We start from the raw sequence: 115,343 nt of genomic DNA, 5'->3' as shown, positions 1-115,343 counted from the left end.
CACATTCTGGCAGCTTTGAGGTATGGATCAAAAGCAATTCTGACAACATTGAACTCCGATGACAAATCTGCTGGATATTCGATAGAAGCACCGTTATTGCTATCCAACCCAATTCCGTTAGCTCCAATGAAAAAGCGCTCATCAAAAGTTTCGCTTCTAGGGATTAATTGCCAAACCGACGGGCGAGTACCTTCATCAGTAACTTGTACCCTAAATTCGATAGTCCACCCATTCGTTTCTGATGGCATTGCATTATGTTGAAGCCACCTTTGTGACGCGCTTGACGTATTCGTCATTTCTAGGAGGCCACCACTTAGTAACTTAGAAATTTCGTTGGCTCCGTCATTTTCGAACCCAAGGTCTGTTAATAACTTATCTCCTTCGATTTCCAAGAAACTAAAATTTTCAGAGGCTAAGTTATCCCTATCAAAATCATCTTCTAACGAAGGCATTGACTCCCAAAGCGATTCATTGATTTTAAATGTTGTGATAGCGGCACCATGATCGGCTGGATGAAAAACAGGATGCGAGTCATCAAGAAGACAACCAGCATCGACAGCTGTTAATTGGTCGCCCTTCGCAAAGATCATATCGATTCTAGCTTGTCCCGGGTTTGCTTTAAAAACAGGAGTCCAAGTTTTACAAGGAACCTCTTTAGCTGAAGGGTGAACATATCTCAATGTATCAACATATTGATAGTTTTCGAAAGCTAGCGTTGTAGGCCAGTTTACTTGCCCTCGATTGTAATAATTTGTCTCTTCAGTGAAGTCTAAGTGCGAGGCAGTATTAAGGTCTCCAGCAATAATTACAGGACGTAAATTATCATCACTTAACGTTGAGATGGTGTCCAAAAAGCCAGTCATCGTATTTGCTCTGGGCATATCCATTTCAATTAAATCATCGTTAGAATATGCCGGATTCGCAGAAATGTTTGCACCATCATTACTTGATGTAAGCCAAACAGCATAAGTATCCAACTGCTTATTATCAGGAAGAGAAAGCCTAGCACCACAGATATTGAAGTTACAATCTCCCAATGACCTTATTATTGGATAACGGCTAAGAATTGAAAGGTTTCCGTTTTCTGAGTCGGTTAACATATGGAAACCTAACTTATCCGCTAGCTCTTTTTGGTATCCGTATGATTCGACCATTAGTAATAAATCTGTATTAGATTCTATTATTTGTTCATATAGATATTCAGGCCCCATTAAAGGGTCAGCGTCAGCTGCTGCGTGCCAAATATTATAAGTCATAACATTTAATTTATCAGGTAGGCCTAAGTCACGCTTTTCGGTAGTAGTGAAGTTCCAAACAGGTCCCTTAGTACTTGTACTACCGTCAAAAGTATCGACGCGCCAGAAATACTGTGTACTAGGCTGTAAAAGTCCTATGTTGTAATTTTTTTCTAGCGTTTTCCACTCAATGAATGCGTTATCCATATCTCTACTTTCAGAAACTGATACTGTATATTCAACTTCATTATTGCGAAATTCACTCCCAAGCTTCCAAGACAGCGTTGTATTATCAAACTCAACATTTTCAATCGTATGTGAAGGCGTCGGAGAGCCAGGGGCTAACGTTACTTTACGAGCACCAGAAAATTCTCCGTAGAGAGTATTAATGTACCCCTGTTTAAGCACGCCTCTGTATACTTTGATATTATCCAGTTGCATATTTGCAGATGCTACTTGTTCGTGGTTACCAGTTAGTGATGCCCCAAAAGATAATTGATTCGAAGCTGAGTTGATCGCGTCGCCACTTGCTGCAAGTACACCGTCTAAATAAATCTTAGTAAACTCTCTGTCGCCAGTTAAGACTACGTGAACCCACTTATCCTCCCTAATAACATCAGTTGTTAGAATCTTTTGTGGCTCATCATCACCTTCAGTAGAGGAGCCATGCCATTTTCGCCATAACTCAAATTCACCATTAGGGTTTAAAGTTAAAAAAGGCTCCCTAGAACGACCGTTAAAGTGACCACCATCCAAAATATTCGCATACTCTCCGGTTTGAGACTTATCTAACTTAATCCAAAACGAAACAGTTCGTTGCTCAACTAAGTTAAGGTTATCAATACGTACTTGCTCCATCTCAGAAAGCTCAATAACTTCGCCTTGGTCTGTGGACAATAAGTTACTTTGACTGTAACTTATTTTTGCAGGGTATTTACTTCCCGTATTAGTCGGGTTTATTTTTTCACCAAACTCTTTATTTTGAAAATCTACAGCAACTAACAAAGTCGCATCGCTGACATCTTCTAAAGCGTACTCGCTATCATAGATGGGGCGATCAGAATCCTTTATATAGTGATACTCGGTATTACATGCAGAAAGGCTTAATGCGATTGCAGTGCAAACAATGGTTTTTTTTATCATCTCTAATTACTACTTCTTAGTTGGTATAGTCCAGAAAAGAGTAAAATAGAAAGGTTAATTTTTTCATCAATTTAGGTTAAAAAAACATTTAGTATTAATGACAGGTAAGGATATGTGCCAAGCATCTAAGATTTCAAAGTACATTTTTATATGAATTAACCAAGTTAGGGTGCGTATTCTGAATATTGATAGAATTAAAAATATATAAGGGGAACTGACTGTTTTAATTTCTAGTCAGTCCAAAAAAAAATTCCACCCTACAACGATGGCAGCTTATATCATTTCCAGACAATGCTATAGCGCGGTACCGTTCGCATCAATAGCAATCAAGACTTCGCCATCTGGATTATCTGTCGCTTCATCAGCAATCCAGTCGGCCATACATACTCGGTCTTCAACACATGGATCAGTTAAAGACTCAAGAAAAGCCACGATTGCGAGCACTTCGTTGTCGTTCAACTGGATGTTTGGTAACTCCGACGTATCATTACGCTGCTCTTGGCCAAGCTTATTCAGTGCAAGTATCGTGTTATTATGGGCATTAGGATAAAGACTTGTACAACTACTCACATTTTCGAATTGCGGTAAATCACACCATGCTTGCTCAGTAAAGTAGTCATCAATACTTCTTCTCGGATTAATATAATGCCTTACCACATCGGCCAAAGATAAGTACGCACCGGTATGCCCGTATGGAGCTGTCGCCGCTATATTTAATAAGCTCGGCGTTCTAAAGCGATAACGGTCATCGCTATCACCGCTTACATGTTCACGCCCAAAATCATCATCGCTGTAATCGCCATCGCCTTTCCCTGGGCCTATTTGTGGAAAACCTACAGTATGGTGCAGCTCATCAGAAAACTTGCTGCCACTATGACACCCTGAACAACCCGCACCATCATCTTGGGCGGTGGTGAAAAATAGAAGCGCCCCTCGTTTCTGTTGCTCGGTTAATGCAGTTTCATCTCCATCAATATAGTTCTGCCATGGGGAATCAATAAACAACATTGAGCGCTCATATTCTGCTAGTGCGCGAGCAATGTTGCCATAAGTAATGAGTGTGCTGGCATCATCACTAGAATCAAATGCAGTCTGAAAGTCAGCTAGCCACTGATTTAAACTCAACTCCCCAGTGCCGACACCATAATCATCTAGCCGTGCCGCTAAGTGATCGCGTATTGCGTTATGCTCACTACCATCTTCAAACACCTCCCCTTTCATTTCTTCAACTGATGTCACAGGGAATCGGCTTTGTGCTTCTGCAAGATTTGCCCCAGCACTACTGTCTACCACGCCAAAACCACTGTCCGGTGTGCTTATTTGGTTTCCTTCACCATTATTACCAAGGGTTTCACCAATAATTTCAACCCGAGAATCCCAAAACATCCCTTTATCCCATAGGCCAGTATTAAATACAGTTGGGCTATGACGACCAATAACTGGCACGCCAGTGGCGTTTTCACGCCCTAGCCCCAAAAGGGTTGGATCATCGGCTTCAATTCCAATTGGTAGACTTAGATTATCAGCCCCACCCAACATGGGGTGATGGCAACTTGCACAGGCAGAATCAAACTGCCCCCCTAAACTTTTGCTGAAAAATAATTTTTTGCCCAATTGAGGCAATGGGTCACTAATCACAGGTAGGCTTCGGCTTTCTAACAGGCTTATATCAAGTTGGTTATCGGTAATTAGAGTTCTTAGCTGGCCATCTATATCGTTCTGGGTGATATCTGTACCTTCTCCTTCTGTATCAGAATCACTGCCACAACCATAGAGTACGGTGGTAGTAAACAGAATGAAGGCACATCGTTTGGCTTCTTTGAATGCATCATTACACAACAGCATTAATTCTCTCCGCGACTGACTCAATAAGAAAGCTATAACTGAATCATGCAAATTCTGTGCACGAAATTGGGAATAAGTGTGCAATTGCGTAGAGCCATACCCGACTCCTAAATTGCAATTTTTTACTTATGCCATTTTCAAAATACAAACGAAATTACAAAAAAGCCATTGTAACAATTGCATCTTTTATATATTTATCAACCACTTAAAAACACTCTCACAAGTGGTAACTTCCTTGCATATAAGATCTCAGACATCAAGGAGGCAAAATGAATACATTACATTATGTCGGTATTGCCATTGGTACATTGGGGCTGTTTGGCTGTCAGCTCAACCAATCGCAATATACAAACCATAGCTTTAACGATCCAATCAATGTTCACGATTACCAGCTCCCCATCTACCCAGACGGGGTGAAAGTGATCGCCAGCTATCGACAAAACCGTAACCAGGAAACGTGGTACTGGACTGAATTAGAAAACAAGACCTTACAAAAAGGCGAGAATATGATCGTACAGGTCATTGGCGCTACGCCACTTAAGCAACCACCAACCATGTTCGCATTTTCTGTGCCCGCAGATAACGGTGAGCACCAATATAATGCCGTAGGCCCTTACCAACGCTGGATAAAAGTAATGCCTAACGGTGATGCCTGCCTATACGCACAGCAACATACTCGCAAGGATAAACACTGGCTATCCGTGTTTGTTCATTATTGCACGCCCGACAACAAGCCCAGCACAATGGCTTGGCTAAATGAATTCAAACCCAGCTTTTATTTAGAGGATATTTAAAATGAGAAACTCTCATGCTGTCACATGGATGAAGTGGCTTCTAGCCTGTATTCTCATCTTCACAATCATCAGCCTCGCAACAATCAAAGTCACAATTGAAACACAAATTTGGTTGACGGCTTCAGCGTTTATCGTTGTAGCAGTAAGTATGCTGATGAAAGATAAAAAGTTCTTCCAGTTGGCAATGCTGTTTACAGGAGCCCTCATTTCCATTCGCTATATCTGGTGGCGATACACAGAAACACTTCCTTGGGAAAGCAACCTTGATATTCCTTTTGCTATCGCACTACTGGTCACCGAAATATATGGCATCACTATTTATTTACTTGGTATGTTTGTTAACGTTCAACAGCGTGAACGCAAAGTAGTACCCATTGACAACACCAAACCTCTTCCAACCATTGATGTCTTTATTCCCACCTATAACGAAGCTGTAAAAGTTGTTAGCCCAACCTTAGCGGCCGCCATGCAAATGAAATACCCAGGGCATGTCAATGTGTGGTTACTCGATGATGGCGGCACAGCAGATAAGCTTAATCACCCAGATATTCAACTTGCCGAGAATGCCCGAACTCGTACCAACGAGTTGAAAACCTTGTGCCATAAACTAGGGGCGAAATACATTTCTCGTGCTGATAATTCACAAGCAAAAGCGGGAAACATCAACAATGCGCTTAAATATAGTGATGGCGAACTTATTTTAATTTTGGATGCCGATCACGTCCCGACTCAAGATTTCCTACTCAATACCGTTGGGATGTTACAGCAGCAGCCAAATCTTGGCTTCGTGCAAACACCGCACTTTTTTGCCACACCAAACCCTATTGAACGTAACCTTGGTATTCAAGACAAAGTACCCGCTGAGAACGAAATGTTCTACAACCGTATTCTTAAAGGTATGGATTTTTGGAATGCCAGTTTCTTTTGTGGATCTGCCGCCGTTATCCGCCGCTGTGCACTAGAAGACGTTGGTGGCATTTCGACAAAAACGATCACCGAAGATGCCGATACCGCACTCAACATGCATGCTAAAGGCTGGGACAGTGCTTACTTGAATATTGCGATGATCGCCGGTTTATCACCTGATACCTTTGGCAATTATGTCACGCAGCGTTCACGCTGGGCACAAGGAATGATCCAGATTTTCATGCTTAATAACCCGTTGATTAAACGTGGTTTAAGCTTTCCGCAAAGGCTTTGCTATCTAAATTCAACACTTTTTTGGTTCTTCCCAATTTTCCGAACTATCTACTTAATCGCACCACTTTGCTATTTGCTCTTCGACCTCCAAATATTCGTCGGTAACGGCAGTGATTTCCTTGCCTTTGCCGTCCCCCACCTTTTGGTCAGTATCGCGATTAGCCAATACCTCTTTGGTAAAACACGTAACGCGCTATTTTCAGAGTTTTATGAAACGATTTTGTCGCTCTACTTACTATTGCCAGCCCTATCGGCAATCATCAGCCCACGTAAACCTAGCTTCAAAGTGACTCCGAAAGGAGAAACAACTAAGCAGACACACTTCTCACCCTTGGCGCCCATTTTATTTAGCCTGCTATTTGTTATCACAATTGCCGAAATATGGGGGATTTACCGCGTATTTAATTACCCCGTCGAGCAAGGTCAGCTAAGCGTGGTTTTAATCTTTAACACCCTAAACCTTGTACTTTGTTTAGCGTGCCTTGGTGCTACAGCGGAAAGAAGACAACGCCGAGCAGAACCGCGTACGCAGTGTCAATCACCCGCTTACCTAACTGCGAATAATATGAGTACTAGCGCCGTAATTAATGACGCCTCGGTTAATGGTGCCCGTATTACCGTACAGTCACTCGAAACACCACTAGCAGAAAATGATGTAATTAACCTAACCTGTTACGTCCAGCGATCAGAGAGATTAGGAGAAAGCAAAGCGCGTTTCAAACCCTATACCTTTGCGATGAAAGTGCATCATAGTCAGCGTCTTGCTTCAGGGCAGATGATCAGTTGCGAGTTGGTCAATAACAATATCCAGTCAACGAAAGTATTAACGTCACTGGTATTTTCAAACAGCAACCTCTGGTCAAAACGACGCGCTTTTGAGGAGCAACAAGAAAAAGGCGTTCTTAATGCATTTTTCAGCTTCTTTAAACTGGCCTTATCAAGCTGTGCATTGATTAGCTCAACAGCACAACAATCAAAGCCTGCAGTAGTAAAAGAGCACACTCATCGTTCAACACAGGATGTACGCTAATGAAACGGTTTATCATGATGTTAATTCTGCTGGTTTTCTCCGGGATCAGCCATGCGGAAATCACCAAAGTACCTCTAAGTTACATTCTGCCAAATGGAGAGGATGCTAAATTACGTGGGCAATGGGACAAAATTAGCTTTCCATTGACGGTGCTGGAAAACCAACAAGCTAAAGATGTAAAGGTAACGTTAAGCCTTGCCCATTCAGGCAATATTGATACGGCAAGCCTTTGGCTTCACCTTGGTGAAAAGCCTTTAGCGAATATCCAGTTGCAACCAAGAACAGGATCTCAACAAATTGTAGCGACGCTTACCCCGGAGTTACTTCAGCGTTATGGCAACACCATGACACTATCAGTGCGCCACCAGCTACCACCGTCGCTAAGCCTAAACCAACAACGTATCGAGGCGTCTGAAGCGGTCACCCAATTGCTAACTGAACAGTCATTCTTTGAAATTGATTACCAATTTACGGCAAAACAACCATCTTTAAGTGGTTTAACGGCCTTAATACGTAGCGGCCAACTTCATCAAGAGAAAATTGTTCTCAATAATTACCTTGGTGAAAATACCGATACTGCGCTTTCAGTGGCAGGGTTACTTGTTCAAGGGTGGACACTACGTAGTGGTACCGATGCTTACCAGTTTCATCTTCACCAAGCGCAAGCTAACGTTCAAGATGTAACACTTAACGGCAAAGTGCACCTCGTTTACGGGTTACCAGAGGCCTTGGTACAGTCAGACATTTTACCAGGTAATCTAACAGCAGCAATTAACGGCCCCTACCTTGGTTTTCACTTCACACCACAAACCCAGCAGTGGATCTTGGTTGTATCCGGACGTAGTAGTAAGGAGTTAATACAGGCAGCACAGTATTTTGCAAACGCAAATAACCACCTACCCAATCAAACTTATGCCTTAATCAATAACCATCAGGAAGCAGAGCAAACAGTATTAGCCAGTAACCAACAATATGCGGTAGAAACGCTAACGCCACAGCAACAGTTTGGCGATACCCCGTTTGTTATCCCATTTACACTGCCAGCAAATACGCTGGTCAATAAAGATGACACAGCCCATATCAACCTAATGCTAAGCCACCCGAAAGTTGCCCCTGGCGAAGCCGCAATGGTATTACGGGTTAACGGCGAATACGCCAACAGTATGCCTTTACGTTCAAGCTATTGGCGTGATTCGCAGCACTACCGCTTATCCTTCCCGATGGAAAAACTCCATGCAGGACAAAATACCATCAGTGTTGAGCTGTATGGACCTGAGCAATTCGGCGAATTTGAGCAAGGTCAGTCCTATCAGCCCTTTATTGCAGAACTTGCTTCAGGTTCAACCCTAAACCTAGGGGCATGGGTAAATTATTACTCGATAAATGAAAAACAGCTGCATGCCGATCAACTGCTATTCGCGGCAACAGACAACGGTGCAAATACCCAGCTAAGCCTCAATTTTGAAGGGCCAAGCGAACTGACGGCAGTGTGGCAGTTATTAAGCCATATCAGCCTACAAGCACGGTATCCAATGGATCAGCTGCTGATCACAACGTCAACGACAACAAAGCGCCCAGTGCAATTGGTGTTTAATGTCGGCAATACCATCACTCCACGTTCAACGCATACGCCAAATACCGATGGTACGATCGATCAACTTCGCGATCACTTACTTGGCTATATGGTTGAGCCTGCACCATTAGTCGCTAATCAGATTACAGCACCACGAAGCCAATATGCATCAACATGGCAACCCGCTTCAGGTAGCCAAAACCTTGCCCGACTATCAACGAACGCGGTCGGCTGGCGTCAAGTTGAATTCAGCGCAATAAACGAGGAAGGTCTTAATAGCGATATGGCCATTTACTTGTCAGATCGCGCGACTCACGCGCAGGGAGATATCTCAATTGCCGTACCAAACCATGAGAGTGATATCCAACTAGCTCGTGCTGGCTTTATCACTCACCCTTATTCACTTCCTGCTATTTTATTCGCCTTACTATTTCCACTTATTATCCTTGCACAGCGTGGTTTGGAGGCCAGACAATGAAATGGCTCCCCATAATGGTCATGACCTTGCCACTTTTAAGCCACTCTTCAGTGCAAGCAAAAGTCCATGGCTGCAACATTCAGGATGACCAGTCACTGTGGTCGTTCTATAAAACACAATTTGTCCTGCCGGAAGGGCGAGTAATAGATACAGGCAGCGACAGTATTAGTCATAGTGAAAGCCAAGGCTATGGCATGCTAATGGCAGCTTACTTTAATGATCATGCCTCATTTAAAACGCTATGGAATTGGACAAAGCAGACTTTGCAACGCAGTGAGGACGGTTTATTTTCATGGAAATGGCAGCCTCAGCAACCTCATATTCCTGATCGTAACAATGCTAGCGATGGTGATATTTTCATCGCTTGGGCATTATTAAAAGCTCAGAAATTGTGGCCTGAGCAGCAATACGGCAAAGAGGCCAAACACATTATCGACTCGCTATCGAATAGCCATATCGTTCAGCTTGATGGTGAATATGCCATACTGCCAGCCCAATACGGGTTCAAAAAGGCGGATTCAACTATTGTAAATCCTTCTTACTGGGTTTACCCCGCCTTCAATGATTTTGCTCGATATAATGACAACTGGGCTCGACTGGCTAAAAGTGGCATTAACATACTCGATAAAAATCAGTTTGGTCCCTACAAGCTACCTTCAGACTGGTTAGAGTTCAAAAATGACACTTGGCAGCCTGCACAACAGTTCCCAGCCCAATTCAGTTATTCGAGTTATCGTATCCCGCTGTATTTGATCTGGGGAGGCTATAACAGTGCCATTAACGATCACTACCAAAGCTGGCTTAACCAAAGTAACCGAGCTTGGGTTAACGTTAGCAACAATCAAATGGCTAACTATTCAGCTCCTAGTGGCGCAAATGCTATCGCAACATTAGTGCAGCTTAGCCAAGAGAAATATAAGCATCGTAGTGCCTTACCTCACCCCAAACCAAGCGATGACTACTACTCTGCCAGCTTAATAATCTTTTCACATATTGCTTTTCATGAGAGGTATTGCCAATGAAACCGTTATATCTTGCACTCCTTGTATCAAGCCCGATTTTTGCTAATAACCTAGCCTACAATCAAGCGCATGTGCAATTGCTCGATCGCCAAGTATCGGTTGAGGTAAATACGCCTAACAACGCTTATTATGACGAAACACCAATTTGGAAAATTCTTGAGATCAAGGGGTGGAAAGCGGCTCAAGAAGCGGCAAAAAACCAGAAAATATCCGATACGTTAAACGATGAAATTCATTATCAATCAACACTTAATACGCTAGATCAAGCCGTGCAGAAAAAACAGCGTGCCTCTGCAAATGCATTACTTACTGCAAATACCGAGTGGATGAACTGCCAGAGGATCCAGTGGATGTGGCTTGATTTACAGCATGAAGTTAGCTCAGGTTATGGTCCAAAATCCAAAGCTAAATTCAATACTATTTTGCAGAATTGCCCTGAGTTTAGTTTGAGCACAACACAGAAATTATTGGGCTGGACACGACCATCCGCAGGCACCGACATTCTCGCCCGGTATAAAAGAAGTACTGGGTTTGATAGCGCTGAATATAATAAATTGTCCTACCAAGTACAGCTGTCTCAGCTAAGCAGCCAGCGGGCAAGTAGCCCAACCGCCAAAGCCGCAAGCAAACGCGTTCAGCAAGTGCAAGACCCCAAAGGGGCTGAACTACTGGGCTGGCAATATTTAAAAGCCAAAAACTACGAACAAGCATATTCTTGGTTTGATCAGTCAATTGGCTGGACTTCCACCCCAAGCCAAAAGCAGATAGAAGGTAAATTATTAAGCCTTCAAGGGCTAAATAAAACTGCCGAATATAATCGCTTTAAGTCATTATGGTCAGCGCGCTATCCTGGCTTAAAAAAGCTCAATACAAGTTCTGATTCTCCTCAGCTTGCAAAAGCCTGTGAAACTCAACCGCAGCTCTGTTTGAAGCTTTTACAGGAGCAACAAAACCTGACACCTGAACAGCACGCTTTAGCTGGTTGGCAATGGTATAAACTAGACCGCCCTCTTACGGCCAAGCGTTCATTCGAGGAAGCCCTTGATGGCATGCCTTCTGATCACAAGCAATTTGAATCGACCCAGTATGGTTATACGCTGGCATTGAACAAAGCAGGCTTCGAGCAACAAGCCGAATATTTAGCACATAAATTGTCGGATCCAACACAAAAAAGCCTCTACGCCAAACAGCGAGAATCAAAAGCGATTTTGAATGCTTATGAAAAGCAAGACTACCAATATGTCATCGCTCGAAGTGAGCAATTCGAAAGTCGCTTTGGCAAAGATATAGGCCTAATGGAAATCAAAGGTTGGGCTTATTACAACAACAAGCAAAACACGCAAGCGGTAGACACCTTCCAGCAACTGGTCGATGCTTATCCACATGATGAAAAGTACAACGATGCCCTAAAGACTGCGCAGTGCGCGCAAAAGAAAAGCTACAAGCTCTGTTTATAAATAATGGCGGTTAACAAAAACAAAAGAGCCTCAAACTGAGGCTCTTTTTAAATAAGCTCGGTAACGATTTTCGGCTATGGCACACCATAGCCTTTCGAAGCGACCCAAACGCGATACCACTGCTCGCGAGTTAAGGTGATATCAAGCGCTTCAATCGCCGCTTGAACGCGTTCGATTTTACCTGATCCAATAATTGCCAACGGATTAGACGGTAAACGTCGTACCCAAGCGTAGATAACTTGATCGATACTTTTAGCACCAACTTCTTCACGTATCGCTTCTAACTCATTGCGTACGCGTACTTGCTGCTCTGACTGCCCAGAAAAAATATCCCCACCCGCTAAGCACGACCACGCCATTGGCTTAATACGTTTCATCTGGAGTTGATCGAGCGTGCCATCATGGGCAACATCAAAGTTCAGTGGGTTAATCTCAACTTGATTGGTCACCAAAGGTGCATCAAGGCGGGACTGAAGTAACTCAAACTGTGACGGCGTAAAATTAGAGACACCGAAGTGATTAACCTTACCTTGCAGCTTTAGTTCGGTAAATGCTTCAGCGACCTCATCGGCATTCATCAACACGTCAGGGCGATGAATCAACAACACATCAATATTTTCAACCTGTAAGCGCGACAACGAATTATTCACTGACTCAGTGATATGCTGTTTACTGGTATCGTAATGATTGATTTTACGTGCTGGTACTAAATCTGTGCACAAATTAATATCACACTTGGTGACGATTTCAATCTGGTCACGCACGCTTGGATCTAGCGCAAGTGCTTCACCGAAAAGTTGCTCACAACTATAGCCACCATAGATATCAGCATGATCAACCGTCGAGATACCTAATTCAATGTGCTGTTTAAGAAAGGTTAATCGTTCCTGCGGGCTCATCTGCCAATCGGCAAGTCGCCAATATCCCTGAACTAACTCAGAAAACTGCTGCCCTTGAGGGGTGAGTTCAACTTTTGCCACCATCTGGACTTAACTCCGTTTATTCAAAAATCGGTATCCATCCTAGGCTTGTTCTTCCCAGTGCGCAATGCTCTAAACCGAAACCCTCGAACTGGAGTTCGAACTATAGCATTTTACTCACAATTACTCTGGCAGTAGGCTGTGTAATGCACTCACCTTAAATGAGATCGGCTGAAGGCTACTATTTTGCAAGACAAGGTCTATAGAACCATTTGGTAAATTACGCCATGTGGGTGTGTCATTTTCAAACTTCACCCAATTCTGACCAAAATCTGCAAGTGGGATATTAATCGCGATGGCGTTCCCTTTTGCATATGCATAACCGGAAACAGAAAGTGTCTGGGAAAATCCATGGCTATCGATCAAACCAACATATAATGCAGATAATTGTTCGGGTCTTAAGCCCGTCAATACAAGCTCCACAGAACCACTGTTCCTCAATCCGAGTTGAGCTGCATCAATGCTTTGTAAAAGTGACCGTTGCCATGTATGCCACGTATCTAAGGTTACTTCTTCGTTTACAACAAAGCGGTTATTTTCTATACCTTGCCAAAAGGCGTCCGTTTTTTTAACCACCTTGCCATTTATCTTAAGAGTAACTGATAGAGGCCCAGAATCAGCCCAAGATGGAAGCATCTGCCCGTGCCAGTGAAGCAGTATTGCATCACCAACGCCACGCTGCACCCATTCATTTTCTCCCTGAGCGACTGTTAGTTCCCAGGGGGTCCAATGGGTAAACTCTGCTTTCACTTGTAACGGCTTCAGTCGAGGCTCAGCCATATTCGTCACTATAAACTGCTCTAAATTCGGGGCTTGTATTTCTTCAGTGCGGTGCTTATCAATTAGCTGTTTATACGTATCAAAGGCAGCTTTAGGGCGGTAGTCAGCATCGAGTAAACCAAAACTCTGCTCTGCATCGGCGAACCAGCCTTGTTGTTGAGGTTCATCGGTGAAGGAAAACCAATTGAGCGCAAACAAGCCAAGCTTACGTAGCATTGGGAGATAGAAATGAAGCTTGTGGAGTTCATTGGCCTGCTGGGCCTCCCAGTTTGGCTGAGAGGCAATTGATAAGTACGCCAACATCCAAGGTTTATTAAAGCGCTTTTGCAGACGCTCACCAAGGCGTAGTGCCCGTACCCATGCCGACCAATCAGGTGCTGAATGTGCGCGTTCAGTATAGCTAGCGAGCATCAGCATACTGGCCACAAAATCACTCGCTTCTATACTCTTTTGTGCACTAGCATAGCTCGGTGTACTACCAGGTTGGTCCCAATCCCCAAGACCTAAACCAATTTTTACTTGTGGTACGTGTTTGCGCAGCAGTGCAATCACTTCTAACATTAGTGGGTCCCAGCCATCCCAGGTCTCAATACCTTGTTTATTAAATTCCGGCTCAAGGATCAAATACGCCTGTGGTAAGTCACGAAGCAGAGGGATCAGTTTGTTTTCGATTTCATCGAGGTAACGCTTTCGATTCGCCTGTACGTAGTCAGGGCTGATCTTATCGCCAAAAAACCAATAATTGATCATAGGAATATAGCCGTTAGCATGAGCACCACGCAGTAAATCGGTACGTAGCCAGTGCCAATCACTATCTTGAGTGATCCATAGCGTAACACTTCGCACACCCAGTGCATGTGCCGATAAGGTCTTCCAAATTGGTGCGAAGTGTTGCCCGCTACCAACAGGCTTATCAAGCAGTAGTCGCGCACCAACACCCCATAAAAAAGGCGCAGTCGTTTGGCTTGTTTCTTCTTGCAGCAGACTAAACATAAATACCATCGCATCAATGCGCTGTTGCCAGCTACGAGCAAGAAGACTATTGCGGTTTGACCAATTTGAATCCAGCTTTGCTTGTAATTGGGCAAACATATTCTTCGCCATTGTGTTCTGCTGATCTCTTAGTGCAGAAAACACCGCCCCAAACATTGCCTGTATGTACCAGTCAGCCTCCATTGAGACGGTATCATCAGCAATCTTAATATATAATTTCAATGCCTTTTGAGGTTCTTGGCCAAGCTCGAGCAAGCTATGCGCCATCAGTAATTGCCCACGGATCGCCAGTGGTTGGGTTGGATTAATTGCATACAAACGAGCGCTAGCTTGCTGCATCTGCCCCAAAGCATTCTGATCTCGCAGCTGGATAAGGTAGAAATAATCGATAAGTAGCGGATCATTATGATAGGTACGCAATAGAGCAAAAGCAGCACGAGCTTCAAGTCGATGCACACTAAAGGGATCCCCACTTAAGTACTGTCGATAGTACGCCATTGACTGCGCCCAGTTATGCTCAAATTCAGCAATACGTGCAGCTAAAAATAACGCCTCCCCCTTATACGGCTCTGCGGTCGAGTTTAATTGGGCCTTAGCCTCATTTAGCTGCCCTTGTTGTATTAGCTGTATTCCTTCCCCTATTTGGTCATGCGTTGTCTTTGCGTACGTAGTACCTACGGCACCAAGCGTAAACAATGATATGAGGAGAGGAATAAAAAATGCGCCTTCGCAGTGAATGCTAAACCACCGACTCATTCTCATCCTGCACAGAATAATCGAGTTCTAGGGTTTCAAAATATTCAAGATTATTGCGAATCGTATCAAGGTGAATGGCACGCTCAGGTGGCAAATCGCAGGTATCAAGCATTGCAAGATTCTCTTTCATGCTCATTACCATCACTTGAATACGCGCTGAGCTATCGTTGATGTCTTCTGCGATATCCTCTAGTTCATCCCCTTTACGCGTTTGTATTATTGTCGACAGCTTACCCATAGAAATATCGACCAACGCATTGCGAATACGCTCGACTGGGCCATACAAACGGTAACTAAGCCAACAACCAGCCCATGTCGCCACAGCCAACTGCAACAACAGTAATAGCAGCAGCCAACTGCTCATCGCCTCATACATAGAAGGTAAAGATTGTGCGACAGCACTAAATTCATCAGGCAACAGTTGAAAAGATAGCTGTTGGGCTAACACGTCTAATGTCTGTGCATAGAAGAAATAGAATTGGGCAGCATTTAGAATCGTGCTGAGTAAAGCGATCAGTAAGACCCTCCATATCAACCGCTTCGATAACCCTATTCTGAAACTTCTCATCACAGCAGACAGGCGCAATATTTGCGACATAGCAGCTCTCCATAATAAACCTGTTGAATATAGTATATTACGAATGTACAGAGTGGTGAGAAAACGTTACCCGCCACAAGCTATATCGCCCCAACTATTCAATGAAATCTCTAAACGCCCTCACCTAAACTTGTTCTTCACTGTACGCAATGCTATAACTCGAAATCCTCGAACTGGAGTACGAACGATGGCATTTTCTCTCCGCCTCAAAGCCTTAATTGGCGAAGAAAGTATTAGTGGCTTTGCCCGCCGAGTCGATATCAATGAAGCACTGATCCGGAAATACCTTAAAGGCAGTGAGCCCAGTTTGACCAAAGCAAATCAAATAGCCATGCGGGCAAATTGTTCACTCGAATGGCTCGCTACAGGTTGTGGTTATCTCTATCGACAAGCAGAAGTAGTAGATAAAACAGCACTTTTTACTGCTTATGAGCATGTCACTGATAAAAAAATGAACAATACTGAATCAGACGAACTGTTAAAAATTATTACGGGGTACCAATACCTACGCACTCATAAAAAAATGGATGGTTATTTAGATATCAGTGGGATGGCATCATTTTTATCGCTCGCTAAACATGATGAACCTGAATGATTTCTGTATTAATGAGTAACTTACCATCTGGCAGGAGTAGTTTTTTGGTATTTGGGCTGTAGAATCCACGGAATCGAAAGTTAAGAAGTATTGCTATGCCAAAGCTAAACCTGCATCGCCGTGACTATATGACGTCACTGGTTACCGACCTATCTGCTGATGAACTACAACAGCGCCTTGGCCCTAATCATGCCAATCCAGAGAAAAAACAGCCTCGCACCCCTTACCTTACCCCCAAGGCGGTCGAAAAACGCTGGCAACTCCTCGATAACGCAGATGCTAAAGCACAACTTCTCGATGAGCATACTCATCAGCAAATGGACAGTTACCACAAAAATATCGAGAATTTCATCGGTACAGTAAAACTGCCTATTGGTATTGCAGGCCCGCTACGAGTCAATGGCCTGTTTGCAAACGATGATTATCACGTACCACTAGCGACAACTGAAGCAGCCTTGGTTGCCTCTTATAATCGCGGTTCACAGTTAATCACCAAGGCAGGTGGCGCCAGTGTCATGCTGCTTAACGAAGGCGTCACCCGCACACCTTGCTTTGCCTTTTATAACTTGGCCGAGGCAGGTCAGTTTGTGGCTTGGGTCGTTACCCAATATGACGAATTTCGTGCGATTGCAGAATCAACAACTCGCCACGGTAAACTCACCGATATCAGCGTAAATATCGAGGGTAACCATGTTTACCTTGTGTTTGAATACCTTACAGGTGATGCCTCTGGGCAAAACATGGTAACGATTTCGACCAACGCGGTATTCGAATATATCCTGCACCACACGCCAATTAAACCAGACCAAGCTTTCTTAGATGGTAACCTTTCAGGTGATAAAAAAGCGACAGCCCAAACATTGCGCGGAGTTCGTGGCAAAAAAGTAACGGCAGAGGTGAATATCGACAAAGCCTTAGTCGAAAAAATGCTTCACACTACCCCAGAGAAAATGGCTGATTTCACTCGTATGACAACCGTTGGCGGCACGCTCAGTGGTAGCATCGGGATTAACGCCCATTATGCGAATGCGTTGGCTGCCTTCTATATCGCTTGCGGTCAAGATGCCGCCTGTGTGGCCGAATCAGCTGTTGGTATTACCCGTATCGAAGTCAATAAAGAAGGTGGTTTATACGCTTCTGTTACGCTACCAAACCTAATGGTTGGTAGCGTAGGTGGTGGCACCTCATTACCAAGCCAAAAGGCCTGCCTAGATTTGATGGGCTTACATGGTACTGGCAAATCACAAGCCTTAGCCGAAGTTTGCGCCGCCCTTTGCCTTGCTGGTGAGCTATCTATCGTTGGTGCTTTCTGTGCTGGCCATTTTTCTCGTGCCCACCACAAACTGGCTCGTTAATCTGATCAATAATGCCGCCTTTACTAGCAAAAGCATTTAAATAAAGGCGGTATCAATAAAGCCAATAATGAATAAGCTAAGAGAAACTACCTTGGCTCTGGTTAAGCGAAAGATTAACCATTCATAAGGCGACTCTTCTCCCAAGTACCAAGGAGGAGGACAATATAATTTGATCACTTCTAAGCACCTTTTGGACAGAAGTGCATTAGAGCTATTGCACTCTTATTGGTACTAGTTCCTTGTGTCGTTTTCTGTTGGAAAAACGTTCGAGACACCAGCTAGAAAATGAATCTTCGTAGCAAAAATATTACTTCATCTCTTATTATCGTCCTTCTATATAGAGTTGCTTATGTCTGTCTCGTTACGCATCATTGATAGCCACCCTGATTAAAAAGTTCATATAAATCAAAGCAAAAAGTTTCAATCACAGCCGCGTATTGTTCTGATTCTTGTAGTTATTTGACTGTAAATCCCAGAAATTAAACAAAACTATCGTGAATGCTATTCTATACATAAGTGAATAGTAATTCGTCATTATATTTGCTCGCGGTAGTGTACATCCGAGGGTTATAGTTGGATTTTTCGAACTTGTGGCAATAGGGTTACGCGGAAGCAGGATAATGTCAGCACATTTTCCAGCTTTTGATTGTTTGTATACCAATGGACAGAGTGGAAGAATAAATAGGTAAATATCACAATGACTAACTAATACAAGATGCTTCAAATGATCCTGACTTTCGCTTAATTCAATTGACTGGTAAGGAGGAACAATATATGCGTATCAAGTTTGTAAAGGTTTTTGTTCCTATTTGGTTTTTCATTTTAGTAGTAAACCAAAGTGAGTACGGGAGTTGCTACGCTTCTTACTGTTTGGCTGCTGCATTCTGGCCTGTTACTGTAAAGAGCTTAATTGTAGCTCTCGCTGTATATTACTTTTTCTTTCGGGAAGAAGACATTGAAGTTGAAATCAAGCAGCGAGAAGTGGAGAAAGAAAGATTTCAGCAATTTGTACATAAAGCTGAAAATGTTCATAGGATAACTCATTGCTGGGCTTGTTCGTGTTCTGAAATTGATAGCGAACATGATAAGAAATGTGCCGAATGTGGTTGGCTTATCTGCCCAGAATGTGGCTCTTGTAGTCAAAACTGCTACTCAAATTGTAGTGACAATGCAGCTATTCAACCTATCCATGAATATTCGCCAAGTGCAGTCCAAATAACAGCTTCTGGTTTTTCAATCTCAAAAGATACTCTTGACGAGGCAAGGGAAATTGAGCTTTATACACCTGATGGATGGACTTATCAGCAAAGATTAAAGGTGATGCAGCAGCTAAGGAGGTTAATTATTGGAGATTTAGCCAAAATGGAGAACTTCAGAGTTTCTCTTCCAGAACACCAACAGCAATGTGAGTTAGTTGTTAATGGCATATCAAACAAAGCACTTCAAGAGATGGAAGGTAAGTTAAAGCGCAGAATACAAGCGATTAGCTAGTCTCCTAGAAGTATCGATTACAGTTGGAGAATATTATGCACCTTGGACTACCATTTACTAGAGAGCGAAAAATTAATAAATCAATGGATGCAATTCTGCGTTATCACGGAACTTCACTTATAGTTATTGTTGAAACGCTAAGCCCTCAAGATAGTCATTACATTGAGTCCTTGATGGGGAAGTGTGGCTTCGCAGATCAGATGATAGGTAAAAACGAAACTGCATTCCTCACAATGTATGTAATCTGGAAATATGGGAACTTAGGCGCTGCTAAAGCCCTTAATGTCATTTTGAAAACGTGGAACAATACACCCGATGACCTTAAACTACGATATCGTCAAGCAATCAATTCGTAAAATTTATAGCGTTTATATACTTGGATATTGCATGAAAGAGATGGATAAGCCTGAACCAAAGATTGAATTATAAATTAGGTATTCCAAGTATTTCTCGTATAAATATAACGTCCGTAAATCTAAGGGGCACCTACTAATCACAATATACACTTGTTCTTCTGAGAATGACATAACTACGGCTTATCGGATATCTCTTCTGCAAGGGTGGCTATGGGTTGAATATAAAAGCTAATATTATTATACCTCGGGACGTTCAAGTTCAGTCAATGCCAGCACGTACAAACTAGTTTCCTATACGTAGGATCAACTCAAAATCACTTTGGGGCACAAATGAGTCAGCCAAGAACTAGCTAACTCATTGATGGAGCAAAGTACTCTCGTAGCGTGTTTATAACCAGAATATGATCATCTACTTGTGGGAGTCCTGACACGGTAATCGCTCCCACAAGCCCAGACCCTTTAATGCGAATAGGGAAAGAGCCGCCATGAGCACAATATTCCCTGACATCAATATGTACCTGACTCTCGAACTCGCGCAGCTTAGAAGCATTGTACTGACCAAGGTAATAAGAACTATGCCCATAACGCAATACGGATTGACGTTTACGCCTTACCCAATCCTGATGGTCTTTGTTTGTCTCCGGCATAGCATAACTAAACAGCACTTGCTCAAAAGCATAAATTTCAATGGCAACGGAAGCAGAGATTTTCTCCGTTGCCTGCTTGATTGCATAACCCAGCTTCCATGCTGCTTCATTGTTGAAATAAGCAAATTGAAGCTCGGTTTCCTGCGCTAACAAATGAGTGAGGTGCTCGCTACTCATCGGCTTATATCCCCTGCATATCTTTAATAAGTAGTTTCTTACCTAAGCGACTGCTCTCCATGGCTAACTCTATCAATTGGATGTTCAATAACGCATCTTCGGCAGTGACTGGGCAAGCAGATCCAGTACGAATGGCTTGGGCAATCTGATGAAAATATTCTTGATAACAGCCTCTTTCCGTTGCAATCGCGTGGCAGCTGTTAGCGTCATAAAAGTTGCCATACTGAGATGGCTCTTCTTCTGACCAGTCATCTGTCGCAGGTATCGAGCCAGCGATTAGGCGCTCTTCCTGAGGATCAAGGCCGCACTTTATATAGCTTCCACCGGAACCTTTAACCGTGAAGCGCTTGTTCGGGCCCGCGCTGAACATATCGCCATGTAATACCGCGAGGTGATTTGGGTAATGCAAAATTAGGTGGAAATAATCCACATTGGTTGAGCCTTTTCGCATCATCTTACAATCCGCGCTGATTGCTTCTGGAAGACCAAGCAAAGTTATGGCTTGATCAAGAAGGTGAGAGCCTAAATCAAACAAAATGCCTCCGCCTTCTGAGGTTTGCTCCCTCCAACGCTGGCGTACCTCAGGGCGGAATCGATCAAAGTGAGATTCGAAGTGCTTTAGTTCACCAAAACGTTGTTCATCGAACATCTTCTTTACGGTCAGGAAATCACCATCCCAGCGTCTGTTATGATAAACACTTAGAACGAGCCCTTTCTCCTTTGCTAGTGTAATGAGCTCTTCACCATCAGCAATATTGGTGACAAACGGCTTCTCAATGATCACGTGCTTACCATTCTCAAGTGCAGTTTTCGCAAGCTTGAAATGAACATCATTCGGCGCAGTAATAATCACTAGCTCGGTATCGGACTGCATTAACAGATCGTCGGCATGATCATAGTGCTGCACTTCAGGCCAATCGCCCTTGACCTCTTGTTTGCTTGTACTGATCGCCACAAGCTCAAACTCATCTAGGGTCGTGATAAAAGGTATGTGGAATGTTTTTGCTGAGAAGCCATAGCCTATGACGGCGGTTTTAATCGGTGAGAAAGTCATGTTTGTCTCTCCAAACTGAACGAGTGATTGGGAAGCGCTTTGGTATTAAGTTGCGCATCCACTTAACACCGCTTAAATACACTTAGCCCGCGCACTCATAATGCACAACCACTTACGTAGTTGCAAGTAAAAATATCAAAACACATATATCAGCAATTTAACTGGCTATATTTAAGTGTTTTTGCATGTTGGCAAGCGTTTGACAGTGAAGTTTGCGCTATACTGCGCGAGAAAACCGATAGTTAGGGGTAGCAATGACTCAAGAAGAACGCTTGATCGAGATAGAAGCTCGAGTAAAAAACCATGGGAAGATCACGATAGATGAGATTTGCCAATCCTATGATATTTCCTATGACTCTGCGAGAAGGGACTTGGTAAAACTCGCTGATCACCCGGGTATCCTTCGTATTCGAGGGGGAGCGATATTGGACGAAAAAAAGGTGAGCCTTTCTTTTCAGCAAAGGGAAATAGAAAGCACAATAAAACAAAAGCTTGCAGCATATAGTGCTTCTCTTATCAATGAGCAGGACATCGTTTTTCTTGATGCTGGTACTACATGTGCTGCAATTGCACGTCACCTTGATGTCCCATCCCGTGTGATTAGCAATTCGTTGGAGTGCCTCTACGAGCTCAGCGGAAAAAGACACATCAAGAAGTGCATACTTGGTGGATCATTCGATGATTTTTCTCATGCGATCCTTGGCGAAACGACCACCGAGCAGATCAAAAAATATCAAGCGAATAAAGCCTTTATTGGGGTGAGTGCGCTGTCAGAAGCAGGGATAACTACGGACTTAGAGTCAGATGCTAACCTGAAAAAAGCGATGGCGAGTCAGTCTACCCAAGTAATCTGTGTTACCGAATCGAGCAAGTTCAATACCCAACTAATGTATCAATCCTGTTTGTGGTCGGATATAGATTTTGTCATCACAGACAAACGACCGCCTGAAAACATTATTCGTCGGTTAGAACATTATGAGGTCGAACTGTTGATAATTGATTAAAACGAACTGTATTCCACTCAGTCCCTGCCCCTTCTAAAACTCCCGAGGGGGAATTGATATAGTGCACGGTAAAGCAAACACGTCTAAACAGGATGTGTATGAGCTTTAAATCTAAATTATAATAGGGCAAAGGAGTGTTACGCTCATCTTCTGTAACACGTCCTTGGACATAACCTTGTTACGACTTGCTACAACCTACATTACTTGAGGATAAGGAGATCACCTCCCCTCTGTAATTATCTCTCTAAGCGTTCCATCTTTAATCATGCATTTTATTAGTAAAATAGAAGGCTTTAGCCTATGCATATCATCATAGCCATTTTTAAATAGGTCTGAAGCAACATTTATCTCTTGTTGATACCCTGCTCCCAACAGCCCTTTAGAGTATAAAAATTCAGCCGATTTTCTATGCCCATATCGCTTGACTACCTCTAGAGGATCGAATTTAACTTGAAGGTAATGTTCATAATTAGGAAAAAAGTCATCAATTTTGTTCTTAACGAAATCTAATCCATCAGTTCTAACCAGCTTTGATTGACTTAGATCGTTGTAAATAGGTTCATAAATGGCCTTATGCCAGCTACTCCCACTCTTTACAATAACTCCGACTTCATTCAATAGTGCATAATCATTTCCATCAGAAGTATAGTCGCTAAAAATAATGGCATTATCTGGAATGATAACTGGTTTTTTGGTTACTTTGGATGACTGCTCAAAGGCATGTTTTGAGTTTGTTGAATATCTATAATATCTTTCTTTTCCGTATTTGTCTGATTTTTCACTAATTGAAAATGGCTGATTGGAGCCTATCCCAAGATAAATTGGATAAATATTGTCCTTATCATCGACTATAAATGTCATATGGAACTTTTCGACGTCACGTAAAGCTAATATAGATTCAATATCATCAATATCTTCGAGAGAAATCTCAGGATTATGTAAGTACTCCAGCAATAGTTCTTCCAATTCATGATTCTTGTTGTCAACTTCAATTGGTAAACGTTCGAAAAATTCAATATCTATAACAGATTTGATCTGTACACCTTTGTACCTGTCTTTCAGTATTTGAGTGGTTTCTTTGTTTTGAACTACAACATCAATTCTAATAGGTCTGTTCAAACCATCAGGGTTGTTAAAWTAATAAACCTTATATAAGGAATTATTGTTAAATCTCTCATTTTCCGCGTTTTTTATCTCATCTTTATCTTCAAATATTTTTTTTATACCAAAACCTTCATCAGAAGCCATGAATAACTTTTCATCATCAAAAATCTCTTCAGATTCAATACCAAAGTAAATATAATCTTGAAATTTATCCAAGAAGTCTTCAGTAAAAGTTTCTTTACGCTTAATGTTTTTTTCTTCTATTCTTTTCTTTATTTCTTTCAACTTGACCACAAAGTTCATTTAAACCTCCTAGAAAAATAAATTAATGATATCTACTGGCGATTGTTAATGTTGGCCAAAAATAAAAATTAAGACGTGACCAATGGTTAAGTCAAAACACCAAAAACAAAACGCAAGACTTGATCCCATTTTTTACTCGGCTGATAAAAAAAGTCTATTTGTGGCATTCATTTTCAAAAACATGAACTGGTATATCACTAATTAATTGCCCTTTAGACCAACTCATTGAATCAAGTAACTCTTCAGTTACATCCTGAGGAACTTCAAAATAATAGCTATAAACCATATCTTCACTAGAACCTTTATCTGGCACATATTCGATATCTAAGCTTTCAAAGTCATCTATGTATTCGTCTGGAATCTTTAGATATTCAGCAACATCACTCTTGATTATAGGCTTGGTTTTACGCTTCCAAGCGGCTGAGTATTCGGCACTTTTCGATGTAGGTTTGATTTTTGGCTTTTTCATTTTGACTGTCATTGGAAATGGGAAGTCAATCCCTAGTAGCAATGCTTCACCTTGACTTAGTGTTGGCAAAAACGAAGCAGAACGTTGATCCATTGTGCCTACGGCTCTTTTAACAACTTCTTGATCATGGTAGTTAGTTAACCTGTGAACAATCAAAGATCCAACCTGACTCAACACATCTTCAGGTATATCTCTAGGACGTTGCGTTGCGATAACCACATTCAGGCCATACTTACGACCTTCTTTTGCAATATTTCCAAATGAATCTAACTTGATCGAAGTTGCTTCATCTCCAACTGTTTTATTTAGAAACTGATGTGCTTCATCTATAAAAACTAACACTGGGTCACTATGATTAATGCTTCCGTTTCTCGCCAAGTCCATTAGCTTTCTACCGATAGCATTAACTAAAATTTCACGACTATTTGCTTCATATGATACTGCTGATAAATCTATCCTAAGAAGACGGCTACTTGTTTTGTTTAAAGAAAAATCACTAAGTAGAGTTGGAATTTCCTTATACCCTTTTGCATCTATCATCCAATTCAAATGCTTATTTTCAGAATAAGACTTTATCCTCGATATAAGACTCATACAGTAACCAAGATCACCATCAGAAGCTCCCCCCCAAACAGATTCATTAATAACTTGTACTTTATCAACCCACTCTTTAGTTGAAGGCCATACACATTCATGAATAATTTGATCTGCGATATGTTTAAAGCACCAATACTGACAATCATTTTTTTCAATCATCTCGTGTGCTTGATTGAAAGGTGCTTTTAATTGCCCTGTTTTAACTAATGATTTTTGCTCATTAATAAAAAGTCCTTGGGGATTGTTATAATACTTGGCAACAATTTTTTGACTCAAGATGGCAGAATTTAGCTTAGGCATTTGTGTTTGCGCTGACGGACGCAAAAATGCAAATATATCCGATTCAGGTAGTCTCCAGTGCGGAAATGTAACTGTGTTATCAGCATTAGCATTCTCATGATTACCTACATAATAGGTCTCACACTCTAAATCAGAATACTCACCAGTTGGATCTAATATTAAAGCTTTTCCCCCATGTTGCTGCACTTCTTGTATCAATCTGGAAATTGAATAACTTTTACCGCCACCAGTAGCGCCTAAAACGGCGCAATGTCTTGCGAACAATTTGTCTGGGGTTACTGTAATGTTCACTGTTGAGTCATATGGTAGTTCTGCTATATCTAATTTTACTTCATCATCATTAGAATCACCTTCTGCCAAAATAGATATTAACTTTGGATGAGCAGAATATATTTGGCTACCTAACCTTGGATGATTTTTGATGCCACGATATATTTCCCCTGTAGCAGTGTTAACACTTGTCAATAACTGAATAACACCAATAGGATTATTAAACCCATTATCAACAGATATAGCATCTACAGAGAGTCTTTCTGCACCATCTAGCCAAACTTGTACTAATCGTCCTAATACAGCCGTTTGACCACAATCAAGAAAAACAAATTCGTTAACTTCTCCTGCTGCAACACGATCTCCCAAATACCACTTTGCTTCACCAGATCCTGCATCAGATAAATTTGCAGTAATCTCTGCTGGCGAAATATTGATAGCACTACCAATTCTTCGATTGGGATCATAAGGTGTAAACCAATCATTAGAACTCATTACTATCAACCTTGTTAGTAATCATATTTTCAGCCAATGATTCAAAGGTTTTGAATAACTTCTCTTCTGGTGTTTCTTTCCTACGCTCTTGCAACAAGTTAGAAAATTGCTCAAAAGTCCCATCAATTATTGATATTCTTCTATCACCATGTTGGATGGCTGAATTCAATAGATTCCTTACATCTTTATTAAAAGATCCATTTTCATTAAATGGATCTTTTGTTGCGACAAGAAGGCTGAATTCAGCATTAGTTCGAAGAGCCATAGTAACTGCATTGTTGATGTGCTTATCATTAAACCCAAACCCCAAACATATCAATGCAGTTTTAGGTTGCTGAAGGCTATTAAGAAACGATGACATCATATCTAAATACGGGGAATCATAAGAAGTTTGATACTTAGAACTGCTGGGATAAATAAAAACAGGGTCATTAATAATCGCTTTATAATCGACTTTTTTTACTCGTCCGTGTTCACGAGTCCAATTAACAGAACCATGCATCTTGTACAGATGAAGCACATTAGGAATATAAGAACTTGCGTTTTTGGATTGTCCACTTCGGTCAACAATATCATAACGATACCATGCTGGGTTGAAGAAACTAGGAGATGAAAACTCAAAGCCATCAACAACAACAAAACCTGTATTAGCAGCAGAATGCTCAAAAGCTAAATCGTAGTTAGTAGTAAATAGCTTTAATCGTTGCTGCTTAGGACTTCTTCGACCTAAAGTTCTGATAAATTTATCGTGTGAAACCCAATCATTTGAGTCAATAGCATCGGTAAAGTTTGTTTCATCTAAAATAGTTTTCTTTGATTGCTCTAAGAAAGAGACAAGCTGGATAGTTTTTTCTTCATCGGGAAACAAAGCAATATACTGATCGCACAAAGATAGCAATAGCTCAATATCATCCCACGGCTCGTTTGTTTCATCATCTCTTTTAGTTTGATTTTTATCATACTGAACAGCATCAAGAACGACCTCGAACTGTTCAGGATCTTGTTCTTTACATTTTTCCCACAGTCGCCCCATGCTTGGGGCTATTCCTGTAAAAGTCAAAGATGTACCCGAACCAGCAAGAACAATCAAATTGTCAAAATCTAACAGGTTATTGATACTTGTTAGTAACGCTTGATAATCTTCATTCTCATTTTTGTCTGAAGAATCAATATCAATTTGAACAGGAACTTTAACACCCTCTGTTCTTTTTACGAATGATGACAAAAAATTCACTTTATTCATTTAGTTAACCTATCCAAAAGATATTTTTCATTCTACCTTAACCATTAAAATTTACTAAACTGATTGCTTAGTTCGGAAGGTTATAAGCTTGAATATGTGAGGTGTATTTTGTTTTTTGGCTAGATTATCTGAAGGGCAAAACAAGGCGAATAGCTCGAAATTGATCCTTCGCTCAAACTCGTTTCGGGGCACAAACGTTTTAGGATGGTTGCTCTAAGGCACTTTTGTCCCAAAGTGCTTTAGTTGTGTGATCCATAGACATCAATCTTAATGGATGTCTATGGACAGAGAAATTCAGCATCACTCAAGTCAAACCTTTTTCTAGAGTAGTTATAATGAGGACAGCGTCCATGCTAGTGAATTCAATTGAAATCTGGAGTTTTACGCTCTAGAACATCTTCCTCGCTTAACTCGCTGTAATTTATCGGATCTTCATAATCTACTATGTACTCTGGTACACCATCCACAGCATAAGAGACATTTGGTTTATATTTAGGGTTTTTAGTTTTGCGCTTAACTATTCCCTTCAGCTTTTCCCAAATACTTTTTTTAATAGACATAAGCCCAAACAGGGGGGTAAGTTTTCTTGCGGCTACACATTGGAAAACATCTCCCTGTTGACTTATTACCGATAAGCCAGCATTAACATCAGCAAGCTCTTCAAGACTAAAATCGGCTTTACCACTTAACTCGACTTTTCCGTTAAACGATTTGGCAATAATGATCGTTGAACTGTCTGATACGACGATTCTATCAACAACTGACCATTCCTCTTCCCAATTGTTTTCCGACACTAGCTTGGTTAACTTCCGACCCAACTCTTGGATGTTATCTATTGTCTGTACGCGACAACCTTTGGCCTGAAAGACAAAACCACCCTGTTCATTCATTTCGATAGACAGCCGACCACCAATTGGTATTATTCCTTGCTCTCTTGCCAAGTCGGCATCCACATTTAATTGAAATTCTGCTTTAGAGCTATACGTAAAGTTTAGAGGTTCAGGGCTTTCTCTGACACTGAAAGCTAGATTGTAGCTCGATAGTGTACTGATGACCTTATATGTACCTTTCTTTTTAGCAACTATATCACCTAACTTGATAGGCGTATTCGGCAACCAAGTACCATAATAGTCGAACTGCTCATAAAGATGTGTCAGATAAACTTTCCTTGTAGTAACCATTTTTTTATCCACAATTTGTATGTATTTCAATCACCAGCATAGCAGGCTCCCTGAAAAATTGAGGGATAATTTAATTCTATCTCTTTTTACAAAGGCCACTGTTAATTCAGTTTCACTATATATTCAAGGAACGWATTCTTAGTATTTGAATTGTATATCTACAACGGTTAAAGCTTGGTAAAACAGTTTTGCTTTTTCAAGCTATGCGTAAATTCCCTTTTACATAATGCTCTTAGAACACTCCGTAAGTTGCACATAAAATCAGGTTTATGCTTAGCTAAGCACGATAGCTTCCTGAAGACTTCTTGATCCAGCGATTAGATTATTTGGGGGAAATTTAATATATGTATGTTAGTGCTTCCCGATGTCCTAAATGATTTTGGGGCATTTCTGAGTTAGAGTCATGCCTACCGACTCGCTCTGAAAGCATAAAAAGTGACAAATTTTAAAGGTGTGTTCGACGTTTATTGTCCTCGACAACACTAATGGCTAGGGCGTGCTAACTCAGCTCTGCGCTCAACGCCGTATATTGCACCTTGTGATGAAGTAAGTTTTCAATTGTACTTGGCAACGATTTTAACCATACATCCACGCTCTGCTGTAACTCCTCACCTGAAGCTAACGTGGCATGAGATGGAAATAAATCCACCCCAGCCTGCTCTAATAATTTAAGGATTGAGCTTTGGTAATTACTGTACGCTTTTCCTCTTCGAACACTCGCAATAACAGCATTTACTTCCGATTTGAACGAATCAAGTTCATCCATTAAATCGTAAGCGACACGTTGCTGTTTCAAGGTAACAATCTCATGCTGCAACTGCTCCCTTTTTCGCTCTAGACCTAGTCGATATTTATCCGATAAAAAAGAAATATTCGCTTCCCGAACTTGGCCTAAAACAGTGACAGCAAAAGCCAATGAACTGAGTTTTTCCAACTGCTCTTTTTTCTGAAGCTCATTAATCTGTGCTGGCAGAGCAATGAGCTCAATCACTTTCATCGCGACGTTAAGGTCGACCTGCAGCCATTCGTTATTACGTAAATTCGGGTCAGAGTCATAATTATTGGTATACCCAATCGAGAAATTTGGGAGTGCATTCAACCATGTTTTTCGTATTTCTAGCCCTGCATTCCTGATCTTATAGTCGGACTCACGCAAATCTGAACGATTATACAAAGCAAACTGCTCAAGCGCTTCGAGAGTTATATTGTCAAGTGACAAACTTAATGTGTTCCGCCCCTTATGAGAGAGTTGAAGTTCAAGGCCCGGCGCACTAATCCGCGTTAATAACATTTGCTTCGTTTTTAAGTATTCAGACTCTAGCTCTTGTAGCTGGATTTGAAGGCTCAGCATCTGCTCTTGATAACTCAGCAAGTTTATTGGGTCGATAAGCTCACGAGATTCTAATGCCCTAGCTTTAGCTAGGCTTATAATTAATGATTGCTCGATGGTTCGCGCTTTTATGATTTCATGTTCAATCATCGCTAATGCCAAATAATCGGAAATCACTTCACGAACAATCCTTGAAATCACTTTCTTCTGTTGTAGCTGTTCAATTAATAAGTCATTACCCGACTGTTTCGCTTGTAAATAAGCTTGACCCAAATCTAACGACGACCATGAAATAGAACTCGTAACGGTATTGCGATCACGTGCTGGAGGTAAGACATCACTTGCCCCACCATCGTTATTTCGGACACTTCGATTAAAAGCCGAGTTTGATTTAGGTAAATAACTATAAAGGGTATTGTCTAATGTCGTTTGATTAACGAGAACACGGTATCTAGCCTGCTCTAATTCCAAATTATTTTTAAGAGCCAGTACTATCACGTCAGACAGTGTTAGCGGCTTAGTAATATTAAGCCTCGTCGTTAAGATCCACTGTTTTTGTTTTTCAACGATCTCTGTCACTTCTTGCTCAGAAGCCACCTCTGGTTTAATCGTACAGCCGACCAGTGATACTAAGCTAACAATCAACATAAGCTTTCTCATATTATGGCTCCCTAAAGCTTTCATCAAGCGCCTTCGCGATTGGAAAAAGGAGGTATGAGATTAGTGTTCGTTTATCTGTTTGAATATTTGCCTCTAACGTTAAACCCGGCTGGAGACGAAAGTCGACAGGTAAATAACGCAACTCACTCATATTCGTAATGTCTATCCAGCCACGAAAGGCGATGGCTTTCTCACCATTCACATCATCATTAAATGCATCTTCGCTTACCTGACGCAGTTCACCATTAATTGTTCCAAATTTGGTAAAAGGTAATGAGTCCAATTTAATGGTTACCATATCGCCGAGGGATATTTGATTTATATCCGCGGGGTTTAAATCAACCACAACCTCCATTGGACTATTAATTGGAACCAACTCATAAAGAAATTCATTCGGAGTAACATGTGTACCAATTGCTTTGTCCGCAACTCGGAAAATAATGGCATCAAACGGTGCTTTTATTTCAACTAACTTTTCTTTTTCTTCGTATACCACTAATTTCTGCTGTAAAGAGATATATTCCCGCGTCGATTTTACTAACTCATCTGATATTTCCGCCTCTCGTTGGCTTAAATAGCGCCTGACTTCGTTTCTTATACTCTCCTTTTCAACTATTAATGCCGTCATACTACTATCAAGAGCCGCACGCTTTCTGGAAAGCTCAAGCAATTGTGCCAATGCATTCAGGTACTCTTCTTTTCTTGGACCATTTCTGCTGAAAGCCTCTTTTTCTTTATCGTATCGTGCTTTTTTATCCGCCACTAAATTCGTGTATAGCCCATGTTGCTCACCCAGTATGGCTTTCTCTTTTTCAAGGTTTGCTTTCCTTAACTGAATGCTTTGTAGCTGCTGTTTTCTCGTCTCTACCGTCGCCTTATGCGCTAATTGCCTTGATAAATACAAGGACGCCTCTAAGTTATACTGAGTACTTTCAAAATCTTTCCTTTCAAAATTGACATCGCTGATCTCTGACTTCAATCGCTTTATCCGAGCCTCAACACTTTGCAGTTGATACCTCGTCGCACTGACATCAGATTTAGACACTCGACCATCCAGTACCGCGATCAATTCACCTTTTAAAACTTGCGAACCAACTCTGCCTGTATATTCAATCAATTTACCTTCAGTGTGACTTTGTAAGACGGTATTCCTCATAATGGGTTTTACATGTCCACGGGCGGCTACATATGTATCGACTTCTGAGACGCTGGCCCACACCACTAAACTGGCAACCGATATCAACATGGTCCATAGCCCGAAATACAGTGACATCTTCGGCTGTTGATGCCTTAGTTGCTCCCACTTAGGGGCAATAGCTAATACTTCTTGATCGACATTCTGCTTCATCCTATTAATTCCTTTACAGGGCTAACAGTACCTTGAAATTGTCTACGCCATAGCTGTTTGTAAAGCTGGCAGCGCTCTAATAAAACGGAATGAGGAGCCAAATCAACAAGCCTTCCCTTCTCAAGCACAAGAATGCGATCCATTTGTGGCATAGAAGACAAGCGATGAGAGATATTAATCAGTGTTCGCCCCTGAGAAAGCGAGTTCAGCCTATCTAAAATATACTGCTCACTCTCGGCATCAAGAGCACTTGTCGCTTCATCCATCACCAGTATTTTAGGATCATCAAGTAGCGCTCTAGAAAAGTTAAGTCGTTGCTTTTGTCCGCCAGACAAATTACTCGCATTCTCTTCCAACATGGTGTCATAGCCTTGCGGAAGAGCATCGATAAATTCATTGGCACCACTCATTTGGGCCACTTCGATGATCTGCTCTAGTGATTTATCCGGGCGAGATTTGGCAAGGTTTTCTTTTACTGTACCTCGAAACAAAAAGCTTTCTTGAAGCACGACACCGATATGAGCGCGTAGGTAATTCGGGTCATATTCTCTGAGATCATGACTATCAACGCGTATGTAGCCCTGACTAGGTTGATAGAAGCCAAGTATTAACCTTGTTAACGTACTTTTGCCTGAACCACTCGGTCCAACGATGCCAATTTTTTCCCCTTGCCGGATCTCAAAGCTTAGATCCTGCAACACAGGGGGCTGATTAGGGTGATAACTAAAGCTCAGCTTCTCGGTAGAGATTAGCCCTTTCATGGGCGGAGTGATCCCACCGCTACGCAGCCGCTCTGGTGTGCTATTTAGAACACGACTTAACATATCAACGCTAATTGCCGTCTGCTGGTATTTGCTAGCTAGGCCAACTAACTGAACAAGCGGCCCCGCAATGCGTCCCGCCATAATATTAAAAGCAATCAACGTACCAATTGTAAGTTCACCAGCCAACACCATTTGCGCACCAAACCAAATAATGGTGAGTGTCATGGCTTTTTGAAGAAAACCGCTTATCTCATTGATATAGCCACTCCAACGCCCAACAGTATGCTGGCGTGTTACGACCTTCGCGGTAACATCTAACCACTCTTGTTGTTGACGCTTTTCAATCGCCAGACTCTTTATCGTTTCAATGCCACGTACGGTCTCAACAATCAGCGATTGCCGGTCTGCCTCTGCGATATAAAGGGCTTCAAGCTGCTTCCGGTACGGCTTAAGAATACACATTAGGCTCGTCATAATAACAACCGCAAAACCAATCACGAGCCATGTTAATTGGGGGCTGAAAAACCACATCACAGGGAGGATCACAACAACTGATGTGAGTTCAATCAGCGTAAACAGCAAATTCCCGGTAATAAACTCGCGAATACTGCTCGCTTCTTGCACCTGCTTGGCTAATTTCCCTGCGGCCACTTTTTGGAAGAAAACCAACGGTAAGGCGAACAACCGCCGACAGGTTAAATGGGCAATTTCAATATCAAGCCGTGCCACGGTATGTAGAATAAGGATATTTCGAACAAGTGAGAGAATAGCGCTGACAATTAAGGCAGTCATTGCCCCAAAAAATAATACATGTAAGGTTGAATAGCCTTGATAACCAATCACTTTATCAAAGACAACCATAGAAAAAAGTGGCACAACAAAAGCGATGATGTGCAAAAACATTGAGATACTGGCGACTTGAAAAATAAGAGATGGTTGTTTGAGCACCTCACTAAACAGCCATGTAAAACCAAAAGGCTGCTCTAAGACCAGCTCTTCCCCCATAGGGCGAACCAGTACAACAGCGCCTTTCCAATTCGCCCGAAACTTATCTTCACTGATTGCAATTAACTCAAGGCTGCTTGCACGAGGATCTTGTATCAGAACCTCTAACGAGCCATCCTGCGCGGATTTCACCCCTGCGGCAATCACAAAGTCGTTATTTTCCAGCTGAATAACGACAGGAAACCCACTACCTAAGCGCTTAAACTGAGTCCAGCTAAGCGTTAGCTGCTTTGCTTGTAAGCCACTATTATTTATTAAATGACATAATTCCAAGCGGGTCATGGTGTCGTCCTTGACACCATGATCACGTTTTAAATTATGTACTGAATGATAAACATGGTAATACCTTGCGATAAGAACATATGCTTCCAATGCGGTGTTCATATCAAGCTCCTACTTAGCTAAAACTAGGTGATAGGGTGGTTTGATTTTCCTCATCAGCCGCTGATGCTGGGCCTTCTGCTAATTCTCCATCACTACGCTGAGTAATAAGCCCGCGTTTTTTTAGCTCTTCCAAGAGTTGGGTATGTGTCTGCCAACTTCTCAAAAAAGCATCTGGCGACATGACGAGACGTAAGTTATGCTCCCTCGGTGGCTCTTTCCCACTGGTATCTGGGTCGACACCGAAGGTGTAAAAATCCATCCTTACGTTCCCAGCAATGATTGCTACATTTTCAATACCATCGATAAAATGTTGATCTGCCATGCGATATATCCTTTATACATGAATAAAAAAGCCTAGCTCACCATGAGCTAGGCTTTGTTCCTATGCGATACCGACTGCGCTATCGATATTTTTCTTCGCCTCCTGCATATCTCCAACTACAGATTCAACCATATTAAACAGGCCATCATTTAGGTCACCAAAGTCAACAGCACCAGCTTGCTGATCATTTAGCCACGCTAATGTTGCCAACGCCCCATCTTCAAGTGCTTGAGAGGAATCAAATGCCCCAAAGGTGCGTTTCTCTTCCGCTGTGGCTGAATCCAAGTCATCCCAATATTGTTTTAGTTCTGAAAATGTCATCGATGCTACGTCAGACATTTCGAACACATCTTTATCTGTCCAGCCAGATAAACCGATTTCTCCTAATGATTGGCCATTTACTACAATGTCTAATTGGCTATAGTCCTGCGACAACACAAGGTTATCGAATGACAAAGCAAGATTCGTTTGGCTATTATTGGCAGCAATACTTAAGGTGTTCATTTCACTTAAGTCATCAGCTTCGTAAATATCGAATCGACCACTGCCAAGGGTAAAGCGATAAGAATCGTTACCTACCCCACCATACGCTTGAGAGCCACCAAAACCTGAGACAAACACATCATTGCCCGAATCACCAAACCCTACGGATTTGTCTTCAAAACTCAGGAAAGAGGCTAACGAGGCTTGCTTATCACCACCGAAGGTTTCAACGGTATCGCCAATAAAGTCAGTTATCGCCGACAAGACATGGTTAACGATATTGGTGCTGCTTTGAGTCAATAAGTCTATCGCTTCCCAACCTAAATCAAGGAAGACATCATTACCTTCACCGCCAAATGTCGCCCCAGCAAGTCCAATATTTAAAACAGTGTCATTTCCTTTACCTAAGCTGGTTAGGTTGGCCATTCCCATGTTAATAACGAAATCATCACCGAGCCCACCAGTCACGTTATTCGAGGCTCCAATCGTGGCTATAACATCGTTGCCATCACCACCATTAATGACAGAAAAACCACCCATCGCTGTAATTAAGTCATCACCATTACCGCCAATAACATGGTTATATAACCCACCAACAAATAGCCCGTCATTACCACCCGCACCATCAACACGATTTCGTAGTCCGGCACTAACGATAATGTCGGAATCAGCACCAAATGGGTCGGTAGTATCGCCTTCGATGTTATTATCAATCCCCATCACAAAGGCCATGTCTTTGCCTTTATGCAACGCAATCGTATTTTCGACACCGACTGCCACCACATAGTCATCAAGGAAGGTGGTTTTCACGGTATTCTTACGCCCAACCACCAGTGCTGTTGTGGCTGCAAAACCACCCTTAACGGTGTTCTCGTTACCAAAAGCAAACACCACATTCTTGGCTGTTGCACCCGACTCACCTGGCTTATCATCGCCCTTAATGGTATTTTTATTACCAATAGCCGCCAGTAAGTTTTCACCAATACCACCGCTTAAGGTATTTTCATTACCAACAGCAAGCAGCACGTCATTATCAAAACCACCAGCTAACGTATTTTCTGCGCCAATTGCCACCGCGACGTTTGCACCGTAATCATCTCTCCAGGTATTTTTGGCGCCAACCATCAAGGCAATATCATTACCTCTGCCGGTATAGACTAAGTTTTCTTTCCCGATCCCGATGGCAATATCGTCTCCTCGGCCTCCCATTAAGCGGTTGGTTTCACCAATGGCCAGCATGACATCGCCCCAGTCTCCTTCTACATTTTCTTGTAATAAGAAATATTCATGGTCAAACGACGGTAACCTTTCCGACCAATCAATTCCTGCTACATTCGGAATAGAGAAAGAAGGGATTTCGATGGACTGAGCAGGAATCGTTAAAGATTCCATTTCAACGTAATCGCCGAGGCTAAAGTCAGGTATACCGAACTCTGGTACATCGAACTCAGGAATTTCGAAACCATAGAACTCACGCCCTCCAATCGAACTACCCAAGATACTGAACCCTGATAGATCAAAGCCTTTGAGGTTGAATTCCGGAACATTGAGCTCTGGCAAGTGAATAGTCGGCAGTGCTACGGTTGTATATGTTGGTATAGTAGTGCCCTCTTCTTCCGAAGAGTCAGGTGATTCGGTGTTATAGCTGCCATCTGCCCCTGTCGCCCATTTGCCAGCTGAAGCAGAAACATTGCCGCCGCCAGAGCTTCCGGCTTGATCCGGTCCACTCGTATCAGTGACAGTTCCATCTGCTGAACCTCCGGCTCCGCCAGCTCCTTCCCTTTCCTCAAAGTAGTAATAGTTATCACTGGCACCTTTTGCAGCCGCTTCTGCAGCGCCAACATCTGCAGAATGGAAGGTGTAAACATTTAAAAATGCTCCATCCTCGGTGATCCTTGGCTTAAACTCAGCCTCAGAGTGGAGTAAGCTCTTGCTTACCCCATCGCTAGAGGTATAGCCGAACAAATCACCCAGCATTGAATCTGCAGAGCCAAACAGCCCCGAACTCACATCAAACTCGTAGGTTAACTCCAGATCAATCCGATCAACTTCCACACCAAAGTCGCTCAACGACGGCATCGCTAATGAAGGCAGTGTAATACTCGGAATTTCGATTTCAGGGGTGCTGAGCGTAGGCAAGTGGATAGATGGCAAGCCATAGTTCCCCAAGCTGCCGTATTTATAACTTGGTGCTGATTTCAGTTCTGGAATCGGCGGAATGTCCAAATCGTATTGTTGCAGCGTGAAAGACGGTGTTTTCCAATCAGGTACGGTTGGATCCGAGAAGTCTAGTTCAGGGAATAATAAGTTTAGATTGGCACTCATATTAAATTCAGCGTTAAAACTGGCTGAACCTAGTGTGCCTTCTAATGCATCATCGCTACGCTCGCCTTTTTCATCCTTATCGTTAAATAGGTTACCGGAGCTCTTTTTAATTTCCCCAAATTCTTCGGTTGAAAAAGAGATCTCGTTATCAGCGGCAATCATATTATTTTTACCGATAGCAAAGATAATATCGGCACCACCGCCTGCAGCGATCCAATTTTCTTTACCAAATGCCATGATGGTGTCATCACCACTGCCAGCCATTACGACATTGTTCTGACCTATTGATAAAATTACGTCATCGCCACCTTCGGTAAGTAAGATATTATGTTGGCCTGCTGCTGCAACAATGTCATCACCCCAGCCCATTAGCGCGACATTGCCACGCCCACCCATGAAAGCAACATCGTTACCGCCACCAGCATGAACAAAATTCGTATAGCCAAAAGCATAAATCGTATCGTCACCGGAAGCGGTTGAAATTATATTCTTCCCGCCTAACGCGGCCACTGAATCACGGTCGCTACCTGTTAAAACAATATTATCCATACCAGCAACCATAACGCTGTTTTCACCATCGCCTGCCAGCATAATATTGGTCTGGCCAATGGCCAATAACGTGTCGTCTCCTTCGCCCGACCAGAACAAGTTTTTACTGCCAACACCGACCAAGAAATTGTCACCATTACCCGCTAGCATTAAATTACTGTCGCCGAGGCCAAAGAAGCTATCATTGCCACTTGCGCCCTGAAACAGGTTAGTCGCCCCTATAGCAACGCCAACATTATCGCCCCCGCCCATGATCATCACATTGTTCGACCCAGCGACCATGACATCATCATTACCGCCAGCACTGACAAATAAATTATTAATCCCTATGGCAGTCATTACATTGTTACCATCACCAGCAAGGAAGGCATTGGTATCCCCCATAGAGCAGAGAGAATCATCACCACTCCCTCCCCAAACAACATTGTAGGCACCCAATGTCGTAATATCGTTTGTACCATCCCCTGCAATGACGATATTGGCATAGCCGAAAGCAACAATCAGGTCGTCGCCTGACCCAGTTTGTACAAGGTTTCCACCACCATAAGCTTTAACAACGTTATTCCCTTCGCCAGCGAGTACAATATTGCCCGCGCTGGTTACATTGGCTAAGTTTTTCAGGTGATCCACACCCGTGTCTTTGCCAAAGTCGTCACCGTCTTCGGTGACAATAGATAGCAGGCCTCCTGCACGGATTTTATCGTTGCCGTCACCCGACATAATGAAGTTACCGAAGCTATATGCTCGAATTTCATTACCTGGGACTTCAGCAACAACGTTATCCAGTACATATCCACCACCATTACTAGCACCCGTTCCCCTAAACTCAAGACGATTACTGCCCGCACTGGCCGTCAGATTTAACGTTTTCTGCTGCCAACTAGCCGCATCTCCAGAGCTTGAGAACACAACTTTTCCATTCCAGACAACATCCATACCTTCATTGCTTGACATCCCGACTCGATTCGAAAAATCAAAGCTAACCGCCACGGTTTCACCTTCGGCTAAGTCAGGGATATCCTGATAAATCGACGTATTTTTGTAGACGTCGAGTTCAGAAACACGAACACCATGGCCTTCATTTCCCAAGCCATACACCGACGCTTTATGGGCAGCCTCAATTCCATTAGTTGATTGCCACCCATGGCCACCTTGCTCAAAGTCACCATTAACGATTAGGTTGCCGAAGTTGTATGAACGTATTTCGTTACCCACAACTTCACCATGTGAAACCTGACCTACTGGCGACGCTCCTGAACCACCACCATTACCAGTGCCAATAATATTAAAGCCACCTTCCGCGCGGATATTATTTTTGCCATCGCCCGCAAAGACAATATTCAACCCACCAGCAGCATGAATATTATTTCGGCCATTGCCCGTAAATACAAAATTACCGCCACCGAATGAATCAATTGAATTACTGCCATGGCCTGCTAATACAACATTGAGACCACCATAAGCTGCAATATTATTATCATCATGGGCAACCTGAACAATATTTAAGCCACCGATAGCTTCGATATTATTATTTCCCCAGCCAGCAGAAATAATATTAGCGCCACCATGCGCTTTAATGGTGTCGTTACCATTTCCTGAATCAATTGCCTGGCCACCAACAGCCAATGATTCGATATAATCTTGGCCGCTACCCGTTTTTATTTCAGCACCCGCAGAACTTACCAAAACTGTATTATCACCATTTTTGGCATCTATTTTTACGCCAACGGCTTTCACTTCTATCCTGTCGTTACCATCACCAACAAATACGTTACCGCCAGCGGCGTGCAATACAACGTGATTATTTCCGTGCCCTAAATCAAGTAAACCAACACCAGCCCCAACGTACGCGTAGTCATTACCATCGCCTGCGGTTACACGTGCACCTGCTGCTCTAATATCAATGTGGTTATTACCATTTTTTGCATCAACGTCTACTCCCACAGCACGAACATTAACCCGATCGTTGCCATCACCGACTCGCACGCTACCGCCAACAGCATGGAAATCAATGGTGTTATGCCCGCCGCCTAAATCAATCAAGCCAACCGCAGCACCAATATAGGCGTAATCATTACCATTGCCTGCCGTGATACGGGCACCAGCTGATCTAACATCAATATGGTTATTACCATGGCCAGCATTCATATTGACGCCAACAGCACGTATATTGATACGATCGTTACCATCACCGACACGAACATCACCACCAACGGCATGATAGTTAACCGTATTGTGACCGCCACCCAAATCAACAAGGCCAACCGCTGCGCCGATATAAGCGGTGTCATTACCACTACCAGCTGTAATACGTGCCCCTGCGGCTCTTACATCGATATAATTGTTGCCGTTACCAGCATTCATATTAACGCCGACAGCGCGAACATTGATCCGATCATGACCAGAGCCAACAGTGACGGTTCCACCGACGGCATAGTAATCAACGGTATTATTACCAGAGCCTAAATTGACATTGCCGACGGCTGCACCAATATAGGCATAGTCATTACCGTTGCCAGCAGTGACATTCGCCCCGGCAGCTCTTATGTTAATTTCATTATTTCCACTTCCCGCATGCACAGTTGCATTCAAAGCGCGTACATCAATGATGTCATCTCCACCTTCAGAACGTATATAGGCATTGATGCCACGAGCATCAATTTCATCGTGCCCGTTACCCGTCCAAATATTTGCATCGGCCCCACCCGCATACACATAATTATTACCATTCCAGCCAGTATATACAGTAGCTGATAAACCTTTAGCCATAATCCAATCATCACCATCACCACTATGTACAAAGGCGCTAACAGCTTCAGTTAGAATCGTGTCATGACCACTGCCAGTTCTTACTTCAACACCGGCCCCTTTTGCTATGACATTATTATTTCCACCCAAGCTAGTTACCTTGGTGCTAAACAAGCCAAAAGCATCAACTATATCGTTTCCATGACCAGTAGTAATATTTGTATTGGCAGAGTCGACCCTGATGTCTCTGTCGTACCAATAACCTTTTTCTACAATTGTTGCTTTTGAACCGACATAATTAACCGTGACATCTTTTTCTCCGGTTCCTAATTCTATATAAACATTAGATCCTGAGGTTACTTTATAAGTATCATCCCCTGAGCTTGCATATATATTAACGTTAACAGCACCAACGTTAACATAATCATCACCAGGGCCATCCCATATATATATTTGATTCAGTGCCTTATTGGAATTACCGATTACATCGTTACCAGTTCCCCCATAAATATACGACTCCCATGTGGTATGCCCCGCACTTAAATTATCATCACCGCCATTTCCATAAATAATACTTTTATGAGTTGCATGCCCGGCATGAAGACGGTCAGCTCCATTCCCACCATGGTATGTTCTAGTACCCATTTGGAATTCCTTTAATTTAATGTCAATCGTTGCTATCGACACAATAAAACTTTTAGCTACACCCATTGCGGCTAAAAAGAGCATCAACTCTAGTATTCATTTAATGGCTAAACAGGTGACCTCGGTGATGCTGACAGATATGGCTTCGTTCGCGATTTGTTTTAATTCTTCTGCACCAAGCCTTATCTGTATTACCAAACTGCTTACTAAGTTCTCGTCGAATTCGGGTGCAATGCCCAAAAGGGGCAACAAAATCCATAAACCATAGATAGTCACCCTTATCCCATTCATGAACGGGCGGCCAAGTATCACTATCGAGCATTCTTTCATGCCACTTACTCGATACTTTTGCCCAAGTAACTAAGCCTATAGGCCCTGACTGATCATAAAATACCTGACATTGTCCAAGGCGACACGCATGTATAAACCGCTCTTCTAAGGTACTAAGTGGATAGGCTTTATGTAGAGGAGAGTGAAGCAATAACCAGGTGATCTCCCCAATTAACTGCATTTCTTTAGCCGTCACCACACGGGTATTCGTTTTATCTAAATCGTCTTGTCCCTGCATAACGCCCCCCAACACACTTGGTTACACTTTATTAACATAATTGTTAGTGCAAAGAGGCTATCAAAACAACTGTTAATATAAAACTGAGTGCATTTGTTGTCAGTCTTGTGATCACAATCACCAAAACACAACAAATCAAAACAAAACATTCCAGATTTCGATATAAAGTATCAAACAAAAAGTAACAAAGCATTTAACGGAACATATTATCTCATAAATTAAGAGTTATGAATTTGGCCTCTGCATTAGCTTGATAACTAATGAACAGTGAGAGATCACACAATGAATGTTGCAAAATTGTTACCGGGCGCGCGTGGTGATAGATTGTATTCCACCCTGTATACAGAATGGAAAAGGAATAATAAATGAACTCTACACCCCCAGTATTTGAACAATTACAAAATGGTCAGGCATCTATTCTTGTGATCGGTTGCGGCAAGATGGGAGGGGCGATAATTAATGGCTGGCTGCAAAGTGGAATAGCAAGTGATGCCATTCATATCGTTGATCCTAATATGGATTCCTTGTCATCACTGGTAAATAACGATGGTGTATTTGCCTATTCGTCACCAACGGAGCTTCCTCCGAAAAAATTTGATTTCGTTCTGCTTGCATTAAAACCACAGATGGTCGAAAAAATATTACCACTTTACCGTGACTTTATTGCCTCTGATGCCACATTGATTTCGGTAGCAGCAGGGATTACGAATGAATCACTTGGCAAACTACTACCTGATGTCAATGCTATCATCCGTGTTATGCCGAACACTCCTGCATTAGTGCAACGAGGCGTAATGGTAGCCTGTGCTAATAACAAAGTGCAGCCAGAACAACGACAAATATGTGAAAGTTTATTTAATGTACTCGGGCACTTTTACTGGGTCGAAAAAGAATCGCTTATGGATGCCGTTACAGCGGTTAGCGGAAGTGGTCCAGCATACCTATTCCTATTCACAGAGTGTTTGATTGAAGCCGGTAATAAAGCTGGCCTCCCGCAAGAGCTAGCACAACAACTAGCGATAAATACCGTTGCTGGCGCGGCCCATTTAGTGACTGTTGAAGAAAAAGACGTGGCAGACTTACGTCGCGATGTAACCAGCCCTAATGGTACAACCGAGGCTGCACTTAATGTATTTATGGAGCAACATGGGCTAAACAAACTTGTTGGCAATGCTGTCCAAGCCGCATCAAAGCGCAGTAAAGAGCTGGCTGAATTATTCTAATTTATCATTCACTCAAAGCTAAATAGAAAGACACAGTGCCAATACTGTGTCTTTTTTATATAAAATAAAAAGACCTGACTAAGTCAGGCCCTCTTAAATAAATATTCAATAGAACAAAATCAAGATAGCTCTTGTTTTAATTCTTTATTGAATATCTTAGGCATATAAACCAATCCAGCCACAATACTAACAACGGCAAATACCCGTATAGCAAGGTTTAAATCAGAATATAGAGCCAAGAATAAACCCACAATAGCCAGTACAACACGCATTAGTACGCCGAGTCGACCACCTAAATACCCTGTAATTGCACCAGAAACTAATGTTAGCCCACCGATAATAGCAATTAAATGCCCAATAATATTTTGGACTTCGCCTTCCATACGCATTTCAGGTACGAAAAGATAACTTAACCCAACTATATAACCGGCAATTGCCATTCTAGAAGCATGTAACCCCGTTACCAACGGGTTGCATCGTGCAATGGATGCCGCAGCATACGAGGCTATCGAAACGGGCGGGGTGGCATCGGCCAAAATGGCAAAATAGAACACGAACATATGTGCGGCCAGCACTGGCACACCAAAGTCATTTATCAGCATTGGCGCACCAATTGCGGATGTAATAACGTAAGCAGCTGTTGTTGGTACGCCCATTCCCATTACCAAGGTAACGAACATCAATATCAGTGCCGCTAGCCACAAGCTGCCACCAGAAACATCAGAGATCAAACTACCAATGGATACCACTAGTCCTGTTTTAGTTAGTACCCCAACAATGATCCCCGCACCAGCACAAGCAATTGCAATAGGCGCTGTATTCGCACCAGCCTTATACATGACATTTAACAGTTTCTTCAAATCAAAGCGGGAGCTTCGTTTTAAAGATGTAATAACAAGGGTCGCAACAATAGAATATAGCGCAGCAGTGTGCGGTGAATAGCGCATCATCAGCAAGGTTACCAGCACAACTATCGGTAGAAGAAGATGAAAATCTTTAGCGATATCTTTAAATGTTGGTAGATCAGCAGGATCCATGCCTTTTAAGTTATTCTTCTTCGCCTCTAAGTGAACAGAAATAAAAACCAAAGCAAAGAAACAAAATGAACCTAAAACAGCAGCAACGATAATATCGGAATAAGGCGTGTTCGTCATTTCAGCCATAATAAAGGCACCTGCGCCCATAATAGGCGGTGCACTTTGTCCACCAACACTCGCAGCTGTTTCAATACCCGCAGCAACTTGTGGGCGGTAACCAATTCGCTTCATCATAGGAATGGTGAACGAACCGGTGGTAAAGACATTGGATGACGCAGAACCGCTCATGGTACCGAAGAAGGCCGAGGTCACGACGGCCACTTTTGCAGGGCCACCAGCGTATCGTCCAGCTATCATTTCTCCACCGTTAGTGAATAAGCGCCCTGTACCACTGGCTTCCATAAATGCACCGAAGGCAATAAAAATCGCGACCATCGTTGCTGCAATACCAGTGATTGAACCTAAAATACCTTGCCCACTTAATAAGAATACCGTTTCGACAACTTCGTCATATCCAATGGGTCGATAGTGAAGGACACCCGGCATAAAATCGGTGACAAACAAATATGCAATGCTGGTTACCACTAACCCTGCAAGTACTGGGGAAACAGCACGACGAATGGCTTCTACGACCAAAATAGTCGCTAATGTTCCCATCAGCATTTCGACTGGAAGAATTTCGTCAACGCCTTCTAAGCGATAATTGATTCGCTCGGCCTCTAACCAAGAATAAGCGAATGGCACAATAGCAACCAGAAACAATAAGATCCCCGACCAATTCGGTAAAAAGAACCCCGTATTATTTTCAGACCGCTTTCGCCCAGGAGTAATAAGAAAAATGAGAGGAAGCAAAAATAGTAAATGAATAGAACGCTGGGTTCTCGGCTCTAGGTAACCGATAAATGCACTGTAAAAATGGAAACAGGTACCGATAACGGCCCACCCCATAATGAACAGCATCAACAGTCTTTGAAAGTCTGTTTGTTGTGGTTGTGAATTCTTATCATCGTTAGCCATGACGAGACTCCATTTCAGGCCATTAAAAAGCAAGTAACTCGTTTGTGTTACTCAATATTAAGCACAAGCAAATTGCTTGTGCTTAATGGTGATACTTCGACTTAAACGATCAGCTTATAAATAGCCTTTCTCTTTGAAATATTTTGCGGCGCCCGGGTGGATAGGCGCAGGCGCATCACTCATTGATGTTGCACAGTCAAACACTGACATACTGCTATGAATCGAGGTTAGCTTGTCTTGATTGTCACAAATCGATTTAGTGATTTTATATACGGTATCAACAGACACAGAGTTATTAACCATTAAGGTTGTTGCCATCTTAATGGTATTTGCTCCTGTATTTACGCCTTGATATGTATTGGCTGGAATCGCGGTAGGAAGCAATCCGTAATTTTTATTCAGCTTATCCAGTTGCTGCTCGGAAAAATCGACAAACGCCAAATCACGCGATTGGCCCATTTCGATAACAACGGCTCCTGGTAACCCTAAGTTACCAAAAATATAATCAACTTGGCCATCTTTGAACTGGGCACTCAGTTCTGCGAAACTACCGTGGTTAATCTTAAACCCTTGCTTTTTACGCAATGTATTGTAATCAGTATCATTCGCTTCCATTATCCAACGAAAGGCCTGTTCACCTGATGACCCACGTTGAATAATACCGATTTTGACATTCTTACCCTGTAGAATTTCTTCAACTGTTTTATATTCAGCATCTTGAGCTCGAATAAAGTGGCTATATACATCGGAAAAACTCATGCCTATCGTGCTGAGTTCTTTGTGTGGCTTGCCATTGAACAGAACCGTACCTGTATGTGCTTGGTAAGTGAAGGTATCTAGTCCCCAACCTAGTTGGCTGCGGCCTCGGTTAACCTTCGTCGGGTTAGCCGTTCCACCACCAGGAACAACCTTCAGGTTAAACTCTGGGTTTTCTTTTTTAATCAGGTTCGCCAAACCAGAAGACATGCTATACCAGCCGCCTCCGAGCTGGCCAGATGTCCACTCAATAGTTTCAGCTTGGCTGATTGCTGGAACAAGCATTGACGCAGATAAAAGAACGACCTTGTTGAGCACTTTCATTGTTTTCCCTCACTCTATTTATAAATTGCTTACGCTGCTTATTATTATCATCACGCTTGCAACATTCTCCGTTGTATTCTGAATTGTATACAGACTAGAATATCAAAGGTCAATTGCTTGTATTTAAAATGTGACCAAGATGTAAATACCAAAAGCAATAAAAATGGGCCTAATCCTAACCGTAGGAGTAGACCCATTTTTAATACGTGTATATTGGCTTGATTATAAGCCAGTGATTTAAGTATTATTTTTCACTATATTTGGTGTATTCCCAGTATAAATATGCCCATACCCTTCGCGAATATACTTCGCAACCTGCTCTTTACGCTTTTCAACATGGTTTCCCATGATAGACATCGCTTTTTGTGCATCTCGCGCAATCAGTGCTTCAATGATATGAATATGCTCTGACTCATTGCCTGTTGGACGATCGGTTAAATTCACCCAACGGATAAAATAAATCCGCTGATTAATTTTATTCAAGGCTTCTGCTAACTCTTGGTTACCAGAAAGCATCACAAGTTGCTGGTGCAACTTCTGATCAAAGTCTAATAGCACTTCTTTTGGCGTGTCTTCACCTAGCTGAGAATATTCAATTGCAGACGCTTTTAATGCTTGAAGCTCTTCATCCGTCGCTCTTTCAGCAGCAAGGAAGGTGGCCTGCTGCTCAATGATTTTTCTAAACTCATATAGATCAAAGACTTCCTTTTCTTCCAACATATGACAAAAGAAACCTTTATTTCTTTCCCAACGCAGTAACCTATCTGAGACAAGCTTTTGCATGGCTTCGCGTAACGGGGTTCGGCTCACGCCTAAGTGAGTGGCGAGCTTACCTTCATTAATCCTTTCTCCTGGCTTGAAATGAAAGGAGATAGCCATATCACGTACAGTTTGGTAAACATCTATTTCTTCTTTTGATTTTGTTGATGTTTTGGTTGATTTATCAGTAGCTGAGCTAGACATTTTTATTATCTTTTAAAAGGTATCTGAGGAAACTGTATTCAGTTTGGTTAATCTGAGTCAAGACTTATCCTGATACCATGATGAAAACTTAGCACTAAACAGTAAAATTAAGCATTTAGTGGGAGTAGAGGCAAGATTATTTGGTAACACAGGGCTCAATCACGTATGTGTAAATCCATACTTGGTCAAAGTGCACTGCGTTTGCTACGTTTAAAAGACATAGTGACTGGAAAGGTATAATTATATGAAAGTAACCGTTCAAACACATCACATATCAATTAATGACGAGTCACGAAARGAAATTGAAAGTAAATTTGAGAAAGTATCTACTCACTTTCCGCAGCTGATCAGCAGCGACGTCATCATCACAAAAGTACACGGGCAGCACGAAGTAGAAATTTTTACCAACTATGAAGGTGCACGAGTTTCAGCAAAATCGACTAACGATATAATGTATCCTGCCATTTCAGCAGCCTTAAAAAAACTAGAGACAGGCCTACGTAACCGTAAAGGACAACTGAAAGCAAACCTTCACGCAAAGCCAACCAGCACAAAACCCGAAATTGCTTCAGATATCATCCAAGAAATGAAATTAGTTTAATCAGATTAAATTGACCAGACTCATGAAGCCAGCAACTTAGTGCTGGCTTTTTTTAACTTGAGTCAGTTGACCAATCCTATTTTTTAAAACGTAAAATAGGGATTCCAAGTAAGGCGAGGAAAAAACTCCCCCCTACTCGCAACGCAAACGAAACGCTGTTAATTGTTGGATGAGAGGGCAACGATCCATGACGCTATTTCATCAATCCTTGTTTGCTTGCCATTCAAAAGCCTTAGCATTAAACCTCCTATTAGAAGTGCATAAGCTTGGTGAGCGTTAGATTCACCAACAACTTTACTTAATTCTAATTGAAAGTTTCTATCTGCCATTCTCAGCAAGGTATCGTTCGCGACATCTTTGTAATCACGGTTTTTAACGTAGTCGAGCAATACCACCATTTCCCCTTGAAAACGATTATCAAGTGTTGAAATCAGACTATTAATGGCTTGCTCTTTATTTTCGGGGATCTCGCTCTGATCAGATACACCATAAAGGCTTTTAGGCTGCAGAATGAACTCTGTGCAAGCAGAAAACAATTCTTCTTTGCTCGGAAAGTAATGATAAAGCGCACTTTTTGATACCCCAAGTGCTTCAGCAATGCCTCGCATACCCAAGCCATTTAAGCCATGTTCAGCAAAGATATCAACTGCTTTGATAATGAGTTCCTGACGATACGCATCGCGATCTACAATTTTTGGCATAACCCCACCCACCTTAAAAGTCCAATCGGACTATAACCAATTGTTACCAAAAGTCCACTCCTTAATCCAGAAATACGTAATTAGACCATGTGGACTAAAAAATTGACAAGCAGTTATTTTCACCATAAGCTTTAAAAAGACCAAGTGGACTATAAAGAGATTATCTGGAAAAAGTAACGACGAATTTGTCCACCTTTGAGAAACAAAATAACAGTGCCAATAGCACTGTAATATCCACCGGAGTAAAACATGTCAAAAGATCAAGTTAAGATAAAAAGCGCCGTCATCGATTGGGTGTGTGCAGGAAAGTTCAGTTTCACAACAGGATTTGGAGCAACGAAAGCAGAGAGCGCAATAGCCAACTATGCTGCGCTTGTCGCTCCCGTTGCGTTATATTTTCTGTCGTGGCAAGACTTAGGGTGGACGATACTACAAATTGTTGTTGCAGGTTTACTTGCGTTAGACATGGTTGGCGGCGTATTAACCAACTCTTTAGGTTCAATGAAACGCTTTCTTCATACTGACCAACAAGTAAAGGTTAATTGGCTAGGTAAATTAGTCGGCAGTAAATTTACCTTTCCACTCATTCACTTTCAGCTATTTGCGGTGCCACTTTGTTTTGATGTTGCGTGGTCTTATGCCTTTTTCTGGTACGCCGCAATGATAATTGCCGTAATTTTAGTCCACTATATACCGTTGTACCTTCAACGCCCTATTGGCTTGTTAGTTGTGATGATCTCAATCATGATTTCTCCAGCTATACCTGCTGTCGTTGGGCTTGAGTGGCTCGCGCCTATATTCATGATTAAGCTAGTTTTATCACATGGAGTAAGAGAAGAACCTTACCGTCCGACTACAGCTCAATAACAGTGAGCAGTCTACATCCTTATTTAATGAGGATTTAAACCTAGCTTCTGTCTAGCGAGGTGTGAGCGCTAGACGGAGCAGATGATTGAAGGAGGCAAATACGATGATAAAAATCAGTAACAACCTATGGGTATTTGATGGTAAGTCAGTCACTTTTATGATGCTGCCATTTTCAACTCGAATGACGGTAGTAAAACTCGCTGATTCAACGTTATGGGTACATAGCCCAATAGAATTAACCGAAGCGCTGAGATCACAAGTCGACTCTCTAGGGAAAGTACAATACCTTATTGCACCAAATCACTTACACCACCTGTTTTTAAAAGAGTGGCAGGATGCTTATCCTGCTGCCCAAACATATGGCACGAGAGAAGTGATGAAAAAACGAAACGACCTTAGATTTACATCCGAGCTTACTTCCGAAATTCCTTACCCTTGGGAAGCAGAGATCGATATGCTTCTTTTTACCGGTTCCAAATTAATGGAAGAGGCAGTTTTTTTCCATCGAGAGTCAAAATCTTTAATTTTGACCGACTTGATCGAGAATTTTCCGCCAGCTGACTTTACACAAATCCAGCGCTTGTTTGCAAAGTTTACAGGTATTCTTTCTCCAAATGGTAAAACCCCCATTGATTGGAGAATGAGCTTTATGTTCCATAAAGCAGAGGCGAAACAGCATTATTTACAAATGATTAAATGGGAACCTCAACGAATCATTATGGCGCATGGTGAAATTGTAGATAGTGATACGCTGGCCTTTTTACGCAGATCTTTTGCTTGGTTAAAGCTTTCTCATTCAAATCGGCACAGCACTATGTAGTAATGATTACTGATACTTTTTTGCGCTCATTGCTCGGGCGTTTAAAAGTCAGCCAAGATGCACTCGTATGAACTGATTTTACAACCGCTTCAATTTTATTTTCGCCATCACCAAAAAATCACACCCATCATTTCTTACAACATCGATCACATTTTAATAACAACGCAGATACAATCGCCTCTTCGCTCGCTAAACTGTATACAGAAATGAATAAAGTCATGAATTCAATTTTGCAACTCACATAAATAAAAGCAAATTACCTAAGTCGAGAGGAAGAATATGGTTACAGATACCCTTGCCCCAGCAGCACCATTAAATAAAGAAGCTCAGATCGAAGCGATAAAAAATGCTGAATACGGTGTCGCAAGAGCCATCACAACCGATGATATTCCTGTCATTGATATCGCACCGTTGGTGTCAGGCGAGAACATAGAAGACGTAGCAGCACAAATCCTTGATGCTGTTACGCACAAAGGTTTCTTCTATATCGCCAACCATGGTATTCCTCAGCAGGTAATGGATAAAGCAGGTGCAGCAATGCGTGATTTCTTTGCAAAACCACAAGATATCAAAAGCGAAATTCCTGTTAACACGAGTCAACGTGGCTGGCTTGCTCCGGGTATGGTTACGCTAGAAGGGAATAAAACGCATGATTTAAAAGAGATCTTCTTCTGGGGACCAGAACAATGGACTGAAGAATTAGATCAAAAGCGCGCAGAATTACCTCTTATTGCCGATAATCTATGGCCTGACAGCTCAACGCCTGAGCTTCGCTCTGATCTTATCCCTTATTATGACGCCGCAAACGCCGTTGGACATAAGATCCTCTCTGCAGTCGCCATCGCACTCGGCCTTGAAAAAGACTTCTTTGCTAAACGTTATCAGACCCCTTTATCACGCGGCCAACTGGTGTATTACCCCGTTTCGACCCAACAAGACGAAGCTGATGAGCGTTACGGTTCAGCACCTCATACTGATTACGGCGTGCTCACATTACTGCTTCAAGATATGAACGGCGGTTTAGAAGTACTGACGAAAGACAACGAGTGGGTCACTGCAGTGCCGATCCCCGGCACGCTTGTGTGCAATGTTGGTGACTTGCTACACCGCTGGTCGAACGATCGCTTTAGCTCTAACTTACACCGCGTCATTAATCGTTCTGGCAACGAGCGTCATTCTATTGCCATTTTCTTCGATCCAACACCAGATGCAGTGATCAATCCGCGAGATATGGGATTAAAGGACACAGACGAAGTACGATATGAGCCTGTTATTACCGCTGACTATATTAATGCTCAAAATAAAAAGTCGTTTGCGCAGTACAATAATGGCGATGATAAATAAGCTAGATTAAACCATTCGTTTCGAGATTCAGTGATAGCCTTAACCAATAGACCGTTTCAAAAGCCAGTTGGTATTAGCCACTGGCTTTTCATTAATTAATACGATTTATCACACAAATACCGTGCGCTAACTGGCCTTTTCAGGCACACTCTGTCGACTATTTCCTAACGACCAACCATAGCGATTTTCTGCTTTATTGGTTTGCATTCAAGGCAGAGGTTCAACTTAGCAGATGCTCAAAAGTATCCACCAATCTATAACCAATAATAGTGTCACCAATCAAATACCACCGGGCCTGAAGTTTATGCTGCTCTCGGCACTAGGGTTTTCCTTAATGGCCGCCTGCGTTAAATTAGTCAGTGTCTCGGGCATGCCCCTTTTTCAGATTGTTGCCGCGAGAGCACTTGTCTCGTTGTTGATCAGTTATGCAGATATTAAGCGGAAGAAAATCCCTGTGTGGGGAAATAATAAACCTCTGCTTATTGCTCGCGGTACGGTGGGTACTTTAGGGTTAATCTGCGTGTATTACGCAATAGCTAACCTGCCGCTAGCAGAAGCGACTATCTTGCAATATTTGCACCCGGTCTTTACCGCTATCTTAGCGCTGCTGTTTCTTAAAGAGCATATTCAAAAGTCGACCATCATTTGTATCTTGCTGAGCATTCTTGGTTTAATCGTCACTGTAAAGCCCAATATGATCACCGATACGGCAGCAGAACTCCCCATGTTTAGCGTCGGTATTGCTATGCTCGGTGCACTCTTTAGTGCCATGGCTTATACCATTGTTAAGCGCCTGAGCCGTACTGAAGACAGCTCGGTGATTGTGTTCTATTTCCCATTTATCGCACTGCCTCTTTCACTTGCCCTGCTTGGTGATAACTTCCAAATACCGACGCTATTTGAAGCCGTTTTACTGGTTTTAGTCGGTATATTCACGCAGATTGGCCAAGTTTGCTTGACGAAAGCAATGAAAACCGAGGCTGCAAGCAAAGCCACTGCCTACTCATATATTCAGGTTGTTTTCTCCATTATATTGGGGGCGCTATTATTCAATGAATTACCATCGGTATGGACACTTCTTGGGGGCGGTTTAATTATTACCGGTACGCTCATTAATATCTTTGGTAGTAAGAAATCGGTCAAACAACCAAAAACAGCAGCTTAATTACACTTGAACAATGACCGCCTAACTTAGGATAAGTTAGGCGGTCATTATTTGTTTATACTGACTCAATAAATGCTAAATTATTTATATAGAGGCCGTTTAACGACGCAATGCATTTAACTTAAGCTGTGCTTTACCAAATACGGATTCCGTTGGATAAATGCCTTCTTCGGTTACCGTCCCCGCCGTAATACCCGTTAAAATTTCAACCGCTTCCGTCACATGCCCAATCGCCCAAATGTGAAACTCTCCTTTCTCGACAGCTTCAACAATATCTTTACGTAACATTAAATTATGCACGTTAGATTGTGGAATAATCACCCCTTGAGTAGGCTTACGTCCTTTAATGGTACACACATCAAAGAACCCCTCCACTTTCTGGTTAACCCCACCAATTGGCTGCGCTTCACCAAACTGGTTCATAGAACCAGTAATAGCAACATCCTGGCGTAACGGTAGCTGTGAGAACGCCGAAACAATAGCACATAACTCTGCCATTGAGGCACTGTCACCGTCGACACCGCCATAAGACTGCTCAAAAGTAAGATGAGTCGTTAGTGGAATCTTACTGGTTTTACCAAAGGTCGACGCTAAATATGCAGATAAAATCATGACGCCTTTAGAGTGAATACTCCCGCCCAATTTAACATTACGCTCGATATCAAACACCTCACCTTCACCATAAGCCGTCGTCGCGGTGATTCGATTTGGCGCACCGAATTGATAATCCGATGTAGAAATCACTGACAGCCCATTAATTTGACCTGCAACTGTGCCTTGCGTATCAATCAATGTCGTTCCGTTAGTGAAGGTTTGCATGACATGGTCTTTTAAACGACTGACCCGCTTTTCCTGACTCTGCAGCGCTTGCTCGACATGGTTAGCGCGGATCATTGTCGCCTTCGATGATTTCGCCACATAGTTAGTTTCTCGTAGCAAATTAGCAATATCAGCAGAGTGTAACGATAGTTTGTTTTGATCGTCAGCTTGGCGAGAACTGTATTCGACGATCCTCGCGATCGCTTTACGATCACAGTGTAACATTCCGTTATCATTCACAATGCTGGAAATAAACTGAGCGTACTGCGCTTCTGATTCTTCAGTACGATTCATCTCATCTTCAAAATCGGCAGTCACACGAAATAGCTCACTAAACTCAGGATCATAATGCTGGAGTAGTTGGTAAGTTTGATAATCGCCAAACAAGATGATTTTCACATTCAGCGGAATATCTTCTGGGTCTAATGAAATTGTCCCCGATAACGTGACTTCTTTCTCTAGCGAGCTAACGTTTAACTTACGCGCTCGCAACGCACGTTTTAAACCATCCCAGACATACGGTCGCTCTAACACTTTCACCGCATCCATCAATAACACCCCACCATTAGCACGGTGAAGGCTACCTGGACGGATCAATGAAAAGTCGGTAAATACAGTCCCTTTATAGGTCGCATTTTCAACATAACCAAAAATCGAGTGATAGTTAGGGTTCTCTTCCACCACAATTGGAAATTTATGCTCTGGTTGGTTAACCAGCACATTCACTTGATAACGACGCGGCATTTTTTTATCAAGTGCAGCATAAGCTAACGCAACTTGCTCTTCGCTCTCTTCAAGGAAGATATCAAGGTTATCAAGAATATCGGCTTGCATGGCCTTAAGGTATGCTTTGACTTCCGGTAAAGACTTATAATTTTCCTTCAGCGTTTTAATAAAGTGTGCGACCACATCCAGTGCAACTTCTTCATTCAACTTCTGAATTTTATCTGAAAAATCTTCTTCTAGTTCCGTAAGCTGGCGCACTATACCGCGCAGCTTACGCTCCAAGTCATTAATGGTATCTTCATATGCTTGCTGCTCTTCTTCACTTAATAGAGCAAACGTTTCTTCAGTATGTGGCTCTTCACCATTCAGTGCCACTAGCTGGTATTCACCTGTTGTGGTCACAGATAAACTAACGCTGTGCTCTTTCGCTTCATTGGTTAGCGTAATTAGCGCACTTTCTTGTTTTTGCGTTAACTGATTTTTTAGTTTCTCAGAGCGGCTATAATACATTTCGTTATCGAAAGCCAATGGCAAAGCCTTCACCAAACGTGTCATCAGCTTTTCAATGTCTTTCTTGAAGGTATTCCCAGTACCCGCAGGGAGTTTTAACACTTTCGGGCGTCGAGTTTCGTCGAAATTCGCGACATAACACCAATCATACAGGGTATGTCCGCTGCCATTTGGATCATGACGCTTTAAATAGCGCAACATCATCGTGCGCTTTCCTAATCCATTACGGCCAATGGCGTAAATGTTGTAACCTTTCTCTTTAATCGACATAGCAAACTCAACCGCTTGCTGCGCCCTCTCCTGCCCGACAATCTCATCGATTGGGGTCAGGTTCTTGGTAGACTTGCAATCTTCAGGCAAGCCCTGCAATTCTGATGCACGATACAGCTTGTCACTGCTTAGAGGTTTAACTGACATAAAGATCCCTCTTCTTATGACACTTCATACTATCAGTGTAGACAGTAAAACATTATGTTTTAGTGACTTACCTTCCGTTTAAGCTTGAATGCTTCCTACTTAGGTCTTTTTGCTGCTTTTATGAACAAAATGCACGCCTTAATAGTACCGTACGCACATTTCTTACATCTAACTCGCACCTTCTACGACTACCACTCACTCTACCTCTCTGATAAAATGCCGCGCTCTTAATATCAGGTCAGCGGAAAATATCGATGAAAAATACTCGAGTCAGTATTGGATTAAGCAATCCGAAAAGCCCCACCAATGTGGGTGCGGTTATGCGTGCCGCAGGGTGTTATCGCGTCGATTCGGTTTCTTACACTGGCGAACGGTATGACCGTGCAGTTAAGTTTCAAACTGATACGAAAAGTATGTCTCGTAAAATTCCTCTAACAGGTGTGCAATCACTGCTCGATAACCTGCCTGAAGAAACGAAAATTGTGTGTGTCGAACTCGCAGAAGGTGCGATACCGTTACCAGCGTTTAAACACCCCGATGATGTCATTTATGTTTTTGGCCCTGAAGATGGCACCATTGCACAGGATGTTGTTGACCGTGCAGATGCCGTTGTTTATGTACCGACAGTGGGTTGCATGAACCTTGCCGCTACCGTTAATGTGCTGTTGTATGATCGTTTAGCTAAAGCAAGTGATGTAATTGCGGGTGATGAATTAATCCGCCAGAGCCGAGACAACCGCAATAAATTGGTTGTTAAGGCACCAACAGCCGACTTATAAATCTCGGCGACACCTTCAGTTTACTGAATGAACAAACATCATTAAATGTTAGCCAAGCTTTCGAGAATTCATTAGATTGCTCTTAAGCTGGCCAGTTATGATCTAACCTTGGATTACTGACCGAGTTTATCCAGAATTACACGTACTTTAGCTTCGTTTTCTTCATAAACAGTTATTGTTTGAATAACATTCAAACAAGCTGGTGTCAGTTGCTGCTGATTTTTATCTTTTACCGTGGAATAGAGCGTTACAGGAAAATCATCAGGAATTCCTTGTGGGTCGCTATACGTTGCTACGGATTCTTGATAGTTATGATGATACTTTAAATACGGCCAGCTAATAATTTCCACCGCCGCTTTTACTATGCCCTTTTTCCATTCATCCCGAACTTCTTCTGGTGATTGTTCAAAATGCATGTCGTCACTCGTTACCGCATCTAGCCATCGCTGGACAGAGGCTAAGTAATGTTGGTGGTCATATTCTTCAATTAACTCCATTACAGCTGGGGACGAATAAGAAAAACAAACGTTTAATAAATAAAGTTCCGCAAGAGACTTACCATCAAGTGCGACTAAAGCCCTGTTATAAGCTTGTTCATGTAGTACCGTTTCAACATTTTTACGTTGCTTTTCTTCTTCTCGACGTTTCTCTTTTAGACATTGAATACGGGTCTTCCCGTCTTCAATAAGTTGCTGTGCTTGTTGCAAAACATCAATTTCCGTTGATGAAAACAATTCAATAAGATCAACTAAGATAACATTTTTAATGATATTCGATGCCGTCGTTGCCTTGGTTTGCTTACTTTTCAAGGCTTGGCTATTAGCAAAATCAAGCATAATAATCCCCTCTTTATCTAGGTTGATGCATACACATCGATACAATTAGGATGATTAGAAGGTTTATGGAATTGGGCTTGGTTAAGTGATAGAAACGCTCTTTTAATTGCACGTTATAATATTAGTGTAGACAATAAAACACCTTTAATTAGTGACTTGAGTTGTATTTGGGAAATAAAAAAGCCACCCAATCACTCGGGTGGCTTTCAATGTAATCAGACAACGTTAACCGATCTAATTATTGCTTAACCAACGCAATCTCTAGATCTCGGTCAGCTATCATCCACCAACGATTACCATACTGGCTGTCGTAGCCCACCACAGGTTGGTCAGCACACGAGGCTTCTCTAGCCGGAGTATTGGTTAAGTAACTTTCATCCCATGGGGCATCAACAATACAATGTTCAGTAACCAGTGGATTCCATTCACCCTTGCTGTATTCCCCTAAGATCACGTTTTCAGCATTAATGCTCGCGTCTGCGGTAAACTGCACACCGTATAAATCACCAATATTACTTTCAGCATCCCAACCTTGGGAAGCAGCCATCGGTAAATCACGATGCCCTAGCTTTGTGCTGCCATCTGGCTGTGAACCCGGTAAACCAGGACTCACTCGAATGTCCTTTTCTCCACCAAACGCATTTTGATACACACCACCATGATTTTGCATACCACTGACGATCAAAATATCAGAACGAGTATCAGCTGTTTTTGGCTGCCAGCTCAACGTAACGTGCTTTTTCATGTCGATGGTTGTCGCAGGTACAACAACATCCCCTTTTTCTGCACCGGTATCATCAACACCTTGTTGCCCTTTTACAACACGGTTATTGCCGTTCAGGTTTGGATCCCACGAAGAATGCTGGGTAAATAAGAACTGATAGCTTAAACGCATCATATCGTTCATGGTTTCAGCTCGGCTTAAGCCTGCTGTATAACCCATTGTACGTTCAGTAGTATCAACACGGTTAAAGGTATTGTTTATGCCGCCAACAAGGCGTGCAGAAGAGCCATCATAGCCAAGGCAATCATTCGTTTTGTACTGAACAATATGATTGAGGACAGGGCGTTGATCATCAGGGATTGAATTCGGATAAATCAAAGATTCACAACGATCTAGGGTGCGACTGAAGGTATCCATTAACGTCCAGTTTGGATCTTCTAACTCTTTCATACCATCTTCGTTCTTAAGAATGGTGTGCGGAGTCACATAGGCGTGATAATCAACACGCTGACCGTTAAAGGTTAAGATTGCGGCGTTCGCATCAAATGAATTAGAGTCATATTCTGGCTTAAAGGTCGCCATTTTATGCTGAACAACATCTTGGATTAACTCACGTTCACCATAACGGTACTCATAACCTTTGTATGATGCGTTACCACTTACAATCTGAGTGTAAGACGGCATACGGTAGTTACCACCACTTGGCGTTGAAGCAAGTGTATCTACGCTGCTTCGGCCACCCGGATCGTTTGAACCATAAACGCGAGCATGGATTTGCGAACGTTGATACATGTGCTCATGGCCTTGTACCCAGATAACGTCATATTCGGCAAACAGTTCGCGGATTTCTTTATGAATATCAAACAAGCGATTGTCGTCTTTTGTTCCCTGGACAATCTGCTCACGAGTTTGACCATATTTAGCACCGACAAGACCATCGTGGCTAGCAATCACCACATGATCAAATTGGCCTTCATTCTCAGCAATCACATCCTGAATCCAGCCAAACGCAATCGGTAGGTTGTAGTACGCCAGACCAATCATCAATACGTTGTCACGAATAATATAGTAGTTAAGCCACTCGGCAGAAGGCATGTGTACTGCGTCTTCAGGAATATAATGACGCATATTGTCAATCCACTCGACGGTATATGCCCAGCTTGTTTCATGGTTGCCCATTACAGGCAAGAATTCCATACCGGCTTCACGATACTTTTCAGCCACTTCACGCCACTGCGCCCATTCTTTAGTTGAACCGTTATCAGTTAAATCACCAACAGGAATAACAACGTTCACTCCTTCAGCCTGATGCTTAGCCAGTACTGCTTCCATCGGGTGCATCGCCACATTCCAGCCACCACCTTGCGTATCAGGTAGTAGTCCCACCTTTAACGTTGAGTCAGCTGGAACGATTTTTCCTGATTCGTTATTCGAACTATTACAACCTGCCAATATACCCACTATCGATAAGGCAACCAAAGAGCGCTTCCAAGTCTTATTTTGCATGATCATCCACTGTTTACTGCTATTTATTAGATTAACTAAAAGGGAAAATAAGCAATAAAAATGACAATTTTGCGGTTTTATTCCTGCAATTATTGCAGAGGATATATAACAACAGTGTCATGAACCAGTGTTACTAATAAATCAAACTTTCAATGACTACGCGTTAATATGAAAAGCAACATTTTAATGAAAGCCGCATTAGGAATAGCGATTTTATTGCCCAATATTTCACTTGCTGCATCAACCACCGGTACGACAATCAAGCGCCAGTTATCTCCTGAGCAAATGATGTTTGAATTACACGAAGAAGCAACGTGTTTAGTTGCCGCTCAATACCTAAACAATGAACGTGTAAAAATACATAAAAGCAATTACGCAGCGCTAATTGATGAGTTTTCAGTACCCGTTGACGCGGAAACATCCATTGTGAAGCGGGCTAATATGGAATACACCTATTTCGCTGAGCGTGCGAAAAAGCGTTATACCGAAGTCGATCACCACATGTTACTGACATCAGCCTATACACACCGATGTTTATTTATGAATGGTTACGAGGCGCAGCGCCCATTTATTGAAGCATCAGAAAAGAGCACGCTGTAAAACGATGATAAAAAGGCATGCTGTAAATGGCATGCCTTACTGACTACAAGAATGACTTGCTATAGTCCGACGCTATACAGTCACGACATCGATACCACGTTCAGACAGATCATCAGTACAGCTAGATGGAAAATCTCTATCGGTAATGACTTTATCAAAACAATCGATATCAACGGCGTGAAACGTTGCCACCTTTCCGTATTTAGAAGAGTCACTCACTAAATAATTTTGTTGTGACGATGCTACAATTGCTTTTTTAACCAATACCTTGTCTTCACTCGGTGTCGATATACCACGTTGATTCCAAGATGACGTCGAAACGAAAGCCACATCAATGTTCATCTCACGTAATAGACGGGCGGCTTTATCACCGACTGATGACTGATTGCTTTTATCAACCTTTCCACCCGTATGGTAAAGACTGCATTCTGAGTGATTCATCAAATACCCTGCAATCGCAAAGTCATTGGTAATCACCAATAGATCATTACGATGATTAAGCTGATGGGCAATTTCTAACGTTGTCGTGCCTGCATCTAAATAAACCGTCATATTTTGCTTTATCAGTTGTGAAGCGTATAAACCTATCTCAGCTTTTTCATTACGATACTGATTAATCTTCACATCATGAGAAAGCTCTATATGGATGGTTTCTGTAAGCTGAACCCCACCCGATACCGACATTACACGCCCGTCAGACTCTAGCTTGGCAATATCACGGCGAATCGTCATGTGTGATACATCAAGTTGTTGTGTCAATTCACTAATGCTGATGACTTCCTGATTACCCAACAAAGTTAGGATCGTTCGTTGTCGTTCTGCCGGAATCATAATGCTTCTTCTATATCTAGTTGGCTTGCACACATCTTAACACTACAAAACCCATCATGTGAATATATGTGAGCATTTGATAAGGCAAAGTTTGATTATTCTTTAAACTTTCAAGCTATTAGCATAAATACGCCCCAATATTGCCTTTTACAGCGAGTAACTCACACTCAAGATTAACAATATTTATCACTCAAGATGTTAAAAAGTGTGAAGTTGCGCCTAGATCATTCCAAGGAAGCATCATAGAATCACAAACAACAACACAAATTCACAAAAGTTAACATGGAGAGGCAAATGGAAACTCAACAAATACAGTCAGTTGCCGTAATCGGACTTGGTTCTATGGGTATGGGCGCTGCGAAATCATGCATTCGTGCAGGCCTACATACTTACGGTGTTGACTTGAGCACCGACGCATTAAAAGAATTAGAACAAGCTGGTGCAAAAGGTGTTTCACATAATTGTGCCGATTTCACACAAGCACTTGATGCCGTTTTGCTACTCGTTGTAAATGCCCGTCAGGCAAAAGCAGTACTATTTGATAGCCAACTGGCTGAAAAACTCAAACCAGGTACGGCAGTGATGGTTTCAGCCACGATTTCGGCTGAAGATGCGAAAGCCATTGAAGCAGGCCTTAAAGCACATCAACTGATTATGCTTGATGCACCTGTTTCTGGCGGTGCAGCAAAAGCCAACATTGGTGAGATGACCATCATGGCATCGGGTTCTGAAGAAGCCTTTACTAAATTAAAGCCTGTACTCGATGCAACTGCTGGCAAAGTCTACAACATAGGTACTGAAATCGGACTTGGTGCAACCGTAAAAATCATCCACCAACTATTAGCCGGTGTTCACATTGCCGCAGGTGCTGAAGCAATGGCACTGGCTGCTCGCGCGAATATTCCTCTCGATTTAATGTATGACGTTGTGACTAACGCAGCCGGTAACTCTTGGATGTTTGAAAATCGCATGAAGCATGTGGTTGATGGCGACTACAGCCCAACATCGATGGTTGATATTTTCGTTAAAGACTTAAACCTTGTCTCTGACACGGCAAAAGATCTGAAATTCCCACTTCCGCTAGCCTCTACCGCACTGAACATGTTCACCAGCGCCAGCAATGCAGGCTTTGGCCAAGAAGATGACAGCGCCGTGATCAAAATATTTGATGGCATCGAACTACCTAAGAAGGAGCTGTAATCATGCTATTAGGAGTAATCGCCGACGACTTCACCGGCGCAACTGATATTGCAGGTTTTCTGGTAGAAAACGGCATGCGTACGATTCAATTAAACAGTACACCAACAACACAGGTCGATATTGATGCCGATGCGGTTGTGATCAGCCTAAAATCACGCTCATGCCCTGCAGAAGAAGCCATTGAAGCGTCAGTAGCAGCCTTACAATGGCTACAACAGCAAGGTTGCCAGCAGTTCTATTTTAAATATTGCTCTACCTTCGATAGTACTCGCGAGGGCAATATTGGCCCTGTGACCGACGCGTTACTCGACACGTTGGGTGAAGACTTCACCATTGTTTGCCCAGCACTTCCCGTAAATGGTCGCACCGTTTTCAATGGGCACTTATTTGTAATGGGTGAGTTGCTCTCTGATTCTGGCATGCGTAACCACCCTGTTACCCCGATGACAGATTCAAGCCTTACTCGCTTAATGGATGCTCAGTCTCGCGGTGAGTCAGGTTTAGTCAATTACCAAGTCATCGAGCAAGGTGCAGAACAGGTTACTTCACTATTTGGTGAACTGTCACAAGCAGGCACCCGATATGCGATTGTTGATGCCTTTAACCAAGCCCACCTTGAAACCTTGGGCAAAGCAGCTAAGTCACTGAAGTTGGTAACAGGCGGTTCTGGCCTAGCCACAGGTATAGCAAAGAATTGGGCAGAGTATTTAAGCGATCAATCGTCCGCTAAAGCCGCCGGTAAGCCACAAAAAGCAAAAACAGTTGTGTTATCAGGCTCTTGCTCAGTAATGACCAATCAACAAGTTGCCAACTATGCGGCTAAAGCACCGCACTTAGTATTGGATGTTAAAGCCTGCCTAGAGCAAGACGATTACTGTGAACAAGTCTTCCAATGGGTACTAAATAACCTTGATGGCACATTGGCGCCAATGGTATACGCAACCGCTGAGCCGGAAGTATTAAAGAACATTCAAGCCCAATACGGCGCGCAAGCATCAAGCCATGCTGTAGAGCAGTTTTTCAGCAAACTGGCTCATCAATTAAAAGAGTCTGGCGTGCAGAACTTCATTGTCGCTGGCGGTGAAACCTCAGGTGTTGTCACTCAAAGCCTAAATGTAGAAGGTTTCCACATTGGTCCGCAAATCTCTCCGGGCGTGCCATGGGTAAAGGCGATTGATAGCGAGTTATCACTGGCATTGAAATCCGGCAACTTCGGTAATGAGAACTTCTTCGAGACAGCACAAGGGTTTTACCATGACTGAACAACAACTCAGAGAGCAAATGGTAACGCTTGCTCTCTCAATGTTTGAAAGAGGCTATGCGACTGGCGGCGCAGGTAACTTGTCGCTCAAGCTGCCCAACGGTCACTTTCTGGCAACACCAACGGGCTCTTCATTTGGGCGCCTTGATACCGAACGTTTATCCGTTGTCGATATTGATGGTACTCATATCTCAGGCGACCGACCATCAAAAGAAGTGGCATTCCACCTGGCAATTTATCGTAATAACGCTAAGTGTAATGCGATTGTTCACCTGCATTCAACCTACCTAACCGCATTGTCGTGCTTAGAAGGGTTAGATACTGACAACGCGATTAAGCCGTTTACCCCGTATTTCGTGATGCGTATCGGTAAGCTACCAGTGATCCCGTACCTACGCCCAGGTGACCCACGCATTGCTGAAGAGCTGGCTAAACGTGCTGCTGATTATCGTGCTTTTCTACTGGCAAATCACGGCCCTGTCGTCACCGGCAGCGATTTAGTCGATGCAGTCGATAACGCTGAAGAGCTGGAAGAAACCGCAAAACTGGCTTTGATGCTAGATGGTAAAGCGATCCGTTACCTGAGCGATGTTGAAATTAATGACTTAAAAGGAAGAGGCAAATAATGGCTAAGTTCGCAGCAAACCTCACCATGTTATTTACTGAAGTGCCCTTTATGGAACGTTTTGCTCAGGCGCATCAAGCTGGATTCAAAGCGGTTGAGTATCTTTTCCCTTATGCTTTTGAGGCTGAAGAGCTAGCGGGTGAATTGAAGAAATATGGCTTTGAACAAGCACTATTCAATCTCCCTCCGGGTGATTGGGATGCCGGCGAACGAGGCTTTGCCGCCATTCCCGGTCGAGAAGATGGGTTCCGTGCCAGTGTCGATACCGCGCTTAACTACGCACTGACTTTAGACTGTAAGAAAGTGCACGCCATGTCTGGCATTGTTAATAACGACTATAGCCACCAGCAACACGTCGATACTTTTATAAGTAATATCCGCTTTGCCGCCGATGTGTTTGCAAAGCACGGTATTGAGCTAATGATTGAACCACTGAACAACCGAGATGTTCCGGGTTATTTCATTGCCCACCAACGCGATGCGGTAGAGCTTATCAAGTTAGTTGACCGTCCAAACGTGAAACTGCAACTCGACTTATACCACGCCCAAATCATGGATGGCGACTTAACAGTATTGATCCGCGACTTAGCCGATTACACCGGCCATATCCAAATTGCATCTGTGCCTGACCGCCATGAGCCAAGTGAAGGCGAGCTTAACTACCCTCACTTATTCAATGTCCTCGACGAGTCTGGCTATACCGGTTGGATTGGCTGTGAATATAACCCAAAAACAAACACAGTCGACGGACTGGGTTGGGTGAAGCCTTACCTAAACCTACATTATTAGAACAAAATATTACTCAGGTAGCTGTTATGGCAGCTGCCTCATTTAAACGACGTGAAACGATAACACAGGGAATTCAGATGAATATATTAATTACAGGTGGAGCAGGCTTCATTGGTACAAAGCTAGCTCAAGCGTTATTAAAACGTACTGATGTAAACAAAATTACCTTGGTTGATATTCAAGATTCAGTATTAATAGGTGAAGATCCACGTCTTCAATCAATAAAAATTGACATGACAACCCAAGCAGGGGTTGACCAAGCCATTACTTCAGAAATTACGCATGTTTTCCATCTTGCCGCAATTGTATCGAGCCACGCAGAAGCTGATTTCGATTTAGGAATGATGGTCAACCTTAAATCAACTCAACTTTTATTAGAAAAATGTCGCCAGACTAACCCTAATATTCGATTTGTTTTCTCAAGTTCTCTGGCTGTTTTTGGAGGCTCTCTACCTGAAGAAATCATGCCGATGACAGCAACACACCCCTCTTCCAGCTATGGCACTCAAAAAGCTATTGGTGAATTGCTAGTTAATGACTACGCCCGTAAAGGGCTTGTTGATGCTGTTACTGTACGACTACCAACCATTTCAATTCGCCCAGGAAAACCCAATAAAGCCGCTAGTTCTTTCGTCAGTGGTATCATCCGAGAGCCATTAAACAGCGAACAATCTAACTGCCCAGTAAAACCAGATCTAAAATTATGGATTTCTAGTCCAGAAAAAGTTACCGAAAATATTCTACACGCAGGTATGCTCGAAAGTAGTCAATTATCTCAACTTAGTTTCCGTACATTAAACCTACCCGGGATCCAAGTCACACCATCTGAAATGATCGCTACGCTAGATCGACTCACAGGAAGAAGTCTGTCCTCTTATATTTCATTCGAAAGTGACCCTCAAGTATCACAAATTGTCAGTAGTTGGCCCCAACAGATTAATAACGATATTGAACTCAATATGGGATTCAGGGCAGATACCAGCTTCACTGAAATCCTCAACGCTTTCATTACCAATGAAATTAACCAAGAGGAGTGTGTATTATGATGCTTCCTACCTCTGTAATCGGGCTCATCGTTGCTGTCGCGGTTCTTGTTTTTTTAGTACTTAGGACCAAAGTGCACGTCCTTATTGCCATGCTTGCTGCAGCATGTATCGCCGGCTTAATTGGCGGGCTCAGCGTCAATGATACCATGTCTACTATCAGTGCTGGCTTCGGCGGTACGCTTGGCGGTATAGGTATCGTCATCGGCCTTGGGGTAATGATGGGCGCTATTTTGGAAACATCCGGTGCTGGTGAATCCATCGCGTATCATTTTATTAAATGGTTGGGAAAGAAAAAAGAAGAAACCGCCCTTGCTGTCACGGGGTATATCGTATCAATACCAGTGTTTGTGGATAGTGCCCTTATTATTCTTTACCCTATTGCTAAATCATTAGCAAAAACATCACAACGCTCAATTCTAACCCTAACCGTTGCCTTGGCGGGTGGACTGGTTGTTGCTCACCATGCAATTCCGCCGACACCCGGACCTCTTGGTGTTGCTAGTATATTTGGAGTAGATCTTGCTTCTATGCTTGGATTTGGTCTTGTCGTTGCTGCGCCATGCATTGCAGGTATTGTTTGGTATGCTCGATGGCTCGAGAAGCAATTCCCTGAATACATACCAGTAGAACAGCTCAATAAAAGTAGTGAGCAACTTCAACAAGATCATAAAACATACCTAGCAAGTAAAGAGTCTAAAAAGCTACCATCACTCACCAAATCAGTAGCACCTATAGCTGTACCAATCTTATTGATTTTATTTAAATCATTAATGAGTCTATTTGAAAATAGTTTTGGCCTTGAAGGATTATCGTCAAGCCTCGCTGGCCAGATTATCGACTTTTTGGGTAGCCCTGTTATTGCCTTATCTATTGCTACCCTACTTGCTATATACACGCTCGGGAACCACCTAAGCAAAGAACAGGTCACTGATAAGCTAGAAGACGGTATTTCAAGCTGTGGGATTATTTTATTAGTAACAGGCGCTGGTGGAGCTCTAGGTGCAGTTTTGCGTGAAACGGGAGCTGGTGCTGAAATAGCTAACCAAGTTGCATCACTTCCTATTTCACCAATAATGATCCCATTTATTATCGCAACATTAGTCAGGGTGATTCAGGGAAGTGGAACGGTATCAATGATCACAGCAGCATCGATCTCCGCTCCTGTGTTGATTGAGATTCCAGATGTAAACCTCCTGTTTGCCGCGACAGCTGCAACCATGGGAAGCCTCTTTGCTGGTTACTTCAACGACTCTTTATTCCATATTGTAAATCGCTTAATGGGTGTAACAGAGGTTAAAAAGCAGCTTATTATCTGGACAGTTCCAACCACGATTGCTTGGGCAATTGGAGGCTCCTTAGTGATGATAATGAACCTAATTTTTGGCAGCCAAGGTTCAATTATTGACCCAGTATTACCGTTACTTGTACTTGGTTCGTGCTACCTATTCGTAAAGTCTTACGAAAAGAAAAAGTCTAATCATCTTGAGCCAACTAACACTTCAGCATAAGCATTACTCTATAGCAGCGTAAAGCTATGCTTTAACCAAACAGCCTACTTCGGTAGGCTGTTTTCTTGCTACAAGCTTAACAATAACCATGTTTCTTATACCTCACACTCAATTCACAGGTAAGCTATTGCCATAAAACAATAATTTAACCCAATGTGTTATTAAGGATCCATTGTTGAACGGTAGTAACCCTGCAATTTCTTCCCCATCAATATCACCACCGTCCATGTTAACTTTGGTGCTACTTACTGGTTTGTCTGCAATGTCGATCAGTATTTTCTTACCGTCCTTGCCACAAATGGCTGAATATTTCGACGTAGAATACAGCGTTATACAGCTATCAATTTCCGGCTATATCGCAATGAATGCGGTTGTTCAGTTTGTGATAGGCCCACTTTCTGATCGTTTTGGTCGTCGAACGATGATGCTTTGGGCCTGCATGATTTTCGTTCTCGCTACCATTGGCTGTTTGTTGACTGACAATGCATATGTCTTCTTGTTTTTTAGGACACTTCAAGCTGTTGTCATTAGCGCAGGCGTTATTGCCCGCGCCGTAGTAAGAGATATTGCCGATGAGCGTGACGCAGCCAGTATGATTGGCTATATCATGATGGGGATGTCGATGGTACCTATGATAGGGCCAACACTCGGTGGGTTTCTTGGCGAATGGTTTGGCTGGCAAGCTAGTTTCATTCTTTTGCTCATCTCCGGCATTGCTATTAGTATATTAACGTATGTTGATATGGGAGAAACTGCGCCACAAACCCGCTCATCACTGGTACAACAAGTCAAAAGCTACCCAAATATACTTAATAACCACGCTTTCTGGGCTTACAGTTTAATTACAATGTTTGCTAACGGTACCTTTTTTCTCTTCCTTACAGGCGGCCCTATTATTGGGTCTGTCGTTTTTGAAATGTCACCATCTGTATTCGGCTTATACTTTGCGTTTACACCATTAGGGTACTTAATTGGTAACTACTTATCGGGTCGGTTTTCGAAACACTATGGTATGCAGAAAATGATTGCAGCTGGTATTGTTTTCGCCGCGATTGGCTTAGTGGCTATCTTGCTGCTGAGTTACTCAGGGTTAACAACGCCCATCATTTTCTTCGGTTTGATGTTTTTAGTTGGCCTCGGTAATGGTCTTATCTTACCGAATGCCACTGTTGGAATGCTATCGGTCAAACCAGAATTAATTGGTTCAGCCTCAGGGCTTGGTGCAGCAATCATGACGGGAGGTGGGGCAATTTTATCTACCAGCGCGAGTATCGTTGTCTATTCTGGTTCAGGCGTCACTCCAATGGTATGGCTAATGCTGCTGACCTTTGGCCTAGTCGCTCTACTTTACTGGTGGAGTTGTACTATAAAGGTAGAACACAGTCATCGCTAAAACACCAAACTTTCTCGATAAACACGCTTACCGACATTACAATAAAGCCCAGCATAGTTGTTTTCTTTCTAGTTAAAACTATGCTGGGCTTTATGATCACTAACATCAGTACAAGTTGTTACCTTGGTCGAGTAACATACTCATAGTTATCACCACGACGCTTGTAGTAGTGGTTATCAATAATCGCATAAGTTGCACCTGCAACGATCGCAAACGTAGCAATTTCTGGTAGCCGACTACGATGGTAATGGCGATGCCTTGGTGCTTTTTTAACTATCACCACCTTTTTGTGGTGCTTATGATGTTTATGGTGCTTATGTTTGTGATGCTTTTTGTGTTTATGGTGATGCTTATGGCCATGTGCCTCAGCTACATTTGGAACAACCAATCCAAACGATAAAATCAGGGTTGCAACTACCCCATTGACCAATGCTTTTTTCTTCCAGTTACCTGGTTTTAACCACTGTTTCATGGTTTTCTCCTCATTATTTATGACGTTAGAATACGTCTCGAGAAGAAAAACAATGTTCGATTAATGTCAATTTATGGTCGTAGGAATGTCAGTAACCATAAAAACATTAATGGGTAATCCTAAGCTATTGAATAATCGGTAACGATAGACATATACAGTTACAACTATTAGCTCATCATATGCAACCAGACGCTAAGATATCAACAATACCAATACTGCTAGCTGAAAAGTTCTGACAATATTTAGCTAAAAGCTGTTAGCACTCACTTTATTTTTTTGAAGTGTTGAACCAAAACATTGCAGTATATATTTAAGGTGGCTCTTACTCATTGGTTTAGCAAAGTAAGCCCCTTGTGCCACTAAGCACTGCTCTTTACGTAGAAAGTCTTCACTCTGTATCGATTCAACCCCATTTGCGATAACACCAATCCCCATTTTTTTTGCCATCGAAATAAGGGCAGAGACAATTAGCTCATTTTCACGGCTCGGGTGTATAAAAAAAGAACTATCTATTTTAAAGCCATCAAGTTTAAGCTCTGACACTAGCTTCAACGACGTTTGACTAGCGCCCACATTATCAAGCCATACATCAAAACCATGCGCTTTCACCTTACTAATCATACATCTAACATCTTTAACATAGTGAACAAAGCTAGACTCCGGTATTTCAATACGAAACAAGGATGGTTTAACCTGATGATTATCCAAATACCTTAGAATTCGATCAAAGTTAAGCTGATCCATAACTTGCCTTGTTCCTAAATTAAGCGAAAAGTAAAAATCATCACTGACGTACTCGCGCACGCTTTCGTAAAAGTTTATAACTTCAATGATTTGCCATCGGGTTAGTTCATTTAAAATATTTAGGCCTTCAGCAATTTTAGTTAAATCTACTGATGAAATAACGCCAAACTCATCATCTTGCCAGCGGATCAAAACTTCAACACCTACCAGTTCATAGTCCGCTAAATTAAACTGAGGTTGAAACTCAAGGAAGTAGCCACTTAATGACTTTAAAGTACTCTGAAGTTTGTTTTCAAGACGATAGCGGTACTGAATACCTAGATCCATGGCATGATCATAATGAACATAACGCCCTTTACCACGCCGCTTTGCTTCATATAATGCTATGTCTGCATTTTTTATTGACTGCTCTACCCCCTTAGCGTCATAACATTGAAAAACACCAATACTGGTATTCACATAGAGCTCATTATCATCAATTAGAATAGGCTTTTTTACTGCAGAAATTAAACGGTTTGCGATTAATTCAACTTCTGACTTTCCATTGACATCATTAAGATAAATAACAAACTCATCACCTCCGACTCGTGCCACCATATTTTGTGGTTTTAATGAGATGATCTTGTCTTTGATTCTCAGCGAAGCACGTATGCGATAGGCAACTTCGATCAATACTTTATCGCCAATTTGGTGACCATAGTTATCATTTATCGACTTAAATCCATCTAAGTCCATGAAAAGAACAAAATAATTGGTTTCTCGATGCTCTTCGATTGTTCTTTTAAAGAGATGCCTATTGGGTAAAAATGTTAAAGCGTCATAGTAGGCAAGCTCTTTGAGTTTTCTATCATGATCTTCAAGTAGGTGGCACAAGCTATTAAACTTGCCTATCATCGTACCAATCTCGTCCCCCTGTCTCTTAACTTTAAAAGGTCGATAATCCCCTTGTTTCATGCTAGCAATATGACGAGTTAACTGATAAATCGGTGATATTAATCTTTGACTAATAATAAATACACAAGCTGAAGCAAACAGCACAGTTAACGTAAAGTATATTATTGAGCGCTCTGTAAGGTTAGCTTTATGATTATCCAATTGATTAATAATATTTTCGTTTGCTATCCGAGTAATTCTAATGACATCATCAAGCGGCATCGTTATATATATCCCAGCAATCACAGACTCATCGATCATAACGGGATAACCGATATCAATCGAATATTCCCCCTGATAATTGTAGGTACTTCCAATTTTAATGCTATTTACAACAGCACTATTATCAAACACCTCACCCACTTTAATATTTTTATCCGTTCCATCATGAATAATAATACCATCATGATCAAAAATAATTACGTCTTCAATTATTTCATAACGATGTAGATGCTCAACCATTAAATTAACATGTTCAAAGTCAAGTAAGTATATTGAATCTTTCAACTCATTACTTAAATATCCAGACAATAGTAAACTGTTACTATCTACGATATCTTTATAACTACTTCCAATGATAGACTGAATCGATTGCGCAGATTGTTCCGTACCTTTCTTCAGTTCTTCTAAATGAACGAATAATAGAACTGCCATCGATAAAGTTATAATCGTTGCGATTAGTAAAACATTTTTTGTTGCCCACCCAATTCTCATATTGTTATACAGCTATAGTTCGTTTCAAAAAAGAAGAGTACTTTCAAGCAATCGTTCATCGGTTTCGCTTAACTCACTAAAACGGCTTGTTCTTTGATATTTTTTTAGCGCCTTATGAGCAGAAGCACTCTCATGTGCCTGTAAAAGTATGTCTCTTATCGCCGTTTTATGACTTGCTGGTAATGTTGAACGAACTAACATGTATGACCGTGGTACAGATGGTGTTTTATAAATCAACTTGAGTGCTTCTTTTATGCGAATAGGCACATCCTCATTATCCTCCCAATTCACACTACTTAACACCCCAACATCTACTTTTCGATGATAGACCCAGGTTGAAATATTAACCTCATTATGCCTTCTCGTGAAATCAGATGAAAATACATAATTCACCATAGAAGGCTCACCGACCTCTTCCAAATCTTGGATGTGATTAACTGGCAATTGGTGCTGCTTTAACGCCACCATTGGCAAATAATATCCGCTGGTTGAGCCTGGATCTTCAAACACTATTTTCCGTCCAATCACATCTTCAATAACATTAATTTCACTATCTTTCCTTGTGATGAAATAACTATTATATCGAGAAACGTTCTTTTTCCACCGTAATAGTATTGGCTCCATCACTGTCTGCTGATAAATCTGGCTTGCGCCATATAAAGTTTCAGAAACAATATCAACCTCACCTCTATTAATAGATTTAATCATATCTTCTATATTCGTCTTAACAATAATCTCATAGCTTTGATAACCAAAAACATCCATTTCTTTTTGCAAGTACCCCATTAAAGGCTTTGTTTTTATTATATGTTTAGATGGATGGTTACTAATAACACCAATAGAAAGTGTACGAGTATCTTCACCCATTGAAAATACTGACCAACTTAAAAAACACCCCAACAGTAATATGATTAAAATGTGCATCGGCCGTTCCATACTAAACACCTTGTATATAATACTAGACAAGGAACAACACTTTTGTAGTTCATTAAATTTATGAATGATGAATCAAGTTTATATCCCCTTGGGTGATGTATATTTTTTTAGGCATCAACGGAGTAATATTCAGCCRCCAACTAATGATAAATGTATTACTAATCATTGATTAATAAAGATAAGCTGTTAATCGATGCATATTTTCAACGTCAATTTATCGTCACTTTTAGCACAAACCACACGAACACTGAATGTGTCTTTTTGTGATCTCTCGCACTATTATTTCTTGATTTATCGCTTTTCTAGCCCGGTTTATCCCCCGGTGTCTGACTCATTATCTCATTATGAGATATGAATCTTTGCTCATGTTTCCTTTAGCGCCTAGAATTACCACGCCGAATTATCCTCTTATAATAGAAACAATGAACAGAAAAATAACGCTACTAGCTGCAGGGCTACTCCTTGCAGGTTGCTCGATGCCTTCTTCCCAACCTGGTTACAACGCCTCAATGATCATCACCAATGGTCAACTCCTTACCATTAATGACCATAAGAAAGTTATTGATGATGGTGTTATCGTTATTCAAGACGACACCATTATTGCAGTGGGTGATGAAAGCCTTCTCAGCCGCTATCAAGCACCAAAGGTGATAGATGCTGAAGGTGGTATCGTGATGCCTGGGATGATAAACACTCACAATCACCTACCGATGATTGCATTTCGCGGCCTAGGTGAAGAAGGGATTTCCAACCGCCTATTTGCCTACTTCTTTCCACTTGAAAAAGAAAAGTTGAGCCGAGAGCTCATCTATGAAGCAACAAGACTTGGTGCCGTTGATCTAGCCCAAAGTGGTGTCACAACCTACGCTGATATGTACTACCATATGGACGATATGGCGCGTGCAACAAAAGAAGTTGGTTTACGTGCCGTACTTGGTGAAACAGTAATTAAGTTCCCTGTCATCGATGCTCCACAACCATATGGCGGCATTGAATATGCTAAAAACTTCATTGCTGAATACCAAAATGACCCCTTGATCACTCCCGCCTTTGCACCACATGCGGTGTATACGGTTTCAAAAGAAAAGCTTCAAGAAATCAACCAACTATCTCAGCAGCTGGATGTACCAGTATTAATCCATGTCGGAGAGTTTGGCAACGAAGCAGAGCGCATTAAAGGTAATGATGAGCAACTTAGCCCTGTCGCGTGGCTACAAAAAATTGGTGTGTTAGATAACCGTATGGTACTCGCGCATGGTATTCATTTAAATCAAGAAGACATTGATTTAGTGAAGGCAGCCGACGCCAGTGTAGCCTACAACCCAATGGCTAACGCCAAAGGTGCAACCGGTATCGCTCCCGCTTGGGACATGTACCAACAGGGTGTTCGCATGGGATTAGGCACCGACGGGCCAATGAGCTCTAATCAGGTCGATTTATGGCGAACACTTAGCTATGCCGCCAACATGCAACGGCTTAAGCATGAGGATCGTACCATTATGATCCCAGAGCAAGTGATCGAACTCGCGACGATTGGCGGTGCTAAAGCTCTACATATGGAAGATGAAATCGGCTCGTTAGAGGTTGGAAAAAAAGCTGATATCATCATTGTCGAGACCCAGTCGCCAAACATGATGCCAAACTACAACCCATACGCAACCTTGGTATATCAGGCAAACCCGAGTAATGTCGCCACCACTATTGTGAATGGTGATATCGTGATGGAAAACCGCCAAATTCAAAATATTGATATGGCCGAAATGCGTGAGTCGGTAAAAATAATTGAAGCAGACATTGCAGAGTTTGCGAAAGAGCTGTCAAAAAAAGCGATAAAATCACCTAGCTTGATGAAATAGCTTGATACTTAAAAAACAAAGGGGGATGCATATTGCCCCCCCTTTTTATTACATTTGACTACCCATAACAGCCCTTGTTAGAAACTCGTCAAGAAGTACGGAATAAGCAGTGCATTGACTAAATCAATAAAGAAAGCACACACTAATGGCACGATTATGAAGGCCAAGTGCGAATTACCGTATCGCTGTGATACCGCAGACATGTTTGCCATTGCGGTTGGTGTTGAACCTAGTGATATCCCACCAAAACCCGAACATATTACCGCCGCGTCATAATTCTTACCCATCGCAGGGAAAACAATAAAAAGGTTTATTAAGATAGCGACGATAAACTGCGCTGCCAATATGGCAAAAATAGGTCCTGCTAAGTCAATTAATGTCCACAATTGCATGCTCATTAACGACATCGCAAGAAACGTACCTAACGATATATCGGCTATTAACGCAATGGCGGGTTTCCGTGTAGGCCAAACTGTACCCGATATTCGAGGGTAAGATGAAGGAACAAGGTTAGTAATAACAATACCGGCAAATAAACAGGTAACAAATAGAGGCAGTTGTAAACCTAACTCGCCGATTGCACCATTAAGAAGGTAACCAAAAATGGCACAGATATGAATGGCTAGAATGGCATCCAGAAAGTCAAACGCTGTGATGGATTTATCACCTTCATCTGACACTCCAATGTCCAGTTCTTCATGATGACTAGGAGAGAGTTGATAACGGTTAATTAAAAATTTAGCAATTGGCCCGCCCATTAAGCTCGCTAGTATCAAGCCAAATGTCGCACTGGCGATACCAATTTCCATCGCATTAGAAATACCATATTCTTCAGCGACACGCGGCGCCCAAGCAATTGCCGTCCCATGCCCGCCAATCAACGAGATACTTCCACCCAACAAACCAACGGCAGGGTCCAAACCAAACAACCCCGCAACACCTATACCAGTTAGGTTTTGAACGATCATATAGCCAATAGTAATCGCGAGTAATATCACTAATGGCATCCCACCACGGAGTAAATCTTTTAAGCTGGCGTTAATCCCTATGGTAGTAAAGAAGTAAACCAGTAATACATCACGCGCAATTAAATTAAATTCAATCTCAATATTGGTAATAAAGAAAAACAGGGCAATAAGTACAGAGAACAAGATCCCACCAGTAACCGGCTCTGGAATACTGAACTCCTTGAGTATCGGGATGACATTATTGAGCCGCCGCCCAACAAACAGTACGACAATGCCAATTGTAACAGCAAAAAATCCATCTAATCGAAGGATGCTGTTCACCCAATCCATTTCCATTCTTTACCCCTTAACTTTGTGTATTCTTAGCTTTTAACTCAGGCTGACATTTAAATACCTTAAATATAAATCTGACCTTTAAGGTATAAAACGCCAAAACCAGAAACCAAGACTCGGTCATCAACTACATTGCAATATAGTATCCCTTCCCTTAACGAGACTTGATTAGCCACCAATTTGTTTTTTGACAGCCTTTTTGCCCAGAAAGGTGCTAACCCTGAATGAATTGACCCCGTTACTGGGTCTTCATCCCCACCATTTGCAGGCCAAAAGTACCGAGAAACAAATTCATAATCGCCGTTCTCATTATCAGCTTGAGCTGTTACCACAACATCAAATGGCGCCAACGATTTTAATTGCTCTGAGTCATAGGAGAGCTCTCTAACCTCACATTCCGAGGCCATTATTGCTACATAGGCTTGGCGATTTCGTAGCACCTCAATCGGCTTATGGGATAAACCTGCAAATAATGCTTCGGGTATGTGATTCAAAGGCTCAGGGCATTGGTTGGGAAAACTCATTTCAATGCGGCCATCGGCTTTCTGCGTCACCAACAAGCTTCCAACCTTTAAGGTGGTATATTCTATTTCACCGGTACAACCTAAGTGGTTAAACAAAACATAGGACGCAGCCAATGTTGCATGGCCACAAAAATCGATCTCGGTAAGCGGTGAAAACCAACGAATTTCATATTTATTGACAGCAACCACTTTAATAAATGCGGTTTCTGACAAATTATTTTCTGATGCAATCTTTTGCATTAAAACGGCATCTGGCCATTCCTTTATTGGAATAACCGCTGCAGAATTACCTTTAAACTGTTGTTGAGTGAATGCATCAACAACAAAAATGTCCATATTCACTGATAAGTTCCTTGTTAAAGTGCCTATCGCCCTAGTCTATTGGGGCAAGTTTAGACACTGTCGAATTCCATTTATCTCTTTGCTTCTGGGTCGAGTTTAATACTGGACCAATATAGGTTGATGAAACCTGTTTAATCCCACAAAACCCCAAAACTGTGTGCTTTAATTGCTTGTGTACAGCATTCCCTTGAAACCAGCGATAGTAAAACGGTGGTGTATCCATCGTAACAATCACATCTGCAGTTCGACCTTTAAGCAATTTTTTAGGGATTGATTTGTTCTTCTCATACTTAAATGCAAAACCGGGCAATAAAGTGCGGTCAATTAAGCCTTTTAATTTAGCAGGCATTCCTCCCCACCACATAGGCAAAACAATAACAATATGCTCAGCCCACAATAATGACTGCTGAAATGAAACTAAATCCGGTTCGAGTTTTAAATCGGAGCCAAAACCACCATTCAGGTTAGGCTCAAATTCAAGCTCACTTAGGGAAATATGTTTGACGTCATTATTTGTCGGGCAAGCCTGTATATAGCTATTAACCAGTTCACTGCAAAAACTGACTGATTTAGGGTTGCCATTAATCACTAATATTTTTTTCATCTCGATTTATCGCCTTATAAAAAGGACAGCATAAACCTTTCCCCACAGGGCAGAGTCAATCAGTTCCTAAGCATTGTTGGATACTTTTCCGGTACCCTTCAATTTTATCTTTTTGCTGAGTTAATCGGAGTATTTCTGCGTCGATAGAATGTTGCTTTTGAGATAAAAGCTTAATGACTAACGGCCAATCTAGCTCGCGGTGACCCACAGCAAGTTGTTTTAAATCCGATAAGCTTACACCTAATGCTTGCGCATCTTTGATTAGCTTAACAAATTTAACATCACCATCATCGTAAACACGGTAGCTTCCGCGCCTTTTGATGTTCAAAAGCAAGCCGATAGATTCATATAGCCGAATTGCTTTAGGCGATGCCCCAGAACGTTTCGATATTTCGCCAATATACAACATCTACCCCTTAGTTAATTAATCCTTAATAAACAATAGTATACTATTTACATCGCCCTTTTATTAAAGCAGATTTGTGTTTTGTTTCTGCCTTAAACGACATTTATTGTAGATATTTAGAAGGGATTAAGACAATTCGAACGGATAATAGAAAGTGCAATGGAAAATATAACAAAGCCTTGCCAGAACAAAAGTTCCAACAAGGCTTATTCATTTACTGAGCCAGCAATGGAGTCCGCTCAATTTACTTCTAGCTGAGGCTAGTTAAATTTAATCTCAGACATAGCCTGCTGTAAGTGAAGGCTCGTTGTACAAATATCTCCGTCATGGTCATGTCCATGATGGCTATTTAGATAGCTAACAACATTCATTGTATTGTCTGTCATCGCTAAACCTGCATTGCTCGATGTTAGGTGTGCTGGTGTACCTTGGTATATTGTCGCTTCCACCTGAATATCTTTAATATTTTCAGGTTTTACTTTATATGGGCTGCTATCAAGCACTGTAAAGTTTGCATACTTACCAATATCAATCGTACCAATTTCATTTTCTAGTCGAGCGGTATATGCGGCATCGATGGTAATGGCACGCATCGCTTCATCAACAGTAATACGCTCTTGCTTACCAACCGCTTCACCTGATAAACCTGTACGGTTCACTGCTGCCCACATCAGGCTTAAAGGCTGTGCTGGTGCCATTGGTGAATCAGAATGCAGTGATAACGTACCACCAGCATCAATGAATGAGCGTCCTCGTGCCATTGTTTCAGCACGTTCTTTACCTACACCTTCTTCAGAGTACAGCTCAGCTAAAATGTGAGTGTAATATGGGTTAACACTAAAGTTAGCCCCTAACTCAACCGCTTTTGGAATATCATCTTTATCTGTAATACCTAAGTGATGAAAACCAGTACGGTGATCTTCACGCGCATATTCTTTATTCATTTTTTCAAGAATATTGATCGCAGTTTCAAACCCTAAGTCACCATTAGCATGAACATAGATGGTGTAATCATCTTTCCAATAAGGGCGCATGCTTGCTTCAAGATCAGCCGGTTCTTGAATCCACTCACCGGCATGTCCATCTGTGTAACCATCTTTAAGCTGCATTAGCTGGCTATACATCGCACCGTCAGCAAAAAGCTTAATAAACTTCGGTAACCATTTTATATTCTGGCCGCTATAAGCTTCATGTTGAGTTTGTCCTTCGGCGATAGCCTTACCTTTGATTGGATCATTACCCGCCATCATGTAGGTAAAGTTACCAGCAGGCATTAGCCAATAATCCATAGGGAAGAAGTCATCTTCTAAAATGCTAACGACTTGTTCAAACATCTCTGGTGTCGCAATTACACCAGGATCAATGGCTGTCGTGATACCGCCTGATTGCGTGTAATCCCTTGTTCGCTCCATCCCTGTTGCAAACATACCGCTTTCAACAAGGAACTTTAACATGTCGTTCAAGATGAGTTTAGCTCCCGCTTCAAAGGCATGGCCACGTTCCCAATCTAGCTGCGTATAAGCATGTCCATCACCTGACCAACCGTCTTCGTTCCACCCCATCATTTCCATTGCAGCATCATTAAAGAAAAGCTCATGGAAGCTCCGGTGCCAAACAATGATTGGGCGCTCTTTTGAAATACTGTTCAGTAATTCACGGCTCATATTATTATCGTGGAAGTAATTATGGTAACCCCAAGACACTAACGGTTGTCCTTTTGGATGATTTTTTTCAATTTCAGTCAAACGCTCTACATATGCATCATGGCCTTGAACACCTTCGACTTTAGCCCAAGGTAAGTCCCAATCGGCAGGCGTAATAAATTCAGTGCTCAATAGAATACCCATCATCCATAAGTGGATATGTGGTTCGACAAAACCAGGCGTCAGCACTTTATCTTCAAATTCTGTGTTTACCGAAAAGCCTTTCTTTTCTGCATATTTATTTTCAAGGTTCTTGCGCTTACCAACATCTAAGATTTTTCCGTCTTGAACAGCGATCGCATTAACCTTGCCATAATCATTTTCCGATAATGTAACTATGTCGTTTGAGACAAACAGAGTAATTGGGCTATCTGGTTGGATCGCCATAGCGGGCATTGACATAACACTTGCAATGGCCGTAGACAGAAGTAACTTTTTCATTGTTTTGCCTATTATTTTTAATTTATAAATTGTTATAAGTAAGCGAACTTACGTTCGACTCACCGATATTTCTCTTCTATACCCCTACTATAGTCATGAAATTCCGTTTGAAGTAATGCATAATGAAGGGGAAAACCAATCATTATTATCGTGAGGCAACACGCATGTTTTCTTATGAGCATTTAAAGTCGTTTTGTGCCACTTATGAAGCGCACAGCTATAGCGGTGCAGCACGCATACTCAATAAAGATAGAACAACCATTCGTGAACAGATAAAAACGTTAGAAGATAGTTACTGTACCGAACTATTCACTATTGAAGGCAAAAAAGCGCGACCAACGCCTTTTTCTGACTCGATGTACAAACAAGCTAAATTGATTGTAAGAAGCAGCGAACGACTCGACTTAAGAATGATGACGGCTTATAAGCATGAACTTAAATCCATTGATATCTATCACGACTCTTTAATGCCCAATGGACTAGTGCTTGAGATTGAAGAATTCATGCTAGCAATGTCTCCAAACATTATTGTGAATTGGCTACACAGAAACAGAGATGAAGCGTTAACTGCAGTTTCAAATGGACACAATAAAGTCGCAGTCATGCAGCATAGGATGTTCAATGTATCTGATTATGCTGTGGAAAATATTAAACTCGGCGATGTCGATATCAGTGCTTATGCAAGGCCTGAAAGTATTTTATTTCAGCAAAAGAATATCTCAATGGAAGATCTTGAATTAGAAAAGCAATATATTAGTGAAAACCATTCTATTTCAATGCCCGAATTTTTAGCTATATCACCAAACCTTCGGGTGGTAAGTAATAACGATATGTTGCTTGAGTTAGTAAAAAAACATGGATGGGCTTTGATGACAACGTCTACCGCGGAGCCATCTGTTGCCACTGGTGAAATTCAAGAGTTAGCATTTAAAGAGCTCACAAAATCGGCCCGATTTGGCCTGAGCTTTTTTTATCCATCAACATTTGAGCAATCAGCCATTTATGACGGGCTACTGAACGTCATGCAGTCATATGCAAAAAAACACCTGTGAATAATAATTAAACTGGCTAGCTAGTAACTAGCCAGTTTTTCGCAGGTTATTGCCCTGAAGCAATAACCTTTTCGGTTATTTCACCAATTAACCCAGCCTGAACCAAATCGAACTCAATATTCTTGCCCGAGTTTTGAATAGCTTTAACATTGTATTGTAATTGTGTGAAATCATCTCCCCACTGGTAGCGAAGTAAGGTTTCACCGGATTGTAAATGGTAGTTCACATTATATTCAGTCGCGTAACCTGCCATCTCACCATTCACCGGACGGTTTGGCGCATCGTGCGGAATTTTGAATGTGATCGAATCAAGTTTCACCATACCGTTAATAACACTGGTTGGCTCTGTTAAGTGGCCATAGAAATACGACGAGTGTATAAATCGGTCTTCAGGGTTTGCATTCCCCCCTGTACCTAAGTTTGTTTGCGAGTATTGCCCTTCTAACTCTCCCCACCCACGTTTAGAACGTTCAACATTCGCTAGGTGTTGGTCATAGTCTGGCTGGTTGGTCATCACCGTGTATTGTGGTCCATGCCAAATACGTGGGCCTTCAGCTCTAAATTCAATAATCGCAGAATCACCCGTAATGTCTTGCAAACTAATATGCAGTGCAATTCTTACAGGAACTCCCGGTACAAACTCGGTATTCGGCGCGTTACCTTCAACAAACTTCACGGCGTCATCTACCGTCGAATATTGAGAGAGAATATGTTTTAGATAAGTTAATGTACCAAAGTCTTCTGCATGCTTTGAGTCTGCTGTATCCATTCCCGCATCGTAAAGTACATTACCACTTAGGCCGGCACTATTTATGCCATCAGTCAGTTGGCCATAAGTCGTTGTGCCTGTGACATCATATTGGGAGGACATTGTATTATTATTGTCAAGATGCGTCACATAAGAAGATGATTTAGGGATATTAACTAGTGTAGGGTTAGTCTGTTCTGACCAATCGAGTGTACGAGATACAAAAGTACCATGATCTTGTGTATTCCATAACAGTCTTGTGCAAGCTTCTGCCGCTGTTACAACACCTAACGATAAAGTCCCAACAATAGCGGTAGTGAGTAATTTCTTGTTCATGGTATCTAACCCTATTCATGTAATAAACAAGGTTATGATTGCATCTAACTATCAATCATAAAAATACAAAACGATGGATAAAATCCATCATAATTCAGACCTTCTTTAATTGAAATGATTTCTAGCCACCACTTTGATCGCCTCAATAACAGGGTGTGTTTCAAGACCAACAGGAAAGTAAAACGTAAACCCAAAATTTAGGTGGTCTGCCATTTCACTCACATCAAGACGCAGTAGTTCACCACTATTAACAAAAGGCTGTGCCAGCGCAGTACTAATAATTGCCCAACCGTCATGTTTTACCATCTCGGTTAATAAATCATTGTTACTGATTAAATGATAGCGAGGAGAGACCACGTACAAACCGGGCAGTGTATTAAAATCATTCTCACTGATGTATTGCTTTTCAAGCGCTAAGTCATCAATAGTGATGTTCTTCAAATGCCCAAGTACGCTTCGCCTACCGGCATACACAGCCAATTCACCATAACCCAATGAAAAGTAGTTGATTGGTTTACCTGTCGCATTAACATTCTGGTGTTGCATCAATGCAATACTACTATTATCTTTTTCTATAAATTCAAAAGCTTCTTCTCTATTTCGATGAAGCCAATTAATTTTTAGTTCAGGAAAGTGTTTGGCTAGTTCATGCTCGATTTTAATCGCCAGTTTATTGGGTAACGATACATCATGATAAATATTAATTAGAAACAGTTCTGCATCAAACGCTGCTTGTAATGAGCGATTTAAACACTCGCTACTTCTAACAAGCTTTTCTGCACGTAGGTAAATATGGTGTGCAGTGGGTGTTGGCATGGCCTTCTTGCCGTCAATAACAAACAAAGCGACCGCGTAATAGTCTTCTAGCGCTTTGACTTGATCGCGTATAGTGGTTCGATCTTTACCCAGCTTCCTTGCTGCAGCACTGTAGCCCCGCTCTTCAAACGTGGTACAAAATGCAAGTAAATGCTCATACGAAAACATCATTAGCCCCCTAAAAACGCAAACTATTATGATTGATATTATCCATCATAATAGTTAACTAGAAGCGATTTTTGGCATTTAAATTGAAATTTGATAACTAAAGTATCGAAACGTGACCTTTAGATGGGAAAATAATTAAAAAAGGCCAAAAGTGACGCTTTGGCCTTTGATTAGTTATTTACTCGAAAGTAATGTGTTGTCTATAGAGCACGACTCATCAGAAATTGAAACTAAGTGCGTAAACTAATCAACCGAGCTTCTGGCATTTAATAAAAATGAAATTTGGATTTTTGGATAAGTACTCATACTTTTCCGGTGAAATCTCTTTCACTTTTTCCAACACCTCACCTTCAGAGATTTGCGTAACAACCAAGCCATTTTCTGTCAGCGCATTCATTATTTCAGTTAGCGAACGACGATAAAAACTCACCTCAACAGGTACACCAACGGTGTCCCACTTCTCGGTAACACGCTCACGATCGAAATAATTGCCCGTTGTCGAGCATTCAAAATCTGCGAATGGGTGGTGGGTTGAAAACACAAATGACCCACCCGATTTTAATACACGGTGAACATCGCTAAACAACGGCGAAAGGTCTTCAAGATAATGCACCATCAACGGTGAAATAACGAGATCGGCACTCTTGTCGATTTCTTGCGGGAGGCCTTTCGACAAATCTTGCGCATACGCTGTAACTTTGTCGCTCACTCCAGCTTTAGAGGCTTTGATATTAACCAGCTCAACCATTTCTGATGAATAATCAATACACGTTACCTTTTTTACGCCATGCGCCAACATATATTGCGCATACACCCCAGAGCCACAGCCAAGATCAACCACATCAAGATCCGTCAACGCTGGTAACATCGCCTGAAGAGTCGGGCGCTCTAAATACGCATTGTAGATATTGCCTTGAATGACTTCGTCATATTCATTGGCGAACGTTGAATACATCTCTGATTTCATAATACCTTCTTAATATAACTACCGTTAAAAGAATGCCGCGGTACGCAGATTCTTTTACAGTATCTACTGACTACCAACAAGTACTGATAGTGATCGGTATCAAGTTAATACATATTAAAGCCATTCAGTCATAGGACTTGGTTTAATCACAAAGGTTTATTGATTACCCAAGCTCGAATGTCGTCACACCAAATGTTCTGTCAACCGAGATGTCTGGAATACGCTGGGTATACATTCTCGCGGTGGTAAATACAGGTTCTAAGTGTTGCTTTTGAGCAAGCGCAACAGCCGCGACATTCACTTCAGGCACATCTAGATATACATTATCAGAGGTTTTAGTCTGGGCTTTTAAACTCAAAAAAATGTCCTCCGCGACTAATGCGTCATTAGCAAACAGTGGACCGATTTTATAACCGTTGCGGCATGGCCGCATAACCCCATAGCCAACTAACTCACCGTGTTGCTTAACACCTAATGCGACTGAACCTGTTTGATCTAGCCAAGACTTCAAAAATGCAGTTCGTTTCGTTGGGAAGTAATCGCAGTCGTAGCGCTCCACTACTTCAAATGGCAGATCCGTAAGAGAAACAATATCACCATCTTTGATGTCGGGTGTGCTTCCTCCACCAATACCTTCATAGCGAATATTGCCATATGCGTAGTCAAACCCAGATTGCCGGTAGTTAGCTTGCTGCTCAACGACACCATCTAGACCAATGTTACAGCCTTCAAGATATATTAACCCTGCTTTCCAAAGTGCCAATCCATAGCCTTTTCCACGATGTTCAGGTTTCACAATGTAAAATCCAAGAAAACCGTAGCTCTTGTCATATTTTACGACCGAAATAGAGGCAATAGGTTCATCATCTAAGTAACCCATTAAAAAACCACTCGGGTCAGCGGCATAAAAGGACTCAATGTCATATAAGCCGGGATTCCACCCTTCCTGCGCAGCCCAGTCAATGGCAAGTAATAAGTCATTTTTTGACATGGTTTTTATATGGTAGTTATTTTGCTTCATAGTCCGCTCCTTGATATGGCTGCCTTAAGAATAGCTGACAATCCATAACGCAAACGGCAGAGCTAGTGGGAGCAGTGCTGGGAGGTAATCATAAAAGTTGGTATTGAAGATAGGCAATTAAAAGCCTCTAACCCAGAGTAAAATCGACGGATTAAAGGCTTTAATGCGGAAGGTGGATAGATCGCGACTACTTGATCGGCATGGTTAAATAACGCTCTAAACACAGTCCATAATAAAGGCGGTCATCAAAGCCATTATTAAATTTATAATAATTCACAGCTCGCCCCTCTTGTTCAAAGCCACACTTTTCGAGTGTTTTATAAGAACCAACATTGCTGCCATAACAGTCAGCAGAGATCTTATGGGCATTCAACATACTGAAAGCGAGTTGGGTTAACGTTTTACATACTTCGGTTGCGATACCTTTATGCCATGCGTGTTCAGGCAATTGATACCCAACTTCAAAGTTGCCTTCTAATAACATCACTTGGGTTAATCCACCCATCCCCATATATTGGCCATTCTTGTCGCTAATGATCACTGTTGGGTGTTCTGGCCAGCGTCCTTCAGCGATTGCTGATTGAGTATCTTCAATGATTGGCTCAAAAAATGCGCGATATAGCTCTTCTGGCGCTGGAGCAAAGAATAAAAACTCTGTGACCTTCGGGTTTTCAAGCATCACAAGAATGTCAGCCAAGTCATCGGGGGTAATCAGCTTAATTGAATATTCTGATGTTAAGGCAAGACTTTTGCCTTCTAGTAGTTCATCGAAAAGCATGGTTTTCTCTTTAACACTAATTCTTTGCCGTTATTGTAAATCACTAAATGTATTGGTTCTTGAAAAAAAACGACAATATGAGGGGGATCGGTTTAACCACAAACTAGTCTTTAGCTTGCTGCATAGACTCTAACCGTTTCAAAAGTCTACCGAGGCTCATGTCTAAGTTTTTATATTCCGAAGCAGATAGCGTATCAAGGAGCTCCGTTTCCCATTCCACGGCGCATGATATCAAACGACTGAGCAAAGATTCCCCTTCTGCCGTCAACTTTACTTCAATACTACGGTGGTCGTGATCGGCAACTTCTTTAACGATAAGCTGCTTACCCTCAATTTTATTTAAACCTCGTGATACTTTCACTTTATCCATGTAGGTAATCTCAACCAGCTCCTTCGCAAGTACTGGTTGATGCTCTCCTATTGCCGCGATTAACCGCCATTCGGTGCGTGTTATTCCAAACTCTGCGCTGTAAACGTCAGAAAAACCACGGCTAATCAGATCAGCTGTTTTCACTAACTTATAGGGAAAGAATTCCTGTAACTCAAAACTGGATTGATCCTTCATCTTAGTAGCTATCCCTAAACGACCGATATAATTAACTAATATTAACCAATTTCACTTCTTGTTACAGCTAGAAAAAGCAAAAGGTAGCTTTGTTTTTCGTTAAGTTAAGCTTTTATGGGTATTAGGTATAAATGAAAAAAGCCACCGCCATGACTTTCACTCAAAGAGAAAGCTAGGTTATGGTGGCTTTACTTATTAGATGTAAAAATTTACTGCTTCGCTAACTCTTTATTTAATTCTTCAAGATAATAGCTATATGCCGCTTCACCATCAACCTTACGTTTCTGTGCCGTTTTGTACCAATTTTCCTTTAAGCCAACGGTTAATACTTTAACTTGCTCAATCATCGCTTCTGGTGCCTGCGAAAATTCATTGCCTGATTCAAGTGCCGCTTCAACGCCTGCGTCATCAGCATCATCCATCATCTTGCCAAATAGCCGAGACAACTTCTCACCTGAAACTGCCATAATTGCAGCTTTATCTTCAGGTGAAACACCTCTTAGCGTGTCTTTGTTCATGACGATCCCAAAGCTTCCGCGGTATAGGCCTCCGGGCATAGCCATGGTATAAGGTGCAACTTCATGAAGACGAAAGCTTTTCAATACCTCAAGTGTTAAGAAAGTACCATCGACCACGCCTTGAGCCAGTGATTCGTACACTTTCGTTGGCGGCATCGAAATAGGAGAAACGTTAAAATCTTTCGCTATCGCCCCTCCAACACCACCACCGATACGGTATTTCTTTCCTTTTAAATCATCAACATTTGTCACTTTATCACGTGAGATAATTTGCCCCGGACCATGTACACCAACGGCTAGAACATCGACACCACGGTGCTCATTGCCCTTTCTTAAATAATTATCATATGTACGCCAGTAAGCGACAGAGACTAATTCAGAACTGCTACCCTCAATGAACAACGGAATTTCTGGTAACTGTGTTAACTTAAAACGGCCGGGCTTTAATCCGTGGAAGAACCAACTCACATCAGCAATACCATCTGTAACAATATCCACCTGTGACTGCGGAGGACCTAAATCATAATTAACATTAATTGTAACTCGACCTTCCGTTGCTTCTTCAACCCACTGCCCCCATGTAGGCCAAACGTCCGTATTGATACCGTGATTGGGTGAACCCCAAGTACTAATTTGAATCACTTTCTCCGGTGCAGCGACCGCACTCCATGAGGAAATCAATAATGAAGTGGCTCCAACTAATAACGCTGACTTTAACAATGACATATATTAATCCTTCAATTAAATATTACTATTTACCGTGGAATAGCAATATAAACTTAAACTACATAGAATAAGGCAGATGATAAGGTTATATTTAATATAATTAAGTTACGTTTCTTCACCTGCAAATTCAAAATCTTTCATATATTCTAAGCGTTGAGCTAGTCTATTTAATGTTAAATACATTTCTTTATATTCAGATGCAGATAACACTTCGAAAAGTTCAGATTCCCACTTTACTGCCCGTGGGATCAATTCGTTATACAGCGACTTTCCTTTTACCGATAAACTAACCTGCACACTCCGTAAATCATTTTCAAACACTTGTTTTTCAACCAGTGACTTATCAACTAATTTTTGTATCCCCCTAGAGACTTTAACTTTATCCATGGAGGTGTGCTCAACAAGCTCTTTTGCAAAAGCAGTTTCAAGAGATCCAATTGATGCAATTAATCTCCATTCAACACGGCTAATTCCATATTCTTTTATGTATATCTCTGAAAATCCGCGACTCACTAAATCAGCAACACGAACTATTTTATATGGGAAGAATTCGTGTAAATCGAAATTATTATCTTGTTTCATGCTCGCCCCTACAGTCAGGCGTAATACAACACTGTATTACGCCAAGAACTTGTTATATACCCGTCAACTGTACATTAACTGTGGTAGATATAGTGCTACCCCAGGAATCATTACAATGACGGCTAATCTCACCATATCGGCCACCCAGAAAGGCACTACGCCTTTGAAAATCGTGGATGTTTTAATGTCTTTAATCACCCCAGACAGTACGAACACATTCAAACCTACTGGTGGTGTTATCAAGCTTATCTCTGTTACAACAACAACAACAATACCAAACCAAATTGGATCGAAGCCCATCTGGACAACCACAGGGAAGAAGATAGGCACTGTCAGCAGCATCATCGACATGCTTTCAAATACACAGCCCAATATGATGTAAATCATCAAGATCACCGCCATCGCAAGGTATGGTGACATCTCTACCGCTTGGATCATTTCAATTAATGAATCAGGTAAACCTGCACGATTTACAAAATTTGATAGAATCAGTGCAGAAATAACAACGGCAAATAACGATGCTGAGGTTTTTGCGGTATCCAGCAAAATGTCTCGCAGCACTTGATAGTTCAGCGCCCCTCTGAAAAACGCTAAAGCAAATGCACCACATGCACCAATACCTGCAGCTTCTGTTGGCGTAAACGCACCGATATAAATCCCGCCCATCACCAACACAAACAATAGAATTGTTGATGAGATGCCTTTTAAAGCAATAAAGCGTTCTTTCCAGCCCATCCGTTCACCCGGAGGCGCAGAATTTGGATTACGATAGACAACCCATTTTACAGCCATTAAATAGAGCACAATACCTAATACACCGGGTATAAAGCCCGCAGCAAACAGTTCACGAATACTGCTTTCAGTCAAAAGGCCGTAAATGACCAACATGACACTCGGCGGGATCAAAATACCAAGCGTACCACCAGCCGCAATAGAGGCCGATGCTAACCCGTCTGAGTAGCCATATTTACGCATTGGCGGCATCGCAACCTTCGCCATAGTGGCAGATGTTGCTAAACTGGAACCACAAATTGCTGAAAAACCACCACAAGCCAAGATAGTCGACATCGACAACCCACCTTTACGGTGACCGACAAACGCATTACATGCTTGATACAGCTCTTTTGATAGTCCAGCTTTAGTCACAAAGTTACCCATCAAGATAAATAACGGTATAACCGATAAGCTGTAGTCTTGCCCTGTATCAATAATTCGCCTAGCCGCCATCGACATGGCTGCCATCCAGTTATAATCAACGAGATACCAAAAACCGAAGAAGCCAACCACGCCCATCGCAAACGCAAGTGGTAACCGTAAAAACACCATAACTAGCAGGCATGTGAACCCTATAATTGAAGCAATCATCCGTTATTTCCTTCAGTTATTTCCTTGTTAGCCACGTGTCGCTCCGTATTCCCACTTACCATTTTTTTTGCATACACCATGGCATTTGCTAATGTCAGAAATCCGCCAACAGCACCTGTTATTGCAATTAAATAAGTTACATAGCCCGTAGGAATTTCTAATATTTCTGATACTTCTTCATATTCCAGCGATCGACCTGCTAATTTCCAGTTCGTCATTGCAACTAAAATTAACGCCGATGAACACACTAGATTAATCACGACTTGGCGTATATTGACCCACCGCTTAGGAAAGTAGTTATCAAGCAAATCAACACTAATGTGCTCTTCACTCCAAGAGACTAACGGGAATGCCATAAACACCATCACAGCTAACAAGACTTCAATTAATTCTGTGGCACCGTTAATTGGCATATCAAAAAAGTAACGACCGAACACATCAATAAACGTGATGATCATCATTAACATCAAGCTGAGGGCGGCAAGGGCTTCTAGCCCTCGCTTGATGCCCGTGGAAATACGAGCATTCATCATTACTCACCTAACACAATTAGTTGATCTTGATAGAAGTCATACGCAGCAGGGCCATCAACCTTGCGCTTCTTCGCCGTTTTATACCAATCTTTTTGTAGGTCTTGCCCTAACACTTTCAGTTCAGCAACCATTGAATCTGGTGCTTCACTAAATGTATTCCCAGCCGCTTTTGCAGCGACTACTGCCGCATTATCAGAGTCATCCATCATTTTTCCGAATAATCGCGACAGCTTTTCGCCAGATACCGCCATGATCGCTTCACGATCTTCTTTTGAAACCCCACTCAAGGTGTCTTTGTTCATCACAATCGCAAAACTACCACGATAAAGGCCGCCAGGTACCACCATGGTGTAAGGCGCAACTTCGTTAAGACGGAAGCTGCTGAGTGATTCAAGGGTTAAGAACGTGCCATCAACGACGCCCTGTGAAAGCGATTCATACACCTTCGTGGTCGGTATAGACACCGAGGTGACTTTCATTTCTTTTGCAAGCGCACCAATTACCCCACCACCGATGCGGATTTTTTGCCCGCGCAGGTCATCCAATGATTTGACCTCTTCACGAGTAATAATTTGACCTGGGCCATGAACAGCAACAGCCATGACATCTAAGCCACGGTGCTCACGCCCTTTACTTAAATATTTATCGTAAGTACGCCAGTAAGCAACGGATGAAATTTCTGAACTAGCACCCTCTGTAAAAGTCGGTATTTCAGGCATTTGTGTCAGTTTAAAACGTCCTGGTTTATGTCCATGGAAGATCCAGCTAACTTCACCGATACCATCAGTTACCAGATCAACCTGAGATTGTGGCGGCCCTAGGTCATATTCAATTTTAACCACAACACGACCATCAGTAGCTTCTTCAATCCACTCACCCCATGTTGGCCAAATAATTTTGTTCACACCATGATTTGGCGATCCCCAAGTACTAATTCGAATGACTTTCTCTGGTGCGGCAAAAACATTCCATGACGCGGACAGCATAGCAGTAGCGCCCAGTAGTAGCGCCGTTTTTGAAACTGACATACATCCTTCCTTTTGGTTTCACTTGTAACGATATGTTACTAGGGTAATTGTTATTGATTTACTTGCTTATTAACCATCTATTAACAATAAAACATGCTAATTAAGAAGTATCAATGGGTATTTCATTAGACTTTAGTCTAATTGCGCTCTGAGTTTGTTAGCAATATTGTTAATGAAAGTTTAGTTTCATTTGTAACTAATATTCCAAGTGAAATACTAAAAACCCAAAAAGGACCGACGCCACTGCTCAACAAGCAATCAACATAACGCTCGGTTCACTTACTGTTTGAAAGGATGCTAGAGATGACTAAGAAGTTTGCTTCACACGCTGATGTAGAAATTAAGAACGTCAGCTTTGATAAATTGGCTGAAGGTGTTTATGCCTACACGGCTGAAGGCGATCCAAACACAGGTATCATCATCGGTGATGACAGTGTAATGGTCATAGATACCCAAGCCACCCCGGCAATGGCACAAGATGTTATTGACCGTATTCGTGAAGTCACTGACAAACCAATCAAGCATATTGTTTTAAGTCATTACCATGCAGTACGTGTATTGGGCGCATCTGCTTACGGTGCAGAAAACATCATTGCAAGCCAAAACACTTACGATCTTATTGTTGAACGTGGTCAACAGGATTATGAATCAGAAGTTGGCCGCTTCCCTCGCCTATTTGCAGGCGTAGAAACAGTTCCGGGGCTAACATGGCCAACGGTTGTTTTCGACAAAACCATGACGCTATATATGGGCAAACGTAAAGTTGAAATCATGCACCTTGGCGCAGGTCACACTAAAGGTGACACCGTTGTATGGCTACCCGAAGAAAAAATCCTATTTGCTGGCGACCTAGTTGAATACGGAGCAACCCCCTACTCTGGCGATGCTTACCACAAGGATTGGCCAAATACCCTCGATAACCTACTTGCACTAAATCCTGAGCAACTTGTTCCGGGTCGTGGTGAGGCACTTACTACACCTCAGCTATGCGAAGATGCCATTGAAGGAACACGTGCATTCGTTAGTACCATGTTTGAAACCGTTAAAGCGAGTAAAGAAGCGGGTAAATCACTGGCTGACTGCTACCGTGACACCTATCAAGTGCTTGCGCCTAAATACGCTGAGTGGGTTATTTTCGAACATTGCCTACCGTTTGATATTACCCGTTGTTACGACGAAGCCGGCGATTATGTAAACCCTCGTATCTGGACGGCAGAGCGCGACCAAGACATGTGGCATTCACTACAAGACGCACTGTAAACCGCCAAGGAATGGAGGATACACAAATGCATTCAACTTATATCAACCCTGTTTATGATTACGTAAAGCATGCTGATCAAGCAGGTACGCATACCGCGCACCACCCCGTCATTGTTGTTGGTGCTGGGCCTGTAGGCCTAGCGGCAGCACTTGATTGCGCAGCACAAAACCAGCCTGTGGTTGTATTAGATGATAATAACACCGTGAGTATTGGTTCTCGTGCCGTATGTTACGCCAAGCGTTTCTTAGAAATTGTTGACCGCGTTGCTGGTGATGCTGGCCAGCGCATGGTCGACAAAGGCGTAATATGGAACACGGGAAAAGTGTTTCTTGAAGAAGAGCAAGTGTACCAATTCAACATGCTGCCAGAAGCGCATCACCGTCGCCCAGGCTTTATTAACTTACAACAGTACTACATGGAAGAGTACTTAGTTGATGAAGCTCAGAAACAGCCAGAAACAATCGATCTTCGCTGGAAAAATAAAGTGATATCAATTGAAGACGGTAAAGATAAAGTTCTTCTGACGATTGATACACCCGATGGCGAGTATCACCTGAGTTGTGATTATCTGATTGTGGCTGATGGCGCAAACAGCTCTATCCGTACCATGATGGGATTGGAAAGTAAGGGGCAGATTTTCAAAGATCGCTTCCTGATTGCAGATGTAGTAATGAAAGCCGAGTTCCCCTCTGAGCGTTGGTTCTGGTTTAAGCCTCCATTCCACAAAGGCCACTCAAGCCTACTACACAAACAGCCAGACAATGTATGGCGTATCGACTTCGACCTCGGCTGGGATGCCGATCCTAATGAAGAAAAAAAGCCTGAAAATGTGATCCCACGAGTGGCCGCAATGCTTGGCCATGAAAACTTCGAACTTGAATGGTGCAGCGTATATACGTTCCGTTGTCGCCGCATGGATAAATTCCGACATGGTCGAGTGTTATTCACAGGCGATGCCGCACACCAAGTCAGTCCATTTGGTGCGCGTGGTGCAAACTCTGGCATACAAGACACCGATAACCTTATTTGGAAGTTGAAGCTTGTACTCGATGGTAAAGCTCCAACTCAACTGCTTGATACTTATAGCAGTGAGCGTGTGTATGCCGCAGATGAAAACATCATGAACTCGACGCGTTCGACGGATTTCATCACACCAAAAAACAACATCAGCCTCGTGTTCCGAGATGCTGTACTTGATTTAGCAGAGCACCATGAGTTTGCACGTCCGTTGGTTAATTCAGGACGATTATCAGTACCCGCTTGCTTATCAGGGTCGGTATTGAATACCGAAGACACTGCAACATTCTGTAGTGAAATGTTACCGGGAACTGTCTCAACAGATGCTCCAGTTAACGTAAAAGACGGCTCACAACATTGGCTTCTCAATGAAATCGGCAATGATTTCACCGCTATCTACTTCGCCGATGGTGCTAGTGATATCCCAACAGAGGCATTACAAGCCCTAACTAAACAAACCATTCCAGTTAAACCTGTCGTGTTGTTTAGCAAAGACAGTGAGCTTGTTGAACTGCCTGAAGGTCTAACGGCAATACAAGATGCAAACGGTGTTTTGTTTGAGCGTTTTGATGCACAGCCATCGACGACTTACCTATTCCGCCCAGACCAACATGTGACAGCTCGCTGGCGTGAATTTAATGCCGACAGTATTAACCAGGCTATCACTAAAGCCACTTGCAACGGATAGGAGTAAAGATTGCGATGACGACTTTAAACACGAATAACCAGCTGGTTTTAACCCCCAACCTTGAAGATACCGATGGCTTCTACAACCGCCTAATTGATCTTCATCGTCATGGTGACGAACAACTGAGCCAGAAAATTAATGCACGGCTCATTCTTACACTTGCCAACCATATTGGTAATAACGATATCTTGCAGCAAGCCTTGAATATTGCTGCGCCCGCTAAGGAGAACAACAATGCGTAAGTGGTTCCAGTTCCCAATAAAAGAAGGCAAAGCATCAAACCAAGCGCATTGCGACTTGCCAGAGCAAAGTTTTGAACGTGAAATCGGCAAAGAAGGTTTCTTTGGTCCAGCTTCCCATATGTATCACACCCATGCCCCAACGGGCTGGAGTGAGTGGCAAGGCCCACTAAAACCACGTGCATTTGATACCAATAAGCTGGAAGTAAAAACCAATCAGCCATTCAACGCCAGCACCATACTGACGAATCCAAATGTCAAAGTTCGCATGTGGCATTGTGATAGTAATATGACCGAGCTTGCGCGTAACGGTGACGGCGATGATGTACTGTTCATTCACCAAGGCAGCGGTGATCTGTATTGCGACTACGGCCACATTAGCTTCCGTGACGGCGATTACTTAGTCATTCCTCGATCAACAAACTGGCGTGTTGAGATTAATGAGCCTATTTCAGTGTTGATGATAGAAGCCACTAATGGTTCATACATGAGTGCAGAGCGCGGTATTGTTGGCGACCATGCTATTTTTGACCCAGCAGTACTCGAGTACCCAACCATCAACGATAAGTTTGATGCACAGCGCAGCAGCACAGACAACTGGACAGTCTTGCTAAAAAGCCGCGAACAAATGAACCAGATCAGTTACCCGTTCAACCCGCTTGATGCACAAGGCTGGAAAGGTAACTTAACGGTATTTAAGTTGAACTGGCGTGATATTCGCCCTCTTATGAGCCACCGTTACCATTTACCACCTTCAGCCCACATCACGTTTGTTGCTGACGGCTTCGTCATTTGTACTTTTGTTCCTCGCCCTATTGAATCCGATCCAGGCGCACTAAAAGTACCGTTCTACCACAACAACGATGATTACGATGAGGTGCTGTTCTATCACAAAGGTGATTTCTTCAGCCGCGATAACATCGAAGCGGGCATGGTAACCCTACACCCTTGTGGTTTCCCGCATGGTCCTCACCCGAAAGCGGCTGCGGCTGGTGCAAAGCACGCGAAAAAAGAAACCGATGAAGTAGCAGTAATGATCGATACCCGCATGCCGCTTGATGTGCCTGAACTGCCAGAAGGCGTTGAGAACACTGATTACGTGAATTCATGGACTGCAAAATAAATATTTAAGGATAATAACAATGAAACTGGCTTCTCTTAAAAACGGCCTAGACGGTCAACTTGTTCTTGTTTCGCGTGACTTAACAACAGCAGTTGATGCAACCGATATTGCACCAACACTGCAAAACGCATTAGATAACTGGTCTACGGTTGAAAGCAAACTCGAAACGCGTTATCAGCAACTTAACGATAAGCAATGTGCCGACAGCTTTACATTTGAACCTACAGATTGTGCCTCACCACTGCCACGTGCATATCAGTGGGCTGATGGCAGCGCCTATGTTAATCACGTTGAGTTAGTCCGTAAGGCACGTAACGCTGAAATGCCGGCCTCTTTCTGGACCGACCCACTAATGTACCAAGGTATGAGTGACGGTTTTATTGGCCCACGCGATGACATCAACGTACGAGAAGAAAGCTACGGCATCGATTTTGAAGCTGAAATCGCAGCCATTACCGATACGGTACCCATGGGCGCAACCCCTGAACAGTCAGCATCGCATATCAAACTACTAATGTTGGTGAACGACGTATCGTTACGTAACTTGATCCCAGCCGAGCTTGGTAAAGGTTTTGGCTTCTTCCAATCAAAACCAGCGTCAGCATTCTCACCTGTTGCTATCACTCCCGACGAGCTTGGCGATAACTGGCGTGATTCAACGGTTCACCATCCACTCACGGTGCACTTGAACGAAGAGTTATTTGGTAACCCGAATGCAGGCGTCGATATGACCTTCAATTTCGCTCAACTTGTTAGTCATGTAGCGAAAACACGTCACGTGGGCAATGGCACTATTGTGGGTTCAGGTACGGTTTCTAATGTCGACCGTTCAAGTGGCTCATGCTGTTTAGCAGAGAAGCGTATGCTAGAAATCATTGAATCTGGCGAGCCTAAAACGCCATTCATGCAATTTGGCGACAAGGTGCGTATTGAGATGTTTGACCAACAAGGTAATAGCATCTTCGGTGCCATTGACCAAACCGTTGTCCAGTATCCAATCTCTAAATAGTTTTATCGATAACAATCCATTAAGGGGAAATAATGAAGCTTTATGACTACTTTCGCTCATCTGCGGCCTACCGGGTACGTATCACCTTAAACCTTAAGCAACTTAATTGGGAGAGCGTTCCAGTATCGCTACTAAACGGTGAGCAGTCAGATTCTTCATATACCGATATTGCCCCCGCAGGATTAGTACCAGCATTGGATACGGGTGAAAATATACTGACTCAGTCACTGGCTATCTGTGAATACTTGGATGAGGTGTTCCCAGGCACTGCATCCATATTACCTCTCGATGGTTTGGCTCGAGCTCAATGCCGGTCGCTAGCCTACCAAGTGGGCTGCGATATTCACCCCTTGAACAACCTGCGGGTACTCAAGTATCTAAAGCATGATCTCGGCGTGAGCGATGAACAAAAACAGCAGTGGTATCACCATTGGTTGCACAAAGGGTTCGCTGCATTAGAACAGCAACTAAAGCACCAAGGTACACGCTTTTGTTGTGGTGACACTCCAACGTTGGCCGATATTTGCCTTGTTCCACAAATGTACAACGCCAAGCGGTTTAACCTACCGCTGAGCGATTATCCGACACTAGTAGCTATCAATAAGGCATGTAATGAGCTAGATGCATTCATTGCCGCTCATCCAGATAACTCACCACAAGCTTAACTATATAAAAACAACGTTAGTGGTTAGCGTTATAAAGCCGAGCAACTATTGCTCGGCTAACTTTCGATTTTATTACCCTACGATAAAAATCGGCATAACTATAAATATTCCCACCAATACACGGGAACAATATCAGGCTTTAGAAGGAATAAAACCATGGCAGGATTTAACAAAGTCGTCGATAGCTACGAAGCAGCATTAGACGGTCTAGAAGATGGTATGACGGTACTTGCCGGAGGCTTTGGCCTTTGTGGCATACCGGAAGGGTTAATTGCCAATATCAAGCAGCGTGGCACTCGTGAACTGACTGTCATTTCGAACAATTGTGGGATTGACGGGTTCGGCTTAGGTATTTTATTAGAAGATCGCCAAATCAAAAAAATGGTGGCCTCTTATGTCGGCGAAAACAAGCTTTTTGAAGAACAGCTGTTATCAGGCATGTTAGATGTTGAACTTACGCCGCAAGGGACACTGGCTGAAAAAATGCGAGCTGGCGGTGCGGGTATTCCAGCCTTTTACACTGCGACAGGTTACGGTACGCCAGTTGCGGATGGTAAACCCGTTACTGAATTTGATGGCAAAAAATACATCCAAGAACGTTCGATTACAGGCGACTTTGCCATTGTAAAAGCATGGAAAGCGGACCGTTACGGTAATGCCATCTATCGCCATACCGCGCAAAATTTCAATCCGCTTGCAGCGACCGCAGGCAAGATCACCGTACTTGAAGTTGAAGAAATTGTTGAACCCGGTGAACTCGACCCTGCCCATATCCATACACCGGGAATATACGTTAACCGTGTCATTAAAGGCACATTCGAAAAACGTATTGAACAACGTACAACGCGATAAACAATCGAATAATCAACCATTTCAACTGGGTTAATCACCCACGCAAGGAGCAAACATGGCTTTAACTCGTGAACAAATGGCGCAGCGCGTTGCACGTGAACTTCAAGATGGCTACTACGTTAATCTCGGTATCGGCATTCCTACGTTAGTCGCTAACTATGTCCCTGAGAATATGGAAGTGATGCTGCAATCTGAAAACGGCCTGCTCGGTATGGGCGCATTCCCAACCGAGGATGAAATCGATGCTGATATGATCAATGCCGGTAAGCAAACCGTGACCACGGTGACAGGCGCATCCATTTTTTCATCAGCAGAATCATTTGCCATGATCCGTGGCGGGCATGTTGATCTAACGGTACTAGGCGCATTCGAAGTGGATGTTTGGGGCAACATTGCCTCGTGGATGATCCCTAAAAAGTTAATCAAAGGGATGGGCGGCGCAATGGATCTGGTTGCTGGTGCTGACAATATTATTGTCACCATGACTCATGCTTCAAAGAACGGCGACTCAAAACTACTACCGAGTTGCACCTTGCCGCTGACTGGTGCGGGCTGTATCAAGAAGGTACTCACCGATCTTGCCTACCTTGAAATTAAAAACGGAGCCTTCTGGCTCAAAGAACGTGCGCCGGGCGTTAGCGTCGAAGAAATCAAACAAAAAACCGCAGGAGAACTTGTTATTCAAGGAGAGATCCCTGAAATGCAGTTCTAACTACCCCCCAACCGAAACGACTCTCCCCTGCCATACCATTATTATAACTTCAGTATGGCGGGTACGTGTTCAAAAGGAACTACAACATGCCAACCAAACTACACTCTTTTTTATTAATGTTACCCGTTATTCTCTTTTCGTTATTTATGCCGCACATGGTCAAGGCGGAAAGTGACAATAATGCCTATCAGGCTTCAGACATTACCAGGGTGGTCATGCTGGGGACGGGAACACCATTCAATGATGCTAAGCACTCGGGTCAATCCATCGCGATTGTGGTTAACGATCAAGTTTATCTGGTCGACTTTGGGCCTGGCGCTGTACGTCAAATGGATGCAGCCAGAAAACTTGGTTTTACTGGCTTTCCTGGTAATACCACGCGCCCTACTTTTTTGAAAACCGCCTTCTTAACTCACCTTGATTCTGACCACACAACGGGCTTGCCTGATATTATCCTGACACCGTGGGTCCTTGGTCGTAAAGAGCCTCTACAGCTGTTTGGTCCACCGAACACAAGCTTTTTAGTCAACAATGTGTTGGCGGCCTACAAATCAGATATTGAACACCGCATGAAGGGAGCACAACCCGCAACGCCTGAAGGCTATAAAGTGAACACCACAATCATTAGAAAGCCAGGTGTTGTTTATCAAGATGAGAATGTAAAAGTTGAAGCTTTCAACGCCCGACATGGTGATTGGCCCGATGGCTACGCACTTGGCTACCGCTTTACTACACCAGATCGCGTTATCGTGATTTCAGGTGATACTGCTTATGATGAAGAGGTGATCAAAAACTATGAAGGTGCCGACATCTTGATCCATGAAGTCTATAGCATGGAAGGACTTGCGAAACGTACCCCTGATTGGCAGAAATATCACCAAGCAGCTCATACATCGACTGAAGAATTAGCGAAAATTGGCAACCTAATAAAACCCAAATTGATGGTACTTAACCACGTCTTGTACTTCGGAGCGGGCGAAGAATCTATCGATAAAGAATTCCGTAGTTTCTACGATGGTAACTATGTCATGGGACAGGATTTAGACGTCTACTAACTATGGCCATCAATTAAAAATAAAACACTGGGCAGTAATACTGCCCAGTGTTGATTTTAATACCCAGTACCTTCACACAATGCGTTGCTATGAAGAATATAAAGAGTGATTAACGACGACGAGTAAATGTAGGCCTTTCATGTCGAGTATCTACAGGCTCTTCAACCGTATGTACAGGCGCTGGCTCTTCATATCCCGAGTCATCTTCAGGTTGATGTTCTAAGCGAGTTTCCTTATACATCTCGGCCATGTATTGCGAAGGAGACTTCGCCTCAGACGTATCGCTTAACGTTTTAAGATAAGCAACAATGGCCAACTCTTCATTTGTTGTCAGTTTTAGATCACCAATGATAAACGATGGTGGACGGGTATCACTAAATTCAGGATCTGGCCAACAATTATCTGCCATAGCTTCTTCTACCGTCATATTCACACCAACACAACGTGTTTTTTCAAAGAAACACGCAGTAGATATGGCCATTTTCGCATCATCATCTGGAGCATTAGCACAAGCCACAGGATCATAATCCACATCAGCAGTATTATAGAAGTGTACAAGTTGCTCTAACGTTTTAAACCAGCCATTGTGGGTATATGCTTTTGAAAATCCAGCATGAGGCCTTTTATCAACGTTGCGCAAAGTTGGTACTTTATGTTGCCCTATAAAGTTAGGATCAAAGGTAATCGCAAATACACCTTCATTAGGTTCTGGGTCATTCGGTATTTCATGGTTTCGTGGAACACCAATATTGAAATACCTATCGTTAGAATAACGCTGATCGATTGCTATACCTGTAGGATCACCGTCACTAACATGACAAGCATTACACCGAGCTTTAACGTAAAAGTTAAATCTACCAAAGTTTTCTTGTGGCGAGAAATCATCAAATGATAATGATATAGGATTACCACTGTCTTCTGCTTTTTGTATTTCTTTCGCTAAGGCTATATCTCGTTTAGAGTCAAAAGGATTATTATCACTCGACATTTGCCATGATGCTAATGAAACTGCAAATCGACCAAACGCTTGTTGAACATCACTATCGGTACTACAACGCAGTTTTTTGCCCCAAGCATATTGATACAGCTGTGGCCCCCACAATGTCTGCTTAACCTGTTTACAGACCTTATACATATTTGGCAAAGCCTGTTCAACAGGGTTAATAAACGGGCTAGCATGTGCCTGATCAGCCATTGGCCCTAAATACTTGTTATACATTTCATAATATTTATTATCAATACTGGCAAATACATCAACTTGCTGTTCGAGTAAATCCCCTGTCGCACGGCCATTCCAAAAAGCACCACCACAAGGTATTGCAAATGGAGGAAATGGAACTGGACAAAGGTCAAAATTTGCAAGACCTTTGACATTTCCATCTTTATCTAAAAACTGCACATATTTATTTGTGGGTGGTTTAAGCGAACCAACACTAAAGCCATCAGAACCCGTTACGGCAACTTGCCCTAGGTTAACGGTAGAGTCACCATTTGTTCCGCCAGTCCCTCCCGTATGACATGAAGCACACGACTGGTTTCTATTGACTGAGATCTCTGTAAAAAACAATCGTTTACCCATTTCCTCCAAATAAGTCATATTTTCAGGGTTTGAAGTAGGAAAAGATGGAGTATCACCAATCGCATGGGCGCCATAAGGGAAAAGACCTAGACTAACTATCAACCCCAAAGTAGTACTACACCATATATCTTTATTCTCTTTCAGTTTATTTTTTGTATTTATCATGGAATCCACCAGAATATCAACCTAGACAAGGAAATCACTTATATAAATAACTTATTCTCCTTTCAATATTTAACCAGAGGCACAAACTAAAAATAGCATGATAAATATAAAATCAATTCTCATCATCAGTAATTATCAATTAAAAGAAAAATAGCAGATTTAATCATCATCTTTATCCTAAGACGAAGTTTTATTTTTTATTAAAAACTATCGTAATTCTTATTAATGAATACTAAATTCGCAACTGTCATTTAATAAATAAAATTAAGACTAAGTCTTATTAGTAGGTTAGTTTTATGCTGATTTGTCGTAGAGGTATAAAGTTTAAAGCCTAAAGTGTCTGATATTTTAGACAATAGACACGTGATATATATAACGTTTAGCGCTAAAAAGGGGCGAGTATTTAAGGGTTATGTTAGGCCGACCTGTTAACGTCAGCCTATCAAAAGTACTGCAACGCAATATTACGTCACGATTAAATTTAATCGTTTATATTTTCCCGTATCACCCGTGCAGGGTTCCCCACAACAACGGTATCTGCAGGCACATCTTTTGTTACGACACTACCACCGCCAACAACTGCCCCATCACCTATCGTTACACCCGGCAAGACCAACACATTGGCGCCAATCCATACTTTATTACCAATGCTGATCGGTTTAGCAAATTCTTCATAAGTGTAACGCGTTTTAGCGTCAATCGGGTGACCAGCGGTGCATAACGTAACGTTTGGCCCTATCATCACATAATCACCAATAATTACTTTGCCACAATCGAGGATCACTCCATTGGCATTCATGTAAAAATCTTTGCCGACCTCAATGTTATAACCATAATCACAAGCAAAGTTACCATTTAGTGATGTCGACTCATCCGCTTTGCCAAACAATTGTTGGATCAACTTTTGTTTCTCTTCAGCATCAAAACTATTCGAAATTTGATGACATAGCTTACGCGCAACACCACGATCATCAGGTAACCCATCTTTCCCTGGATGATATAGCATGCCACTGATTAAACTCTTTTCTCTATCGCTCAACGCCATTGATAGTACTCCTAAAAAATTTACCCATAATGATTAAACTGAGTGCAAAAAGAACAATATGACTTAAACGATTTACAACAGAATATTCCACCACATTTCAAACATTATAAAGATTAAGAGTTCATCCAATAGCTGTAATTCTAAAATATTTCCACTGTGAGATGAGCATCACATCAAACTTGATATGCTTCATATCCATAAATATAAAATTCAAAGGAAGCAATACTTTAAGTTTCCGCCTTAGTGTTTACCGCAGCATATTTATACATACCATCCAACACTAACATTGATTTGATTTATTTTTCATATACCGTTCATTTATATAACCAATATGAATATTATTAATAACAATGCTGAGATGCGCCAACGATAGAGCCAAGCCATTAACGTTGAGATGTTTTCCTAAAATATTATTTAACAATACCAGACATTGTTAAACATTGAATTAACGTCACACCAGCGCCAATGACCAAGTCATATTTTACTGCTAAATTTCAATTACAAACATAATATTCAAGCTAGGTTAAAATAATGAAAACGTCTAACTATGATAAGATTACTCGATACTTACATTGGTCAATGGCTGCAATCATAATCTATGCAACAACGGCTGGTTATGTGATGCATTTGGTGGTCGATAGCCACCCTCGCATTTTCCAGTTTTTATCTATATTAAATATGTCACTTGCCACAATTGGTAGTATCGTCTTTATTTTCCGCTGGTTTTGGAAACACCTTCGTCCAACCTATAGCTTTACAGACCATTCAATTCCGTCTTGGCAAAAAAAAATAGCTCATATGGTTCATGATATTATTTATCAGTTAATGTTCATTGTATTCGTCAGTGGTTTTTTGATGTTAGAAACAAATTATGAACTATTTTGGCTCATAACCGTTCCAAATCCTATTTCTTCCCCAGAGGTTAACGCTTTCTTTTTTAACGTTCACCGAGCCAGTTGTTTACTATTAGCTATCGTGGTTTTACTCCACGCCTCTGCTGCCATTAAGCATCATTATTTATCAAAGAACCTTGTTTTACTTCGTATGCTAGGTCGGGCATAACCTTTGCTAACAGAAGGCTTACCCTATACTCGCAGACAAAAAAAGGCCTAGCATAATATATGCTAGGCCTTTACCATTTAATCCGCTGATTTTAACTTATGACGTAGCTATATTAATGAAGATTTGTGCACCTACAAGTAGGAAGTCTTCATCAACAAAATATGGATTTGAGTGCAGGTAATTATTGATACCTTTCGCACTATTACCTGAGCCAAGGAAGAACATAGCACCTTGCTTATTTTGTGCCGCTTCAACCATTAGGCTAAAGTCTTCGCTACCCGTCATCGGCGAACCTGTCGCATCTAACAGCTCTGCTGGAATCGTCTCACTTGCTGCTTTAACCACACGTTGGTAAGCGCTCTCATGGTTAATTACTGCAGGGTAACCACAGTAATTAATTGAGGTTTTATAACCACGTAGCTCACTTTGAGCGACAATACCTTCAAAGCTTTTTTGTAAAATTTCGTTCGTCTCAGAGTCCATAGAACGAATGGTACCGCGAGCTTGAACATTGGCAGCGACAGCGTTGGGAATCGTACCACCATTAAACAAACCACACACAAACACCGCAGGTGAGAATGGGTTGGTTTGTTTAGCAACAATGTAGTCCATATCTTCAATGATACGTGCACCTTCACGGATTGCATCAAGGCCTTTATGCGGCGTTGAACCGTGTGCAGACACACCCTCAATGTCTAATGTCCAGGCATAACCATAAGAAGACATGATGCTGTTGTTCACACGAACAGCACCACACTCCATAGCCGCATCGTTGTGAAGTGCGTAAACTTCATTAACGCCTTCCATGCAACCCAACTCAACCATTTTATTAGCGCCATCAACACGCATATCTTCTTCCGCCATTTGGAAGATGAAGCGTACGTTATGACGTAATTCACTTTGATTTGCGGCTAAGTACTTAGCCGCAGTCAACAAAATGGTCATGTGAGTGTCGTGACCACAGTTATGAGATCGCCCTTCATGCGTTGACGAATACTCATTATCGGTCAAGTCATCCATTTCCAATGCATCCATATCTGCACGGAAACCAACCAAACTAAACGCTGGGTCAACAATCAAATCAGCAATAAAACCAGTATAGCCATCGTAGCTTACGACTGTATAACCGTACTCAGCCATCAGCGTTTTACAGTACTTCGAGGTTTTGTACTCTTCACCGGATAATTCTGGAATCATGTGTAAATCACGACGTGTTTTTACACTGTATTCTTGAAGGCTAAGAAGATTTTCGTTTAATTCAAACTTGCTCAACATTAGATAATTCCCTTCATAGTGAAACCGATTTGCGCAATCATTGATGCGCCAAAGAAACAAGCGGTAGAAACAACGAAGAACAATACAACGATTTTCCAAGACAGCTTCTTAAGCTCTTCCATTTGTCCGCCAACTGACAAACCAGCGAAGGTTAGTAGTGGAACACAAGCAGAAAGGAATCCAACTTTACCAATAGAATCCAGAATAAAGGTACGAACCACGGTGTCTGGCAGACATAGGAAGATACCAATCAAGGTCGCGTAAGCGAATGTTGGCAATGGTGACTTGATGTACTCTTTAGCAACAAGCGATAAGAATACAACCACTGCCATAGCGATAAAGCTATCCCACATGCTTAATAGTGGAGTACCGTCTGTTAGAGTTTGTGTAAAAATAGCGAGTGCAAGTGCTAAAAATACAAACTTCATATCATTAATAGCATTAAGCATTGTTTGATACCTCTGAGTTACCCTTGTTGCACATTTTGTACACGAATTCAGCTAACGGCAGACCAAGGAACGTTAAAGACAACGCACCAACAACCGATGATAATAAGTTTGAAGCAGCAGCAATACTTAATGCTTGGCTAGCCATTTCAGCATCAAGACCACTTACTAATGATGCAGATGCAGCACTCAGCATAGAGCCACTACCAACACCACTACCCGCAGCTAAAGCGAAAGGGTGAAGCCCCGTCATAGGTGCGATGCTACCAAGAACACTGAACCAAATTGTACCGACCACAGAGCCACATAGGTAAATAGCCAGCACACCGACATATTCAGGAGAACCTGTACCATATTTACCCTGAATTACCGCAATAGATGGTTCACGACTAATTGACGAACAAGCACCAATAGCATTTCGACCAAGACCGAACTTAACCGCAAGAGGAACCGCAATTAAAATAGGCAGTAAGTTTCCAAGTTCTTGGAAAAGAAGTGGTAAACCTGCATCGATAATATTATCTAGATTTGGAATGATCATTCCTGCGTACTGAGTACCAAGAACAAGAAGAGAAAAGCCAACCATTTTTGAAGCAAAAGATTCTTCTTTGTCTGTAAATGTTTTTCCCCAGACTTTAACTTTGTCTCTCACAACATTCAGTGAAACAGTCATACCAATAATGACCGCAAATAACATTGGAAGAATTGCGATTGATACTGAGCCAACTTCAATTGATTGTGCCCCAATTACAACTTGGGCTAAAAATATAACAAGCATAACAATAATAGTTGTTATTGCCGTTACTTGTATGGATGAGCGATTACTCATGAATGTATACCTTATAAATATGCGGTTAATTGCGCGAAGAGAATAATAGAGATGCAGCAGATAATTTTTGTGATATCAATCCACTTAAGTAATAACGAAAAGTTATTACTTATTAATTATTTTCGACTCAAAACATTTAATTAACAGTACGCACATAAAACAGCCTACATCTATTCTTATAACGRTTTAAAAATCACAAAGACCTTACAGTCACGCTCATTTAAGTCGCTCAACAAAGCGAAAAACAAATCCGTTAACMCATAAATTTTAATTTAACCACAAAGTCATTACAAAGCAGGGGAAAAAGAAACATTCCCCATAGAATAAATCACACGGTTTATTTACATTTTGTAATAATTATCGAGCTCTATAACCACAATAACTGAGAGGCTTAATGTGTTGTTTTTTTGACCATGAAAAATGTAATGACCACTGGCTATATGTGGTTTAATTGTTGCTTTCGCGTGGACAGGTTCAACTCAGTAAAGCTAATCAGTATCATAATCAGTACTCTCAGCAGAGTTAAGTCCGATGCTAATCAAGAAAATCTCTGGTTTTAACCGTATTTTTTAGCTACGCATTAAACTGCATATATCATTTTAAAGTCAATTCCAAAACAAACCTCACATAAAGTTGCGACTTAGTTATTATAAATAACAATTTGTTCTATGAAGCACACCGCAAACTCTGGCAGAATGACTATATTRAATAATTTTGCTGATTTTAGAGGTGTTTATATGAAACTACAGCAGCTCAGATACCTAAAGGCGGTTGTCGATAACAACTTAAACATTTCTCTCGCCTCAAACTCTTTGTATACAACTCAACCGGGTGTTAGCAAGCAGATAAAGCTATTAGAACAAGAGCTTGGAGTGAAAATTTTTGAGCGAAAAGGCAAATCACTGAGTTCCGTAACTGCTGTTGGTGACTTGATTATTCAAGAAGCAATTCAGATGTTGGATATAGAAAGCAGGATCAAAACTATCGTTAACGATCATGTGAAGCCGGAAGAAGGCTTTTTGAATATCTACACCACCAATACTATTGCTCGATATCTATTACCTAACACAGTTGATCAATTCGTTAAACGCTACCCAAAAATCAAATTTCACATTGGTAGCTCTCAACTCGATAAATACGGCCATTTAATTAAAAGAGGACAATCTGATTTTTCGATTGTTGCTCAAAAAGTCGAACATGACTCAGACGTCATTGTTTTACCTGCATACAAATGGAATTTAGGGTTAATCGTACCTAAAAATCATCCTTTAGCGACAAGTAAAGAAGTCACTCTTGAAAATATCAGCCAATATCCGCTGATCAGTTACGAGCCCGGTTCTACTGGTCGAATAGCCCAAGACAAAGCCTTCAAAGAGCAAGGTATCAGTCCTTATTATTTCATGACCGTTATGGATGTCGAGGTCATCAAAAAATATGTTAAGTTGGGATACGGTATAGGTGTTGTTGCACAAGTAGCAGCAAATGACGTGATTGACGATGAACTCATCAACATTCCTCTTGAGCATGTTTTTGAGGCTTCTGATGCTTGGCTGTGCTATAGCCGTAATCTCTTTTTACAAAAGTACATGCTCGATTTTATCGAAAGCTTCTGCCCTCACCTAACTCGTGAAGTGATGGAAAAAATTGCTAGCTATACCGACAACGATATTGTAAAGCTATCTAAAACCTTTCAGCTGCCAGAGTATTAACAGTTCGCTAAACTGTTGAATTTTATCTGCCATCCAGCCCTGTGGGATGGCAGGTAAATTAGAAACAACACATCAACCAAGTTATAACGCTGGTTGGTATAGGGCTTACCACTCCATTGTCAAAAAGCACTTACCACGTACCTTGGTGAATTTTTTAAGTTTAATCGTAGATTCAACTTAAAAATGATGCTCATCAATTGCTATACCTAGCATTCATACTGCCTCAATACCTGCTTAAACTAGCTGATTTTGGAAGTGACCGGAAAATAAAAAGAGTGATCTATCTTTGCAATGTCGCGCACGCCTTTATGCAACTGGTTATATATGCATCTATATTTAATATATTTGGATATACAACATAAAGGAAAGAAATGAAACCATGTAAACACTTGTTAGTGTCCGCTTTTTTATTATTACCCATTAACGCAACCAACGCTGCCGACAAACTTCCTGCTATTGATGCTCGTATAGATAATACATCCGTTTCAGGGTTATCATCTGGCGCCTTTATGACCAGCCAATTTTTCATCGCCTACTCCTCAATCATGAAAGGTGCTGGCATCATTGCTGGCGGGCCCTATCTTTGCGCCCAATCGTGGCCATTGAACTCCTATATTATAAATGCAACGACTGCCTGTATGAATCCTTTCACTCCAGCCGTCGGGCCAAATACCCCGTTATTAATAGAAAAGACAGTTGCGCTATCTGAATCAGGTAAGATAGACGACATTGAAAATATCAAAGAGAGTCGCATTTATCTATTTAGTGGTAAAAATGACAAAACTGTAACCACTATGGTGATGGATCAGACGCTCAATTATTATAAACAGCTCGGCGTTCAAGACTCTGCCATTCTATATAACAAAAGCGTCAATGCAGGCCATGCCGCCATTACTAACCACTTAGATGATAGCCTCTGCAAAAAAACGACGGCTCCCTATATCAACAACTGTGATATTTACCAATCAAAAAGAATTTTAAATCATATCTATCCCGACCTAAATGAACCCGCTACCGAGTTAAGCGCTTCACCTATCGCTTTTGACCAAACCGAATTTATTGATCAAGAAAACACCAGTATGAGCGACACGGGCTATGTCTATATTCCTGAGCAGTGTCAATCCGACAACACGTGCTCAATTCATGTCGTATTTCATGGCTGCGAGCAAGGTGCCGAAGTCATCGGCAATAAATACTACACTACCACGGGTTATAATGAGGTAGCTGATGCGAATGACTTCATCATACTCTACCCACAGGCAAACCCATCACCTAAAGCACCATATAACCCGAAAGGCTGCTGGGACTTCTGGGGCTACACGTCACCTTTAGAAGCAAAACCAGATTACTACTCTAAAACCTCACCTCAAGTAAGCGCTGTTTATCGAATGGTAGAGCGCCTTGCCCAAGATCGAAGCTAATCATCACTAACATAAGGAAGAAACATGTTTATGTATGGAAATAATTGGGGCAACGTCGCTTTGCCGATGAATAATTGGTTTACCTTCCAGCAGCAATGCATAAAAGAGACGCTAGATTTGTGCTCGTCACTCTCTCCGGTCAAAGATTTACAACAGCAAGCAATCGAGGTGACTGAATTTCGCCAACACATTGACCCTAAAAAAGTGATGGAAAAGTTGAGCTCTCCAGTCCATTTTACCCAATGCGTCAAAGATCTTGCCGATATACAGCTTGCGGCTGTTGAACGCTTTAATTCTAGCAACCAACAACTTACTACGGTAATTTTGGATGGCACAGCAAAAGTGCGCAAAACGTTACTTAGTGAGTTACCCACAGAGCAAACGCTAGCAAACTTATTGAACGACAACCTTCATACCACAAAGGCACTCAAAGACCAGCAAGCTGACTACCTCGGCAATGTCACTGGCTACCAATCGGCGTTAAAGGCGTGGAGCGTCTCTGTGGTTTCATAATTTAGTTTGAACGCCACATTTTCAATGTGTCAAAAATTGATGATAAATGCTAGCTCAGTCCCTTTTGGGCTGGCTTTTTAATCGCCCTTAAAGAAAACTCACTACTCAATGCTTGATCTAAGCCAGTTCTTGAATTGTGCGACCTTATATTGATTATCTCGATTTCTATTTACAATGACGTAATGGTTGCTCTGGCTATCCAACGTTTCAGGGTGAGCAACAACCAAATCCCCTGCTTTCAAAGCATCTTCAACTAAAATGGTTTTAGCCAATAGCATACCTAAACCTTGGCACGCGGCCTCCATCGAGATTTTAGTACTATCGAATTCAAGTTCAGGATCGGTGAATGGAATACCCGGAGAGTGTAAATTAAACCAATCACGCCAACCTTCACTGTATCCCATCGTCGCAATCTTAGGGTAGCTTGATATAGCTTCTATGGATTGATTGAAATCGTACTGTTTTAAATAAGAGGGACTTGCAACAACAACCCAGCGCTCGTTGTTAGTAATCCGCTCAGCATCTTTACCTTGCCAGTTACCATAGCCATTTATAATCTCAATATCGACAGACTGATTCGTTGACGGATATAAGTTAACGGTAGAATAGAACTTAATTTTTAAATTTGGGTTTTGCCTTTGAAAATCAGCAAGTCGAGTTAGCAACCATGCACAGCAAAAGCTTTGTGATATTCGGATGGTTAGCGTGTGACTCACATTTTTACCGAATAGGCTTTGTGTACCAACTTGAAGGTTATTAAAGGTTTCAGTTAGCAAAGGCAGATAATTAATCGCTTGATCGGTCAAAGTTAGGCTCGAACCTTGGCGAATAAAAAGTGCTTCATTCAGGTATTCTTCTAGAAGCTTAATTTGTTGACTAATAGCACCTCGGCTGACACTTAGCTCTTCCGCTGCCCGTGTTAAGCTTAAATGCCTCGCGGCTGATTCAAAAGCACGAAGTGAATTAAATGGGGGTAAGGAACGCTGTATTACTCTCTCTACTCGACTCATATTAAAGCCCTATCAATCCAATCAACCTAACAATAAAATCATGGGTAATACTGCTCAGCCAAATAGCAAGATAGGAGCCGTATTGATTCAAATTACAACTAAGGTACTGCGACGCTTGATACTGCTTGAACAGGGTGGCGAACATCGCAAGAATAGTCCGCAATATCTATCACTTTATCGCATACCTGACGAATTAAGGTGCGATCATGGCTAATAAGCAGTAGTGCACAACCAATGCGCTGTGTTTGTTCGATTAATAAACGCATTGTTGATGCCGCAGTAATAGGATCAAGTCGTGAAGTAGGTTCATCCGCAACTAATAGCTTAGGTTCCATTAAAAGCGCGCGCAATATAGCAAATCGCTGTAATTCTCCACCTGATACTTGTGCAGGTTTTCGAGAGAGTAATGTTGGGTTCAAATGCAAACGTCTCATTAAATCGGCTATGGGTTCTTTATCAAGGCCATGTAATTGACATAAGTCATCTACGTTTTGTCCCAATGAAATCGATTGTGCAAACGCCGATGGTGGGTCTTGATATAACTTGAGTACTTTACCTCTACTAAGGCTATGGCAACGTAATATGTTACCGCTATCAATAGTAGTCAAGCCAAGTACCATATCTGCTAGTGTCGACTTACCAGTACCACTATCTCCAACAACACCGACTATTTCCCCTTGATTTATGGTGATATCTAATTGGTTGAACAACCTTTTTCCACCTCGATACTTTTTGAGTTGGTTGCACTGAATCAATGCGTGGGATTGATGAGTACGATCCCGATTAGGTAACGTGTAGTGTTGTGCTTTAATAAGCTGCTTCGCATATTCAGATATAGGCTGTTGAAGCAGCTTCTCGCAGCTACCGCGTTCGACAATCTTCCCCAACCGCATCACGATAATCTCGCCACCTAACGCCCGAGCAATGTCAATATCATGAGTAATAGTGAGTAAACAGCCCTTTTTACTGTGTTGCTTCAATAACGTTATGATCTGCTGCTTTCTACTCGCATCGAGCCCTTTAGTTGGCTCGTCTGCAATCAATACTTCGCCACCAGCTGCCGTTGCACATAAATAAGCCAAGCGCTGCGCCATTCCGCCAGAGAGCTGGTTTGGTACTTTCAAGCCGTCTTGCCCTAACCCGAAGGCGCTAAAACTCTGCTTTGTCGACTTTTTTGACTGCTCTTCTGACTCATGATTAACCAACGTTTTGACTAACGCGTACTGCTTTTCTCCCGCCATAATTGGGTCTAACGACAACCAAGGTTCTTGAGGCAACATGGTTATCTTTCGTCCCCAGTATGATTCCAACTCTTGCTGAGAAATAGTTGGTTTATCAAACAAGGTAATTTGGCCATCACTATGTAGCCCTCCAGGCAAGGCACCCATAATGGCCTGTGCAAGCAAACTTTTACCAGACCCCGTTTCACCAAGAATTGTTACCGGTTGGCCAGTTCGTAAGGCCAGAGACAAACGCTCAACGATGCAGTTTTCGCCTGAATAAATTGAAAGGTCGATGACTTCGACGATAGGGTTAGTCATACTTCCCTCCCGCAATCAGATGAAAACTCAATACTAAAGTAATAACTGCAGCAAGAGGCTGAAATAGAGCCCAAGGCGCATCATTATAGTAAGGGAATAGCTCTACCATCATTAAACCTAGTTCCGCATGTGGCGGCTTCAACCCCACATAAACAAACCCAATTGAAGCCAATGCCAACACGGCATTTCCTGCACTAAAACACGCCAGAGTGAAAACATCTTTTTTAAAAGCAGGCCACAAGTGGCGCTTAAATATATACCAGTGCCCGAAGCCGTAAAGCAACGAAGCCTCTACTTCTGGGTATTGCATGATGATAATGGTGCGAGAGCGAATAACGCGAAAGTATTCAATCCAAAGTACTAATGATATAGCAACATAAAGGATAAAAAATGACCCCGGAATTAGCGCGCCAAATAATAAGACTAAGATTAATCCCGGCAGCGCTAACAACACATTAACGAGAAACGAAAGCGCCTTATCTATCCAGCCTCGCTTCCAACCAGCAACTACCCCAAGAAAAACACCTAACGAAGCAGAGGTGCCAACACTAACGACTACCATGAACAATGACGTTTTTAACGCACTGGACAATCTTGCTAAATTGCTACGGCCAAACTGATCGGTACCAAGAGGTTCTATGGCAGAGGGATTAGCAAAAACCATGTCTAAGCGTTGAAGAGCAGGATCCCCCGCAAAAAATAACGCTTCAATAGCAACAACAACGAAAAGAGTCACTAGCAACAATACGCCAGTTCTCTGTGAGAAACTTAACGGTGTCATGCTAGTACCTCCTCTTTTTGTCTCGGATCGAGTAAATATACTGCGCAATCAACCGCGCCGTTGATCAATACAAACAGCAGCCCCATCACCAATGCTGCCCCTTGGATCATTGGAACGTCACGACCAAAAATTGCATGTGCCAACGCATGTCCAATACCTGGCCATGAAAACAGCGATTCAATCATAACAATCCCTTCGATAAGCCCTACGGCTTGAATACCAATGAATGAAATGACAGGTAACGCAATATTAGGCTGAGCATGATGAGTAAAGGCTTGCTGTTCCGTTAATCCCTTAAAACGAGCAAAACGATAAAAAGGAGAATTAACGACATCAAACGTGGAATTTCGAATGATCCTACTCGACAAAGCCGCCATCGAGAGCGCGAGTGAAATAGCGGGAAGAATGACGTACTCACTGCTACCAAACCCTGCCACTGGCAGAAGCCTTAGCTGTAATGCAAATAACAACACCAGTACTAAACCAATCACAAATACGGGCTGTGCACGTAAAAAAACAGATACGAACAGTGAGGCTTTATCTGCCACTCCACCAGCATTTCTACCAGTGTAAAGCCCAACAGGAATGGCAATCAGTAATGAAAAGAAAGTGGCAAAAAGAGCCAGTTGTAGTGAGTGTCCTAATTGGTGATACAACTCATCAATAACAGGGTTTCCGCTAACCAATGAATCACCAAGGTTGAATTGAACTAAATTAAACAACCACTCTAAATATTGGCTGAATACAGACCTATCCAACCCCAATTCTACCCTCACCGCATCTGCTGCAGCTTGGTTTACATAATCGTAACCATAACGCCCTGCTGCAATTCGATAAGCAAAGTCCCCAGGAAGCAATCGCATCAAAATAAAAGTTAACGTGCCCACCGCCCACGCAACGAACGCGGCTTGCCCTAACCGTTTAGCAATGATCTTAATCAGCAAAATACATCTCCGATACTCGGTAGTTATTTTCAAAGGGATCAAATTGAAAATTCATAACGCGCTCGTTGATCGCCACCTGCTGGGTATAAAACACCACGGGGATCAATGGCATTTCATCTGCTAAGTGATTGGCTGCTTGCTGTGAAAGTGAATTATACTCCTGATCTGTGCTGTTCATCATGCGCTCTAACACAACACTTAAAGCTTCAGACGACCAATTCATTGGCCCCCAGTCACTGCCTTTATGAGTGCGAGTATCATCGATTAATAGAGCAAGGGGGTCAGATATAATGCCAAAGTTTCTCGCGATAAGTGCCAGCTCCAAGGTGCCATCATGATGCCTTGATGGAATCGCGCTGGAGTTATCAACGCTAATCGTCACCTCGATGCCCACTTGACGTAATTGGGCCTGTACCGCCGTCGCGATAACCGTCAGCTCTGGACGATCAGCATAGGTCACTAAATTCACGTTAAAACGTTCTCCGTCACGCTCTAGTATGCCATCGGCGTTAGGCTGCCATCCTTGTTGAGCTAACAGCTGTTGTGCCTTTACTCGATCTTGTTGCTCGACTTGCATACCTGACAGGTGCCAATTTGATAGCGAAGGAGGGAATAATTGATACGCTTCAGAGTCAGGAACCCTCACAATATGTTCTGATATGCCCTCTCGGTTCAAGGCCAAACTCATTGCTCGACGAACATCCTTGTGATTAAGAAATTTATGTTCGTTATTTAACTTAATGAGTACCGTGCGAGGAATAGACTCACTGTACACATCAATGTGGTTAGCCCGTTTAAGCACCTCTATGCTGGCAGGATCAAGGGTATAAATCAGATCCGCCTGCCCACTTTGAGCCTGCAAAGCTCGACTTTCCGCCCGGTGTCCCGTTAGGTAGTGAACGTGCTCAATAGCTGGCTTATCACCCCAGTATTGATTGAAGCGTGTAACATTTAGCTTATGCGGTGGAGCCAGCAGTGATACTTGATAAGGACCTGTGCCATTAATGTCAAATACACTCCCCTCTTTATCAAAAGAGTTAGGAGACAAGATAGCCGTAGAGAAATGTGCTAATACCGACAGCAATGGTCTGTATGGTTCGCTCAGCTCAACAACAACTTGTTGATTATCAGAATAAATACGCTTAAGCGGCAGTTGCTGCAAAACGCCTGGCTTGTTAAGTGCGTGAGATAAAGAAATAACGATACTTTCAGCCGTTAATGCCTCACCATCATGGAACAAAACATCCGGCCTGATATCAAAATACCAGACTAAATTATCATCACTGGTACGCCATTTAGCGGCTAACTTTTCAGCTATTTTCCCGTCAGGTTGTACTTCAAGTAGCGTTTCAGCTACCTGCATTCGAGTATAGATAAAGCCATCTTTGGATAGGTCTTGGCTTGTAAACTCAAAAGGACCACCTATAGTCAGTGTTTTCTCTGTATCTATCGCTTGATAATCAAGGAGTAACCAAGCGAGAAGAGCAAAAGCCAGAGCAATAGTCGTGTTTTTAAACATAACTAGATACTACCTACCAACACACTGAATATGCCCAAAGTGATATAACCATACCCGCTGGCATTCACCACCTTGTGGTATTTCCTATATTGTTTAGGAACCATGCCAAACATCACGCCGATAATATGAATAAGGACAGACCCCAGGAAAAAACCCTTTCTAAAACCCGTTGGATTAATTAACCCACCAATTTCGATGCCATGAGCATATCCGTGAAAGACGCCAAAGAATAAAACAAACGAAACCATCATATACAAAGGTGGCATCCGCTTAAGGGCAAGTAACCCACCAAGCAAAATCAATGAAACAGCAATTGCCAATTCAAAGTGAGGCAGTTCAAACCCACGTTCACCCAAATAAAGTCCGAATAACATTGAAGCAATAAACACGGCAGGAACCTGCCAAATAGTTGAACCACCAAACCGGCTACTTAAAACCCCAACGGCCAGCATTGCAAATAGATGCTGCCAACCGCTCAAAGGATGAATAACTCCATCAATAAAGCCAGCGGTCGACTCAGCACTATGAGCAAATGCAAAAGAGGAAGTAAGTGATAAAATTAAAAGCAACAATTTCATAATAAAACCAAAACGAACCTTTCTAAATACAAGCTGTCGGTACGATATATCAATAATATTATAGTTTCATTTCAACTTGGAC

The 115,343-nt window shown here is 42.1% G+C and carries 94 protein-coding genes and 3 pseudogenes (1 of these 97 running past the window's edge); 41 read left to right on the top strand and 56 right to left on the bottom strand.

What is annotated here, in order from left to right:
* Together L4D78_RS09195 and L4D78_RS09190 are read right to left on the bottom strand one after the other, a co-directional pair.
* Positions 1-2,378: the 5' portion of a LamG-like jellyroll fold domain-containing protein gene (locus tag L4D78_RS09195; protein ID WP_428466634.1), read on the bottom strand. The gene continues 148 nt to the left of window position 1, outside the view; only the first 2,378 of its 2,526 coding nucleotides appear in the window; its start codon is at positions 2,376-2,378; its stop codon lies beyond the left edge, outside the window.
* A gap of 294 nt (positions 2,379-2,672) precedes the next feature.
* Positions 2,673-4,223, bottom strand: coding sequence for a cytochrome-c peroxidase (locus L4D78_RS09190; protein WP_428466633.1), 1,551 nt, complete (start codon positions 4,221-4,223; stop codon positions 2,673-2,675).
* Between the two features lie 269 nt (positions 4,224-4,492).
* Here L4D78_RS09190 and L4D78_RS09185 point away from each other — a divergent pair, with 269 nt between their 5' ends.
* From L4D78_RS09185 to L4D78_RS09165, 5 genes are read left to right on the top strand one after another with little or no spacing between them, the layout of a single operon-like run.
* Entirely contained in the window at positions 4,493-5,017 is a 525-nt protein-coding gene (locus tag L4D78_RS09185) for a hypothetical protein (RefSeq protein WP_428466632.1), read from the top strand.
* A 1-nt stretch (position 5,018) separates the two neighbouring features.
* Complete coding sequence (bcsA, locus tag L4D78_RS09180; protein ID WP_428466631.1) at positions 5,019-7,247, top strand: UDP-forming cellulose synthase catalytic subunit; 2,229 nt, start codon at positions 5,019-5,021, stop codon at positions 7,245-7,247.
* Positions 7,247-9,298, top strand: a complete 2,052-nt coding sequence (locus L4D78_RS09175) for a cellulose biosynthesis cyclic di-GMP-binding regulatory protein BcsB (RefSeq protein ID WP_428466630.1) — start codon at positions 7,247-7,249, stop codon at positions 9,296-9,298. The genes bcsA and L4D78_RS09175 overlap by 1 nt, the downstream gene beginning before the upstream one ends.
* Positions 9,295-10,320 (top strand): family 8 glycosyl hydrolase, encoded by a 1,026-nt coding sequence (locus tag L4D78_RS09170; protein ID WP_428466629.1) that lies wholly within the window; start codon positions 9,295-9,297, stop codon positions 10,318-10,320. Before L4D78_RS09175 ends, L4D78_RS09170 begins: the two co-directional genes overlap by 4 nt.
* Positions 10,317-11,777, top strand: coding sequence for a tetratricopeptide repeat protein (locus L4D78_RS09165; RefSeq protein ID WP_428466628.1), 1,461 nt, complete (start codon positions 10,317-10,319; stop codon positions 11,775-11,777). Before L4D78_RS09170 ends, L4D78_RS09165 begins: the two co-directional genes overlap by 4 nt.
* 74 nt (positions 11,778-11,851) lie before the next feature.
* Here L4D78_RS09165 and L4D78_RS09160 read toward each other — a convergent pair whose 3' ends face one another.
* The 3 genes from L4D78_RS09160 to L4D78_RS09150 form a co-directional block, all read right to left on the bottom strand.
* Entirely contained in the window at positions 11,852-12,760 is a 909-nt protein-coding gene (locus tag L4D78_RS09160; RefSeq protein ID WP_428466627.1) for an aldo/keto reductase, read from the bottom strand.
* A 120-nt stretch (positions 12,761-12,880) separates the two neighbouring features.
* Complete coding sequence (locus tag L4D78_RS09155) at positions 12,881-15,286, bottom strand: tetratricopeptide repeat protein (RefSeq protein WP_428466626.1); 2,406 nt, start codon at positions 15,284-15,286, stop codon at positions 12,881-12,883.
* Positions 15,270-15,884, bottom strand: coding sequence for a HAMP domain-containing protein (locus L4D78_RS09150; protein ID WP_428466625.1), 615 nt, complete (start codon positions 15,882-15,884; stop codon positions 15,270-15,272). The genes L4D78_RS09155 and L4D78_RS09150 overlap by 17 nt, the downstream gene beginning before the upstream one ends.
* 187 nt (positions 15,885-16,071) lie before the next feature.
* On the opposite strand from L4D78_RS09150, the gene L4D78_RS09145 reads away from it, so the two are divergent.
* The 4 genes from L4D78_RS09145 to L4D78_RS09130 all read left to right on the top strand — a co-directional run bounded on the left by L4D78_RS09145 (position 16,072) and on the right by L4D78_RS09130 (position 19,681).
* A complete protein-coding gene (locus tag L4D78_RS09145; RefSeq protein WP_428466624.1) occupies positions 16,072-16,479 on the top strand; it encodes an XRE family transcriptional regulator in 408 nt (135 codons plus the stop codon).
* A 95-nt stretch (positions 16,480-16,574) separates the two neighbouring features.
* A complete protein-coding gene (locus L4D78_RS09140; RefSeq protein WP_428466623.1) occupies positions 16,575-17,834 on the top strand; it encodes a hydroxymethylglutaryl-CoA reductase in 1,260 nt (419 codons plus the stop codon).
* 774 nt (positions 17,835-18,608) lie between these two features.
* Positions 18,609-19,325: a hypothetical protein gene (locus tag L4D78_RS09135; RefSeq protein ID WP_428466622.1), complete on the top strand. Its 717-nt coding sequence runs from the start codon at positions 18,609-18,611 to the stop codon at positions 19,323-19,325.
* A gap of 35 nt (positions 19,326-19,360) precedes the next feature.
* Positions 19,361-19,681, top strand: a complete 321-nt coding sequence (locus L4D78_RS09130) for a hypothetical protein (RefSeq protein WP_428466621.1) — start codon at positions 19,361-19,363, stop codon at positions 19,679-19,681.
* A gap of 350 nt (positions 19,682-20,031) precedes the next feature.
* Here L4D78_RS09130 and L4D78_RS09125 read toward each other — a convergent pair whose 3' ends face one another.
* Both L4D78_RS09125 and L4D78_RS09120 read right to left on the bottom strand, forming a co-directional pair.
* Positions 20,032-20,505 (bottom strand): heme-degrading domain-containing protein, encoded by a 474-nt coding sequence (locus L4D78_RS09125; protein WP_428466620.1) that lies wholly within the window; start codon positions 20,503-20,505, stop codon positions 20,032-20,034.
* Between the two features lie 4 nt (positions 20,506-20,509).
* Positions 20,510-21,559, bottom strand: coding sequence for an oxidoreductase (locus L4D78_RS09120; protein WP_428466619.1), 1,050 nt, complete (start codon positions 21,557-21,559; stop codon positions 20,510-20,512).
* Positions 21,560-21,813: 254 nt separating this feature from the next.
* Here L4D78_RS09120 and L4D78_RS09115 point away from each other — a divergent pair, with 254 nt between their 5' ends.
* Positions 21,814-22,563, top strand: a complete 750-nt coding sequence (locus L4D78_RS09115; protein WP_428466618.1) for a DeoR/GlpR family DNA-binding transcription regulator — start codon at positions 21,814-21,816, stop codon at positions 22,561-22,563.
* Between the two features lie 219 nt (positions 22,564-22,782).
* Here L4D78_RS09115 and L4D78_RS09110 read toward each other — a convergent pair whose 3' ends face one another.
* From L4D78_RS09110 to L4D78_RS09065, 10 genes are all read right to left on the bottom strand, one after another.
* Complete coding sequence (locus L4D78_RS09110; RefSeq protein ID WP_428466617.1) at positions 22,783-23,970, bottom strand: hypothetical protein; 1,188 nt, start codon at positions 23,968-23,970, stop codon at positions 22,783-22,785.
* A 154-nt stretch (positions 23,971-24,124) separates the two neighbouring features.
* The gene (locus L4D78_RS09105) at positions 24,125-26,101 is read right to left on the bottom strand and encodes an ATP-binding protein (protein ID WP_428466616.1); all 1,977 of its coding nucleotides are present in this window, start codon (positions 26,099-26,101) and stop codon (positions 24,125-24,127) included.
* Positions 26,091-27,344: an SIR2 family protein gene (locus L4D78_RS09100; RefSeq protein WP_428466615.1), complete on the bottom strand. Its 1,254-nt coding sequence runs from the start codon at positions 27,342-27,344 to the stop codon at positions 26,091-26,093. Before L4D78_RS09100 ends, L4D78_RS09105 begins: the two co-directional genes overlap by 11 nt.
* 362 nt (positions 27,345-27,706) lie before the next feature.
* Positions 27,707-28,525 carry a hypothetical protein gene (locus L4D78_RS09095; protein WP_428466614.1) on the bottom strand — a complete coding sequence of 273 codons (819 nt, stop codon included), beginning with the start codon at positions 28,523-28,525 and terminating at the stop codon, positions 27,707-27,709.
* 499 nt (positions 28,526-29,024) lie between these two features.
* The gene (locus L4D78_RS09090) at positions 29,025-30,515 is read right to left on the bottom strand and encodes a TolC family protein (protein ID WP_428466613.1); all 1,491 of its coding nucleotides are present in this window, start codon (positions 30,513-30,515) and stop codon (positions 29,025-29,027) included.
* A 1-nt stretch (position 30,516) separates the two neighbouring features.
* The gene (locus tag L4D78_RS09085) at positions 30,517-31,863 is read right to left on the bottom strand and encodes an HlyD family type I secretion periplasmic adaptor subunit (protein WP_428458022.1); all 1,347 of its coding nucleotides are present in this window, start codon (positions 31,861-31,863) and stop codon (positions 30,517-30,519) included.
* Positions 31,860-34,016: a peptidase domain-containing ABC transporter gene (locus tag L4D78_RS09080; RefSeq protein ID WP_428466612.1), complete on the bottom strand. Its 2,157-nt coding sequence runs from the start codon at positions 34,014-34,016 to the stop codon at positions 31,860-31,862. Before L4D78_RS09080 ends, L4D78_RS09085 begins: the two co-directional genes overlap by 4 nt.
* A gap of 13 nt (positions 34,017-34,029) precedes the next feature.
* Positions 34,030-34,338 (bottom strand): hypothetical protein, encoded by a 309-nt coding sequence (locus tag L4D78_RS09075; RefSeq protein ID WP_428458020.1) that lies wholly within the window; start codon positions 34,336-34,338, stop codon positions 34,030-34,032.
* Positions 34,339-34,398: 60 nt separating this feature from the next.
* Entirely contained in the window at positions 34,399-41,088 is a 6,690-nt protein-coding gene (locus L4D78_RS09070) for a hypothetical protein (RefSeq protein WP_428466611.1), read from the bottom strand.
* 100 nt (positions 41,089-41,188) lie between these two features.
* Positions 41,189-41,656: a toxin-activating lysine-acyltransferase gene (locus tag L4D78_RS09065; protein WP_428466610.1), complete on the bottom strand. Its 468-nt coding sequence runs from the start codon at positions 41,654-41,656 to the stop codon at positions 41,189-41,191.
* A gap of 365 nt (positions 41,657-42,021) precedes the next feature.
* Here L4D78_RS09065 and proC point away from each other — a divergent pair, with 365 nt between their 5' ends.
* Positions 42,022-42,879: a pyrroline-5-carboxylate reductase gene (proC, locus tag L4D78_RS09060; RefSeq protein ID WP_428466609.1), complete on the top strand. Its 858-nt coding sequence runs from the start codon at positions 42,022-42,024 to the stop codon at positions 42,877-42,879.
* A 119-nt stretch (positions 42,880-42,998) separates the two neighbouring features.
* On the opposite strand, the gene L4D78_RS09055 is transcribed toward proC, so the two are convergent.
* From L4D78_RS09055 to L4D78_RS09045, 3 genes are all read right to left on the bottom strand, one after another.
* Positions 42,999-44,933: a TRAP transporter permease gene (locus L4D78_RS09055; protein WP_428466608.1), complete on the bottom strand. Its 1,935-nt coding sequence runs from the start codon at positions 44,931-44,933 to the stop codon at positions 42,999-43,001.
* A 114-nt stretch (positions 44,934-45,047) separates the two neighbouring features.
* Complete coding sequence (locus L4D78_RS09050; protein ID WP_428466607.1) at positions 45,048-46,013, bottom strand: TAXI family TRAP transporter solute-binding subunit; 966 nt, start codon at positions 46,011-46,013, stop codon at positions 45,048-45,050.
* Between the two features lie 237 nt (positions 46,014-46,250).
* Positions 46,251-46,976 carry a GntR family transcriptional regulator gene (locus L4D78_RS09045; protein ID WP_428466606.1) on the bottom strand — a complete coding sequence of 242 codons (726 nt, stop codon included), beginning with the start codon at positions 46,974-46,976 and terminating at the stop codon, positions 46,251-46,253.
* Between the two features lie 244 nt (positions 46,977-47,220).
* On the opposite strand from L4D78_RS09045, the gene hpf reads away from it, so the two are divergent.
* Positions 47,221-47,577 carry a ribosome hibernation-promoting factor, HPF/YfiA family gene (gene hpf / locus L4D78_RS09040; protein WP_428458013.1) on the top strand — a complete coding sequence of 119 codons (357 nt, stop codon included), beginning with the start codon at positions 47,221-47,223 and terminating at the stop codon, positions 47,575-47,577.
* 158 nt (positions 47,578-47,735) lie between these two features.
* On the opposite strand, the gene L4D78_RS09035 is transcribed toward hpf, so the two are convergent.
* Positions 47,736-48,278 (bottom strand): TetR/AcrR family transcriptional regulator, encoded by a 543-nt coding sequence (locus L4D78_RS09035; protein WP_428466605.1) that lies wholly within the window; start codon positions 48,276-48,278, stop codon positions 47,736-47,738.
* Between the two features lie 249 nt (positions 48,279-48,527).
* Between L4D78_RS09035 and L4D78_RS09030 the strand changes: the two genes are divergently transcribed.
* The 4 genes from L4D78_RS09030 to L4D78_RS09015 all read left to right on the top strand — a co-directional run bounded on the left by L4D78_RS09030 (position 48,528) and on the right by L4D78_RS09015 (position 52,474).
* The gene (locus tag L4D78_RS09030; RefSeq protein WP_428466604.1) at positions 48,528-49,145 is read left to right on the top strand and encodes a hypothetical protein; all 618 of its coding nucleotides are present in this window, start codon (positions 48,528-48,530) and stop codon (positions 49,143-49,145) included.
* A gap of 103 nt (positions 49,146-49,248) precedes the next feature.
* On the top strand, positions 49,249-49,965 hold the full coding sequence (locus L4D78_RS09025) for a DUF4336 domain-containing protein (RefSeq protein WP_428466603.1): 717 nt from the start codon (positions 49,249-49,251) through the stop codon (positions 49,963-49,965).
* Between the two features lie 279 nt (positions 49,966-50,244).
* Positions 50,245-51,309 carry an isopenicillin N synthase family dioxygenase gene (locus L4D78_RS09020; protein ID WP_428466602.1) on the top strand — a complete coding sequence of 355 codons (1,065 nt, stop codon included), beginning with the start codon at positions 50,245-50,247 and terminating at the stop codon, positions 51,307-51,309.
* 232 nt (positions 51,310-51,541) lie between these two features.
* Positions 51,542-52,474, top strand: a complete 933-nt coding sequence (locus L4D78_RS09015) for a DMT family transporter (protein ID WP_428466601.1) — start codon at positions 51,542-51,544, stop codon at positions 52,472-52,474.
* 99 nt (positions 52,475-52,573) lie between these two features.
* Here the strand turns inward: L4D78_RS09015 and L4D78_RS09010 are convergent, their stop codons facing one another.
* The gene (locus L4D78_RS09010; RefSeq protein ID WP_428466600.1) at positions 52,574-54,946 is read right to left on the bottom strand and encodes a Lon protease family protein; all 2,373 of its coding nucleotides are present in this window, start codon (positions 54,944-54,946) and stop codon (positions 52,574-52,576) included.
* A 254-nt stretch (positions 54,947-55,200) separates the two neighbouring features.
* Between L4D78_RS09010 and L4D78_RS09005 the strand changes: the two genes are divergently transcribed.
* On the top strand, positions 55,201-55,725 hold the full coding sequence (locus L4D78_RS09005) for an RNA methyltransferase (protein WP_428466599.1): 525 nt from the start codon (positions 55,201-55,203) through the stop codon (positions 55,723-55,725).
* A gap of 113 nt (positions 55,726-55,838) precedes the next feature.
* Here the strand turns inward: L4D78_RS09005 and L4D78_RS09000 are convergent, their stop codons facing one another.
* Together L4D78_RS09000 and L4D78_RS08995 are read right to left on the bottom strand one after the other, a co-directional pair.
* Positions 55,839-56,561, bottom strand: coding sequence for a hypothetical protein (locus L4D78_RS09000; RefSeq protein WP_428466598.1), 723 nt, complete (start codon positions 56,559-56,561; stop codon positions 55,839-55,841).
* A 238-nt stretch (positions 56,562-56,799) separates the two neighbouring features.
* Positions 56,800-58,791, bottom strand: coding sequence for a metallophosphoesterase family protein (locus L4D78_RS08995; protein ID WP_428466597.1), 1,992 nt, complete (start codon positions 58,789-58,791; stop codon positions 56,800-56,802).
* A gap of 168 nt (positions 58,792-58,959) precedes the next feature.
* Between L4D78_RS08995 and L4D78_RS08990 the strand changes: the two genes are divergently transcribed.
* Positions 58,960-59,391 (top strand): hypothetical protein, encoded by a 432-nt coding sequence (locus L4D78_RS08990; RefSeq protein WP_428466596.1) that lies wholly within the window; start codon positions 58,960-58,962, stop codon positions 59,389-59,391.
* A 72-nt stretch (positions 59,392-59,463) separates the two neighbouring features.
* Here L4D78_RS08990 and L4D78_RS08985 read toward each other — a convergent pair whose 3' ends face one another.
* Entirely contained in the window at positions 59,464-60,222 is a 759-nt protein-coding gene (locus L4D78_RS08985) for a DeoR family transcriptional regulator (protein WP_428466595.1), read from the bottom strand.
* Between the two features lie 294 nt (positions 60,223-60,516).
* Between L4D78_RS08985 and ltnD the strand changes: the two genes are divergently transcribed.
* The 7 genes from ltnD (at position 60,517) to L4D78_RS08950 (ending at position 68,044) form a co-directional block, all read left to right on the top strand.
* The gene (ltnD, locus tag L4D78_RS08980) at positions 60,517-61,422 is read left to right on the top strand and encodes an L-threonate dehydrogenase (protein ID WP_428466594.1); all 906 of its coding nucleotides are present in this window, start codon (positions 60,517-60,519) and stop codon (positions 61,420-61,422) included.
* Positions 61,423-61,424: 2 nt separating this feature from the next.
* Positions 61,425-62,684: a 3-oxo-tetronate kinase gene (gene otnK / locus L4D78_RS08975; RefSeq protein WP_428466593.1), complete on the top strand. Its 1,260-nt coding sequence runs from the start codon at positions 61,425-61,427 to the stop codon at positions 62,682-62,684.
* Positions 62,677-63,309, top strand: a complete 633-nt coding sequence (otnC, locus tag L4D78_RS08970) for a 3-oxo-tetronate 4-phosphate decarboxylase (RefSeq protein WP_428466592.1) — start codon at positions 62,677-62,679, stop codon at positions 63,307-63,309. Before otnK ends, otnC begins: the two co-directional genes overlap by 8 nt.
* On the top strand, positions 63,309-64,097 hold the full coding sequence (gene otnI / locus L4D78_RS08965) for a 2-oxo-tetronate isomerase (protein WP_428466591.1): 789 nt from the start codon (positions 63,309-63,311) through the stop codon (positions 64,095-64,097). Before otnC ends, otnI begins: the two co-directional genes overlap by 1 nt.
* A gap of 77 nt (positions 64,098-64,174) precedes the next feature.
* Positions 64,175-65,143, top strand: coding sequence for a D-erythronate dehydrogenase (gene denD / locus L4D78_RS08960; RefSeq protein WP_428466590.1), 969 nt, complete (start codon positions 64,175-64,177; stop codon positions 65,141-65,143).
* Positions 65,143-66,651, top strand: coding sequence for a GntP family permease (locus L4D78_RS08955; protein WP_428466676.1), 1,509 nt, complete (start codon positions 65,143-65,145; stop codon positions 66,649-66,651). Before denD ends, L4D78_RS08955 begins: the two co-directional genes overlap by 1 nt.
* Before the next feature lie 175 nt (positions 66,652-66,826).
* Positions 66,827-68,044: a multidrug effflux MFS transporter gene (locus L4D78_RS08950; RefSeq protein ID WP_428466589.1), complete on the top strand. Its 1,218-nt coding sequence runs from the start codon at positions 66,827-66,829 to the stop codon at positions 68,042-68,044.
* 118 nt (positions 68,045-68,162) lie between these two features.
* Here the strand turns inward: L4D78_RS08950 and L4D78_RS08945 are convergent, their stop codons facing one another.
* The 3 genes from L4D78_RS08945 to L4D78_RS08935 form a co-directional block, all read right to left on the bottom strand.
* Entirely contained in the window at positions 68,163-68,516 is a 354-nt protein-coding gene (locus L4D78_RS08945; protein WP_428466588.1) for a VPA0510 family protein, read from the bottom strand.
* Positions 68,517-68,762: 246 nt separating this feature from the next.
* Entirely contained in the window at positions 68,763-70,847 is a 2,085-nt protein-coding gene (locus tag L4D78_RS08940; RefSeq protein ID WP_428466587.1) for an EAL domain-containing protein, read from the bottom strand.
* Positions 70,848-70,931: 84 nt separating this feature from the next.
* Entirely contained in the window at positions 70,932-71,843 is a 912-nt protein-coding gene (locus L4D78_RS08935; protein ID WP_428466586.1) for a phosphate/phosphite/phosphonate ABC transporter substrate-binding protein, read from the bottom strand.
* A 476-nt stretch (positions 71,844-72,319) separates the two neighbouring features.
* On the opposite strand from L4D78_RS08935, the gene L4D78_RS08930 reads away from it, so the two are divergent.
* Positions 72,320-73,699, top strand: coding sequence for an amidohydrolase (locus L4D78_RS08930; protein WP_428466675.1), 1,380 nt, complete (start codon positions 72,320-72,322; stop codon positions 73,697-73,699).
* A gap of 77 nt (positions 73,700-73,776) precedes the next feature.
* Here the strand turns inward: L4D78_RS08930 and gltS are convergent, their stop codons facing one another.
* The 5 genes from gltS to L4D78_RS08905 form a co-directional block, all read right to left on the bottom strand.
* The gene (gltS, locus tag L4D78_RS08925) at positions 73,777-74,997 is read right to left on the bottom strand and encodes a sodium/glutamate symporter (protein WP_428466674.1); all 1,221 of its coding nucleotides are present in this window, start codon (positions 74,995-74,997) and stop codon (positions 73,777-73,779) included.
* A 65-nt stretch (positions 74,998-75,062) separates the two neighbouring features.
* Positions 75,063-75,866 carry a PhzF family phenazine biosynthesis protein gene (locus L4D78_RS08920; protein WP_428466585.1) on the bottom strand — a complete coding sequence of 268 codons (804 nt, stop codon included), beginning with the start codon at positions 75,864-75,866 and terminating at the stop codon, positions 75,063-75,065.
* 31 nt (positions 75,867-75,897) lie between these two features.
* The gene (locus L4D78_RS08915; RefSeq protein WP_428466584.1) at positions 75,898-76,470 is read right to left on the bottom strand and encodes an NAD(P)H-dependent oxidoreductase; all 573 of its coding nucleotides are present in this window, start codon (positions 76,468-76,470) and stop codon (positions 75,898-75,900) included.
* 55 nt (positions 76,471-76,525) lie between these two features.
* Positions 76,526-76,879 (bottom strand): MerR family transcriptional regulator, encoded by a 354-nt coding sequence (locus tag L4D78_RS08910; RefSeq protein WP_428466583.1) that lies wholly within the window; start codon positions 76,877-76,879, stop codon positions 76,526-76,528.
* Between the two features lie 257 nt (positions 76,880-77,136).
* On the bottom strand, positions 77,137-79,020 hold the full coding sequence (locus L4D78_RS08905; protein WP_428466582.1) for an amidohydrolase: 1,884 nt from the start codon (positions 79,018-79,020) through the stop codon (positions 77,137-77,139).
* 122 nt (positions 79,021-79,142) lie between these two features.
* Between L4D78_RS08905 and L4D78_RS08900 the strand changes: the two genes are divergently transcribed.
* On the top strand, positions 79,143-80,072 hold the full coding sequence (locus tag L4D78_RS08900; RefSeq protein WP_428466581.1) for a LysR family transcriptional regulator: 930 nt from the start codon (positions 79,143-79,145) through the stop codon (positions 80,070-80,072).
* 46 nt (positions 80,073-80,118) lie between these two features.
* Here L4D78_RS08900 and L4D78_RS08895 read toward each other — a convergent pair whose 3' ends face one another.
* From L4D78_RS08895 to L4D78_RS08845, 11 genes are all read right to left on the bottom strand, one after another.
* Entirely contained in the window at positions 80,119-81,156 is a 1,038-nt protein-coding gene (locus tag L4D78_RS08895; RefSeq protein WP_428466580.1) for a linear amide C-N hydrolase, read from the bottom strand.
* A 105-nt stretch (positions 81,157-81,261) separates the two neighbouring features.
* Entirely contained in the window at positions 81,262-82,143 is an 882-nt protein-coding gene (locus tag L4D78_RS08890; protein ID WP_428466579.1) for a LysR family transcriptional regulator, read from the bottom strand.
* A 244-nt stretch (positions 82,144-82,387) separates the two neighbouring features.
* Positions 82,388-83,107 (bottom strand): class I SAM-dependent DNA methyltransferase, encoded by a 720-nt coding sequence (locus tag L4D78_RS08885; protein ID WP_428466578.1) that lies wholly within the window; start codon positions 83,105-83,107, stop codon positions 82,388-82,390.
* Positions 83,108-83,270: 163 nt separating this feature from the next.
* Entirely contained in the window at positions 83,271-84,128 is an 858-nt protein-coding gene (locus tag L4D78_RS08880) for a GNAT family N-acetyltransferase (protein ID WP_428466577.1), read from the bottom strand.
* Positions 84,129-84,315: 187 nt separating this feature from the next.
* Positions 84,316-84,906 (bottom strand): GNAT family N-acetyltransferase, encoded by a 591-nt coding sequence (locus tag L4D78_RS08875; protein ID WP_428466576.1) that lies wholly within the window; start codon positions 84,904-84,906, stop codon positions 84,316-84,318.
* A 103-nt stretch (positions 84,907-85,009) separates the two neighbouring features.
* Positions 85,010-85,471 (bottom strand): MarR family winged helix-turn-helix transcriptional regulator, encoded by a 462-nt coding sequence (locus L4D78_RS08870; protein ID WP_428466575.1) that lies wholly within the window; start codon positions 85,469-85,471, stop codon positions 85,010-85,012.
* Positions 85,472-85,680: 209 nt separating this feature from the next.
* Positions 85,681-86,715 carry a TRAP transporter substrate-binding protein gene (locus L4D78_RS08865; protein WP_428466574.1) on the bottom strand — a complete coding sequence of 345 codons (1,035 nt, stop codon included), beginning with the start codon at positions 86,713-86,715 and terminating at the stop codon, positions 85,681-85,683.
* A 105-nt stretch (positions 86,716-86,820) separates the two neighbouring features.
* Positions 86,821-87,297, bottom strand: a complete 477-nt coding sequence (locus L4D78_RS08860) for a MarR family winged helix-turn-helix transcriptional regulator (protein ID WP_428466573.1) — start codon at positions 87,295-87,297, stop codon at positions 86,821-86,823.
* A gap of 63 nt (positions 87,298-87,360) precedes the next feature.
* Positions 87,361-88,662: a TRAP transporter large permease gene (locus L4D78_RS08855; RefSeq protein WP_428466572.1), complete on the bottom strand. Its 1,302-nt coding sequence runs from the start codon at positions 88,660-88,662 to the stop codon at positions 87,361-87,363.
* Complete coding sequence (locus L4D78_RS08850) at positions 88,659-89,195, bottom strand: TRAP transporter small permease (protein ID WP_428466571.1); 537 nt, start codon at positions 89,193-89,195, stop codon at positions 88,659-88,661. The genes L4D78_RS08855 and L4D78_RS08850 overlap by 4 nt, the downstream gene beginning before the upstream one ends.
* The gene (locus L4D78_RS08845) at positions 89,195-90,223 is read right to left on the bottom strand and encodes a TRAP transporter substrate-binding protein (RefSeq protein WP_428466570.1); all 1,029 of its coding nucleotides are present in this window, start codon (positions 90,221-90,223) and stop codon (positions 89,195-89,197) included. The genes L4D78_RS08850 and L4D78_RS08845 overlap by 1 nt, the downstream gene beginning before the upstream one ends.
* A 303-nt stretch (positions 90,224-90,526) precedes the next feature.
* Between L4D78_RS08845 and L4D78_RS08840 the strand changes: the two genes are divergently transcribed.
* The 9 genes from L4D78_RS08840 to L4D78_RS08800 all read left to right on the top strand — a co-directional run bounded on the left by L4D78_RS08840 (position 90,527) and on the right by L4D78_RS08800 (position 98,844).
* Positions 90,527-91,483, top strand: coding sequence for an MBL fold metallo-hydrolase (locus L4D78_RS08840; RefSeq protein WP_428466569.1), 957 nt, complete (start codon positions 90,527-90,529; stop codon positions 91,481-91,483).
* A gap of 26 nt (positions 91,484-91,509) precedes the next feature.
* Entirely contained in the window at positions 91,510-93,189 is a 1,680-nt protein-coding gene (locus L4D78_RS08835; RefSeq protein ID WP_428466568.1) for an FAD-dependent oxidoreductase, read from the top strand.
* 14 nt (positions 93,190-93,203) lie between these two features.
* Positions 93,204-93,431, top strand: coding sequence for a DUF2783 domain-containing protein (locus tag L4D78_RS08830; RefSeq protein WP_428466567.1), 228 nt, complete (start codon positions 93,204-93,206; stop codon positions 93,429-93,431).
* Entirely contained in the window at positions 93,424-94,551 is a 1,128-nt protein-coding gene (locus tag L4D78_RS08825) for a homogentisate 1,2-dioxygenase (protein ID WP_428466566.1), read from the top strand. Before L4D78_RS08830 ends, L4D78_RS08825 begins: the two co-directional genes overlap by 8 nt.
* A 19-nt stretch (positions 94,552-94,570) precedes the next feature.
* A complete protein-coding gene (locus tag L4D78_RS08820; protein ID WP_428466565.1) occupies positions 94,571-95,560 on the top strand; it encodes a fumarylacetoacetate hydrolase family protein in 990 nt (329 codons plus the stop codon).
* A gap of 32 nt (positions 95,561-95,592) precedes the next feature.
* Positions 95,593-96,225 (top strand): maleylacetoacetate isomerase, encoded by a 633-nt coding sequence (gene maiA, locus L4D78_RS08815; protein ID WP_428466564.1) that lies wholly within the window; start codon positions 95,593-95,595, stop codon positions 96,223-96,225.
* Positions 96,226-96,381: 156 nt separating this feature from the next.
* Positions 96,382-97,077 (top strand): CoA transferase subunit A, encoded by a 696-nt coding sequence (locus tag L4D78_RS08810; protein WP_428466563.1) that lies wholly within the window; start codon positions 96,382-96,384, stop codon positions 97,075-97,077.
* A gap of 55 nt (positions 97,078-97,132) precedes the next feature.
* Positions 97,133-97,789: a CoA transferase subunit B gene (locus L4D78_RS08805; protein WP_428466562.1), complete on the top strand. Its 657-nt coding sequence runs from the start codon at positions 97,133-97,135 to the stop codon at positions 97,787-97,789.
* Between the two features lie 86 nt (positions 97,790-97,875).
* A complete protein-coding gene (locus tag L4D78_RS08800; protein ID WP_428466561.1) occupies positions 97,876-98,844 on the top strand; it encodes an MBL fold metallo-hydrolase in 969 nt (322 codons plus the stop codon).
* A 109-nt stretch (positions 98,845-98,953) separates the two neighbouring features.
* On the opposite strand, the gene L4D78_RS08795 is transcribed toward L4D78_RS08800, so the two are convergent.
* The 3 genes and pseudogenes from L4D78_RS08795 to L4D78_RS08785 form a co-directional block, all read right to left on the bottom strand.
* Positions 98,954-100,588, bottom strand: a complete 1,635-nt coding sequence (locus tag L4D78_RS08795) for a cytochrome c peroxidase (RefSeq protein ID WP_428466560.1) — start codon at positions 100,586-100,588, stop codon at positions 98,954-98,956.
* Between the two features lie 502 nt (positions 100,589-101,090).
* Positions 101,091-101,237 (bottom strand): annotated as a pseudogene (locus L4D78_RS08790) (DapH/DapD/GlmU-related protein); the annotation flags it as partial.
* A gap of 240 nt (positions 101,238-101,477) precedes the next feature.
* Positions 101,478-101,594, bottom strand: a pseudogene (locus L4D78_RS08785) (maltose acetyltransferase domain-containing protein); the annotation flags it as partial.
* A gap of 570 nt (positions 101,595-102,164) precedes the next feature.
* Here L4D78_RS08785 and L4D78_RS08780 point away from each other — a divergent pair.
* The gene (locus L4D78_RS08780; protein ID WP_428466559.1) at positions 102,165-102,695 is read left to right on the top strand and encodes a cytochrome b; all 531 of its coding nucleotides are present in this window, start codon (positions 102,165-102,167) and stop codon (positions 102,693-102,695) included.
* Positions 102,696-102,791: 96 nt separating this feature from the next.
* On the opposite strand, the gene L4D78_RS08775 is transcribed toward L4D78_RS08780, so the two are convergent.
* Genes L4D78_RS08775 through L4D78_RS08765 form a run of 3 tightly spaced genes read right to left on the bottom strand, consistent with a single transcriptional unit; the run spans position 102,792 to position 105,245 of the window.
* Positions 102,792-103,970, bottom strand: coding sequence for a M20 metallopeptidase family protein (locus tag L4D78_RS08775; RefSeq protein WP_428466558.1), 1,179 nt, complete (start codon positions 103,968-103,970; stop codon positions 102,792-102,794).
* Positions 103,970-104,419, bottom strand: a complete 450-nt coding sequence (locus L4D78_RS08770) for a hypothetical protein (protein ID WP_428466557.1) — start codon at positions 104,417-104,419, stop codon at positions 103,970-103,972. Before L4D78_RS08770 ends, L4D78_RS08775 begins: the two co-directional genes overlap by 1 nt.
* A complete protein-coding gene (locus L4D78_RS08765; RefSeq protein ID WP_428466556.1) occupies positions 104,412-105,245 on the bottom strand; it encodes a DUF3100 domain-containing protein in 834 nt (277 codons plus the stop codon). The genes L4D78_RS08770 and L4D78_RS08765 overlap by 8 nt, the downstream gene beginning before the upstream one ends.
* Positions 105,246-105,982: 737 nt before the next feature.
* Here L4D78_RS08765 and L4D78_RS08760 point away from each other — a divergent pair.
* From L4D78_RS08760 to L4D78_RS08745, 4 genes and pseudogenes are all read left to right on the top strand, one after another.
* Positions 105,983-106,954, top strand: a complete 972-nt coding sequence (locus L4D78_RS08760) for a LysR substrate-binding domain-containing protein (protein ID WP_428466555.1) — start codon at positions 105,983-105,985, stop codon at positions 106,952-106,954.
* A 106-nt stretch (positions 106,955-107,060) separates the two neighbouring features.
* Positions 107,061-107,202, top strand: a pseudogene (locus L4D78_RS08755) (IS1595 family transposase); the annotation flags it as partial.
* Between the two features lie 123 nt (positions 107,203-107,325).
* Positions 107,326-108,375 carry an extracellular catalytic domain type 2 short-chain-length polyhydroxyalkanoate depolymerase gene (locus L4D78_RS08750; protein ID WP_428466554.1) on the top strand — a complete coding sequence of 350 codons (1,050 nt, stop codon included), beginning with the start codon at positions 107,326-107,328 and terminating at the stop codon, positions 108,373-108,375.
* A gap of 24 nt (positions 108,376-108,399) precedes the next feature.
* On the top strand, positions 108,400-108,888 hold the full coding sequence (locus L4D78_RS08745) for a hypothetical protein (RefSeq protein WP_428466553.1): 489 nt from the start codon (positions 108,400-108,402) through the stop codon (positions 108,886-108,888).
* Between the two features lie 101 nt (positions 108,889-108,989).
* Here L4D78_RS08745 and L4D78_RS08740 read toward each other — a convergent pair whose 3' ends face one another.
* The 6 genes from L4D78_RS08740 to L4D78_RS08715 form a co-directional block, all read right to left on the bottom strand.
* Positions 108,990-109,898 carry a LysR substrate-binding domain-containing protein gene (locus tag L4D78_RS08740; RefSeq protein ID WP_428466552.1) on the bottom strand — a complete coding sequence of 303 codons (909 nt, stop codon included), beginning with the start codon at positions 109,896-109,898 and terminating at the stop codon, positions 108,990-108,992.
* A gap of 98 nt (positions 109,899-109,996) precedes the next feature.
* Positions 109,997-111,439 carry an ABC transporter ATP-binding protein gene (locus tag L4D78_RS08735; protein WP_428466551.1) on the bottom strand — a complete coding sequence of 481 codons (1,443 nt, stop codon included), beginning with the start codon at positions 111,437-111,439 and terminating at the stop codon, positions 109,997-109,999.
* Positions 111,432-112,220, bottom strand: coding sequence for an ABC transporter permease (locus L4D78_RS08730; RefSeq protein WP_428466550.1), 789 nt, complete (start codon positions 112,218-112,220; stop codon positions 111,432-111,434). Before L4D78_RS08730 ends, L4D78_RS08735 begins: the two co-directional genes overlap by 8 nt.
* On the bottom strand, positions 112,217-113,161 hold the full coding sequence (locus tag L4D78_RS08725) for an ABC transporter permease (protein WP_428466673.1): 945 nt from the start codon (positions 113,159-113,161) through the stop codon (positions 112,217-112,219). Before L4D78_RS08725 ends, L4D78_RS08730 begins: the two co-directional genes overlap by 4 nt.
* Positions 113,154-114,683 (bottom strand): ABC transporter substrate-binding protein, encoded by a 1,530-nt coding sequence (locus L4D78_RS08720; protein WP_428466549.1) that lies wholly within the window; start codon positions 114,681-114,683, stop codon positions 113,154-113,156. Before L4D78_RS08720 ends, L4D78_RS08725 begins: the two co-directional genes overlap by 8 nt.
* 2 nt (positions 114,684-114,685) lie before the next feature.
* Positions 114,686-115,261 (bottom strand): HupE/UreJ family protein, encoded by a 576-nt coding sequence (locus tag L4D78_RS08715; protein WP_428466548.1) that lies wholly within the window; start codon positions 115,259-115,261, stop codon positions 114,686-114,688.
* Positions 115,262-115,343: the final 82 nt, after the last annotated feature.

Source organism: Photobacterium minamisatsumaniensis (assembly GCF_050336695.1).
In the GTDB taxonomy this organism is placed as follows: Bacteria; Pseudomonadota; Gammaproteobacteria; order Enterobacterales; family Vibrionaceae; genus Photobacterium; species Photobacterium minamisatsumaniensis.
The sequence above is the reverse complement of the archived record's forward strand: the minus strand, read 5'-3'. Positions and strand labels throughout refer to the sequence as shown.

Coding starts and splice junctions, on each gene's coding strand:
- L4D78_RS09190 (WP_428466633.1), bottom strand. CDS start 4,223: ATGCTGTTGTGTAATGATGCATTCAAAGAAGCCAAACGATGTGCCTTC.
- L4D78_RS09185 (WP_428466632.1), top strand. CDS start 4,493: ATGAATACATTACATTATGTCGGTATTGCCATTGGTACATTGGGGCTG.
- bcsA (WP_428466631.1), top strand. CDS start 5,019: ATGAGAAACTCTCATGCTGTCACATGGATGAAGTGGCTTCTAGCCTGT.
- L4D78_RS09175 (WP_428466630.1), top strand. CDS start 7,247: ATGAAACGGTTTATCATGATGTTAATTCTGCTGGTTTTCTCCGGGATC.
- L4D78_RS09170 (WP_428466629.1), top strand. CDS start 9,295: ATGAAATGGCTCCCCATAATGGTCATGACCTTGCCACTTTTAAGCCAC.
- L4D78_RS09165 (WP_428466628.1), top strand. CDS start 10,317: ATGAAACCGTTATATCTTGCACTCCTTGTATCAAGCCCGATTTTTGCT.
- L4D78_RS09160 (WP_428466627.1), bottom strand. CDS start 12,760: ATGGTGGCAAAAGTTGAACTCACCCCTCAAGGGCAGCAGTTTTCTGAG.
- L4D78_RS09155 (WP_428466626.1), bottom strand. CDS start 15,286: ATGAGTCGGTGGTTTAGCATTCACTGCGAAGGCGCATTTTTTATTCCT.
- L4D78_RS09150 (WP_428466625.1), bottom strand. CDS start 15,884: ATGTCGCAAATATTGCGCCTGTCTGCTGTGATGAGAAGTTTCAGAATA.
- L4D78_RS09145 (WP_428466624.1), top strand. CDS start 16,072: ATGGCATTTTCTCTCCGCCTCAAAGCCTTAATTGGCGAAGAAAGTATT.
- L4D78_RS09140 (WP_428466623.1), top strand. CDS start 16,575: ATGCCAAAGCTAAACCTGCATCGCCGTGACTATATGACGTCACTGGTT.
- L4D78_RS09135 (WP_428466622.1), top strand. CDS start 18,609: ATGCGTATCAAGTTTGTAAAGGTTTTTGTTCCTATTTGGTTTTTCATT.
- L4D78_RS09130 (WP_428466621.1), top strand. CDS start 19,361: ATGCACCTTGGACTACCATTTACTAGAGAGCGAAAAATTAATAAATCA.
- L4D78_RS09125 (WP_428466620.1), bottom strand. CDS start 20,505: ATGAGTAGCGAGCACCTCACTCATTTGTTAGCGCAGGAAACCGAGCTT.
- L4D78_RS09120 (WP_428466619.1), bottom strand. CDS start 21,559: ATGACTTTCTCACCGATTAAAACCGCCGTCATAGGCTATGGCTTCTCA.
- L4D78_RS09115 (WP_428466618.1), top strand. CDS start 21,814: ATGACTCAAGAAGAACGCTTGATCGAGATAGAAGCTCGAGTAAAAAAC.
- L4D78_RS09105 (WP_428466616.1), bottom strand. CDS start 26,101: ATGAGTTCTAATGATTGGTTTACACCTTATGATCCCAATCGAAGAATT.
- L4D78_RS09100 (WP_428466615.1), bottom strand. CDS start 27,344: ATGAATAAAGTGAATTTTTTGTCATCATTCGTAAAAAGAACAGAGGGT.
- L4D78_RS09095 (WP_428466614.1), bottom strand. CDS start 28,525: ATGGTTACTACAAGGAAAGTTTATCTGACACATCTTTATGAGCAGTTC.
- L4D78_RS09090 (WP_428466613.1), bottom strand. CDS start 30,515: ATGAGAAAGCTTATGTTGATTGTTAGCTTAGTATCACTGGTCGGCTGT.
- L4D78_RS09085 (WP_428458022.1), bottom strand. CDS start 31,863: ATGAAGCAGAATGTCGATCAAGAAGTATTAGCTATTGCCCCTAAGTGG.
- L4D78_RS09080 (WP_428466612.1), bottom strand. CDS start 34,016: ATGAACACCGCATTGGAAGCATATGTTCTTATCGCAAGGTATTACCAT.
- L4D78_RS09075 (WP_428458020.1), bottom strand. CDS start 34,338: ATGGCAGATCAACATTTTATCGATGGTATTGAAAATGTAGCAATCATT.
- L4D78_RS09070 (WP_428466611.1), bottom strand. CDS start 41,088: ATGGGTACTAGAACATACCATGGTGGGAATGGAGCTGACCGTCTTCAT.
- L4D78_RS09065 (WP_428466610.1), bottom strand. CDS start 41,656: ATGCAGGGACAAGACGATTTAGATAAAACGAATACCCGTGTGGTGACG.
- proC (WP_428466609.1), top strand. CDS start 42,022: ATGAACTCTACACCCCCAGTATTTGAACAATTACAAAATGGTCAGGCA.
- L4D78_RS09055 (WP_428466608.1), bottom strand. CDS start 44,933: ATGGCTAACGATGATAAGAATTCACAACCACAACAAACAGACTTTCAA.
- L4D78_RS09050 (WP_428466607.1), bottom strand. CDS start 46,013: ATGAAAGTGCTCAACAAGGTCGTTCTTTTATCTGCGTCAATGCTTGTT.
- L4D78_RS09045 (WP_428466606.1), bottom strand. CDS start 46,976: ATGTCTAGCTCAGCTACTGATAAATCAACCAAAACATCAACAAAATCA.
- L4D78_RS09035 (WP_428466605.1), bottom strand. CDS start 48,278: ATGCCAAAAATTGTAGATCGCGATGCGTATCGTCAGGAACTCATTATC.
- L4D78_RS09030 (WP_428466604.1), top strand. CDS start 48,528: ATGTCAAAAGATCAAGTTAAGATAAAAAGCGCCGTCATCGATTGGGTG.
- L4D78_RS09025 (WP_428466603.1), top strand. CDS start 49,249: ATGATAAAAATCAGTAACAACCTATGGGTATTTGATGGTAAGTCAGTC.
- L4D78_RS09020 (WP_428466602.1), top strand. CDS start 50,245: ATGGTTACAGATACCCTTGCCCCAGCAGCACCATTAAATAAAGAAGCT.
- L4D78_RS09015 (WP_428466601.1), top strand. CDS start 51,542: ATGCTCAAAAGTATCCACCAATCTATAACCAATAATAGTGTCACCAAT.
- L4D78_RS09010 (WP_428466600.1), bottom strand. CDS start 54,946: ATGTCAGTTAAACCTCTAAGCAGTGACAAGCTGTATCGTGCATCAGAA.
- L4D78_RS09005 (WP_428466599.1), top strand. CDS start 55,201: ATGAAAAATACTCGAGTCAGTATTGGATTAAGCAATCCGAAAAGCCCC.
- L4D78_RS09000 (WP_428466598.1), bottom strand. CDS start 56,561: ATGCTTGATTTTGCTAATAGCCAAGCCTTGAAAAGTAAGCAAACCAAG.
- L4D78_RS08995 (WP_428466597.1), bottom strand. CDS start 58,791: ATGCAAAATAAGACTTGGAAGCGCTCTTTGGTTGCCTTATCGATAGTG.
- L4D78_RS08990 (WP_428466596.1), top strand. CDS start 58,960: ATGAAAAGCAACATTTTAATGAAAGCCGCATTAGGAATAGCGATTTTA.
- L4D78_RS08985 (WP_428466595.1), bottom strand. CDS start 60,222: ATGATTCCGGCAGAACGACAACGAACGATCCTAACTTTGTTGGGTAAT.
- ltnD (WP_428466594.1), top strand. CDS start 60,517: ATGGAAACTCAACAAATACAGTCAGTTGCCGTAATCGGACTTGGTTCT.
- otnK (WP_428466593.1), top strand. CDS start 61,425: ATGCTATTAGGAGTAATCGCCGACGACTTCACCGGCGCAACTGATATT.
- otnC (WP_428466592.1), top strand. CDS start 62,677: ATGACTGAACAACAACTCAGAGAGCAAATGGTAACGCTTGCTCTCTCA.
- otnI (WP_428466591.1), top strand. CDS start 63,309: ATGGCTAAGTTCGCAGCAAACCTCACCATGTTATTTACTGAAGTGCCC.
- denD (WP_428466590.1), top strand. CDS start 64,175: ATGAATATATTAATTACAGGTGGAGCAGGCTTCATTGGTACAAAGCTA.
- L4D78_RS08955 (WP_428466676.1), top strand. CDS start 65,143: ATGCTTCCTACCTCTGTAATCGGGCTCATCGTTGCTGTCGCGGTTCTT.
- L4D78_RS08945 (WP_428466588.1), bottom strand. CDS start 68,516: ATGAAACAGTGGTTAAAACCAGGTAACTGGAAGAAAAAAGCATTGGTC.
- L4D78_RS08940 (WP_428466587.1), bottom strand. CDS start 70,847: ATGGCAGTTCTATTATTCGTTCATTTAGAAGAACTGAAGAAAGGTACG.
- L4D78_RS08935 (WP_428466586.1), bottom strand. CDS start 71,843: ATGGAACGGCCGATGCACATTTTAATCATATTACTGTTGGGGTGTTTT.
- L4D78_RS08930 (WP_428466675.1), top strand. CDS start 72,320: ATGCCTTCTTCCCAACCTGGTTACAACGCCTCAATGATCATCACCAAT.
- gltS (WP_428466674.1), bottom strand. CDS start 74,997: ATGGATTGGGTGAACAGCATCCTTCGATTAGATGGATTTTTTGCTGTT.
- L4D78_RS08915 (WP_428466584.1), bottom strand. CDS start 76,470: ATGAAAAAAATATTAGTGATTAATGGCAACCCTAAATCAGTCAGTTTT.
- L4D78_RS08910 (WP_428466583.1), bottom strand. CDS start 76,879: ATGTTGTATATTGGCGAAATATCGAAACGTTCTGGGGCATCGCCTAAA.
- L4D78_RS08905 (WP_428466582.1), bottom strand. CDS start 79,020: ATGAAAAAGTTACTTCTGTCTACGGCCATTGCAAGTGTTATGTCAATG.
- L4D78_RS08900 (WP_428466581.1), top strand. CDS start 79,143: ATGAAGGGGAAAACCAATCATTATTATCGTGAGGCAACACGCATGTTT.
- L4D78_RS08895 (WP_428466580.1), bottom strand. CDS start 81,156: ATGAACAAGAAATTACTCACTACCGCTATTGTTGGGACTTTATCGTTA.
- L4D78_RS08890 (WP_428466579.1), bottom strand. CDS start 82,143: ATGATGTTTTCGTATGAGCATTTACTTGCATTTTGTACCACGTTTGAA.
- L4D78_RS08885 (WP_428466578.1), bottom strand. CDS start 83,107: ATGAAATCAGAGATGTATTCAACGTTCGCCAATGAATATGACGAAGTC.
- L4D78_RS08880 (WP_428466577.1), bottom strand. CDS start 84,128: ATGAAGCAAAATAACTACCATATAAAAACCATGTCAAAAAATGACTTA.
- L4D78_RS08875 (WP_428466576.1), bottom strand. CDS start 84,906: ATGCTTTTCGATGAACTACTAGAAGGCAAAAGTCTTGCCTTAACATCA.
- L4D78_RS08870 (WP_428466575.1), bottom strand. CDS start 85,471: ATGAAGGATCAATCCAGTTTTGAGTTACAGGAATTCTTTCCCTATAAG.
- L4D78_RS08865 (WP_428466574.1), bottom strand. CDS start 86,715: ATGTCATTGTTAAAGTCAGCGTTATTAGTTGGAGCCACTTCATTATTG.
- L4D78_RS08860 (WP_428466573.1), bottom strand. CDS start 87,297: ATGAAACAAGATAATAATTTCGATTTACACGAATTCTTCCCATATAAA.
- L4D78_RS08855 (WP_428466572.1), bottom strand. CDS start 88,662: ATGATTGCTTCAATTATAGGGTTCACATGCCTGCTAGTTATGGTGTTT.
- L4D78_RS08850 (WP_428466571.1), bottom strand. CDS start 89,195: ATGATGAATGCTCGTATTTCCACGGGCATCAAGCGAGGGCTAGAAGCC.
- L4D78_RS08845 (WP_428466570.1), bottom strand. CDS start 90,223: ATGTCAGTTTCAAAAACGGCGCTACTACTGGGCGCTACTGCTATGCTG.
- L4D78_RS08840 (WP_428466569.1), top strand. CDS start 90,527: ATGACTAAGAAGTTTGCTTCACACGCTGATGTAGAAATTAAGAACGTC.
- L4D78_RS08835 (WP_428466568.1), top strand. CDS start 91,510: ATGCATTCAACTTATATCAACCCTGTTTATGATTACGTAAAGCATGCT.
- L4D78_RS08830 (WP_428466567.1), top strand. CDS start 93,204: ATGACGACTTTAAACACGAATAACCAGCTGGTTTTAACCCCCAACCTT.
- L4D78_RS08825 (WP_428466566.1), top strand. CDS start 93,424: ATGCGTAAGTGGTTCCAGTTCCCAATAAAAGAAGGCAAAGCATCAAAC.
- L4D78_RS08820 (WP_428466565.1), top strand. CDS start 94,571: ATGAAACTGGCTTCTCTTAAAAACGGCCTAGACGGTCAACTTGTTCTT.
- maiA (WP_428466564.1), top strand. CDS start 95,593: ATGAAGCTTTATGACTACTTTCGCTCATCTGCGGCCTACCGGGTACGT.
- L4D78_RS08810 (WP_428466563.1), top strand. CDS start 96,382: ATGGCAGGATTTAACAAAGTCGTCGATAGCTACGAAGCAGCATTAGAC.
- L4D78_RS08805 (WP_428466562.1), top strand. CDS start 97,133: ATGGCTTTAACTCGTGAACAAATGGCGCAGCGCGTTGCACGTGAACTT.
- L4D78_RS08800 (WP_428466561.1), top strand. CDS start 97,876: ATGCCAACCAAACTACACTCTTTTTTATTAATGTTACCCGTTATTCTC.
- L4D78_RS08795 (WP_428466560.1), bottom strand. CDS start 100,588: ATGATAAATACAAAAAATAAACTGAAAGAGAATAAAGATATATGGTGT.
- L4D78_RS08780 (WP_428466559.1), top strand. CDS start 102,165: ATGAAAACGTCTAACTATGATAAGATTACTCGATACTTACATTGGTCA.
- L4D78_RS08775 (WP_428466558.1), bottom strand. CDS start 103,970: ATGTTGAGCAAGTTTGAATTAAACGAAAATCTTCTTAGCCTTCAAGAA.
- L4D78_RS08770 (WP_428466557.1), bottom strand. CDS start 104,419: ATGCTTAATGCTATTAATGATATGAAGTTTGTATTTTTAGCACTTGCA.
- L4D78_RS08765 (WP_428466556.1), bottom strand. CDS start 105,245: ATGAGTAATCGCTCATCCATACAAGTAACGGCAATAACAACTATTATT.
- L4D78_RS08760 (WP_428466555.1), top strand. CDS start 105,983: ATGAAACTACAGCAGCTCAGATACCTAAAGGCGGTTGTCGATAACAAC.
- L4D78_RS08750 (WP_428466554.1), top strand. CDS start 107,326: ATGAAACCATGTAAACACTTGTTAGTGTCCGCTTTTTTATTATTACCC.
- L4D78_RS08745 (WP_428466553.1), top strand. CDS start 108,400: ATGTTTATGTATGGAAATAATTGGGGCAACGTCGCTTTGCCGATGAAT.
- L4D78_RS08740 (WP_428466552.1), bottom strand. CDS start 109,898: ATGAGTCGAGTAGAGAGAGTAATACAGCGTTCCTTACCCCCATTTAAT.
- L4D78_RS08735 (WP_428466551.1), bottom strand. CDS start 111,439: ATGACTAACCCTATCGTCGAAGTCATCGACCTTTCAATTTATTCAGGC.
- L4D78_RS08730 (WP_428466550.1), bottom strand. CDS start 112,220: ATGACACCGTTAAGTTTCTCACAGAGAACTGGCGTATTGTTGCTAGTG.
- L4D78_RS08720 (WP_428466549.1), bottom strand. CDS start 114,683: ATGTTTAAAAACACGACTATTGCTCTGGCTTTTGCTCTTCTCGCTTGG.
- L4D78_RS08715 (WP_428466548.1), bottom strand. CDS start 115,261: ATGAAATTGTTGCTTTTAATTTTATCACTTACTTCCTCTTTTGCATTT.